The organism is Escherichia sp. MR (assembly GCF_005280595.1).
Taxonomy (GTDB): domain Bacteria; phylum Pseudomonadota; class Gammaproteobacteria; order Enterobacterales; family Enterobacteriaceae; genus Escherichia; species Escherichia ruysiae.
In genome coordinates this window covers 57,672-153,755 of the sequence record NZ_SZVK01000003.1, presented here as the reverse complement: position 1 = coordinate 153,755, position 96,084 = coordinate 57,672, and the positions used below count along the sequence as shown (strand labels likewise).

General features: G+C 52.1%; 85 protein-coding genes and 6 pseudogenes (1 of these 91 cut by a window edge). 37 read left to right on the top strand and 54 right to left on the bottom strand.

Going from position 1 to position 96,084, the window contains the following annotated elements; all coding sequences use genetic code 11:
* From tuf to fkpA, 9 genes are all read right to left on the bottom strand, one after another.
* A partial coding sequence (gene tuf / locus FC814_RS02775; protein ID WP_137325476.1) for an elongation factor Tu occupies positions 1 to 905 on the bottom strand: 905 nt, incomplete at its 3' end.
* A gap of 70 nt (positions 906 to 975) precedes the next feature.
* The gene (gene fusA / locus FC814_RS02770) at positions 976 to 3,090 is read right to left on the bottom strand and encodes an elongation factor G (RefSeq protein WP_000124700.1); all 2,115 of its coding nucleotides are present in this window, start codon (positions 3,088 to 3,090) and stop codon (positions 976 to 978) included.
* A gap of 96 nt (positions 3,091 to 3,186) precedes the next feature.
* Positions 3,187 to 3,657 carry a 30S ribosomal protein S7 gene (gene rpsG / locus FC814_RS02765; RefSeq protein WP_001138043.1) on the bottom strand — a complete coding sequence of 157 codons (471 nt, stop codon included), beginning with the start codon at positions 3,655 to 3,657 and terminating at the stop codon, positions 3,187 to 3,189.
* A 96-nt stretch (positions 3,658 to 3,753) separates the two neighbouring features.
* Positions 3,754 to 4,128 carry a 30S ribosomal protein S12 gene (gene rpsL / locus FC814_RS02760; protein ID WP_000246815.1) on the bottom strand — a complete coding sequence of 125 codons (375 nt, stop codon included), beginning with the start codon at positions 4,126 to 4,128 and terminating at the stop codon, positions 3,754 to 3,756.
* Positions 4,129 to 4,253: 125 nt separating this feature from the next.
* Positions 4,254 to 4,541, bottom strand: a complete 288-nt coding sequence (gene tusB / locus FC814_RS02755; protein ID WP_000903390.1) for a sulfurtransferase complex subunit TusB — start codon at positions 4,539 to 4,541, stop codon at positions 4,254 to 4,256.
* 7 nt (positions 4,542 to 4,548) lie between these two features.
* On the bottom strand, positions 4,549 to 4,908 hold the full coding sequence (gene tusC, locus FC814_RS02750) for a sulfurtransferase complex subunit TusC (RefSeq protein ID WP_032226629.1): 360 nt from the start codon (positions 4,906 to 4,908) through the stop codon (positions 4,549 to 4,551).
* Positions 4,908 to 5,294, bottom strand: a complete 387-nt coding sequence (gene tusD / locus FC814_RS02745; RefSeq protein ID WP_001209695.1) for a sulfurtransferase complex subunit TusD — start codon at positions 5,292 to 5,294, stop codon at positions 4,908 to 4,910. Before tusD ends, tusC begins: the two co-directional genes overlap by 1 nt.
* Positions 5,294 to 6,016: a transcriptional regulator gene (locus tag FC814_RS02740; protein ID WP_010348315.1), complete on the bottom strand. Its 723-nt coding sequence runs from the start codon at positions 6,014 to 6,016 to the stop codon at positions 5,294 to 5,296. Before FC814_RS02740 ends, tusD begins: the two co-directional genes overlap by 1 nt.
* A gap of 167 nt (positions 6,017 to 6,183) precedes the next feature.
* Positions 6,184 to 6,996 (bottom strand): FKBP-type peptidyl-prolyl cis-trans isomerase, encoded by an 813-nt coding sequence (gene fkpA, locus FC814_RS02735; protein WP_137325475.1) that lies wholly within the window; start codon positions 6,994 to 6,996, stop codon positions 6,184 to 6,186.
* 219 nt (positions 6,997 to 7,215) lie between these two features.
* On the opposite strand from fkpA, the gene FC814_RS02730 reads away from it, so the two are divergent.
* The gene (locus FC814_RS02730; RefSeq protein WP_001153620.1) at positions 7,216 to 7,434 is read left to right on the top strand and encodes a protein SlyX; all 219 of its coding nucleotides are present in this window, start codon (positions 7,216 to 7,218) and stop codon (positions 7,432 to 7,434) included.
* Between the two features lie 48 nt (positions 7,435 to 7,482).
* Here FC814_RS02730 and slyD read toward each other — a convergent pair whose 3' ends face one another.
* From slyD to kefG, 4 genes are all read right to left on the bottom strand, one after another.
* Positions 7,483 to 8,061 (bottom strand): peptidylprolyl isomerase, encoded by a 579-nt coding sequence (gene slyD, locus FC814_RS02725; protein WP_032226631.1) that lies wholly within the window; start codon positions 8,059 to 8,061, stop codon positions 7,483 to 7,485.
* A 94-nt stretch (positions 8,062 to 8,155) separates the two neighbouring features.
* Positions 8,156 to 8,356 carry a YheV family putative zinc ribbon protein gene (locus tag FC814_RS02720; protein WP_001007730.1) on the bottom strand — a complete coding sequence of 67 codons (201 nt, stop codon included), beginning with the start codon at positions 8,354 to 8,356 and terminating at the stop codon, positions 8,156 to 8,158.
* Positions 8,357 to 8,365: 9 nt separating this feature from the next.
* Positions 8,366 to 10,171 carry a glutathione-regulated potassium-efflux system protein KefB gene (kefB, locus tag FC814_RS02715; protein ID WP_000399133.1) on the bottom strand — a complete coding sequence of 602 codons (1,806 nt, stop codon included), beginning with the start codon at positions 10,169 to 10,171 and terminating at the stop codon, positions 8,366 to 8,368.
* The gene (gene kefG, locus FC814_RS02710; protein WP_001411441.1) at positions 10,171 to 10,722 is read right to left on the bottom strand and encodes a glutathione-regulated potassium-efflux system ancillary protein KefG; all 552 of its coding nucleotides are present in this window, start codon (positions 10,720 to 10,722) and stop codon (positions 10,171 to 10,173) included. Before kefG ends, kefB begins: the two co-directional genes overlap by 1 nt.
* 130 nt (positions 10,723 to 10,852) lie before the next feature.
* Here kefG and FC814_RS02705 point away from each other — a divergent pair, with 130 nt between their 5' ends.
* Genes FC814_RS02705 through FC814_RS02690 form a run of 4 tightly spaced genes read left to right on the top strand, consistent with a single transcriptional unit; the run spans position 10,853 to position 14,923 of the window.
* On the top strand, positions 10,853 to 12,766 hold the full coding sequence (locus FC814_RS02705; protein ID WP_105290256.1) for an ABC transporter ATP-binding protein: 1,914 nt from the start codon (positions 10,853 to 10,855) through the stop codon (positions 12,764 to 12,766).
* Positions 12,766 to 13,788 carry a hydrolase gene (locus FC814_RS02700; protein ID WP_137325474.1) on the top strand — a complete coding sequence of 341 codons (1,023 nt, stop codon included), beginning with the start codon at positions 12,766 to 12,768 and terminating at the stop codon, positions 13,786 to 13,788. Before FC814_RS02705 ends, FC814_RS02700 begins: the two co-directional genes overlap by 1 nt.
* Positions 13,782 to 14,000, top strand: a complete 219-nt coding sequence (locus tag FC814_RS02695; protein ID WP_000907080.1) for a YheU family protein — start codon at positions 13,782 to 13,784, stop codon at positions 13,998 to 14,000. The genes FC814_RS02700 and FC814_RS02695 overlap by 7 nt, the downstream gene beginning before the upstream one ends.
* Before the next feature lie 53 nt (positions 14,001 to 14,053).
* On the top strand, positions 14,054 to 14,923 hold the full coding sequence (locus FC814_RS02690) for a phosphoribulokinase (RefSeq protein ID WP_137325473.1): 870 nt from the start codon (positions 14,054 to 14,056) through the stop codon (positions 14,921 to 14,923).
* 54 nt (positions 14,924 to 14,977) lie between these two features.
* Here the strand turns inward: FC814_RS02690 and FC814_RS02685 are convergent, their stop codons facing one another.
* On the bottom strand, positions 14,978 to 15,382 hold the full coding sequence (locus FC814_RS02685) for an OsmC family protein (protein ID WP_137325472.1): 405 nt from the start codon (positions 15,380 to 15,382) through the stop codon (positions 14,978 to 14,980).
* A 301-nt stretch (positions 15,383 to 15,683) separates the two neighbouring features.
* On the opposite strand from FC814_RS02685, the gene crp reads away from it, so the two are divergent.
* Both crp and FC814_RS02675 read left to right on the top strand, forming a co-directional pair.
* Positions 15,684 to 16,316 carry a cAMP-activated global transcriptional regulator CRP gene (gene crp / locus FC814_RS02680; protein ID WP_000242755.1) on the top strand — a complete coding sequence of 211 codons (633 nt, stop codon included), beginning with the start codon at positions 15,684 to 15,686 and terminating at the stop codon, positions 16,314 to 16,316.
* Positions 16,317 to 16,366: 50 nt separating this feature from the next.
* On the top strand, positions 16,367 to 18,457 hold the full coding sequence (locus tag FC814_RS02675; protein WP_137325471.1) for a YccS/YhfK family putative transporter: 2,091 nt from the start codon (positions 16,367 to 16,369) through the stop codon (positions 18,455 to 18,457).
* Between the two features lie 91 nt (positions 18,458 to 18,548).
* Here the strand turns inward: FC814_RS02675 and argD are convergent, their stop codons facing one another.
* From argD to ppiA, 5 genes are all read right to left on the bottom strand, one after another.
* The gene (gene argD / locus FC814_RS02670; RefSeq protein ID WP_000190003.1) at positions 18,549 to 19,769 is read right to left on the bottom strand and encodes a bifunctional acetylornithine/succinyldiaminopimelate transaminase; all 1,221 of its coding nucleotides are present in this window, start codon (positions 19,767 to 19,769) and stop codon (positions 18,549 to 18,551) included.
* Positions 19,770 to 19,854: 85 nt separating this feature from the next.
* The gene (gene pabA / locus FC814_RS02665; RefSeq protein WP_000601866.1) at positions 19,855 to 20,418 is read right to left on the bottom strand and encodes an aminodeoxychorismate synthase component 2; all 564 of its coding nucleotides are present in this window, start codon (positions 20,416 to 20,418) and stop codon (positions 19,855 to 19,857) included.
* Between the two features lie 31 nt (positions 20,419 to 20,449).
* On the bottom strand, positions 20,450 to 21,052 hold the full coding sequence (locus tag FC814_RS02660; protein ID WP_001280620.1) for a putative adenosine monophosphate-protein transferase Fic: 603 nt from the start codon (positions 21,050 to 21,052) through the stop codon (positions 20,450 to 20,452).
* Positions 21,042 to 21,209 carry a YhfG family protein gene (locus FC814_RS02655; RefSeq protein ID WP_000736864.1) on the bottom strand — a complete coding sequence of 56 codons (168 nt, stop codon included), beginning with the start codon at positions 21,207 to 21,209 and terminating at the stop codon, positions 21,042 to 21,044. Before FC814_RS02655 ends, FC814_RS02660 begins: the two co-directional genes overlap by 11 nt.
* 104 nt (positions 21,210 to 21,313) lie before the next feature.
* Positions 21,314 to 21,886 carry a peptidylprolyl isomerase A gene (ppiA, locus tag FC814_RS02650; RefSeq protein ID WP_000477233.1) on the bottom strand — a complete coding sequence of 191 codons (573 nt, stop codon included), beginning with the start codon at positions 21,884 to 21,886 and terminating at the stop codon, positions 21,314 to 21,316.
* Positions 21,887 to 22,153: 267 nt separating this feature from the next.
* Here ppiA and tsgA point away from each other — a divergent pair, with 267 nt between their 5' ends.
* From tsgA to frlR, 11 genes and pseudogenes are all read left to right on the top strand, one after another.
* On the top strand, positions 22,154 to 23,335 hold the full coding sequence (tsgA, locus tag FC814_RS02645) for an MFS transporter TsgA (protein WP_137325470.1): 1,182 nt from the start codon (positions 22,154 to 22,156) through the stop codon (positions 23,333 to 23,335).
* 261 nt (positions 23,336 to 23,596) lie between these two features.
* Complete coding sequence (nirB, locus tag FC814_RS02635; protein WP_000049233.1) at positions 23,597 to 26,140, top strand: NADPH-nitrite reductase large subunit; 2,544 nt, start codon at positions 23,597 to 23,599, stop codon at positions 26,138 to 26,140.
* Entirely contained in the window at positions 26,137 to 26,463 is a 327-nt protein-coding gene (gene nirD / locus FC814_RS02630; RefSeq protein WP_000084764.1) for a nitrite reductase small subunit NirD, read from the top strand. Before nirB ends, nirD begins: the two co-directional genes overlap by 4 nt.
* A 125-nt stretch (positions 26,464 to 26,588) precedes the next feature.
* Positions 26,589 to 27,395, top strand: coding sequence for a nitrite transporter NirC (gene nirC, locus FC814_RS02625; RefSeq protein WP_000493563.1), 807 nt, complete (start codon positions 26,589 to 26,591; stop codon positions 27,393 to 27,395).
* A gap of 18 nt (positions 27,396 to 27,413) precedes the next feature.
* Complete coding sequence (gene cysG / locus FC814_RS02620) at positions 27,414 to 28,787, top strand: siroheme synthase CysG (RefSeq protein ID WP_085461323.1); 1,374 nt, start codon at positions 27,414 to 27,416, stop codon at positions 28,785 to 28,787.
* A gap of 279 nt (positions 28,788 to 29,066) precedes the next feature.
* Positions 29,067 to 29,234: a YhfL family protein gene (locus tag FC814_RS02615; RefSeq protein ID WP_001031834.1), complete on the top strand. Its 168-nt coding sequence runs from the start codon at positions 29,067 to 29,069 to the stop codon at positions 29,232 to 29,234.
* Between the two features lie 295 nt (positions 29,235 to 29,529).
* Positions 29,530 to 30,866 (top strand): annotated as a pseudogene (gene frlA, locus FC814_RS02610) (fructoselysine/psicoselysine transporter).
* Positions 30,867 to 30,887: 21 nt separating this feature from the next.
* The gene (gene frlB / locus FC814_RS02605) at positions 30,888 to 31,910 is read left to right on the top strand and encodes a fructoselysine 6-phosphate deglycase (protein ID WP_137325469.1); all 1,023 of its coding nucleotides are present in this window, start codon (positions 30,888 to 30,890) and stop codon (positions 31,908 to 31,910) included.
* Positions 31,911 to 31,960: 50 nt separating this feature from the next.
* Complete coding sequence (frlC, locus tag FC814_RS02600) at positions 31,961 to 32,791, top strand: fructoselysine 3-epimerase (protein ID WP_137325468.1); 831 nt, start codon at positions 31,961 to 31,963, stop codon at positions 32,789 to 32,791.
* Entirely contained in the window at positions 32,788 to 33,573 is a 786-nt protein-coding gene (gene frlD, locus FC814_RS02595; protein ID WP_137325467.1) for a fructoselysine 6-kinase, read from the top strand. Before frlC ends, frlD begins: the two co-directional genes overlap by 4 nt.
* Before the next feature lie 99 nt (positions 33,574 to 33,672).
* Positions 33,673 to 34,404, top strand: a complete 732-nt coding sequence (frlR, locus tag FC814_RS02590; RefSeq protein WP_137325466.1) for a DNA-binding transcriptional regulator FrlR — start codon at positions 33,673 to 33,675, stop codon at positions 34,402 to 34,404.
* A 107-nt stretch (positions 34,405 to 34,511) separates the two neighbouring features.
* On the opposite strand, the pseudogene FC814_RS02585 reads toward frlR, so the two are convergent.
* The 20 genes and pseudogenes from FC814_RS02585 to hofM form a co-directional block, all read right to left on the bottom strand.
* Positions 34,512 to 35,597, bottom strand: a pseudogene (locus FC814_RS02585) (aminotransferase class I/II-fold pyridoxal phosphate-dependent enzyme).
* Positions 35,598 to 35,608: 11 nt separating this feature from the next.
* Entirely contained in the window at positions 35,609 to 36,913 is a 1,305-nt protein-coding gene (locus FC814_RS02580) for a YhfT family protein (RefSeq protein ID WP_137325465.1), read from the bottom strand.
* Positions 36,914 to 36,924: 11 nt separating this feature from the next.
* Positions 36,925 to 37,278, bottom strand: coding sequence for a DUF2620 domain-containing protein (locus FC814_RS02575; protein WP_000719728.1), 354 nt, complete (start codon positions 37,276 to 37,278; stop codon positions 36,925 to 36,927).
* A gap of 10 nt (positions 37,279 to 37,288) precedes the next feature.
* Positions 37,289 to 38,166 (bottom strand): annotated as a pseudogene (locus tag FC814_RS02570) (phosphotriesterase-related protein).
* Positions 38,163 to 39,389: a phosphopentomutase gene (locus tag FC814_RS02565; RefSeq protein ID WP_137325464.1), complete on the bottom strand. Its 1,227-nt coding sequence runs from the start codon at positions 39,387 to 39,389 to the stop codon at positions 38,163 to 38,165. The pseudogene FC814_RS02570 and the gene FC814_RS02565 overlap by 4 nt, the downstream one beginning before the upstream one ends.
* The gene (locus tag FC814_RS02560; protein WP_000497312.1) at positions 39,390 to 40,553 is read right to left on the bottom strand and encodes a YhfX family PLP-dependent enzyme; all 1,164 of its coding nucleotides are present in this window, start codon (positions 40,551 to 40,553) and stop codon (positions 39,390 to 39,392) included.
* Between the two features lie 83 nt (positions 40,554 to 40,636).
* On the bottom strand, positions 40,637 to 40,999 hold the full coding sequence (locus FC814_RS02555; protein ID WP_137325463.1) for a PRD domain-containing protein: 363 nt from the start codon (positions 40,997 to 40,999) through the stop codon (positions 40,637 to 40,639).
* 16 nt (positions 41,000 to 41,015) lie between these two features.
* On the bottom strand, positions 41,016 to 41,921 hold the full coding sequence (yhfZ, locus tag FC814_RS02550; protein ID WP_001254799.1) for a GntR family transcriptional regulator YhfZ: 906 nt from the start codon (positions 41,919 to 41,921) through the stop codon (positions 41,016 to 41,018).
* Positions 41,922 to 42,082: 161 nt separating this feature from the next.
* Positions 42,083 to 43,087 carry a tryptophan--tRNA ligase gene (trpS, locus tag FC814_RS02545; protein WP_000165546.1) on the bottom strand — a complete coding sequence of 335 codons (1,005 nt, stop codon included), beginning with the start codon at positions 43,085 to 43,087 and terminating at the stop codon, positions 42,083 to 42,085.
* Positions 43,080 to 43,838 (bottom strand): phosphoglycolate phosphatase, encoded by a 759-nt coding sequence (gph, locus tag FC814_RS02540; protein WP_000032690.1) that lies wholly within the window; start codon positions 43,836 to 43,838, stop codon positions 43,080 to 43,082. The genes trpS and gph overlap by 8 nt, the downstream gene beginning before the upstream one ends.
* Positions 43,831 to 44,508, bottom strand: coding sequence for a ribulose-phosphate 3-epimerase (gene rpe / locus FC814_RS02535; protein ID WP_000816280.1), 678 nt, complete (start codon positions 44,506 to 44,508; stop codon positions 43,831 to 43,833). Before rpe ends, gph begins: the two co-directional genes overlap by 8 nt.
* A gap of 17 nt (positions 44,509 to 44,525) precedes the next feature.
* Complete coding sequence (gene dam / locus FC814_RS02530) at positions 44,526 to 45,362, bottom strand: adenine-specific DNA-methyltransferase (RefSeq protein WP_000742146.1); 837 nt, start codon at positions 45,360 to 45,362, stop codon at positions 44,526 to 44,528.
* A gap of 106 nt (positions 45,363 to 45,468) precedes the next feature.
* A complete protein-coding gene (damX, locus tag FC814_RS02525; protein ID WP_137325462.1) occupies positions 45,469 to 46,794 on the bottom strand; it encodes a cell division protein DamX in 1,326 nt (441 codons plus the stop codon).
* 90 nt (positions 46,795 to 46,884) lie between these two features.
* Positions 46,885 to 47,973, bottom strand: a complete 1,089-nt coding sequence (gene aroB, locus FC814_RS02520; protein WP_000439868.1) for a 3-dehydroquinate synthase — start codon at positions 47,971 to 47,973, stop codon at positions 46,885 to 46,887.
* Between the two features lie 56 nt (positions 47,974 to 48,029).
* Entirely contained in the window at positions 48,030 to 48,551 is a 522-nt protein-coding gene (gene aroK, locus FC814_RS02515; RefSeq protein ID WP_000818618.1) for a shikimate kinase AroK, read from the bottom strand.
* 400 nt (positions 48,552 to 48,951) lie between these two features.
* Positions 48,952 to 50,190: a DNA uptake porin HofQ gene (gene hofQ, locus FC814_RS02510; protein ID WP_071995205.1), complete on the bottom strand. Its 1,239-nt coding sequence runs from the start codon at positions 50,188 to 50,190 to the stop codon at positions 48,952 to 48,954.
* On the bottom strand, positions 50,102 to 50,506 hold the full coding sequence (locus FC814_RS02505) for a DUF2531 family protein (protein ID WP_001264129.1): 405 nt from the start codon (positions 50,504 to 50,506) through the stop codon (positions 50,102 to 50,104). Before FC814_RS02505 ends, hofQ begins: the two co-directional genes overlap by 89 nt.
* Positions 50,496 to 50,936: a hypothetical protein gene (locus tag FC814_RS02500; protein WP_001093900.1), complete on the bottom strand. Its 441-nt coding sequence runs from the start codon at positions 50,934 to 50,936 to the stop codon at positions 50,496 to 50,498. The genes FC814_RS02505 and FC814_RS02500 overlap by 11 nt, the downstream gene beginning before the upstream one ends.
* Positions 50,920 to 51,459 (bottom strand): PilN domain-containing protein, encoded by a 540-nt coding sequence (locus tag FC814_RS02495; RefSeq protein WP_001069302.1) that lies wholly within the window; start codon positions 51,457 to 51,459, stop codon positions 50,920 to 50,922. The genes FC814_RS02500 and FC814_RS02495 overlap by 17 nt, the downstream gene beginning before the upstream one ends.
* Positions 51,459 to 52,238, bottom strand: a complete 780-nt coding sequence (hofM, locus tag FC814_RS02490) for a DNA utilization protein HofM (protein WP_105281184.1) — start codon at positions 52,236 to 52,238, stop codon at positions 51,459 to 51,461. The genes FC814_RS02495 and hofM overlap by 1 nt, the downstream gene beginning before the upstream one ends.
* Positions 52,239 to 52,357: 119 nt before the next feature.
* On the opposite strand from hofM, the gene mrcA reads away from it, so the two are divergent.
* A complete protein-coding gene (gene mrcA, locus FC814_RS02485; protein ID WP_010348371.1) occupies positions 52,358 to 54,910 on the top strand; it encodes a peptidoglycan glycosyltransferase/peptidoglycan DD-transpeptidase MrcA in 2,553 nt (850 codons plus the stop codon).
* A 166-nt stretch (positions 54,911 to 55,076) separates the two neighbouring features.
* On the opposite strand, the gene nudE is transcribed toward mrcA, so the two are convergent.
* Entirely contained in the window at positions 55,077 to 55,637 is a 561-nt protein-coding gene (nudE, locus tag FC814_RS02480) for an ADP compounds hydrolase NudE (RefSeq protein WP_000045734.1), read from the bottom strand.
* 321 nt (positions 55,638 to 55,958) lie between these two features.
* Here nudE and igaA point away from each other — a divergent pair, with 321 nt between their 5' ends.
* From igaA to hslO, 4 genes are all read left to right on the top strand, one after another.
* The gene (gene igaA, locus FC814_RS02475) at positions 55,959 to 58,094 is read left to right on the top strand and encodes an intracellular growth attenuator protein IgaA (RefSeq protein ID WP_000104495.1); all 2,136 of its coding nucleotides are present in this window, start codon (positions 55,959 to 55,961) and stop codon (positions 58,092 to 58,094) included.
* 64 nt (positions 58,095 to 58,158) lie between these two features.
* Complete coding sequence (gene yrfG / locus FC814_RS02470; protein WP_001295168.1) at positions 58,159 to 58,827, top strand: GMP/IMP nucleotidase; 669 nt, start codon at positions 58,159 to 58,161, stop codon at positions 58,825 to 58,827.
* Between the two features lie 10 nt (positions 58,828 to 58,837).
* Positions 58,838 to 59,239, top strand: coding sequence for a ribosome-associated heat shock protein Hsp15 (hslR, locus tag FC814_RS02465; RefSeq protein ID WP_000660493.1), 402 nt, complete (start codon positions 58,838 to 58,840; stop codon positions 59,237 to 59,239).
* A 24-nt stretch (positions 59,240 to 59,263) separates the two neighbouring features.
* Positions 59,264 to 60,142: an Hsp33 family molecular chaperone HslO gene (hslO, locus tag FC814_RS02460; RefSeq protein WP_024165248.1), complete on the top strand. Its 879-nt coding sequence runs from the start codon at positions 59,264 to 59,266 to the stop codon at positions 60,140 to 60,142.
* A 143-nt stretch (positions 60,143 to 60,285) separates the two neighbouring features.
* On the opposite strand, the gene FC814_RS02455 is transcribed toward hslO, so the two are convergent.
* Complete coding sequence (locus FC814_RS02455) at positions 60,286 to 62,010, bottom strand: DUF4153 domain-containing protein (protein WP_137325461.1); 1,725 nt, start codon at positions 62,008 to 62,010, stop codon at positions 60,286 to 60,288.
* A 376-nt stretch (positions 62,011 to 62,386) separates the two neighbouring features.
* On the opposite strand from FC814_RS02455, the gene pckA reads away from it, so the two are divergent.
* The gene (gene pckA, locus FC814_RS02450; protein WP_001309803.1) at positions 62,387 to 64,009 is read left to right on the top strand and encodes a phosphoenolpyruvate carboxykinase (ATP); all 1,623 of its coding nucleotides are present in this window, start codon (positions 62,387 to 62,389) and stop codon (positions 64,007 to 64,009) included.
* A gap of 76 nt (positions 64,010 to 64,085) precedes the next feature.
* On the opposite strand, the gene envZ is transcribed toward pckA, so the two are convergent.
* Positions 64,086 to 65,438 (bottom strand): two-component system sensor histidine kinase EnvZ, encoded by a 1,353-nt coding sequence (gene envZ, locus FC814_RS02445; RefSeq protein WP_001253701.1) that lies wholly within the window; start codon positions 65,436 to 65,438, stop codon positions 64,086 to 64,088.
* A complete protein-coding gene (gene ompR, locus FC814_RS02440) occupies positions 65,435 to 66,154 on the bottom strand; it encodes a two-component system response regulator OmpR (protein ID WP_001157751.1) in 720 nt (239 codons plus the stop codon). The genes envZ and ompR overlap by 4 nt, the downstream gene beginning before the upstream one ends.
* Positions 66,155 to 66,381: 227 nt before the next feature.
* On the opposite strand from ompR, the gene greB reads away from it, so the two are divergent.
* The 7 genes and pseudogenes from greB to FC814_RS23050 form a co-directional block, all read left to right on the top strand.
* Positions 66,382 to 66,858, top strand: a complete 477-nt coding sequence (gene greB, locus FC814_RS02435) for a transcription elongation factor GreB (RefSeq protein WP_000856744.1) — start codon at positions 66,382 to 66,384, stop codon at positions 66,856 to 66,858.
* A gap of 96 nt (positions 66,859 to 66,954) precedes the next feature.
* Complete coding sequence (locus FC814_RS02430) at positions 66,955 to 69,276, top strand: Tex family protein (RefSeq protein ID WP_137325460.1); 2,322 nt, start codon at positions 66,955 to 66,957, stop codon at positions 69,274 to 69,276.
* Between the two features lie 573 nt (positions 69,277 to 69,849).
* Positions 69,850 to 70,077, top strand: coding sequence for a ferrous iron transporter A (gene feoA, locus FC814_RS02425; RefSeq protein ID WP_001200455.1), 228 nt, complete (start codon positions 69,850 to 69,852; stop codon positions 70,075 to 70,077).
* A 16-nt stretch (positions 70,078 to 70,093) separates the two neighbouring features.
* Positions 70,094 to 72,415: a Fe(2+) transporter permease subunit FeoB gene (gene feoB, locus FC814_RS02420; protein WP_105290271.1), complete on the top strand. Its 2,322-nt coding sequence runs from the start codon at positions 70,094 to 70,096 to the stop codon at positions 72,413 to 72,415.
* A gap of 10 nt (positions 72,416 to 72,425) precedes the next feature.
* Positions 72,426 to 72,662, top strand: coding sequence for a [Fe-S]-dependent transcriptional repressor FeoC (gene feoC / locus FC814_RS02415; RefSeq protein ID WP_000157593.1), 237 nt, complete (start codon positions 72,426 to 72,428; stop codon positions 72,660 to 72,662).
* 203 nt (positions 72,663 to 72,865) lie between these two features.
* The gene (rpnA, locus tag FC814_RS02410; RefSeq protein WP_137325459.1) at positions 72,866 to 73,759 is read left to right on the top strand and encodes a recombination-promoting nuclease RpnA; all 894 of its coding nucleotides are present in this window, start codon (positions 72,866 to 72,868) and stop codon (positions 73,757 to 73,759) included.
* A gap of 32 nt (positions 73,760 to 73,791) precedes the next feature.
* Positions 73,792 to 73,947 (top strand): annotated as a pseudogene (locus FC814_RS23050) (hypothetical protein); the annotation flags it as partial.
* A 31-nt stretch (positions 73,948 to 73,978) separates the two neighbouring features.
* Here FC814_RS23050 and bioH read toward each other — a convergent pair.
* Positions 73,979 to 74,749 (bottom strand): pimeloyl-ACP methyl ester esterase BioH, encoded by a 771-nt coding sequence (gene bioH, locus FC814_RS02405; RefSeq protein ID WP_001060059.1) that lies wholly within the window; start codon positions 74,747 to 74,749, stop codon positions 73,979 to 73,981.
* Between the two features lie 37 nt (positions 74,750 to 74,786).
* Here bioH and gntX point away from each other — a divergent pair, with 37 nt between their 5' ends.
* The 3 genes from gntX to gntT all read left to right on the top strand — a co-directional run bounded on the left by gntX (position 74,787) and on the right by gntT (position 77,763).
* A complete protein-coding gene (gene gntX / locus FC814_RS02400) occupies positions 74,787 to 75,470 on the top strand; it encodes a DNA utilization protein GntX (protein ID WP_010348483.1) in 684 nt (227 codons plus the stop codon).
* Positions 75,471 to 75,528: 58 nt separating this feature from the next.
* Positions 75,529 to 76,104 (top strand): Fe-S biogenesis protein NfuA, encoded by a 576-nt coding sequence (gene nfuA, locus FC814_RS02395; RefSeq protein ID WP_000619389.1) that lies wholly within the window; start codon positions 75,529 to 75,531, stop codon positions 76,102 to 76,104.
* Between the two features lie 342 nt (positions 76,105 to 76,446).
* Entirely contained in the window at positions 76,447 to 77,763 is a 1,317-nt protein-coding gene (gntT, locus tag FC814_RS02390) for a gluconate transporter (RefSeq protein WP_001131744.1), read from the top strand.
* A 101-nt stretch (positions 77,764 to 77,864) separates the two neighbouring features.
* Here the strand turns inward: gntT and malQ are convergent, their stop codons facing one another.
* Complete coding sequence (malQ, locus tag FC814_RS02385; protein WP_137325458.1) at positions 77,865 to 79,949, bottom strand: 4-alpha-glucanotransferase; 2,085 nt, start codon at positions 79,947 to 79,949, stop codon at positions 77,865 to 77,867.
* Between the two features lie 9 nt (positions 79,950 to 79,958).
* Complete coding sequence (gene malP / locus FC814_RS02380; RefSeq protein WP_137325457.1) at positions 79,959 to 82,352, bottom strand: maltodextrin phosphorylase; 2,394 nt, start codon at positions 82,350 to 82,352, stop codon at positions 79,959 to 79,961.
* A gap of 623 nt (positions 82,353 to 82,975) precedes the next feature.
* Here malP and malT point away from each other — a divergent pair.
* Positions 82,976 to 85,681, top strand: coding sequence for an HTH-type transcriptional regulator MalT (gene malT / locus FC814_RS02375; protein WP_032226671.1), 2,706 nt, complete (start codon positions 82,976 to 82,978; stop codon positions 85,679 to 85,681).
* 42 nt (positions 85,682 to 85,723) lie between these two features.
* Here the strand turns inward: malT and rtcA are convergent, their stop codons facing one another.
* Positions 85,724 to 86,740 (bottom strand): RNA 3'-terminal phosphate cyclase, encoded by a 1,017-nt coding sequence (gene rtcA, locus FC814_RS02370; RefSeq protein ID WP_137325456.1) that lies wholly within the window; start codon positions 86,738 to 86,740, stop codon positions 85,724 to 85,726.
* A gap of 3 nt (positions 86,741 to 86,743) precedes the next feature.
* Complete coding sequence (rtcB, locus tag FC814_RS02365) at positions 86,744 to 87,970, bottom strand: RNA-splicing ligase RtcB (protein ID WP_137325455.1); 1,227 nt, start codon at positions 87,968 to 87,970, stop codon at positions 86,744 to 86,746.
* Positions 87,971 to 88,156: 186 nt separating this feature from the next.
* Here rtcB and rtcR point away from each other — a divergent pair, with 186 nt between their 5' ends.
* Positions 88,157 to 89,755 (top strand): DNA-binding transcriptional regulator RtcR, encoded by a 1,599-nt coding sequence (gene rtcR, locus FC814_RS02360; protein WP_137325454.1) that lies wholly within the window; start codon positions 88,157 to 88,159, stop codon positions 89,753 to 89,755.
* Here the strand turns inward: rtcR and FC814_RS02355 are convergent.
* The 3 genes from FC814_RS02355 to glpE are packed head-to-tail and all read right to left on the bottom strand — an operon-like array spanning position 89,737 to position 91,713.
* Positions 89,737 to 90,495: a DeoR/GlpR family transcriptional regulator gene (locus FC814_RS02355; RefSeq protein WP_137325453.1), complete on the bottom strand. Its 759-nt coding sequence runs from the start codon at positions 90,493 to 90,495 to the stop codon at positions 89,737 to 89,739. The two genes, rtcR and FC814_RS02355, sit on opposite strands and share 19 nt — an antisense overlap.
* Before the next feature lie 16 nt (positions 90,496 to 90,511).
* Positions 90,512 to 91,342, bottom strand: coding sequence for a rhomboid family intramembrane serine protease GlpG (gene glpG / locus FC814_RS02350; protein WP_000928717.1), 831 nt, complete (start codon positions 91,340 to 91,342; stop codon positions 90,512 to 90,514).
* 44 nt (positions 91,343 to 91,386) lie between these two features.
* Positions 91,387 to 91,713, bottom strand: coding sequence for a thiosulfate sulfurtransferase GlpE (gene glpE, locus FC814_RS02345; protein ID WP_000371928.1), 327 nt, complete (start codon positions 91,711 to 91,713; stop codon positions 91,387 to 91,389).
* Between the two features lie 189 nt (positions 91,714 to 91,902).
* On the opposite strand from glpE, the gene glpD reads away from it, so the two are divergent.
* On the top strand, positions 91,903 to 93,408 hold the full coding sequence (gene glpD, locus FC814_RS02340) for a glycerol-3-phosphate dehydrogenase (RefSeq protein ID WP_085461343.1): 1,506 nt from the start codon (positions 91,903 to 91,905) through the stop codon (positions 93,406 to 93,408).
* Positions 93,409 to 93,572: 164 nt separating this feature from the next.
* Here glpD and FC814_RS23045 read toward each other — a convergent pair.
* The 3 genes and pseudogenes from FC814_RS23045 to glgP form a co-directional block, all read right to left on the bottom strand.
* Positions 93,573 to 93,845, bottom strand: a pseudogene (locus tag FC814_RS23045) (hypothetical protein); the annotation flags it as partial.
* Positions 93,844 to 94,112 (bottom strand): annotated as a pseudogene (locus FC814_RS23040) (phosphate ABC transporter substrate-binding protein); the annotation flags it as partial. The pseudogenes FC814_RS23045 and FC814_RS23040, both read right to left, overlap by 2 nt.
* A 226-nt stretch (positions 94,113 to 94,338) precedes the next feature.
* A protein-coding gene (gene glgP, locus FC814_RS02330; protein WP_000993435.1) for a glycogen phosphorylase crosses the window boundary here: on the bottom strand, positions 94,339 to 96,084 show its 3' portion. It continues 702 nt past the right edge of the window; the window shows 1,746 of its 2,448 coding nt (coding positions 703-2,448); its start codon lies beyond the right edge, outside the window; it ends in the stop codon at positions 94,339 to 94,341.

Below are 96,084 nucleotides of genomic sequence, written 5' to 3'. Positions count from 1 at the left end.
TGCGGCTTGATGGTGCCCGGCTTAGCCAGTACCTGACCACGTTCGATTTCTTCACGTTTGATACCACGCAGCAGAACACCTACGTTCTCACCAGCACGGCCTTCGTCCAGCAGTTTGCGGAACATTTCAACGCCAGTACAGGTAGACTTCTGAGTCTCTTTGATACCAACGATTTCAACTTCTTCACCAACTTTGATGATACCGCGTTCTACACGACCGGTAACAACAGTACCACGACCGGAGATGGAGAATACGTCTTCGATCGGCAGCAGGAACGGCTTGTCAATCGCACGCTCTGGTTCCGGAATGTAAGAATCCAGGAAGCCAGCCAGTTCCAGGATTTTCGCTTCCCACTCTGCGTCGCCTTCCAGCGCTTTCAGAGCAGAACCACGAACGATCGGAGTGTCGTCGCCCGGGAAGTCGTACTGAGACAGAAGTTCACGAACTTCCATTTCAACCAGTTCCAGCAGCTCTTCGTCATCAACCATGTCACATTTGTTCAGGAACACGATGATGTACGGAACGCCTACCTGACGACCCAGCAGGATGTGCTCACGAGTCTGCGGCATCGGGCCGTCAGTCGCAGCAACAACCAAGATCGCGCCGTCCATCTGCGCAGCACCGGTGATCATGTTTTTAACATAGTCGGCGTGCCCCGGGCAGTCTACGTGTGCGTAGTGACGGGTCGGGGTGTCGTATTCAACGTGAGAAGTGTTGATGGTGATACCACGAGCTTTTTCTTCCGGCGCGTTATCGATCTGGTCGAATGCACGAGCAGCACCGCCGTAGGTTTTAGCCAGTACGGTGGTGATTGCAGCGGTCAGAGTAGTTTTACCGTGGTCAACGTGGCCGATAGTACCAACGTTAACGTGCGGTTTTGTACGTTCAAATTTTTCTTTAGACACGGCTATATTCCTTACTATAGTGCTCTCCCCTTCAGGAGAGAGCACGGGACTTTGGTATTAACCCTGAGGCTTATTTACCACGGGCTTCAATTACGGCCTGAGCAACGTTACTCGGCGCTTCATCATACTTCAGGAATTCCATAGTGTATGATGCGCGACCTTTGGTCAGAGAACGCAGCTGAGTTGCATATCCGAACATTTCAGACAGCGGTACTTCAGCGTGGATCTTAACGCCAGTAACTTCAGATTCCTGACCTTTGAGCATACCACGACGACGGCTCAAGTCACCGATAACGTCACCGGTGTTCTCTTCCGGAGTTTCTACTTCAACCTTCATGATCGGCTCAAGCAGAACTGGTTTCGCTTTCTTAAAGCCTTCTTTAAAGGCGATAGAAGCAGCCAGTTTAAACGCCAGTTCAGAGGAGTCAACGTCATGGTAAGAACCGAAGTGCAGACGAATACCCATGTCTACTACCGGGTAGCCTGCCAGCGGACCTGCTTTCAGCTGTTCCTGGATACCTTTATCAACGGCCGGGATGTATTCGCCAGGGATTACACCACCTTTAATGTCGTTGATGAACTCGTAGCCTTTCGGGTTAGAACCCGGCTCCAGCGGGTACATGTCGATAACAACATGACCATACTGACCACGACCACCAGACTGTTTCGCGTGTTTACCTTCAACATCGGTAACTTTCTGGCGGATAGTTTCACGGTAAGCAACCTGCGGTTTACCTACGTTCGCTTCAACGTTGAATTCACGCTTCATACGGTCAACGATGATGTCGAGGTGCAGCTCGCCCATACCCGCGATAATGGTCTGGTTAGATTCTTCGTCAGTCCATACACGGAAAGACGGGTCTTCTTTAGCCAGACGGCCCAGAGCCAGACCCATTTTTTCCTGGTCAGCTTTGGTTTTCGGTTCAACTGCGATGGAGATTACCGGCTCAGGGAATTCCATACGTTCCAGAATGATCGGCGCATCCGGGTCACACAGGGTGTCACCAGTGGTTACGTCTTTCAGACCGATTGCAGCAGCGATGTCGCCCGCGCGAACTTCTTTGATCTCTTCACGTTTGTTAGCGTGCATCTGAACGATACGACCGAAACGTTCACGTGCAGCTTTCACGGAGTTCAGTACGGTATCACCAGAGTTAACCACACCGGAGTACACACGGAAGAAGGTCAGGTTACCAACAAACGGGTCGGTAGCGATTTTGAACGCCAGTGCAGAGAACGGCTCGTCATCACTTGCGTGACGCTCAGCCGGAGTGTCTTTACCGTCGTCCAGGATACCGTTGATCGCAGGTACGTCAACCGGGGATGGCAGGTAATCAATTACCGCATCCAGCATCGCCTGAACACCTTTGTTCTTGAACGCAGAACCACAGGTTACCAGGATGATTTCGTTGTTCAGAACGCGCTGACGCAGAGCACCTTTGATTTCTGCTTCAGTCAGTTCTTCACCACCCAGGTATTTTTCCATCAGCTCTTCAGAAGCTTCAGCTGCGGATTCGATCAGGTTCTGGTGCCATTCGTTAGCCAGTTCAACCATGTCTGCCGGGATATCTTCGTATTCGAAGGTTACGCCCTGGTCAGCGTCGTTCCAGTTGATAGCTTTCATTTTCACCAGGTCAACAACACCGGTGAAATGTTCTTCAGCACCAATCGCCAGCTGCAGCGGAACCGGGTTCGCGCCCAGACGGGTTTTGATCTGGTTAACAACTTTCAGGAAGTTCGCACCCATGCGGTCCATTTTGTTAACGAACGCAATGCGCGGAACTTTATATTTGTTTGCCTGACGCCATACGGTTTCAGACTGCGGCTGAACACCACCAACTGCGCAGTAAACCATTACCGCACCATCGAGAACACGCATGGAACGTTCTACTTCGATTGTGAAGTCAACGTGCCCCGGGGTGTCGATGATGTTGATGCGATGCGGCTCATACTGCTTAGCCATACCAGACCAGAATGCAGTAGTCGCAGCGGAAGTGATGGTAATACCACGTTCCTGCTCCTGCTCCATCCAGTCCATGGTTGCAGCGCCGTCATGAACTTCACCGATTTTATGGTTTACACCGGTGTAGAACAGAATACGTTCGGTAGTAGTGGTTTTACCGGCGTCGATGTGCGCACTGATACCGATGTTACGGTAGCGTGCGATGGGTGTTGTACGAGCCATTTGTTTCCTCGTTTATCTTTTAGGCGTTCAATTTAAGTAGCCCAAAGCGGGCTGCTTACTGGAAGCGCCCGCCTGGTGACTAAAACTCCGAAGGGATTACCAACGGTAGTGTGCGAACGCCTTGTTGGCTTCGGCCATACGGTGAACGTCTTCACGTTTCTTAACTGCAGTACCTTTGTTTTCTGCAGCATCGGAAAGTTCGTTCGCCAGGCGCAGAGCCATGGATTTATCACCGCGTTTACGAGCAGCTTCAACGATCCAACGCATTGCCAGAGCATTACGACGAACCGGACGGACTTCAACTGGTACCTGATAAGTAGAACCACCAACGCGGCGAGACTTAACTTCGACAGTCGGGCGCACGTTTTCGAGAGCTACTTCGAATGCTTCCAGTTCAGATTTACCAGAACGCTGAGCCAGGGTCTCCAGCGCGCTGTATACGATAGATTCGGCAGTAGATTTTTTACCATCTACCATCAGGATATTTACAAATTTAGCCAGCAGTTCTGATCCGAACTTCGGATCCGGCAGAATTTTACGCTGACCAATGACGCGACGACGTGGCATGGAAATACTCCGTTGTTAATTCAGGATTGTCCAAAACTCTACGAGTTTAGTTTGACATTTAAGTTAAAACGTTTGGCCTTACTTAACGGAGAACCATTAAGCCTTAGGACGCTTCACGCCATACTTGGAACGAGCCTGCTTACGGTCTTTAACGCCGGAGCAGTCAAGCGCACCACGTACGGTGTGGTAACGAACACCCGGGAGGTCTTTAACACGACCGCCACGGATCAGGATCACGGAGTGCTCCTGCAGGTTGTGACCTTCACCACCGATGTAGGAAGTCACTTCGAAACCGTTAGTCAGACGAACACGGCATACTTTACGCAGTGCGGAGTTCGGTTTTTTAGGAGTGGTAGTATATACACGAGTACATACGCCACGTTTTTGCGGGCATGCTTCCAGCGCAGGCACGTTGCTTTTCGCAACTTTGCGAGCACGTGGTTTGCGTACCAGCTGGTTAACTGTTGCCATTAAATAGCTCCTGGTTTTAGCTTTTGCTTCGTAAACACGTAATAAAACGTCCTCACACAATATGAGGACGCCGAATTTTAGGGCGATGCCGAAAAGGTGTCAAGAAATATACAACGATCCCACCGTTACCAGGCGACCTGGCTGGTGTGCTTAACCGTAAGTCTGACGAAATCAGTATAGTCAATGGGAGTGATATCGTTCGAAATTCGACCAACCAAACCACGAGCGATGAGGTCTTCGTTCAGGGCATAGACCTTAATGGGGGCATTACGCAAACTTTCAAGGTAGCGGTTACCATCAGCTGCGGCAGTTACGCCATCCTGCAATAACAGCAGTTCATCCCCCTCGCTGAGCAGACGCAGCAGCGCAGGAAAATCCGTCAGCCAGGGTGAGCGATGTAATGTATGCAGCATGTAAGCCTCAAAATCTCAAAATAACATCGTAGTTGCCGAGTTCCCGACGTAATGCTTCTGCTTCGAGCGGAGTGACGTCGACAACAAAGGGTGTCTGCGGATCTAACCCACGTTCACGTAGTGAAGCCGCACAAACCCAGCACTGTTCAATATCATACAGCCCCAGCAGTTTAAAGGTTGCGATATAATCACGCGCCAGCACCGCATCGGGCTTTTGCCCAGGCAGAAGCTGAAAAACGCCATCGGCAATAAAGAAGACGGCGAGCTCGTCAGTTAATGCGGAAGTCGCCAATAAAGCATCTAATCCTTCACGGCCAGCAGCTGTACCATGAGGTGCAGTAGAAAAAACAAACGCAATTCGTTTCATCAGAACTGTACCACCCTGTCGCAAGTCAGCGAGGCTTCAGCCAGAGCGCCAAGACCACTTAAGGTAAAGCCCGGCTGGAGATTTACAGATGCCAGACCGAGTCTTCCAGCTTCAGTTTCATCGACGATACCGCGACGTAATGCTGCCGCCACGCAAATGTTCAGCGCCACACCATGTTGTGTATTCAGTTGTTGCCAGCCACGCACAAGGTCAAATTCATCGCTTGCCGGTGAGGTCAATTGGTTAGCGTTATAGACCCCTTCACGATAGAAAAAGACGCTGCTTAACTCATGGCCTTCTGCTATCAGCGCCTGCGCAAACTGAAAAGCACTACTCGCCTGTTGCGTACCGTATGCTGGCCCGGTTACCACGATGGCAAAACGCATTACTTCTCTTGCCCCTGGAAATCACCGCTCTTGAACTGACGGATATAGAGATAAACAGTGTGCTTGGAGATGTTCAGACGATCTGCAACCTGGTTGATCGCGTCTTTAATATCGAAGATCCCTTTCTCGTAGAGATTCAGCACGATCTGACGATTTTTGGCGTTATTGGCAACATTGCGATCGGCATTCACTTCTTCGATGGTGAACTCCAGCGTTTGGGTAACCAGATCTTCAACAGAAGAGGCAAAGTTGACGCTTGAACCGACATCTGGGGTTTCTGGCGGCACAAAAGTGCTCATAATCTGCGAGAAGGGAACATCAAGATTCATATTGATGCACAGCAGACCAATTACACGCTGTTCGCGGTTACGAATGGCGATAGTCAGGGACTTCATTAATACACCGCTTTTGGCGCGAGTAAAATAGCATTTAGAAACGCTGCTATCCGCCCCCGTCATATCGTGCAGCATACGCAGCGCCAGATCGGTAATCGGCGAACCAATCTTCCGGCCTGTATGTTCACCGTTGGCAATACGAATGGCTGAACATTTCAAATCCTGCAAAGAGTGCAAAACGATTTCACAGTGGGAGCCAATGAGCATCGCTAACCCGTCCACCACAGCTTCGTAGGATTTCAGAATATCAAAATCGGTCTGGTCGAAAGGACGTTGATCCAGTAAATCCAACTCACTGGTTTCATTGGTTAAAAGCGACCTGGACATGAAAAAAAACACTCCTTTTCAGGAGCCTGTCGTTAACTTTTCAGGGCAGGCTCATTAATGATGCGGGTAACTAAATTAATACAGCGGAGGTTCCGCTTTCCAGCACTAATTATATCCGGCCTGTAATAAAAAAAACCGCCGCCTGGTCAGGCGGCGGTTCTTAATGCTTATTTTTTAGCAGAATCTGCGGCTTTCGCATCGGCTTCTGGCTTCGCATCAGCCTTCGGCGCTGGTTTCACATCCAGCAACTCTACGTCAAATACCAGAGTAGAGTTTGGTGGGATCCCCGGAACACCCGCTTTACCGTAAGCCAACTCTGGTGGAATAACCAATTTGATCTTGCCACCTTTCTTGATGTTCTTCAGGCCTTCGGTCCAGCCTGGGATAACGCCGTCCAGACGGAAAGAGAGCGGTTCACCACGGGTGTAAGAGTTATCGAACTCTTTACCGTCGATCAGCGTACCCTTGTAGTTCACTACAACAGTATCGCTGTCTTTCGGTGCTTCGCCTTTACCGGCTTCTACTACTTGATAAACCAAGCCAGTCGAAGAGGTTTTCACACCTTTCTCTTTAGCAAATTTCTCGCGGTACTCTTTGCCTTTAGCTTCGTTATCAGCCGCGTCTTTTTCCATCTTCGCCTGAGCAAAAGACTTCACGCGAGCTTCGAATGCTTGCAGAGTCTGTTCGATCTCTTGATCGGAAAGTTTGCTCTTATCGGCAAACGCATCCTGGACACCGGCGATCAGCTGATCTTTATCCAGCTTAATGCCCAACTTTTCTTGTTCTTGCAGAGAATTTTCCATGTAACGACCCAGCGAAGCACCCAGTGCGTAAGCTGATTTCTGATCGTCATTTTTGAACGCTGCTTTGCTGTCAGCAGTTGTGGCAGGTTTCGCCGCTTCGGCAGCAAAAGTAATTGGTGTATGCAGGGCAACGGCCATTGTGGTCGCCAGCAGCGTTACTTTAAACAGTGATTTCATCCATATCTCCAGGCTCGGGGCATCTCATCCCAGGGTTAACTATTATCAGAAGGGTACTATAAAGCGTTGTCGGATAAATCTACATACAGACACGCCCTATTATCATCTATTTTCAGACTCTTTTTGTTTAAATTAGTTTCGATGTCGCGAAATGAGTGCTGTCTCTGGCAGCAAAGTTAAGTAGAATCCGCAGCGATCATTCGACCAAAGAGGTGAACCATGCAGGATTTATCGATGGAAGCACGCCTGGCAGAGCTGGAGAGCCGACTGGCTTTTCAGGAAATCACCATTGAAGAACTGAACGTCACGGTGACCGCTCATGAAATGGAGATGGCAAAACTGCGCGATCATCTGCGTCTGCTTACTGAGAAGTTAAAAGCCAGCCAGCCGTCGAACATCGCGTCGCAGGCTGAAGAAACGCCACCGCCACATTACTGAGGCGAAAAAAAAGCGGGTAATTCCCGCTTTTTTGATACCGTTACGGTATTAGTGGCAACCGCAACCGCCGTTACCTTTACCACCACAGCAGCCTTCGCCACCGTGTTCATGACCGTGATCGTGACCGCCGCAGCAACCGTCGTGATCGTGGTGATGATCGTGCGCGCCATGAACGTGACCATGAGCCAGTTCTTCTTCAGTCGCTTCGCGAATCGCCACAACTTCAACGTTGAATTTCAGGTTCTGACCCGCCAGCATGTGGTTACCATCAACCACGACGTGATCGTCTTCAACAGCAGTGATCTCAACCGGCACCGGACCCTGGTCAGTTTCAGCCAGGAAACGCATACCTACCTGCAGTTCATCAACGCCCATAAATACGTCTTTAGGAACGCGCTGCACCAGGTTTTCGTCGTACTGGCCGTAAGCGTCGTTCGCGCCAACAGCTACATCAAATTTGTCGCCAACTTCATGACCTTCCAGCGCCGTTTCCAGGCCAGAGATCAGGGAACCGTGACCATGCAGGTAGTCCAGCGGCGCACTCACCGGAGACTCATCAACCAACACACCGTCTTCTGTACGTACCTGATAGGCCAGGCTGACCACCAGGTCTTTTGCTACTTTCATGATATCTCCTGAGCATGGGAAGAATAGTGGCGCAGATTGTATCGGAATTCTGCTGCCGTGTACTCACTAGCTTAAAAAAACTCGGCGCATATCGCTAGTCCGGATGAAAAATCCCAATCACTTGCTCATCTTTGCGAACGTGATCGCGGGCTTCTTTATCGGCTTCACGCATCTGATGCCCACACTTAACACATTCAACAATATCAATATTATTTTCGCGCCACATCGCCATTGAGTCTTGCGCCTGACAGGCTGGACATTTCGCGCCAGCAATAAAACGTTTTCGGATTGCCATCTTCACCCTCTACTCAAATTCATCCCAGCCATCCATTTGGCGTCGTTCTTGTTGCATTTCACGCTGGAAAATCTCTTCCAGTTCGCGTCGGGCTTCCCTGGCGCGAGAAATTTGTACGGTATCAGCGTGCATCGGGATAAGTTCCCGCAGCATTCGCATATCCAGGCGACGAAAATGCAGTTGCGCCCGCTGCGCCTGGTGTGGATGCATACCTAGCGACACTAACGTCTTGCGCCCCAGCTCTAACGCACTGGAGAATGTTTCACGGGAAAACTGTGTCACCCCTGCTTGTAATAACTCATGTGCTTCGACACGTCCGCGCGCTCGCGCAAGAATATGCAAATGCGGGAAGTGCTGCTGGCATATTTCCACCAGCTTCATGGTGTCTTCCGGCTCGTTACAGGTAATGACGATAGACTCAGCGGCCTCTGCACCCGCAGAACGTAAAAGATCTACCTGCGTAGCGTCGCCGTAATAAACTTTGTAGCCATATTTGCGCATCAGGTTCACGGCGCTGATGTCCCGCTCCAGCACGGTAATGCGCATTTTATTCGCCATCAACAAACGACCAATCACCTGACCAAAACGCCCAAAGCCCACGACAATGACCTGCGGTTTATCATCGTTGACCCACGGTTTTTCATCTTCTTCTTCCGTTCCGTTAAACTGGCGGGATAGCCATTTATCCACCAGCTTCATCAGCAGCGGCGTGGTCATCATGGAAAGCGTGACCGTCACCAGTAACAGCGCCATCTGGTCGCCCTGGAATAAGCGTTGTGAAGAAGCGGTAGAAAAGAGCACAAAGGCAAATTCACCGCCCTGGCTCAGCACGCCAGCAAACTGCATCCGCTCAGAACTGCGCACGCCATACAGGCGCGCTAACAGATACAGCACAAGAATTTTCACCGCCACCAGCACGACCACGCTTATCACTACCCACAACAGATGGGTATAAAGCACCCCGAGGTTTAGCGACATCCCGACGGAGATAAAAAATAGCCCGAGCAGTAAGCCTTTAAACGGATCGATAGCCGTTTCCAGTTCATGGCGATATTCACTTTCCGCCAGCAGCACGCCCGCAATAAACGTACCGAGCGCCATCGACAGCCCCAGCGCATCCATAAACAATGCGGAACCCAGCACCAGCAGCAGCGTCGCGGCGGTGAACACTTCCCGCACGCCAGAAGCTGCAATAAAACGGAATACCGGGCGCAGTAAATAGCGCCCACCAATCAACATACCGACAAATGCCAGCACCTTCATGCCGATCTTCATCCAGTCGAAATGTTCGTCTGCCGAACCCGCCAACAATGGCACTAACGCCAGCGCCGGGATCACCGCCAGATCCTGAAATAGCAGAACCGAAAACCCGAGCTGCCCGGATTCGCTTCGATTCATCCCTTTCTCACGCATCAGTTGCAACGCCATTGCGGTTGAAGACATCGCCAGACCAATGCCACCTACCACCGCCGCCTGCCAGGCGAAATCCGTCAGCATCAATAATCCCGCCAGCAACGCCGCGCTTAACAGTACCTGTGCCGCGCCTACGCCAAAAATCGAGCGTCGCAATTGCCAAAGCTTGGAGGGATTCAACTCCAGCCCAATGATAAACATCAGGAACACCACGCCGAGTTCCGAAAAGTGGAGGATCTCATCGACGTCGCTAATAAACCCAAGCCCCCATGGGCCAATCGCAATCCCTGCCAGCAAATATCCCAACACAGCGCCAATACCCAGCCGCGATGCCAGCGGCACCGCAGCCACCGCCGCGAAGAGAAACAGCACTCCCGCGAGTAAAAAATCGGAACCTTCCATCAGCGGCCTCCTGGGGGCAGTGGATTTGCCAGCCAGTCGCCGTAGGCTCTGGCGTGACTCGCCAGCTCCTGTGCGCTTTGCCGTCTCGCCCAGTAAATAATAATGGGGCTTAACCAATGCATCCGGCACATGCCCGCCGCCAGTTCAAAGGGGCGCAGAACATCGCTCATCGGGTAGCGATTCAACGCGTCATAACGGTAAGCACTTTCCGGCTCGCCAGTGGTGATCACGCTACGCCAGTACTTTCCCGCCAGTTGGTTTCCCCCCGGCCCGCTGGCAAAACCACGGCTTAATACCCGGTCCAGCCACTCTTTCAGTAGCGCCGGGCAGCTATAGGTATAAAGAGGATGCTGAAAGACAATCACCTCGTGCTCGCGCAGTAATGCCTGCTCACGGGGGATATCAATAAAAAAATCGGGATAGTGCGCGTAAAGGTCGTGCACGGTAACATTGCTGAGCTGCGTGGCCGGTTTAAGCAGTACCCGGTTTGCCACCGAGTCCTGAGATTCCGGATGGGCATACAGCAGCAAAACTTTCGCTGGCTGAGACATCATCCCCCTCCCGGTATGGTTTTTGTGTATAGTCGCTGTTTTGGGCTACCATTGCGCCCGGTGCGGCAGCTCGCCCATACATTACATTATCATAATGATAAGTTAACATAGTCTGAACATACGGCGCCTTATGATTGTTTTCTCCTCGTTACAAATTCGTCGCGGCGTGCGCGTCCTGCTGGATAATGCCACCGCCACCATCAACCCTGGGCAGAAAGTCGGCCTGGTGGGTAAAAATGGCTGTGGTAAATCTACCCTGCTGGCATTGCTGAAAAATGAAATCAGCGCCGACGGCGGCAGCTACACCTTTCCTGGTAACTGGCAACTGGCGTGGGTGAATCAGGAAACGCCGGCGCTACCGCAACCTGCGCTGGAATATGTCATTGATGGCGACCGCGAATATCGCCAACTGGAAGCGCAGTTGCACGACGCCAACGAACGTAACGACGGGCACGCCATCGCCACCATTCATGGCAAGCTGGATGCTATCGACGCGTGGAGTATTCGCTCCCGCGCCGCCAGCCTGCTGCACGGCCTCGGTTTCAGCAACGAACAACTGGAGCGCCCGGTGAGTGATTTCTCCGGTGGCTGGCGTATGCGTCTTAACCTCGCCCAGGCGCTGATTTGCCGTTCAGATTTGCTGCTGCTCGACGAACCGACTAACCACCTCGATCTCGATGCCGTTATCTGGCTGGAAAAATGGTTGAAGAGCTATCAGGGCACGCTGATCCTGATCTCTCACGACCGCGACTTCCTCGATCCGATCGTCGATAAAATTATTCATATCGAACAGCAAAGCATGTTCGAGTACACAGGTAACTACAGCTCGTTTGAAGTGCAGCGCGCCACCCGCCTGGCGCAGCAACAGGCGATGTATGAAAGCCAACAAGAACGTGTAGCGCATCTGCAAAGTTATATCGACCGTTTCCGTGCCAAAGCCACTAAAGCGAAGCAGGCACAGAGCCGCATTAAGATGCTTGAGCGCATGGAGCTGATTGCCCCCGCGCACGTCGATAACCCGTTCCGCTTTAGCTTCCGCGCGCCGGAAAGCCTGCCTAATCCGTTGTTGAAGATGGAAAAAGTCAGTGCGGGCTATGGCGATCGCATTATTCTCGACTCGATAAAACTGAATCTGGTGCCGGGTTCGCGCATTGGTCTGTTAGGCCGCAACGGCGCGGGTAAATCGACATTAATCAAACTGTTAGCCGGTGAACTTGCGCCAGTCAGCGGAGAAATTGGCCTGGCGAAAGGGATCAAACTCGGCTACTTCGCCCAGCATCAACTGGAATACCTGCGCGCTGACGAATCGCCTATTCAGCATCTGGCGCGTTTAGCACCGCAGGAACTGGAGCAAAAACTGCGTGACTATCTCGGCGGTTTTGGTTTCCAGGGCGATAAAGTGACGGAAGAAACGCGCCGCTTCTCCGGTGGCGAAAAAGCGCGCCTGGTGCTGGCTTTAATTGTCTGGCAGCGCCCGAATCTGCTGCTGCTCGACGAACCGACCAACCACCTTGACCTCGACATGCGCCAGGCACTCACCGAAGCATTGATCGAGTTTGAAGGCGCGCTGGTTGTCGTCTCGCACGACCGTCATTTGCTGCGTTCCACCACTGACGATCTCTATCTGGTTCACGATCGTAAAGTCGAACCGTTCGACGGCGATCTGGAAGATTATCAACAGTGGTTAAGCGACGTACAAAAGCAGGAAAACCAGGCCGACGAAGCGCCAAAAGAGAACGCTAACAGCGCCCAGGCACGTAAAGATCAGAAGCGTCGGGAAGCAGAGTTGCGTGCGCAAACCCAGCCGCTGCGTAAAGAGATCGCCCGTCTGGAAAAAGAGATGGAGAAGTTGAACGCGCAACTGGCGCAGGCGGAAGAGAAACTTGGCGACAGCGAACTGTATGACCAGAGCCGTAAAGCGGAGTTGACCGCCTGCCTGCAACAGCAAGCCAGCGCCAAATCCGGCCTGGAAGAGTGCGAAATGGCGTGGCTGGAAGCCCAGGAGCAACTGGAACAGATGCTCCTGGAAGGCCAAAGCAACTGATGGCGCAGATAACGACGACCGATGCCAATGTATTCAGCAGCAGTGCTGAATTTACCCCTATGCGCGGTTTCAGCAATTGTCATCTCCAAACCATGCTGCCGCGTCTGTTTCGTCGTCAGGTGAAATTCATCCCGCACTGGCAGCGGCTGGAGTTGCCCGACGGAGACTTTGTCGATCTCGCGTGGAGTGAAGACCCCACACAAGCGAAGCATAAACCGCGTCTGGTGGTCTTCCACGGTCTCGAAGGCAGTCTCAATAGTCCTTATGCACATGGTCTGGTTGAGGCAGCGCAAAAGCGCGGCTGGCTGGGCGTGGTGATGCATTTTCGCGGGTGCAGCGGTGAACCAAACCGGATGCACCGCATTTACCATTCGGGCGAAACCGAAGATGCCAGTTGGTTTTTACGCTGGCTGCAACGCGAATTTGGTCATGCGCCAACGGCTGCCGTCGGCTATTCGCTCGGCGGTAATATGCTGGCCTGTTTGCTGGCCAAAGAAGGCAATGACCTCCCGATTGATGCGGCGGCGATTGTCTCTGCACCGTTTATGCTGGAAGCCTGTAGTTATCACATGGATAAAGGCTTCTCCCGCGTTTATCAGCGTTACTTGCTGAACTTGTTAAAAGCCAATGCTGCGCGCAAACTGGCGGCCTACCCCGGAACGCTGCCGATTAATCTCGCACAGTTGAAATCGGTACGCCGCATCCGCGAATTTGACGATCTAATCACCGCCAAAATTCACGGCTACGTCGACGCTATCGACTATTATCGTCAGTGTAGCGCCATGCCGATGCTCAATCGGATCGCCAAACCCACGCTGATTATTCACGCCAAAGACGATCCGTTTATGGATCATCAGGTGATCCCGAAACCGGAAAATCTCCCCCCGCAGGTGGAGTATCAACTGACGGAACATGGCGGTCATGTTGGCTTTATTGGCGGTACATTACTTCATCCGCAAATGTGGCTGGAGTCACGCATTCCTGACTGGTTAACAACGTATCTGGAGGCGAAATCATGTTGATTCCGTGGCAAGACATCTCCCCCGAAACGCTGGAAAATTTAATTGAAAGCTTTGTGTTACGCGAAGGCACCGATTATGGTGAACATGAGCGTACACTTGAACAGAAAGTCGCCGACGTCAAACGCCAACTACAGTGCGGAGAAGCGGTGCTGGTATGGTCGGAGCTGCACGAAACGGTCAATATCATGCCGCGCAGTCAGTTTCGCGAATAACCTGCAACCGTCGGCGGACGAGATAATAATGATAGCTAAGTCATGGAGTTACTATGTCTGCCAAACATCCGGTCATTGCGGTAACAGGATCCAGCGGCGCGGGAACCACCACTACCAGCCTCGCGTTTCGAAAAATCTTCGCGCAGTTAAATCTGCGCTCAGCCGAGGTAGAAGGCGACAGTTTTCACCGTTACACCCGCCCGGAAATGGACATGGCGATCCGCAAAGCGCGCGACGCCGGGCGGCATATCAGTTACTTCGGCCCCGAAGCTAACGACTTCGGCCTGCTGGAACAAACCTTCATTGAATACGGCCTGAGCGGCAAAGGGAAATCTCGCAAATATCTGCATACCTACGACGAAGCCGTACCGTGGAATCAGGTGCCAGGTACATTTACCCCGTGGCAGGCGCTGCCAGAACCCACCGATGTGCTGTTTTATGAAGGTTTGCACGGCGGCGTGGTCACACCACAACATAACGTCGCGCAGCATGTGGATTTACTGGTTGGTGTAGTGCCTATCGTTAACCTGGAGTGGATTCAAAAACTCATCCGCGACACCAGCGAGCGCGGGCACTCGCGAGAAGCGGTGATGGACTCGGTAGTTCGCTCAATGGAAGACTATATCAACTACATCACACCGCAGTTTTCTCGCACCCACATTAACTTCCAGCGCGTCCCCACCGTTGACACCTCAAACCCCTTCGCCGCAAAAGACATCCCATCGCTGGATGAAAGCTTTGTGGTAATCCATTTTCGAAATCTGGAAGGAATCGATTTCCCCTGGCTGTTGGCGATGCTGCAAGGCTCGTTCATTTCCCACATCAATACATTAGTGGTGCCGGGCGGCAAAATGGGTCTGGCAATGGAGTTAATTATGCTGCCGCTGGTGCAACGACTGATGGAAGGGAAGAAAATCGAGTAACTCTGCTATTAAGCCGGATAAAATACTCTCCGGCTTCACAACGGGATAGTTAAATCACGCGGCAACCACTTCATACGAGTGAGTAATATTTACCGCTTTTTCCAGCATCAACGCGACTGAGCAATACTTCTCGGCTGAGAGATCAACCGCACGCGCAACCGCTGCATCCTTCAGGTCGCGACCGGTGACGATAAAATGCAGATTAATGTGCGTAAACAGGCGTGGTGCCTCTTCGCGGCGTTCAGAGGTCAATTTTACTTCACAATCGACCACATCCTGACGCCCTTTTTGCAGGATAGAAACCACATCAATGGCGCTGCAACCACCCGCCGCCATCAACACCATTTCCATCGGACTTGGCGCTTTATCGCCTGAGTTGCCGTCCATTAAAATCTGGTGACCAGAGGCGGATTCGCCCAGAAAGGTTAACCCTTCGACCAACTTCACACGCGCTTGCATAATCGAAACTCCATTGCGTCAATTTTCCTGACAGAGTACGCGTACTGACCAAATCGCGCAACGGAAGGCGACCTGGGTCATGCTGAAGCGAGACACCAGGAGACACAACGCGAAAGCTATGCTAAAACAGTCAGGATGCTACAGTAATACATTGATGTACTGCATGTATGTAAAGGACGTCACATTACCGTGCAGTTCAGTTGATAGCCCCTTCCCAGGTAGCGGGAAGCACATTTCGGCAATCCAGAGACAGCGGCGTTTTCTGGCTCTGGAGAAAGCTTATAACAGAGGATAACCGCGCATGGTGCTTGGCAAACCGCAAACAGACCCGACTCTCGAATGGTTCTTGTCTCATTGCCACATTCATAAGTACCCATCCAAGAGCACGCTTATTCACCAAGGTGAAAAAGCGGAAACGCTGTACTACATCGTTAAAGGCTCTGTGGCAGTGCTGATCAAAGACGAGGAGGGTAAAGAAATGATCCTCTCTTATCTGAATCAGGGTGATTTCATTGGCGAACTGGGCCTGTTTGAAGAAGGCCAGGAACGTAGCGCATGGGTACGTGCGAAAACCGCCTGTGAAGTGGCTGAAATTTCCTACAAAAAATTCCGCCAATTAATTCAGGTAAACCCGGATATTCTGATGCGTCTCTCCGCACAGATGGCACGTCGCCTGCAAGTCACTTCAGAGAAAGTGGGCAACCTGGCATTCCTCGATGTAACAGGCCGCATTGCACAGACTCTGCTGAACCTGGCAAAACAACCGGATGCCATGACTCACCCGGACGGTATGCAAATCAAAATTACCCGTCAGGAAATCGGTCAGATTGTCGGCTGTTCTCGTGAAACCGTGGGGCGCATTCTGAAGATGCTGGAAGATCAGAACCTGATCTCCGCACACGGTAAAACCATCGTCGTTTACGGCACTCGTTAATCCCGTCGGAGTGGCGCGTTACTGAGTAGCGCGCCATTTTGTTTAACCCGATGTGGCGCAGACTGATTTACCATCCTGATATCAACTATGCACTACGACAAACGCTGGTGCTATGTTTGCCCGTGGCCGTTGGTCTATTGCTTGGCGAATTAAGGCTTGGGCTGCTCTTTTCCCTCGTCCCCGCCTGTTGCAATATTGCGGGGCTTGATACGCCCCATAAACGCTTTTTCAAACGTTTAATTATTGGTGCGTCGCTGTTTGCCACCTGCAGCTTGCTAACACAACTGCTGCTGGAAAAAGATATCCCCCTGCCATTTCTGCTGACAGGGTTAACGTTGATACTTGGCGTTACTGCCGAGTTAGGGCCATTACACGCAAAATTACTTCCCGCATCGCTGCTGGCAGCTATTTTTACCTTAAGTCTGGCGGGATACATGCCCGTCTGGGAACCGTTGCTCATCTATGCGTTGGGTACACTCTGGTATGGGCTGTTTAACTGGTTTTGGTTCTGGCTCTGGCGCGAACAACCGCTACGCGAGTCACTTAGCCTGCTGTACCGTGAACTGGCAGATTATTGCGAAGCCAAATACAGCCTGCTTACCCAGCACACCGATCCTGAAAAAGCGTTGCCACCGCTGCTGGAACGCCAGCAAAAAGCGGTCGATTTAATTACCCAGTGCTATCAGCAAATGCATATGCTTTCCGCGCAAAATAATACCGATTACAAGCGGATGCTGCGCATTTTCCAGGAGGCGCTGGATTTACAGGAACACATCTCGGTCAGTTTGCATCAGCCAGAAGAGGTGCAAAAGCTGGTCGAGCGTAGCCATGCGGAGGAAGTTATCCGCTGGAATGCGCAAACCGTCGCCGCTCGCCTGCGCGTGCTGGCTGATGACATTCTTTACCATCGCCTGCCGACGCGTTTTACGATGGATAAGCAAATTGGCGCACTGGAAAAAATCGCCCGCCAGCATCCGGATAACCCTGTAGGGCAATTCTGCTACTGGCATTTCAGCCGCATCGCCCGCGTGCTGCGAACGCAAAAACCACTCTATGCCCGTGACTTACTGGCCGATAAACAGCGCCGAATGCCGTTACTCCCGGCGCTGAAAAGCTATCTTTCCCTGAAATCGCCAGCACTGCGTAATGCAGGACGACTGAGTGTGATGTTAAGCGTTGCCAGCCTGATGGGCACCGCGCTGCATCTGCCGAAATCCTATTGGATACTAATGACGGTATTGCTGGTGACGCAAAATGGTTATGGCGCGACTCGTCTGCGAATTGTGAATCGTTCTGTCGGAACCGTGGTTGGATTAATTATTGCAGGTGTTGCACTGCACTTTAAAATCCCTGAAGGTTACACCCTGACGCTGATGCTTTTCACCACGCTCGCCAGTTACCTGATATTGCGCAAAAACTACGGCTGGGCGACGGTCGGTTTTACCATTACCGCTGTATATACCCTGCAACTGTTATGGCTGAATGGCGAGCAGTACATCATCCCCCGTCTAATCGATACTATCATCGGTTGTCTGATTGCCTTCGGCGGCACAGTTTGGCTGTGGCCGCAGTGGCAGAGCGGCTTATTGCGCAAGAACGCCCATGATGCCTTAGAAACTTACCAAGAGGCCATTCGTCTGATCCTCAGTAAAGATCCGCAACCTACGCCACTAGCCTGGCAACGAATGCGGGTTAATCAGGCGCATAACACCTTGTATAACTCATTGAACCAGGCGATGCAGGAACCGGCGTTTAACAGCCATTATCTGGCAGATATGAAACTGTGGGTTACGCATAGTCAGTTTATTGTTGAACATATTAATGCCATGACCACGCTGGCGCGGGAGCACCGGGCATTGCCGCCGGAACTGGCGCAGGAGTATTTGCAGTCTTGTGAAATCGCTATTCAACGCTGTCAGCAGCGGCTGGAATATGATGAACCGGGGAGTTCTGGTGACGCCAATATCATAGACTCGCCAGAGATGCTGCCACACGAAGGCGCGTCTGGCACGCTGGAGCAGCATTTACAACGCGTTATTGGCCATCTGAATACAATGCACACCATTTCAGCGATGGCCTGGCGGCAGCGACCGCATCACGGGATTTGGTTGAGTCGGAAGTTACGAGATTCGAAGGCGTAATATCATTATTGCCAGAAGCAAACCGTAGGTCGGATTAGGCGTTCACGCCGCATCCGACATGCTTTGCCTGATGCGACGATGACACGTCTTATTACGCCCCAACCACCTTCGCCACCGCGCGGGCAAAACGTTGCATCCCTTCATCGATATCCGCATCTTCCACCACCAGCGATGGTGCAAAACGCATCACATCTGTCCCGGCGTTCAGCACCATTACGCCAGCCTCGGCGCCCGCATAAAGGAAATCGCGCGCCCGACCTTTGTACTGTGGCTTAAGCTCGGCACCAATCAACAACCCCATACCGCGAATATCGCTAAACACATCAAACTGCTGATCTATCTTCTGCAAATGGTCAACAAAACGCTGGCGTTTCGCCTGAATGCCTTCCAGCACTTCAGGGGTATTGATGATATCAAAGGCCGCGCCAGCTACTGCACAGGCCAGCGGATTACCGCCGTAGGTGGAACCATGCGAACCAGGATGAAACGCAGAAGCAATCTCCGCCGTAGTCAGCATGGCGCTAATCGGAAAGCCACCACCTAACGCTTTCGCGGAAGTCAGAATATCCGGCGTCACGCCATAGTGCATATAAGCAAACAGATCGCCGGTGCGCCCCATCCCACACTGCACTTCATCAAATACCAGCAATGCCTGATGCTGATCGCACAGTTCGCGCAAGCCCTGCAAAAACGCTGGCGTCGCCGCCGTCACGCCCCCCTCGCCCTGAATCGGCTCAACCACCACCGCGCAGGTGTGATCATCCATCACTGCTTTCACTGCGTGGAGATCGTTAAAGGGAACGTGAATGATGTCTGCCGGTTTTGGCCCAAAGCCGTCGGAATATTTCGGCTGCCCGCCTACCGAGACGGTAAACAACGAGCGTCCATGAAAGGCGTTATGGAAGGCAATAATTTTGGTTTTGAACGGGCTATGGCGCACGCAAGCGTAATGCCGAGCCAGTTTAAAGGCCGTTTCGTTGGCTTCCGTCCCGGAGTTCATAAACACCACACGTTCGGCAAAGGTTGCCTCGATCAGCTTACGCCCAAGACGCAGCGCCGGTTCGTTGGTGAAAACGTTACTGATATGCCATAGCGTTTCCCCCTGGGTTTTTAACGCTTCCACCAGCGCCGGATGGCAATGGCCTAATGCCGTAACCGCAATGCCACCCGCGAAATCGACGTACTCTTTGCCTTGCTGATCCCAGACTCGGCTGCCCTGACCTTTTACCGGAATAAACTCTGCCGGTGCATAAATCGGCAGGATCACTTCATCGAAAGTCGCGCGTGTAATTGCTGCTTGTTCAGTTGCCATCTCATGATCACCCTGTTACGCATAAATCAATGTGAAATTATAATCACAAAATATGCATAAAAAATCACTAGATAGCAACCAGAAATCAGCGATGCAGGAAATTCGCCAGCAATTGATGCCCCTGTTCGCTGAGAATGCTTTCCGGGTGGAACTGCACACCTTCAAGATCCCACTGGCGATGGCGAATCCCCATAATCTCGCGGGTTTCGCTCCAGGCAGTCACGTCAAAGCACGCTGGCAATGAGTCAGGTTCTACCACCAGCGAATGGTAGCGCGTCACGGTGAGTGGATTTGCCAGACCGCGAAATACCCCCTGGCCGTTATGCGTAATCGGTGAAGTTTTGCCGTGCATGACCTTTGCGGCGCGCACGACTTTGCCGCCAAAAGCCTGCGCCATCGCCTGATGACCGAGGCAGACGCCAAGAATCGGCAAGCGTCCGGCATAGTGACGAATAGTCTCAAGGGAGATCCCGGCTTCATTGGGCGTACAGGGGCCAGGTGAGATGACAATTTTCTGCGGTTTAAGGGCGTCGATATCCGCCAGCGTCAACGCATCGTTGCGCTTAACCAGCACATCCGCCCCCAGTTCACAAAAGTACTGGTAGAGGTTCCAGGTGAAAGAATCGTAGTTATCAATAAGCAGGATCATGGCGGCTCCGGTACGAAATAACCGCGCTATTTTACTCAGATTCCCCGGCTTCGCTTACCACTTTGCTAAATATCGTCTGCAGCGCAGAGAGATCGCCCATAGCCCCGCTCTGATTTGCCTGATTCCAGGTCTCTTTTTCGATACCCTGCCAGCTCAGTTGGTAGCCCGCATGAATAGCCAGTTGCTCGAAGAAGATCCGCTGTGCCAGGCCACTTCCCGCACGGAATGGATGCAGGACATTGATTTCACAATAGTAGTGCGCCAGTCGCTCGACGAACTTCGCTTTCTCAAGGCCGACCAGATAACCTTCTTCCTCCAGATCCTGCATCAGGGCATTGCCCTCTTTTTCGATATAAGCAAAGTGGCAGAACGGCGTATCCCCCTGATAAATATCGACTTCACGCAGTTGCCCCGCCCAGTCGAAAATATCCTGATACAGCTGGCGATGAATAGCGCGCAAATGCGGTAAACCACGCACCAACGGACCAAGCTCAATGGTCGCGGCACGCAGCGCCGTCATTTCGTAAGCCGCCTGCTCCAGCCGCTGCTGTTGGCGGATATCCAGCCGATTACGCATGATATCGAGGCCAGGATAGAGATACGGGTCGCGCCCTTCGCCGAATTTATCGCTCATAGTGCCTCCTTAGCTCTTCAAGGCGCACCAAAGCCTCAGCGGCAGTAAGAGTGACTAATGGCATCTCGACGCCTTCAAGACGGCGACTGGCCTGAAAATTACGATTACGCTGAAGCTCCCAGAGACGGGACTTTTGCTTATCGGTGAGTTTCTTCACTGGATGCCTCCCTGAACGTGTCCATTTGCCACAAGTATAAGCGGCAAATCCGGATTACGCCGGAAGAGCAGATGCGCGGACAATTTTGCCCGCGCGAGAAACCGTTACGGCAGGACTTTAGCGGAAAGGATAACGACCGGCTTTGACGGCACATTCTGGTATGGACCAACGTCATGAGTCGGCACCTGGGAAATCTTATCGGCAACGTCCATACCTTTCACCACTTTACCAAAGACGGCGTAGCCGAAATCACGCTGACCGTGGTCAAGGAAGGCATTGTCGGCTACGTTGATAAAGAACTGACTGGTTGCGCTGTCTTTGTCCGCAGTTCGCGCCATAGCAATAGTGCCGCGCGTATTGCGCAGGCCGTTATCGGCTTCATTTTTGATTGGCGGGTTTGGTTTTTTCTGCTGCATCTGCTCGGTAAATCCGCCGCCCTGAATCATAAAGCCAGGGATAACGCGGTGAAAGGTGGTGTTGTTATAAAAACCACTGTTCACATAATCGACAAAGTTTTGCACTGATACCGGCGCTTTCTGGCTATCCAGCTCCAGTTCGATATTACCAGCAGAGGTTGTTAACAATACGTGCGGATCCCCTTTCGCTGCCATTGCTACGGGTGAGAGAGCAGAAAGAGCGAAAACAGCAGCCATCGCCGCCAGGGTCGATTTGAACATGAGATTTCCTTAACAAACAGAGCAGAAAAAAAGCAAGTGGAGAGATTCTAAATAGCCTTCAATGACAAGGCCATTCCTTTACCTAATTTTACGTACTTGAAATATATGTAACCTGATGATTACTTTTATTTCGTGATCAGAATCACTTTAATTTTTGCAAATTAGCAACCGTTTGCAATTAAATATTTAATCAGATCACAAAATCACCTAAAATCGCCCGCTCACAGCATATCCACTATGCCATTTATCTTTTAACGCAGGCCAATCATGACTAACAGCAATCGCATCAAGCTCACATGGATTAGCTTTCTTTCCTACGCACTGACCGGTGCGTTGGTTATTGTCACCGGGATGGTGATGGGAAATATCGCCGATTATTTCAATCTGCCCGTTTCCAGTATGAGTAATACCTTCACCTTCCTCAACGCCGGCATTTTAATCTCTATCTTCCTCAACGCCTGGCTGATGGAAATCGTCCCGTTGAAAACGCAGTTACGTTTTGGCTTTCTCCTGATGGTGCTGGCGGTTGCCGGTTTGATGTTCAGCCACAGCCTGGCGCTGTTCTCGGCGGCGATGTTCATCCTTGGGGTGGTCAGCGGTATCACCATGTCGATTGGTACATTCCTGGTAACGCAAATGTATGAAGGGCGCCAGCGCGGTTCCCGTCTGCTGTTTACCGACTCCTTCTTCAGTATGGCCGGGATGATTTTCCCGATGATCGCCGCATTTCTGCTGGCGCGCAGCATTGAGTGGTACTGGGTTTATGCCTGCATCGGGTTGGTGTACGTCGCTATTTTTATTCTGACCTTCGGCTGTGAGTTCCCGGCGCTGGGCAAACATGCGCCAAAAGCTGACGCCCCGGTAGCGAAAGAAAAGTGGGGGATCGGCGTGCTGTTTCTCTCTATTGCTGCGCTGTGCTACATCCTCGGTCAGCTAGGTTTTATCTCCTGGGTGCCAGAGTACGCCAAAGGTCTGGGCATGAGCCTGAACGACGCGGGTACGCTGGTAAGCAACTTCTGGATGTCGTACATGGTCGGCATGTGGGCGTTCAGCTTTATTCTGCGTTTCTTTGACCTGCAACGTATTCTGACCGTGCTGGCAGGCCTGGCTGCGATTCTGATGTACGTCTTTAACACCGGAACACCAGCGCATATGGCATGGTCTATTCTTGCTCTGGGCTTCTTCTCCAGCGCAATCTATACCACCATCATCACGCTGGGTTCCCAGCAGACAAAAGTACCATCGCCAAAACTGGTTAACTTCGTACTCACCTGTGGAACCATCGGCACCATGCTGACCTTTGTGGTTACCGGTCCGATCGTAGAACATAGCGGTCCACAGGCGGCACTGCTCACTGCAAACGGTCTGTACGCTGTGGTATTCGTGATGTGCTTCCTGTTAGGTTTTGTCAGCCGTCACCGTCAGCACAACACCCTGACCTCTAATTAATTGCCAATGCCGGGCGGCACTTTTGTCGTCCGGCTTTTTCCTCTCATCTCCCGCAACGTGCCTTCATCTCTATAAATGCTTTTATTTTGTCTGTTTTTTGCACAAACATGAAATGTCAGACAATTCCGTGACTTAAGAATATTTATACAAATCAGCAATATACCTCTTAAGGAGTATATAAAGGTGAATTTGATTTGCATCAATAAGTGGGGTTGCTGAATCGTTAAGGTAGGCGGTAATAGAAAAGAAATCGAGGCAAAAATGAGCAAAGTCAGACTCGCAATTATCGGTAACGGTATGGTCGGCCATCGCTTTATCGAAGATCTTCTTGATAAATCTGATGCGGCCAACTTTGATATTACCGTTTTCTGTGAAGAACCGCGCATCGCTTATGACCGCGTACACCTCTCGTCTTACTTCTCTCACCACACCGCCGAAGAGCTGTCGCTGGTGCGCGAAGGCTTTTACGAGAAACACGGCATTAAAGTTCTGGTCGGCGAACGCGCTATCACCATCAACCGTCAGGAGAAGGTGATTCACTCCAGCGCCGGGCGTACCGTTTATTATGACAAGCTGATCATGGCGACCGGTTCCTACCCGTGGATCCCGCCGATCAAAGGTTCTGATACCCAGGATTGCTTTGTCTATCGCACCATTGAAGACCTCAACGCGATTGAATCCTGCGCCCGTCGCAGCAAGCGCGGTGCCGTTGTTGGCGGTGGCCTGTTAGGTCTGGAAGCCGCTGGCGCGCTGAAAAACTTAGGCATTGAAACCCACGTTATCGAATTTGCCCCTATGCTGATGGCGGAACAGCTTGATCAGATGGGCGGCGAGCAGCTGCGTCGCAAAATCGAAAGTATGGGCGTGCGCGTTCACACCAGCAAAAACACCCTTGAAATTGTGCAGGAAGGTGTCGAAGCGCGTAAAACCATGCGTTTTGCCGACGGTAGCGAGCTGGAAGTTGACTTTATCGTCTTCTCTACCGGTATCCGTCCGCGCGATAAGCTGGCAACCCAGTGTGGTCTGGACGTTGCTCCGCGCGGGGGTATCGTAATCAATGATTCCTGCCAGACTTCCGATCCGGATATCTACGCCATCGGTGAATGCGCAAGCTGGAACAACCGTGTCTTTGGTCTGGTCGCACCAGGCTACAAAATGGCGCAGGTCGCCGTTGACCACATTCTCGGTAGCGAAAACGCCTTTGAAGGCGCTGACCTTAGCGCCAAGCTGAAACTGCTGGGCGTGGACGTTGGCGGTATTGGCGATGCGCATGGCCGTACACCAGGCGCTCGTAGCTATGTTTACCTCGACGAAAGCAAAGAGATCTACAAACGCCTGGTTGTCAGCGAAGACAACAAAACCCTGCTCGGTGCGGTACTGGTGGGTGATACCAGCGATTACGGCAACCTGCTGCAACTGGTGTTGAACGCTATCGAACTGCCAGAAAACCCAGATTCCCTGATCCTGCCAGCGCACTCCGGTAGCGGTAAGCCATCTATCGGTGTAGATAAACTGCCGGACAGCGCACAAATCTGCTCCTGCTTCGACGTCACCAAAGGCGACCTGATTGCTGCTATCAACAAAGGCTGCCACACCGTTGCGGCGCTGAAAGCCGAAACCAAAGCCGGTACTGGCTGCGGCGGCTGTATCCCGCTGGTCACTCAGGTACTGAATGCGGAACTGGCGAAACAGGGTATCGAAGTTAACAACAACCTGTGCGAACACTTTGCTTATTCGCGTCAGGAACTGTTCCATTTGATCCGCGTTGAAGGCATTAAAACCTTCGAAGAACTGCTGGCGAAACACGGCAAAGGCTACGGTTGTGAAGTTTGTAAACCGACCGTCGGTTCGCTGCTGGCCTCCTGCTGGAACGAATACATTCTGAAACCGGAACATACTCCGCTGCAGGATTCTAACGATAACTTCCTCGCTAACATCCAGAAAGACGGCACCTACTCGGTGATCCCGCGTTCTCCGGGCGGTGAAATCACCCCGGAAGGGCTGATGGCGGTAGGTCGTATCGCGCGTGAATTTAATCTCTACACCAAAATCACTGGCTCCCAGCGTCTGGCAATGTTTGGCGCACAGAAAGACGATCTGCCGGAGATCTGGCGTCAGCTGATTGAAGCCGGCTTCGAAACCGGTCATGCCTATGCGAAAGCACTGCGTATGGCGAAAACCTGCGTGGGTAGCACCTGGTGCCGCTACGGCGTTGGCGACAGCGTGGGTCTCGGCGTGGAACTGGAAAACCGCTACAAAGGCATCCGTACTCCGCACAAAATGAAGTTCGGTGTCTCTGGCTGTACCCGTGAATGTTCAGAAGCTCAGGGTAAAGACGTGGGTATCATCGCCACCGAAAAAGGCTGGAACCTGTACGTTTGCGGTAACGGCGGCATGAAACCGCGTCATGCGGATCTGCTGGCGGCGGATATCGATCGCGAAACGCTGATCAAATATCTTGACCGCTTCATGATGTTCTACATCCGTACCGCCGACAAACTGACGCGTACCGCGCCGTGGTTAGAAAACCTTGAAGGCGGCATCGATTACCTGAAAGCGGTGATCATTGACGACAAACTGGGGCTGAACGCACATCTGGAAGAAGAGATGGCGCGCCTGCGTGAAGCGGTAGTGTGTGAGTGGACTGAAACGGTCAATACACCGTCCGCGCAGACTCGCTTCAAACACTTCATCAACAGCGACAAGCGTGACCCGAACGTGCAGATGGTGCCAGAACGCGAACAGCACCGTCCGGCAACGCCGTATGAACGTATCCCGGTAACTCTGGTGGAGGACAACGCATGAGCCAGTGGAAAGACATCTGCAAAATCGATGACATCCTGCCTGAAACCGGCGTCTGCGCGCTGTTAGGTGACGAGCAGGTGGCAATTTTCCGCCCGTATCACAGCGACCAGGTGTTTGCGATCAGCAACATCGATCCGTTCTTCGAATCCAGCGTGCTGTCACGCGGGCTGATTGCGGAACACCAGGGCGAGCTGTGGGTAGCCAGCCCGCTGAAAAAACAGCGTTTTCGCTTAAGCGACGGCTTGTGCATGGAAGACGAACAGTTTTCCGTCAAGCATTACGAAGCGCGAGTGAAAGACGGCGTGGTACAGCTACGCGGTTAATATTTTAACGGGAGGCGCAATGCCTCCCCTTTTTGCATGGTCCTGTAATAACCTTCGGTATATTGCAGGACATTTTTTAAACTTTTTGTTTTATTTTTTGTTTTTATTTTTTAAAGGATAATCAAATGTTTACAGACACTATTAATAAGTGTGCGGCTAACGCTGCGCGCATTGCACGCCTGTCGGCAAATAACCCGCTCGGCTTTTGGGTCAGCTCCGCCATGGCGGGCGCGTATGTGGGTCTTGGGATCATCCTGATTTTCACGCTCGGTAACCTGCTCGATCCATCTGTTCGTCCTCTGGTGATGGGCGCGACCTTTGGTATCGCCTTAACGCTGGTAATTATCGCCGGTTCTGAACTGTTCACCGGACACACCATGTTCCTCACCTTTGGGGTGAAAGCGGGCACCATTAGCCACGGGCAAATGTGGGCAATCCTGCCGCAAACCTGGCTGGGTAACCTAGTAGGTTCCGTCTTCGTTGCCATGCTTTATAGCTGGGGCGGCGGTAGCCTGCTGCCGGTAGATACCAGCATCGTTCACTCCGTCGCGCTGGCTAAAACCACTGCACCGGCAATGGTACTGTTCTTCAAAGGCGCATTGTGTAACTGGCTGGTTTGCCTGGCTATCTGGATGGCGCTGCGCACTGAAGGGGCGGCGAAATTTATCGCTATCTGGTGGTGTCTGCTGGCATTTATCGCGTCTGGCTATGAGCACTCCATCGCTAACATGACGCTGTTCGCGCTCTCCTGGTTCGGTAACCACAGCGAAGCCTACACGCTGGCAGGTATTGGGCATAACCTGCTGTGGGTGACGCTGGGTAATACTTTATCGGGCGCCGTATTCATGGGATTGGGTTATTGGTATGCTACGCCGAAAGCGAATCGTCCGGTTGCGGACAAATTTAATCAAACTGAAACGGCTGCAGGTTAATCAGTAAGGGGTTTTTACGTGGATCATTTGCCTATATTTTGCCAATTACGCGATCGCGACTGTCTGATTGTCGGCGGTGGTGATGTTGCGGAACGCAAAGCAAGGTTGCTGTTAGACGCGGGCGCTCGCTTAACGGTGAATGCATTAGCGTTTATTCCACAGTTCACCGCATGGGCAGATGCTGGCATGTTAACCCTCGTCGAAGGGCCATTTGATGAAAGCCTTCTCGACACCTGCTGGCTGGCGATTGCCGCGACGGATGATGACGCGCTTAACCAGCGCGTCAGCGAAGCCGCTGAATCTCGTCGCATCTTCTGTAACGTGGTCGATGCGCCGAAAGCCGCCAGCTTCATTATGCCGTCGATTATTGACCGCTCACCGTTGATGGTAGCGGTCTCCTCTGGCGGCACCTCGCCGGTTCTGGCGCGACTGCTGCGCGAAAAACTCGAATCACTGCTGCCGCTACATCTGGGCCAGGTAGCGAAATACGCCGGGCAGTTACGCGGTCGGGTGAAACAACAGTTCGCGACAATGGGCGAGCGTCGCCGTTTCTGGGAAAAACTGTTCGTTAATGACCGCCTGGCGCAGTCGCTGGCGAATAACGATCAGAAAGCCATTACTGAAACGACCGAACAGTTAATCAACGAGCCGCTTGACCATCGCGGTGAAGTGGTGCTGGTTGGCGCCGGCCCTGGCGATGCCGGGCTACTGACGCTGAAAGGTCTGCAACAAATTCAGCAGGCTGATGTGGTGGTCTACGACCGTCTGGTTTCTGACGATATTATGAATCTGGTACGGCGCGATGCTGACCGCGTTTTCGTCGGTAAACGCGCGGGATACCACTGCGTACCACAGGAAGAGATTAACCAGATCCTGCTGCGGGAAGCGCAAAAAGGCAAACGCGTGGTGCGTCTGAAAGGCGGCGATCCGTTTATTTTTGGCCGTGGTGGCGAAGAGCTGGAAACACTGTGCAACGCGGGTATTCCGTTCTCGGTAGTTCCGGGTATTACTGCAGCTTCTGGTTGCTCTGCTTATTCGGGTATTCCACTTACGCATCGCGATTATGCTCAGAGCGTACGCTTAATTACCGGACACTTAAAAACCGGTGGTGAGCTGGACTGGGAAAACCTGGCAGCAGAAAAACAGACGCTGGTATTCTATATGGGACTAAATCAGGCTGCGACCATTCAGCAAAAATTGATTGAACACGGAATGCCAGGCGAAATGCCAGTGGCGATTGTCGAAAACGGGACGGCGGTAACGCAACGCGTGATTGACGGTACGCTCGCGCAGCTGGGCGATCTGGCGCAGCAAATGAACAGTCCATCATTAATTATTATTGGCCGGGTTGTTGGTTTGCGCGATAAATTAAACTGGTTCTCAAACCATTAATTTAAACAAATTTAATTAAGGTCAGATATTTCTGACCTTTTTTTATTTACAATAATCACCATATTAATTTTTATCTTCATTAGACATAAAACAACTTTTTAACTAATTCCTTATTTTAATAACCACCTACAGTTACAGGGGCTTACAAATATAATCGAAATATTAATAGCCCACTCACTGACGTGTAATAGATATTCCTGTATTGTCTCTAACGAGCTGTTTGCTTATATTCATATAATTAATGAATATTACTCGATATATTTTACATAGGGAATGAAAATGAACAAATTTATTAAAGTAGCACTGGTAGGTGCAGTACTGGCTACATTAACTGCATGTACTGGTCATATCGAAAACCGTGATAAAAACTGCTCTTACGACTACCTGCTGCACCCGGCAATTTCTATTTCTAAAATCATTGGCGGCTGCGGTCCTACTGCACAGTAATCTCTTAATAGAAATCGGTTAATGTCGGTTTAATTGCCTGACGCCCTCTGGATCCCCCGAGGGCGTATTTGTTTCTATGCCCTTCTTTCCCCCTGCCTGTAAAAATAAATTCATTTTAATTTCAATGCGATAGTCATTCACTCCCGCCACAACACGATCCTGTGCAAAATTTTGTGATCTTCCTCCACAACACATAACATTATATGTTGTTATATTCATCATGCATTGTCATGTTACCTTTTAAATGACTGCAAACTCTCCCCTACAACGTGTTGGACAAGAAAAAGGTATCGCTATGGGAAGCCAGGAACTCCAACGCAAGCTCGGATTTTGGGCCGTTCTTGCAATCGCCGTCGGGACAACCGTCGGCTCCGGTATTTTCGTCTCCGTGGGTGAAGTCGCTAAAGCGGCGGGAACGCCGTGGTTGACGGTGCTCGCTTTTGTCATCGGCGGGTTAATTGTGATCCCGCAAATGTGCGTCTATGCGGAGCTATCAACCGCTTATCCGGAAAATGGCGCAGATTATGTTTATTTAAAAAATGCCGGTAGCCGACCGCTGGCTTTTCTCTCCGGCTGGGCCAGCTTCTGGGCCAACGATGCGCCTTCACTGTCAATCATGGGCTGGCGATTGTCAGCAATCTTGGCTTTTTAACGCCTATCGATCCTCTGCTCGGTAAATTTATCGCCGCCGGGTTAATTATCGCCTTTATGCTGCTGCATCTGCGATCCGTCGAAGGCGGCGCAGCGTTTCAGACGCTGATTACCATCGCCAAAATTATCCCGTTCACTATCGTCATTGGCCTTGGGATCTTCTGGTTTAAAGCGGAGAATTTTACCGCCCCTTCCACCACCTCGATTGGCGCGACGGGCAGCTTTATGGCGCTACTGGCGGGGATCTCTGCCACCAGTTGGTCGTATACCGGCATGGCCTCCATCTGCTATATGACTGGTGAAATCAAAAACCCCGGCAAAACCATGCCGCGAGCGCTGATTGGCTCCTGCCTGCTGGTTTTAGTGCTTTACACCCTGCTGGCGCTGGTGATTTCCGGGCTGATGCCCTTCGATAAACTCGCCAACTCTGAAACGCCGATTTCCGACGCCCTGACCTGGATCCCCGCACTCGGCAGCACCGCCGGGATCTTCGTTGCCGTCACGGCGATGATCGTCATTCTCGGCTCGCTTTCCAGTTGCGTGATGTACCAGCCGCGCCTGGAATACGCGATGGCGAAAGACAATTTATTCTTCAAATGCTTCGGGCATGTGCATCCGAAATACAACACGCCAGATGTTTCCATCATCCTGCAAGGGGCGCTTGGGATCTTCTTCATCTTCGTTTCCGATCTCACCAGCCTGCTGGGCTACTTCACGCTGGTGATGTGTTTCAAAAACACCCTCACCTTCGGCTCCATCATCTGGTGTCGTAAACGCGACGATTACAAACCGCTGTGGCGTACTCCGGCTTTCGGGCTGATGACTACCCTCGCCATTGCATCAAGCCTCATTCTGGTTGCCTCAACTTTTGTCTGGGCACCTATTCCCGGCCTTATCTGCGCCGTCATCGTTATTGCTACTGGTCTGCCTGCTTACGCCTTCTGGGCGAAGCGGAGCAGCCAGCTAAATGCTTTGTCGTAATGTTATCTGGAGAAAAGTGAAATGTTAGATATTGATAAAAGCACCGTGGACTTTCTGGTCACCGAAAATATGGTTCAGGAAGTAGAAAAAGTACTCACCCATGACGTTCCGCTGGTGCATACCATCGTGGAAGAGATGGTGAAGCGCGACATTGATCGTATTTATTTCGTTGCCTGCGGATCGCCGCTCAACGCGGCGCAAACGGCGAAACATCTGGCGGATCGTTTTTCCGATCTTCAGGTCTACGCTATTTCCGGCTGGGAGTTCTGCGATAACACCCCGCATCGCCTCGACGATCGTTGTGCAGTGATTGGCGTTTCTGGCTACGGTAAAACCGAAGAGGTAATCAAGGCGCTGGAACTGGGCCGGGCCTGCGGTGCACTCACTGCGGCGTTCACCAAACGCGCGGACAGCCCGATTACTTCGGCGGCAGAGTTTACCATTGATTATCAGGCCGACTGCATCTGGGAAATTCACCTGCTGCTCTGCTACAGCGTGGTGCTGGAGATGATCACCCGCCTCGCGCCAAACGCGGAAATCGGCAAGATCAAAAACGATCTTAAGCAATTGCCGGATGCGCTCGGTCATCTGGTGCGTACATGGGAAGAGAAAGGTCGCCAGCTCGGTGAACAGGCCAGCCAGTGGCCGATGATTTACACGGTTTCTGCGGGACCGCTGCGTCCGCTGGGTTACAAAGAAGGCATTGTAACGCTGATGGAATTTACCTGGACCCACGGCTGTGTGATTGAGAGCGGTGAGTTCCGCCACGGCCCGCTGGAGATTGTTGAACCGGGCGTTCCATTCCTGTTCCTGCTCGGCAATGACGAAAGCCGCCATACCACCGAACGCGCCATTAACTTTGTCAAACAGCGTACCGACAACGTGATCGTCATCGATTACGCCGAAATTTCGCAAGGGCTACATCCGTGGCTGGCGCCGTTCCTGATGTTCGTGCCGATGGAGTGGCTCTGCTACTACCTGTCAATTTACAAAGATCACAACCCGGATGAACGCCGCTATTACGGTGGTCTGGTGGCATATTAATCCCCTCTCCCGGCCTGGCAACGGGCCGGATTTACGCAAGGAGTTATCCGATGAAAACAGGTATGTTTACCTGCGGCCACCAGCGGCTGCCTATTGAACACGCATTCCGTGACGCAAGCGAGCTGGGTTACGATGGCATTGAAATTTGGGGCGGGCGTCCGCATGCCTTCGCGCCGGACTTAAAAGCAGGCGGCATCAAACACATTAAGGCACTGGCGCAGACGTATCAGATGCCGATTATCGGTTACACGCCAGAAACCAATGGTTATCCGTATAACATGATGCTGGGCGATGAGCATATGCGTCGCGAAAGCCTCGACATGATCAAGCTGGCGATGGATATGGCGAAAGAGATGAACGCCGGTTATACGCTGATTTCTGCGGCTCACGCGGGTTATCTCACGCCGCCTGATGTTATCTGGGGGCGGCTGGCAGAGAACTTAAGCGAATTGTGCGAGTACGCGGAAAATATCGGTATGGATTTGATCCTCGAACCGTTAACGCCGTATGAATCGAACGTCGTGTGTAACGCCAACGATGTGCTTCATGCGCTGGCGCTGGTGCCTTCGCCGCGTCTGTTCAGCATGGTCGACATCTGCGCGCCGTATGTCCAGGCAGAGCCGGTGATGAGTTATTTCGACAAACTGGGCGATAAACTGCGTCATCTGCATATTGTCGACAGCGACGGTGCCAGCGACACCCATTACATCCCCGGTGAAGGCAAAATGCCGTTGCGGGAGCTGATGCGCGATATCATCGACAGAGGTTATGACGGTTACTGTACGGTGGAACTGGTGACGATGTATATGAACGAACCCAGACTCTACGCTCGCCAGGCGCTGGAACGCTTTCGCGCGCTGCTGCCGGAGGATGCGAGATGAAAAACCTGGCGACAATCGGCGATAACTGCGTCGATATCTACCCGCAACTGAATAAAGCATTTTCTGGCGGTAATGCGGTGAACGTGGCGGTGTATTGCACTCGCTACGGCATACAACCCGGATGCATTACCTGGGTGGGTGACGATGACTACGGCACAAAGCTGAAGCAGGATCTTGCCCGCATGGGCGTCGATATCAGCCATGTCCATACGAAACACGGCGTTACCACACAAACTCAGGTGGAACTGCACGACAACGATCGCGTTTTTGGCGACTACACCGAAGGCGTGATGGCCGACTTTGCCCTGAGCGAAGAGGATTACGCCTGGCTGGCGCAGTATGACATTGTGCACGCGGCAATCTGGGGACATGCGGAAGACGCTTTCCCGCAACTGCACGCAGCGAGCAAACTTACCGCTTTCGACTTCTCTGACAAGTGGGACAGCCCGCTCTGGCAGACGCTGGTGCCGCATCTCGATTTTGCCTTTGCCTCCGCGCCGCAAGAAGACGAGGCGCTGCGTCTGAAGATGAAAGCGATTGTGGCCCGTGGCGCAGGCGTGGTGATTGTCACGCTGGGCGAAAACGGCAGCATTGCCTGGGATGGCGAGCAGTTCTGGCGTCAGTCTCCTGAACCGGTGACGGTTATCGACACCATGGGTGCCGGAGATTCGTTCATTGCCGGATTCCTTTGCGGCTGGTCTGCGGGGATGACATTACCGCAGGCGATGGCGCAGGGAACGGCGTGTGCGGCACAAACTATTCAGTACCACGGTGCCTGGTAGGCATAACGTTGGCGTGAGCATCTTCACGCCAACGTGCTGTTACTTGCCGGAAAACGACCCTATAATCCGTGTAATTCATTCTTTATTTCAGGGTCGATTATGTCAGCTACGGACCGCTACTCTCATCAACTGCTCTATGCCACCGTCCGCCAGCGGCTGCTGGATGATATCACGCAGGGGGTTTACCAGGCCGGGCAACAGATCCCAACTGAAAACGAGCTGTGTACGCAGTACAACGTCAGCCGCATCACCATTCGTAAAGCCATCAGCGACTTAGTGGCGGACGGTGTACTGATCCGCTGGCAGGGTAAAGGCACCTTTGTGCAAAGTCAGAAAGTTGAAAACGCCCTGCTGACCGTTAGCGGCTTTACCGACTTTGGTGTTTCGCAAGGTAAACCGACGAAAGAGAAAGTGATCGAGCAAGAGCAGGTCAGCGCCGCGCCGTTTTGCGAGAAGCTGAATATTCCTGGCAACAGCAAAGTGTTCCGTCTCAGCCGGGTGATGTATCTTGATAAAGAGCCGCTGTTTATTGATAGCTCGTGGATCCCATTGTCACGTTATCCTGATTTTGATGCGATTTATGTCGAAGGCAGCTCCACCTATCAGTTATTTCAAGAGCGTTTTGACACGCGAGTGGTCAGCGACAAAAAGACCATTGATATCTTTGCCGCTACGCGCGCGCAGGCAAAATGGCTGAAGTGTGAACTGGGCGAACCCTTGTTTCGCATCAGCAAAATCGCCTTTGATCAGAATGACAAACCGGTGCACGTCTCCGAACTCTTCTGCCGCGCCAATCGCATCACCTTAACGATTGATAATAAAAGACATTAACCGTAGGCCAGATAAGATGCGCCAGCATCGCATCCGGCGATGCTGGCGCGTTGAGGGGACCGTCCGGCGCTGAATTTAGCTTGATTGCCGAACGGTGCTATCCAGCATTAAATACTGGCAATACTCTCACGCAAAATCCGCAGCACCGTCTCTTCACCACTACGATTCGGATTAATGCGAATCGCGCAATGTTCTAATTGCGGATTCGCCTGGCGAAACGTTCCGGAAAGGCGATAAAAGAGCGGCGGGATCTCATATTTCGACTCCGCGCCCACCGGATACGGTAACGCACCGCGTTTCTGCGCTTCTTCCAGCACCCTGGCGGCAATCGGCTGATGAAACTCCACAATCAACACCTTCGACTGCGCATTGGCAATGACGGCACTTTTAACTTCCGGCACCGCGCCGCCGTTAAGTAAAGCCAGCAGCCGTTCAGAAACGCCCGCCTGTACCGCATGCATCACCGGCGCGAAAACCAGCCCACGCAAGACTTCCTGCGCCTGAGAGCCCTGGATCTGACTACCGCCGGAATAGAGCGTAGCGCGAATACGGTTGATAACGTCGGCATCGCCTACCACCGCACCAACACCCTCTGGCCCAAATAGCTTGAAGCAGGAAAATGTCGAGACATTCGCCCCGCATTCGCAGCCGATTCGCGCCACCTTCATTACCGCATAGTTATCATCGGTTAACGCAGGAACGCCAGCCGAGCGCAACGTTGCCAGCACCTCTGCCAGAATGTAGCGATCCTGCGGCTGCTGGCGCGTATGCTGCACCAGCGCCGCATCAGGTTGTTGCTCGTCTACGACCTGCTTAAGTGCCGACAGGTCATTGAAATCAACAGTAATAAGCGTCAGCCCCATCTGTTCAATGATGACGCGTGTCGTCGGATAAACGGGCGCGTCATGCACCAGAAGACGCTGCCCTGGTTTAAGCAAAGCCGCCAGCCCGGCACGAATCGCTCCTGTGCCAGCGCCTTGCACCAGCACCGCCGCTGGCGCATGAAACGCATCTGCCAGCACCTGCTCCACACGCTGGGTAATGCGAGGCTGATTCAGCCCCGGCGTTAATCCCAAATCACCCCAGGTAAGAAATTAGCTACCAGGAAAATGGCGACAAATGCTATCCACCAGCGCAAACTGCTTCTGCTGCGCTTCAGCAATGGTCAGACTTTTCAGAGGAAACGTCTTCATAAGTGCATTCCTTAAGCCGGAACAAACAGGCCAAGCCAGTAAAGTACATTCAGCAGAATACCGGTAATCATTACTGCCACCACTGGTGCCGCCATTTTTTGTACCGGACGACCGAGAGATTCGTTGAGGAAGTAAATGGCAACCGCGATGGAGAATCCGGTATAGCCTGCCATTTTGATTGCCGCGAAAATCGAGCCGACCAGCAGCGCCACTTCCATCAACATATTCATGGCGTTACGGATGTTATCCGACGCATTACGCACCGACGGATAGTGCCCCAGCCATTTGCCAATCGAACGAAGCAGTAAGACTTCCGCCGAAATAACCACTGCGCCTAATACCGCTGCAACCATCGGATTCGGCGAGAGATAGCCCACCGCATAAACAAAGGTAAAGCCCGCAACTGCATACACGCCAGTGGCTAACGCCGTGGTGGCAATCAACGGTACAAAACCCAGCCCGCGCATAAATTCCGCCAGTGCAGCCTGATTAATCAGCGTTTGCGATTGTTCCGGTGTAACGCCTGCGGAGTACGCTTTCTCAAGGGTGAAAATAGACACTTCGCTACCGGCAAAAATCTTCATGCTGGCAACGGCAGCAATCAATGCTCCCACGATGGCGATATACGGTAAGTTTTTGATAATCCGCGACGTGCGCTCTTCAAACACCGAAAGCACGCTGGCATCGATATCATTTTCATCACGATGACGCAGGTCGTGAGTTATCGCGATCCCCAGCAGCATTACCATGCCAATAAAGATTTCGATGGATTCCGGATTAAGATGCGGGAAAAAACGCACCACCACCACACGGGTCATCAACACGACGGCAGCGGCGATCAGGCTTTGCTTCCAGCCAAACTGGTAGAAAATCGCCACCAGCGGGAACAGCGCAAAAGCAGAAACCACCGGCGAGCTAAGTTCCCCAAGGCTACCTAATACATCTACCGGCAGCGCAGTCAGCAACTGGTTTACCGGCAACAGGCAGGTGAGGATCAGTACCCCCCAGATCGCGCCAAGACCAAACGCCATCAGGCTGTTTATCGCCAGTACGCCGAGAATATCGGTAGGAAGAAAAAGCAGCCATGCATTGAGCAGGCCGGTTTTCAGGGTAAAAGAGATCCCCACCGAGGCCACAAAACCAATGCTCAGACCAAAAGCGATACTCCCCGCCTCGCGACGGTTCATATAGCCTTCAATCAGTTGCGGCAGGATCGGGCGAATACCATCATGGAAAACAGCCGCCGAGCGATGCGCCAGAAATGATGTCATACCGGTCAGGCACGCCACCAGGATAATCTGGATATACAGATCCATAGTCGTGCCTTTTATTTCAGATGGTTAATCAGCATCGGAATCGCATGTTCGACGTGCTCAACGGAAAGCCCAAACGCCACTTTCCCTTCGGCGATCATTTTGGCGATATGTTCGTCTTTCGCTTTAATGCCCGGCTTGGCAATAGTGCAACTTTTGTTATAGCCAATCACCGCGATGGCAATCGACAATGCCGCACCCGCACCGGTATTACACGCGCCGATGTAGTAATCCAGTTGCCCGGATTTCACTTTCATTGCCGCTTCCATGTCGTTATGAATGAAAACTTCAAAACAGCCAGGAGCCGTCGCTTCAATAGTTTTTTTAATCTGCTCACGCTGTAAGCCTGCAACGCCAATCTTTTTCATGAGTCTGTCCTTATTGGAAAAATTGAGAGGGATTTTCACGTAACATCACATCCACATCGGCCTGACTGAATCCTGACTGGCGCAATTGCGGAATAAAGGTGGTAATAAAAAGTCATAGCCATAACCACCGTTGGCTTTTAAATGGGAGCGGCGCGTAATATCCATCGACAGCATGACGCGGTTCAGCAACCCACGGTCGCGTAGCGCATGAAGCATCGCAATACGCTTTTCGTCCGGGTAGTAACTGTTCTTACCAATGGTGTCGAACTGCACATACGCGCCGAGATCGATCATCTTCAAAATGTTGTCGAGGTTGTCTTTCAGATCGCAGTGACCAACGGTGACGCGCGAAAGATCAACTCCGTGGGCTTGCAGTAGCGCCAGTTGTTCCAGCCCCATGGTGCTAAAAGAGGTATGCGTGGAGATCGGACGTCCGGTCTGGTTATGTGCCAGCGCGGCGGCAATAAACACCTTCTCTTCCAGCGGCGTAATCTTCCCTTCGCTGGAACCAATCTCCGCGATGATCCCGGCTTTCAGCTCCGTGCCATCGATACCCTGTTCAATTTCATCGACCATCTCTTGCGCCAGTTCCTGCACGCTGCGGGTCGCCACATGTTGCGGGAAAAACGCGTCCTGGTAATAACCGGTACAGGCCACCACGTTGATCCCGGTTTCGCGCATTACATCGAGCATAAATTGCGCATTGCGCCCCATATAACGGTTGGTCATCTCAATCACATTACGCACGCCCTGGGCCATCAGGTCGTTCATCTCCTGACAAATGAACGCATATTGATCAAGGCGGCAATCTACGTTGTTTTTAAAGCCGGAGAGATCAATATGCAGATGCTCATGGGCAAGGGTGTAGCCGGTCGAGTCGATGGTCATAAAGAGTCACCCTGAAAGCGAAAGGACGATAAAAAGGAAGTGCCGTTTTGTGGCGGCGATGCGCGGAAAAATTCACATACTGTGGCTCCTACGTCAGAGAGCGTGGAACAAACCCCCAGACGAGTTGCAACCAGCCCTTGCTGATAAACCAGTACCGGCACCACTTCGCGGGTATGGTGGCTATGTCCAATGGTCGGGTCGTTACCGTGATCAGCCATCACGATCAGGCAATCATCCGGCTGCATCGCCTCAACAAGGCGAGTAAGGTTACGGTCAACGACCTGCAAACGTTCGGCATAACGTGCGACGTCTTCTGCATGACCGGCAAGATCGGTTTCCTGGATATTGGTGCAAATAAACGCGGTCTGATGAGCGTTAAACTCGTCGAGGGTGATATCCATAATCTGCTGGCTATCCACCAGATTTTGCCAGCTCACGCCATAAGGATTACTGACGATATCCGCTACCTTTCCCACCAGAACCGTAGGTATGCCCGCCTGATACAACTGTTGCGGCACCTGCACTTTTTCATCGACGCCGTAGCCCATATGCACGACCTGGAAGCCGTTGTCATAAGCGCCAGAACGCGGCGCATTGATGCCAATAAAACGTCCTTCTTTGCTTTCTGCGGCATCGAGAATGCGCTGGCTGTCCGCTAACAGCCCCCCAAATGTGATCACTCTGCCAACCTGAACTTGCTCACGCACCACACGACCTATTTTGATGACTTCATCGAACGGTATTACGGAGAGATTGGCGGTAACGTTATAGACCTGGCCTAAATCCGCTTCGAGATTGTCACCAACTGCCACGGCCTGGTTAACCCACAGAAACTGCAACTCATCGCCACGGCGCTCTACTTGCCAGCCCGCAGTAATTAATGCTTGCTCAACACAGTCAATAACATCACGAAAGGGCATCCGCAGCGGCGGCAGTGGTCGCGTACCTAAAATTTCCTGATGTCCCATAAAGGTATCGCCACCTTCATGTTGCAGTTCCGCCACACCCCAGACTGCGGAATCCGATGGCTGCATATCTCCGGGGGCATAGCCCAGAGCATTAATAAGCCCTAACTTCTCCAGCATTGGCAGTTGTAAATGCGGTAACTCACAAAGAATGTGACCGCAAGTATTGGCTCCGGCATCCTGCGGGCGTACCCGCGTGACATCTTTCATTGCCCCCACGCCGAAGCTATCAATCACTAACACCACAAATCGCGCCATTTACGCCTCCAGAAGGTTGCCGAGGCTGTCATAACGGCCTACGATTTCCGGCGCTCTGTGCTGAATACCGGACACCAGCACGACATCACTGCGGGTAACAAAAATTTGTGTACGAAAACAGAGCACCACCGCGCTACTCACCGGAAACTCTCCCGCCAAAGGCAAGGTGTAGTCGATGCTGCTGTCATCCACGGCGTTGAGATATGTTTCAGTAATGCTTTGATTTTCTGGCGTAAACACCAGCGCATGTTGCGCATGACCACGACGGTAATAGCCGCCGCCATAGCAGTAGCTATCGCCACGAAAATGATGGGATATTTCGCTTAACCAGAGCATGGCTACGCGTTCAGGCTGGTCACCCTGTTGGTTTGCCGGAATGGTGCCCGTCAGCGCATGACCAGGTTCGGCATGAGTAACACCGTATTCCGCCAGCATTGGCAGTGAAGTACAGCTGGTTGCTGAAGGCGCGTTTAATTGCTCAACAGCAACACCAGATTCCGCCAGCTGGTTGCGGGCATTGACCAACGTCTGGAGGTTCGGCGTCGGCAAAACCTTCCCGGCACTCTCATTCCATAGCAGGCAAGGGAAATGGGTAAGTCCCGCTAAATGGAGTCCTGGCAGTTTTTGGATTTCAGCGACAATTTCCTGCAACGAATGTTGAGCAAAACCACTTTCCTGTCCCGGATAAAGAAAATCATCGTCGCTATAAACTTTGAGCAGCACAGACTGGATTCGCCCGGCCTTCACCGCCGCCGCAGAAACTTCCCGCGCTTTGTCGAGAGTAAACACGGTGATGACGTCGGTGCCCTGTTCAACGGCATCAGCGACCTGGTGACAAGGGATTTGCACCAGATGCCCCTGATGCGCCACCGGCAAACCTGCGCGGCGCATCACTCGCGCCTCTTTGTAATCCACCGCCACAATACCGCTGTAGCCCAGCGCCAGCAGTTTTTCCGCCAGCCACGGATTGCGACCGAACTGTTTGGTCATCAGATACAGCTCAATACCATAAAGCCGCGCCGTCTCAATCAACCGCTTACCGTTTTCCAGTACCTGATCCACGTCGATAACCCAACTGTCCGGGGCTATCTTGCCCTGCTGCCACAGGTTTAGTGCGGCAGAAATCAGTGCCGGGTTCTGGCGTTTCAATGCTTCTACAAACATCTTGTTGCCTCGTTTCTGTTCCTTGAATCAAATATTCATTTTTTTGAATATTTAAGATATGCGACGTGGATTTGTTGTGGGCTTCAGACCTCTTCGTTAGCGACCATCCATAATCCATAAAGGTTGGCCAGCAAATAGCCTTCTTCACACGGGTTAACTTCCAGCGCGAATCCCTGCAATAACACCTGGTGCAACTGCATGATCGCTGGCCAGTGGCGACATTGCGACAGTTCAGCCAGCAACTCGTCATCCAGTGGCTGGATCTGTTCGCCGCGACGACTGCGCATCAGCGCACTCGCCATATGTATCATTGCCATCGTTCCCTGCTCGCTGCGCACTGGTAGATGGCACTCTGTTTCCAGTACGTTGACGACCTGCATCATGCCTTTGCAGATGTCCTTATCGATGACCCCTGCATCGCAAAGCAGGTTGAGTCTGGTTTCCATTTTAGATGCCTTTCGTTTAATAACTGGGTTCCTGTTCCCCACTGACCACTCGCTGTTGATGGGCAAGCAGGGCGTGTTTATCAACAACCGCACGCAGCAATTGTTGCATCGGGTAATCATCGGCTCGCGTCAAAACCACGGCTTCAGTTGCCTGTAAAAATCGCGGATCGTCTGTGAGCGGCGTGGCTTCTAATCCCAGCATGGTCAGTTCGTTTTCCGCCACCACGTTCCAGATAACCGCATCGACATCACCTTTAACAATGCGCTGTAAACTCTCGTGATAAGAGAGATCGACTCGCTCCACATCGCTACTGCCAAAAAAGACATCGGTCATGATTTTCTGATCTGCCGAACGGTTATCCAGCCCCACGCGCTTCACGTTACCGGACTCCCCTTTACGGCAAATCAACTGGTGCTCGCCAACGTAGGTATGCGGCCCCAACTCCAGCGCAAGACATAATCCTTTTTGCGTGAGATAACTTTCTGCCGCCAGTCGCGAAACTACCGCCATGTCATAGACACCGTTAAGCAAGCACTCCACGCGAATATCCGCACCACGCATATGCGCATAGTAAAAAGGAATGCCATCAAACTGAGCTTTTAATCCGCTCGCTAAACCTTCGTACAAGCGGGTATAGGGCAAGGGCATCGCACATACCACATTGTTGATATCAACATGGGTCAGCAGTGCTTTGTTATCCATCTCTACCAGATAACTGCCATTGCGCCCGCGACGTTCAATCCGTATCGCGCCGCTTGACTCCAGATTTTTTAACGCGGCCTGCGTCAGGCCGACGGACGAACGGCATTCAGTTGCCAGTTCATCTATAGTTTTTAGGCGATTACCACACTTTTCACCTAACAAATAACGAGCCAGCGTCGTGATGACGACGCCTTCTTTTTTGATAAACGTTCGACGCATAATAAATTTTCAATAAAATAAATATTTATATATTCATAAAAATGAAGATAAGGCGCAACAAGCAGATGTGGAAACGGCGAGATGCTTCACATTTTTTTGGGTTATTGCAAATAACGACGTAAAAAAACCGGGTTTCCCCGGTTTTTGGTCTCAATAGTGAATTAAGGCTTCGCCACAAAACCAATCGCTTCGTAAACCGCTTTCAACGTGCGGGAAGCGTGTGCGCTGGCTTTTTCTGCGCCGTCTTTCATTACCTGTTGCAAGAAGGCTTCATCATTGCGGAAACGGTGATAACGCTCCTGCAATTCAGTCAGCATACCGGAAACCGCTTCAGCTACTTCGCCTTTCAGGTGACCATACATCTTGCCTTCGAACTGTTTTTCCAGTTCCGGAATGCTTTGGCCCGTTACCGCAGAAAGGATATCCAGCAGGTTAGAAACGCCCGCTTTGTTCTGCACGTCGTAGCGAACTACCGGCGGCTCGTCGGAGTCAGTGACCGCACGTTTGATTTTCTTCACTACCGATTTCGGATCTTCCAGCAGACCGATAACGTTATTGCGGTTATCGTCAGACTTGGACATCTTCTTGGTCGGCTCCAGCAGTGACATTACGCGCGCGCCAGATTTCGGAATAAACGGCTCCGGTACTTTAAAGATATCGCCATACAGCGCGTTGAAACGCTGGGCAATATCGCGGCTCAGTTCCAGGTGCTGTTTCTGGTCTTCGCCGACCGGCACCAGATTGGTTTGATACAGCAGGATGTCCGCAGCCATCAGCACCGGATAGTCAAACAGACCAGCGTTAATGTTCTCGGCATAACGCGCAGATTTATCTTTAAACTGCGTCATGCGGCTCAGTTCGCCGAAGTAGGTATAGCAGTTCAGTGCCCAGCCTAACTGCGCATGTTCCGGCACGTGGGACTGAACAAAAATAGTGCTTTTCTCAGGATCGATACCGCAAGCCAGGTACAACGCCAGCGTATCCAGCGTCGCTTTACGCAGCTTCTGCGCATCCTGGCGCACGGTGATGGCGTGTTGGTCAACGATGCAGTAAATGCAATGGTAATCATCCTGCATGTTTACCCACTGACGCAGCGCACCCATGTAGTTACCAATGGTCAATTCACCTGAAGGCTGTGCGCCACTAAAAACGATGGGCTTAGTCATTTTTCGATTCCTGATTTTCGCTTTGCGGAAGCCCTAATGCGGGCAGAAGGTCATTTATAGAGTGATAAATTACATCAGGCTGGCTGAGATCGATAGCCTCGCCGTAGTTATATCCGTAGGTTAAGCCAACTGAAGGGCAACCGGCTGCTTTTGCTGCCTGAATATCATTGCGAGAATCGCCGACAAACAGCATCTGTTGCGGGGCAATGCCCATACGTTCAGCCACCAGTAGCAGCGGATCCGGGTGGGGTTTTTTGTTTTGTACGTCATCGCCGCCGATAACCACGCTAAAGTATTTTGCGATATCTAAGGCTTCCAGCAGCGGGGCGACGAACGGCGTTGGTTTGTTGGTAACCAGACCTAGCGGCAGGCCTTTAGCCTGCAATGCGCCCAGCGTATCGGCAACGTGCGGGAACAAAAACGTGCCTTCTTCAGCAACTTCGCCATAGTAACGATCAAACAGCTTACGCAGAATACGTACTTGTTCTTCTGCCGGAATATCGTCATCAACGGGCGGTTTGCCCATCGTTTTACGCAGCGTCGCACGTTCCTGACGCGCCCAGGTCAATGCCCGCTCCATCAGCACATCTGCGCCATTACCAATCCAGGTAATAACACGCTCTTCGCCTGCAACGGGCAACTCCAGCGCATACAGCGCCATATCTACCGCAGCAGCCAGGCCGGGAGCACTGTCAACCAGCGTGCCATCGAGATCGAAGGCAACGCCGCGAATATCTTCAAACTTACTCATGACTTACCTTTGCCAGTTCACTGCGCATTTCATCAATGACTTTTTTATAGTCTGGCTGGTCGAAAATAGCGGAGCCAGCGACAAACATATCCGCGCCCGCCGCAGCGATTTCGCCAATATTGTTCACCTTCACGCCACCGTCCACTTCCAGTCGAATGTCGAAGCCAGACTCGTCGATACGACGACGTACTTCGCGCAGTTTATCTAACGTTTGTGGAATGAAAGACTGACCGCCAAAACCAGGGTTGACGGACATCAGCAGGATCACATCCAGTTTGTCCATCACGTAATCCAGATAGCTCAGCGGTGTCGCCGGGTTAAATACCAGCCCCGCTTTACAGCCATTTTCTTTAATCAGTTGCAGCGTGCGATCAACATGCTCGGAGGCTTCAGGATGAAAGGTAATGATGCTGGCACCAGCGGCAGCGAAATCAGGCACAATGCGATCAACCGGTTTCACCATCAGATGCACATCGATAGGGGCGGTAATGCCGTAATTACGCAAGGATTTCAGCACCATTGGTCCAATCGTCAGGTTGGGAACATAGTGGTTATCCATGACGTCAAAATGCACGACATCAGCGCCAGCTGCCAGGGCTTTTGCGGTATCTTCACCCAGGCGGGCAAAATCAGCCGACAGAATTGAGGGGGCAATCAAATACTGTTTCATCCGCTTCTCCTTGAGAATTATTTTTTCGCGGGTGAAACGACTCCTGGTTTGTACAAAGCCAGCAGTTCGTCCACCTTTTTACGTGTGCCGCCGTTGCTGCTTATACTGCGTCGAACTTTGACGACATGCAATTTTGCGCGCTGATACCACTCGCGCGTTAGCGCCGTATCATGGTTAGAAATCAGTACCGGGATCTGACGGTTAACCAGACCTTCGGCGATCTCCGCCAGATGCGCCTGTTGTTCAAGAGTAAAACTGTTTGTGTGATACGCCGTAAAGTTGGCGGTCGCAGATAGTGGTGCATAAGGCGGATCGCAATAGACGACAGATGCATCATCTGCGCGCGCCATGCTATCGGCATAAGACTCACAATAGAAAAAGGCATTCTGCGCTTTTTCAGCGAAGTGATACAACTCAGCTTCCGGGAAATAGGGTTTTTTGTAGCGGCCAAACGGCACGTTAAACTCACCGCGCAGATTGTAACGACACAGGCCGTTGTAACCGTAGCGGTTCAAATATAAAAACAGTACCGCCCGACGGAACGGATCCTGGCTTTTGTTGAACTCTTCGCGGAACTGATAGTAAACCTCGGCGCAATTTGTCTCAGGAACAAACAGCTCGCGGGCAGCCTGTACGTACTCATCAGTACGCATCTTCACAATGTTGTAGAGACTAATCAGGTCGCTATTGATATCGGCAAGGATATAACGAGAAAAGTCGGTGTTGAGAAACACCGACCCGGCACCCACAAAAGGTTCAACCAGACATTCACCCTTAGGCAAATGCCGTTTAATATCATCAAGCAAGGGATATTTGCCCCCTGCCCACTTCAAAAAAGCGCGATTTTTCTTCATGCTGACTAACTAATTACACCTTCTCCGGCTGTGGAGAAAGCTCCGACAGCATCCAGCGCTTCAGGCAACTCCCGCAACGATAAACCATTGCGGGAGATAACCTTGATTACTTCAGATCGGCCTGTACCTGACGCAGCGGTTTCGCCCACGGGTTTTTGGCCTGGACATCTGCTGGCAATGTAGATACCGCTTTTTTCGCTTCTTCTTTTGAAGCGTACACGCCAGAAACCAGTACATACCACGGCTGACCATTACGCGTCGTTTCATAGACAACGTAGTTTTTCAGATTCTCTTTCTTCGCCCAACCGTTCAGGTTGTCGTAGTTAGAAGAACTGCTCAGCTGCAGAGTGTAATGGCTGGACGGTGCCGATTTCAACGAACCAACATTACCTGCGGTCTTCGCTCCAGCGGCTGGTGTTGCCGTGGTTTGCGCCGGAGATGCCGTCTGTACTGGAGCCGTAGTCGCCGTCTGTACTGGAGCCGTAGTCGCCGTCTCTTTTGGTGCTGCTGGCGTTGTGGCTTGCGTAGAAGTCGCAGCCGGTGCCTTTGTGCTCACCACAGGTGCAGCCGGTTCAGTACGCTTCGGCGTCTGTGCTACCGGCTTCGGTTCCGTTTTCACAGTTGCTTGTGGTTTTTTCGGTTCAATCACCGCCTGCTGACGTGCCGGACGCGTAGTGGTCGGCCGTTCAGCGGTTTGCGCTTTCGCCGTATCACGCGATGCGTTGCCATTACGAACTGGCGCTACAGTCGCGGGTTCGGTTGGCAGCGTGGAGTTGACCGCCACATTGTTCAACTGCTGCTGATTTTGCGGCTGGGTCAGCGCGTTATTCAGGTCACCCTGCACTTCAACACGTTGTTGACCATCCGTTGCCGCCGGGGTTTGCCCCTGGGTCGGCGTAGAAGAAATCGGCGGCAGAGAAACATCCTGCTGGGTATTTTCCGCAGACGTGGTTCCCGGCGCTGGCTGCACGCCATTTGCCTGATCAGTCGCATTGCCAGCAAGATCAATACTCTTCTCACCAGACGCGGTTTGATCGCTGGAAGAGGTCGAGGGGGCTTTTAGCGCAGAACCGATACCGATGATCAACAGCAGCAGAACCAGAATACCGACGCCCATCATCATATACTGACGAGAAGCCGGTTTGCTGGCTGCTTTTTTGCGCTTACGCGGACGACGCTCTACACGCTCTTCATCCACAGCGTCATCTTCGGAATCATCAATTTCTTCTTCGATTTCCGGTTCCTCATTGCGCTCTTTTTGCGCACGAGTCGGACGGCGATCGTCAGTTTCATCAAGTTCAATATCATCAAAATTGATCTGCGGTTCGCCACGTTCAGTACGTTCTGAACGCTCAGAAGATTGACGAGAACGACCAGTACGACGATCGCTGGGATCGGGTTTCAGCTCGTCTTCTGGTTTGAATTCATCCATTTAACACCCCACTAAAAGGTTAATGCTTACCACGTTGCAATTAACCTGAAGCTAATAGACCGCTGATAAGCGGCCGGACCTTTCTTGTTGTTACGCTGATTGACAATCGGTAATAGCGTTAAGAACAAGTTCGTGCGATACGCCGCCGCGAACTTCACTCTTACCAATTGCCAGCGGAAGAATTAAGCGCATCTCTCCCGCAAGGACTTTCTTGTCACGCAGCATATGCGGTAAATACGCCTGCGCGGACATTTCGCGCGGCCCATTAACCGGTAATCCAGCCCGCGTAAGCAGGGTAATAATACGCTGCGTTTCGGCAGAACTAAACTGCCCGAGACGTTCCGACGTCCGCGCCGCCATCACCATACCCGCCGCGACTGCTTCACCGTGCAACCAATTGCCATACCCCATTTCCGCTTCAATAGCATGACCAAAGGTATGTCCCAGATTCAGTAAAGCACGTAAGCCGGATTCGCGCTCGTCGGCAGCGACAACTTCTGCTTTCAGCTCACAGCAACGACGAATACAGTACGCCATTGCCGGACCATCCAGATTGAGCAGCGCATCCAGATTATCTTCCAGCCAGTTGAAAAACTCACCGTCAAGAATAATGCCGTATTTGATGACTTCCGCCAGCCCCGAAGCTAACTCTCTCGGAGGAAGCGTTTTCAGACAGTCGAGATCCACCACCACTGATGCTGGCTGATAAAAAGCGCCAATCATATTTTTACCGAGGGGATGGTTGACTGCGGTTTTTCCGCCAACGGAAGAGTCCACCTGCGACAGCAATGTCGTCGGGACTTGAATGAAGCGAACGCCGCGCTGATAGCTCGCCGCTGCAAAACCGGTAAGATCGCCTACTACGCCGCCGCCAAGCGCCACCAGCGTCGTATCGCGACCGTGCGGTTTTTGCAACAACGCCGTAAAAACGGTGTCGAGTACTGCCAGGCTTTTATACTGCTCGCCGTCAGGGAGGATAACGCTATCGACGTTAACACCCGCCTGTTCAAGTACGCTGCGAACCTTATCGAGATACAGAGGAGCCAGGGTTTCGTTGGTGACCAACATCACCTGCTCACCCGATTTCAGCGGTAAGAATGAAGCTGGTTCGTTAAACAAACCAGATGCGATGGTAATTGGGTAACTACGTTCCCCGAGAGTGACGACTATCCTCTCCATAACGCGACATCCACCTTAATTACTGTACCCGCAGACGAGTGTATATAAAGCCAGAATTAGTTGCTTTCCAGCATGTGAATAATCTGGTTTGCGACCACTTTGGCGCTTTGATCATCAGTACGAATGGTCACGTCGGCAATCTCTTCATACAGCGGATTGCGTTCATTAGCCAATGCTTCCAGAACTTCACGCGGCGGTGTTTCAACGTGCAGCAACGGGCGTTTTTTATCACGCTGCGTGCGCGCAAGTTGCTTTTCGATGGTCGTTTCAAGATAAACGACAACGCCACGTGCGGAAAGACGGTTACGCGTTTCGCGGGATTTCACAGAGCCGCCGCCAGTAGCCAGCACAATACCCTGTTTCTCGGTCAACTCATTGATGACCTTTTCTTCGCGATCGCGGAAGCCTTCTTCGCCTTCTAAATCGAAAACCCAGCCCACATCAGCTCCGGTTCGTTTCTCAATCTCTTGATCGGAATCGTAAAATTCCATATTGAGTTGTTGAGCTAACTGGCGCCCAATAGTGCTTTTTCCGGCACCCATAGGCCCAACCAGAAAGATATTGCGTTTCTCTGCCATTTTTTCGGTACTACTAAGACTATTCGTTAATGATAAACCCGCTTCGCTCAGAGAGCCCCGCAGGACATGAACTGAAACCTCATAAAATATTGCGAGAGTCAGACTGAAAATTATCTCAATACTCCAGCGGGTTTGGCAACTGAATAAATTGCCCATCCCTCTGCATATCTGGTCGCTGCAGGTGCACTACCTTGCTATCACCGCTCTGGCGATAAATCACCGGGTAAGATTAGCGTAAAAAAGACAGCAAAATGCCGCGTGAAAGATAAATCACCATCATAAAACGCAGGTAACAAAGAGCACCGACTCTCAAATCGGTACTCCTTGTATGCTAAATACCTGCGCACGTCAAATAGATGAAACATGTTCAGCATGAAAACATCGCCGTTTTTGCGGCAGTTTACTCACTGGAAACCAACCGTGGCGTGATAAATACCACTAACTCGCGTCGTTCATCTTCTTTTCCGTCATGACGAAATAATTGCCCGAACCAGGGGATGTCGCCCAACAGCGGTACGCTATCCTGACCCGATTTATTTTTACGGGTAAAAATACCACCCAGTGCCAGCGTTTCTCCGCTTTTTACTTCAACCTGCGTTTCGATCTCCTGCTTATCAATCGCCAGCACTTCGCCATCAGCTTGTTGTAGCACCTGTCCCGGAACGTTCTGGCTGATGTGTAATTTCAGTCGGATGCGACCTTTTTGTAACACCGTGGGCGTGACTTCCATTCCCAGTACGGCCTCTTTAAATTCCACCGACGTCGCGCCGCTTTCACCACTGGAAACCTGATACGGGATCTCGCTTCCCTGTTTAATGCTGGCAGGCTGGAGATGTGAGGCCAGCAGACGCGGGCTGGCGATAATATCCAGTTGCTGTTTTTGTTCGAGCGCGGAAAGCTCCAGATCCAGTAAACGCCCGTTAATGCGCCCAATGTTAAAACCGATATGCGTCGTTGCCGTTGCCACAGAGAGATCGCCGCCGAGCGTGGTCACTTGCCCAACGCCGCCGGTTTGTTGCGCATCGGCCAGCGTCCATTTCACGCCTAACTCGCGCAGACTTTTTTCATTAATGGTGACAATGTGCGCCGACAATTCAACCTGCCCGACCGGCAAATCCATTTGCGCTACCCACTGTTCCAGTGCGCTTAACGCCGTTTTGTTATCACGCAGCAAAAGGCGATTAGTACGTTTATCGACAGTCATGCTGCCTTTGGCGCTAAGTAGCTTTTCTCCTGCTTTCGCCAGCTCTCCGGCGTCGGCGTATTGCAGAGTAATATTGCGATTTTCCAGCGGCAGATTTGCCTGCACCCGCGCCTGTTCAGCCTCCTGACGGGCGATATTGTCATTCTGCCAGGCAACGGAATGCACTGAAAGAATGTTGCCTTCCTGGCGCGTTATCAGCCCGGCGCTTTTCACTACGGTTTGTAGTGCCTGTTTCCAGGGAACGTCAGTGAGATGTAACGACACCGTACCATTGACGTCTGGCGAAACCACCAGGTTTAACTTCTCCTGTTCAGCCAGCGCCTGTAACACCTGAGCCACCGGAACGTCATCCACCATCAGCGTCACTTTTTGCGGCTTTGCCGCCTGTACGCTGGGTATCATCATCAACAGTAGTGCGGCTATCCATTGCTTCATTTTTATCTCCTTGCCGTTGCCACAACCACTGTGGCGGTTCGCAGTTTTTTCCAGTTCCCAGCGTTAATGTTTCTGGCGTCAGTTGTAAAATTGTCCAGCCATTCTCCAGCACATCGTTTTGCTCCACCCGTCGCCATTTTTTTTGCCCATCTTTTATTACGCCAATAACGCGCTCGCCTCGCCCTACCATCCCCTGATAACGCCACTGGCTAAGTTCGCTTACCCGGCATAGATCCTCCGGCGGCTTAAAAGGGTCACGCATACCGGTTAAAAGGCACAAGGCAATACCTACCAACAACCCGCGTTTAACCCTCATGCGGCATCTCCAGTTGTAGCGTGAACAAAAGGTCACCACCTTCCACGCTTAACAAAAAACGGCTCACGCTGACGTTGCGCTCTGCCAGCCGTGTAAATGCCGACGGCACAGCTTTCCAGAACGTTTTTAACGCCAACTCGCCTCCCTGAGCGGATGGATGCCAGTAAAGCAGTTGCGCGCCGGGCAACTGAAAATCCAGTGGCGAAAAGGGCAACTTCTTTTCTTCAATGATGGGAGTGGTGTCTACCAGGCGATAAAGTGCCGTCCATTGCTGGTGATTACTTGCCCGCAGTCGAATTAATGCGTCACTCTCTTCTTGGTGTGCCGATGAAAGAAAAATGAGCGTAACTAACATCAGCAACCAGACTGCCCAGCAAAACTGGCGGATACGGAGTGATGTCGCGAACCACCAGTCAAAAAGAGTGTTCATCGTTAACCGTCCTTGTTAACTGATACTCAAATTGCCAGCGACCTTGAGCATCCTGCTGCGTGGCTCCGCGCTGGTTGAGCTGAAAAGAAGTATCCTGGCGGAGTGCTTTTTCCAGTGCGTTTAACGCAGTAATGTTCGTCGCAAATCCCTTTACCTCCAGCGTTTCCTGCTGCCAGCTTATCGTTGTCAGCCAGGCGTGTTCGGGTAAAAGTGCCGCCAGTGACTCCAGCGAAGATTGCCAGTCGCGGGTAAATTGTCGCTGGCGCTGACGTTGCAAACGCTGTTCGCGTAATTGTTGCCGTTCCAGCAAACGTGGTTTACTGGTTTGTAGGGTGCTGGCGCGTTGTTGTTCCGCCTGAAGCAAAACAGCGTCAACGCGTACTTCAGCGTTGGTTGTCAAACGCAGCATGAGCGTTATCCCGACAGCCAGCAGCAGAGGAGCAACGAACATCAGCAACCAGAAGCGAAGAAAGGCCGTCCGGCGTTGCTCTCGCCAGGGCAAAAAATTGATTGGCGGATTCATCAGTACCCCTCCCCAAGCGCCAGCCCCAGCGCGATAGCAAAGTTTCCACCTGGTGGCGGTAGTGGCGGCTGACGCACAGAAACCGCATTCCAGGGGTCAAATCCGCCTTCGCCGCATATCGCGAGACTTTCAGAATTAATGGCTAACGTCGCGGCCAGTTCATTCGCGCTTGTCATCCCCACCGCCAGTTTGCGTCCCCAGCTATAACGCGTCGCCCATAACCACTGTTCGTTATCACGCCAGGCCAGACATTGCTGATGAGAAGGTAAAAAAGGCAGGAATCGCTGCAAAGCGCAGGCGTCTGGGGTAATCGCACTAACGTGAATACGCAATCTTTCTGCCAGGCTAAGCAGCGTTGCCAGCTCTTTGCTTTGCGCGGCGGTCACGTTATAAGCGGGACTTAGCGAATCTTCGCTGTAATCAAAGCGCAGGGAGTCCGGTTCCATATCCAGCTCGCGAGCCATCGTACCTGTCAACCAGGCCATTTGCTCCCGTTCGCCCAGGGACATTGCCGGACGCGGAAATGCCCTTTGTAACGTTCGGCTAGCGGGAAATGCCAACATAATGTGATGACGGTGTGGCAGTTCACGACTCCACGGTAACAACGTTTTAGTCAGCCGTTCCGCGTCAATAATGCGCCCATCTTTGATAATGTCGGTCGCCAGCGGCAAACGCCACCAGCGTTGCAAAAAGCATTCTTTCGCGCCACGCACGATAGCAACCGCCACCGCTTCTTGCTGTTGTAAATGCAAACCAATTTGCCAGGTCTTAAATGCCATTGTGATGATCTCCTTATCCCCCGTCACTCTGACGGGTATATCAATGCGTCTGGCTTGCCTTTATACTACCGCGCGTTTGTTTATAAACTGCCCAAATGAAACTAAATGGGAAATTTCCAGTGAAGTTCGTAAAGTATTTATTGATCCTTGCAGTCTGTTGCATTCTGCTGGGAGCAGGCTCGATTTATGGCCTCTACCGCTACATCGAGCCACAACTGCCGGATGTGGCGACATTAAAAGATGTTCGCCTGCAAATTCCGATGCAGATTTACAGCGCCGATGGCGAGCTGATTGCTCAATACGGTGAAAAACGTCGTATTCCGGTTACATTGGATCAAATCCCGCCGGAGATGGTGAAAGCCTTTATTGCGACGGAAGACAGCCGCTTCTACGAGCATCACGGCGTTGACCCAGTGGGGATCTTCCGTGCGGCAAGCGTGGCGCTGTTCTCCGGTCACGCATCGCAAGGGGCGAGCACCATCACCCAACAACTGGCGAGAAACTTCTTCCTGAGTCCAGAACGCACTCTAATGCGTAAAATTAAGGAAGTCTTCCTCGCAATTCGTATTGAACAGTTGCTGACGAAAGACGAGATCCTCGAGCTTTATCTGAACAAGATTTATCTCGGTTACCGCGCCTATGGTGTCGGTGCTGCGGCACAAGTCTATTTCGGTAAAACCGTCGACCAATTGACACTGAACGAAATGGCGGTGATTGCCGGGCTGCCTAAAGCCCCTTCCACCTTCAACCCGCTCTATTCAATGGATCGAGCCGTCGCGCGGCGTAACGTCGTGCTGTCGCGAATGCTGGACGAAGGGTATATCACCCGACAGCAGCTCGATGAGACACGCACCGAAGCGATTAACGCCAACTATCACGCACCGGAGATCGCCTTCTCAGCGCCATATCTCACCGAAATGGTACGTCAGGAGATGTATAACCGTTACGGCGAAAACGCTTATGAAGACGGCTATCGCATTTACACTACCATTACCCGCAAAGTGCAGCAGGCCGCACAGCAAGCCGTGCGTAATAACGTACTGGACTACGACATGCGTCACGGCTATCGCGGCCCGGCTAATGTGCTGTGGAAAGTAGGTGAATCAGCGTGGGATGACAAAAAGATTACCGATACGCTGAAGGCGCTGCCGACCTATGGTCCGCTGCTACCTGCCGCAGTCACCCGCGCCAACCCGCAGGAAGCAACAGCAATGCTGGCGGACGGAACATCTGTGACGCTGCGTATGGAAGGGATTCGCTGGGCACGGCCTTATCGCTCCGATACACAACAGGGACCGACGCCGCGTAAAGTGACTGATGTTGTGCAAACAGGTCAGCAAATCTGGGTTCGCCAGGTGGGCGATGCCTGGTGGCTGGCACAGGTGCCGGAAGTGAACTCGGCGCTGGTATCGATCAATCCGCAAAACGGCGCAGTTATGGCGCTGGTCGGTGGTTTTGATTTCAATCAGAGCAAGTTTAACCGCGCCACCCAGGCACTGCGTCAGGTGGGTTCGAATATCAAGCCGTTCCTCTACACCGCAGCGATGGATAAAGGTCTGACGCTGGCAAGTATGCTGAACGATGTGCCAATTTCCCGCTGGGACGCAGGCGCGGGTTCTGACTGGCAGCCGAAAAACTCACCGCCGCAGTACGCCGGTCCAATCCGTTTACGTCAGGGGTTGGGCCAGTCGAAAAACGTGGTAATGGTACGCGCAATGCGAGCAATGGGCGTGGACTATGCCGCAGAGTATTTGCAACGCTTCGGCTTCCCGGCACAAAACATTGTCCACACTGAATCGCTGGCACTGGGTTCCGCTTCCTTCACGCCGTTACAGGTGGCGCGCGGGTACGCAGTAATGGCTAATGGTGGATTCCTGGTCGACCCCTGGTTTATCAGCAAAATTGAAAACGACCAGGGCGGCGTGATTTTCGAAGCGAAACCAAAAGTAGCCTGCCCGGAATGTGATATTCCGGTGATTTACGGTGATACGCAAAAATCAAACGTGCTGGAAAACAGCGACGTTGAAGACGTGGCTATCTCTCGCGAACAGCAGAATGTTTCTGTGCCAATGCCACAACTGGAGCAGGCTAATCAGGCATTAGTGGCGAAGACTGGTGCGCCAGAATACGCACCACACGTCATCAGCACACCGCTGGCGTTCCTGATTAAGAGCGCCCTGAACACCAATATCTTTGGTGAACCTGGCTGGCAGGGCACTGGCTGGCGCGCAGGTCGTGATTTGCAACGTCATGATATCGGCGGGAAAACCGGGACGACCAACAGTTCGAAAGATGCGTGGTTTTCGGGTTACGGTCCGGGCGTTGTGACCTCGGTATGGATTGGCTTTGATGATCACCGCCGTAATCTCGGTCACACTACGGCTTCCGGGGCGATAAAAGATCAGATCTCCGGTTATGAAGGTGGTGCAAAGAGCGCCCAGCCAGCCTGGGATGCTTATATGAAAGCCGTGCTGGAAGGTGTACCGGAACAACCGCTGACGCCGCCGCCGGGTATTGTGACGGTGAATATCGATCGCAGCACCGGGCAACTGGCCAACGGTGGTAACAGCCGCGAAGAGTATTTCATCGAAGGTACGCAGCCTACACAGCAAGCGGTACGCGAGGTAGGGACAACCATCATCGATAATGGTGAGGCTCAGGAATTGTTCTGATTAAAAAGGCGCTTCGGCGCCTTTTCAGTTTGCAGACAAAGTGCGCGTTGTTCATGCTGGATGCGGCGTGAACGCCTTATCCAGCCAACAAAATCGTCGAAACTCAATACATTGCAGGAACCACGTAGGCCTGATAAGCGTAGCGCATCAGGCAAGCTCCACGTATTTACAACCGCCCCTGCCCCTTCAACCACTCGCGCACCAGGAACAACGCGCTGACATTACGCGCTTCGTTGAAGTCAGGATCTTCGAGCAAATCCATCATATGTGTCAGTGGCCAGCGCACCTGAGGTAGTGGCTCTGGTTCATCGCCTTCCAGCGATTCAGGGTAGAGATCTTGCGCCACCACGATATTCATTTTGCTGGAAAAGTAAGACGGTGCCATGCTGAGTTTCTTCAAAAAAGTCAGATCCCTTGCGCCAAATCCCACTTCTTCTTTGAGTTCGCGGTTTGCTGCTTCATAAACACTTTCACCGGGATCAATTAATCCTTTCGAAAAACCTAATTCGTAGGATTCAGTTCCCACCGCGTATTCGCGGATCAAAATCAGGTGATCGTCCACAATCGGCACAATCATCACTGCTTCCCGGTTGGTTGGACGCATTCGTTCATAAACACGCCGCACGCCGTTGCTGAACTCCAGATCCACGCTTTCGATGGTAAACAATCGGGAACGGGCTACAGTTTCAACATTCAGAATGGTGGGTTTTTGTAATGATTTGCTCATCGTGGAATCTATGCTGTGAAATCAGCAGTTATTGTGCGATATCGGACACGCATTCGGCAATGTGAATTGCATGTTATTTACATTTACGCAACTTAATAAATAATCATTCTCAAATCAAATTAAAAGTCAATAGGTTGAAATAACTCCAGGAATTTGCTGATATTCCGCCCTCAGAGGGTTTGCTATGATCACCGGTTACTGGGATGCGCTTAATGATGCTCAAGTTCAACTCCACGCTTGCCGATAGCCAACCGCAGGATCCTATATTGTGTCCAGGATGCGACTAATCACACCTGACAAATTAAGTAAGATGGGGAAAGCATGAGCACCATTGTAATTTTTATAGCTGCTTTGCTGGCCTGCTCACTACTTGCGGGATGGCTGATAAAAGTGCGCTCCAGGCGGCGTCAACTGCCCTGGACTAACGCCTTCGCTGATGCGCAAACGCGCAAACTCATGCCTGAAGAACGTAACGCCGTTGAAAATTATCTCGACAGCCTGACGCAGGTTTTGCAGGTTCCTGGTCCGACGGGCGCCAGCACGGCCCCCGTATCACTGACGCTGAACGCGGAAAGCAACAACGTCATGATGCTGACACATGCCATCACGCGTTATGGCATTTCAACCGACGATCCTAACAAATGGCGTTATTATCTCGATTCGGTGGAAGTCCACCTGCCCCCGTTCTGGGAGCAGTACATCAACGATGAAAATAGCGTTGAACTGATCCATACCGATTCGCTGCCGCTGGTTATTTCTCTCAACGGTCATACGCTGCAAGAGTACATTCAGGAAACTCGTGGCTATGCGTTGCAGCCTGTTCCGTCAACGCAGGCGTCGATTCGCGGCGAAGAAAGCGAACAAATCGAACTGCTCAATATTCGCAAAGAAACACACGAAGAGTATGCGCTTAGTCGCCCACGTGGGCTGCGTGAAGCGTTGCTGATTGTCGCCTCCTTCCTGATGTTCTTTTTCTGCCTGATTACTCCGGATGTATTTGTCCCGTGGCTGGCTGGCGGCGCGTTATTGCTGTTGGGCGCAGGTCTGTGGGGACTATTTGCGCCACCGGCAAAATCATCCCTGCGGGAGATCCACTGTCTGCGTGGTACGCCGCGTCGTTGGGGATTGTTTGGCGAAAACGATCAGGAACAGATCAACAATATTTCGCTCGGTATTATCGACCTGGTCTATCCCGCGCACTGGCAGCCTTATATTGCGCAGGATCTGGGGCAGCAAACGGATATCGATATCTATCTTGATCGGCACGTGGTACGTCAGGGACGCTATCTTTCACTGCATGACGAAGTGAAAAACTTCCCGCTGCAACACTGGCTACGCAGTACGATTATCGCGGCGGGTTCTCTGCTGGTGCTGTTTATGCTGCTGTTCTGGGTTCCGCTGGATATGCCGCTGAAATTCACCCTCTCGTGGATGAAAGGCGCGCAGACCATTGAAGCCACCAGCGTTAAACAACTGGCAGATGCCGGAGTACGTGTAGGCGATACCTTACGTCTTAGCGGTACAGGGATGTGTAATATCCGCACTTCTGGCACCTGGAGCGCGAAAACCAATTCACCGTTTTTGCCATTTGACTGCTCGCAGATCATCTGGAATGACGCCCGTTCATTGCCATTACCGGAATCTGAACTGGTCAACAAGGCCACGGCACTGACCGAGGCAGTAAACCGCCAGTTGCACCCGAAACCGGATGATGAATCTCGCGTCAGCGCCACATTGCGTTCAGCAATTCAGAAATCCGGCATGGTACTGCTCGATGACTTTGGCGACATCGTGCTGAAAACCGCCGATCTCTGTGCTGCCAAAGATGATTGTGTTCGGTTGAAAAATGCGCTGGTGAATCTCGGCAACAGTAAGGACTGGGACGCACTGGTAAAACGCGCTAACGCTGGAAAACTCGACGGCGTGAATGTATTACTCCGCCCGGTGAGCGCGGAATCACTCGATAACCTGGTGGAAACCTCCACAGCACCATTCATTACTCATGAAACGGCGCGAGCCGCGCAATCACTGAATAGCCCGGCACCGGGAGGATTCCTGATTGTCAGCGACGAAGGCAGCGATTTTGTTGATCAGCCCTGGCCTTCGGCATCACTTTACGACTACCCGCCGCAAGAACAGTGGAACGCTTTCCAGAAACTGGCGCAAATGCTGATGCATACACCGTTTAACGCCGAAGGCATCGTCACCAATATTTTTACCGATGCCAACGGCACGCAGCATATCGGCTTGCACCCCATCCCGGATCGCTCCGGCCTGTGGCGCTATCTGGGCACGACATTGCTGTTGCTGACGATGCTGGGCAGTGCCATCTATAATGGCGTACAGGCCTGGCGTCGTTATCACCGTCATCGTACTCGCATGATGGAAATTCAGGCCTATTATGAAAGCTGCCTGAATCCACAACTGATCACCCCTTCAGAAAGCCTTATCGAATAACACGTTTGCGCGGCAGGTTATGCTACCCTGTCGCGCAAATGGCTTCACTCTGGAGATTTCCCTCATGCATATCAACATTGCCTGGCAGGACGTAGATACCGTTCTGCTGGATATGGACGGCACGTTGCTCGACCTCGCCTTCGATAACTATTTCTGGCAAAAGCTGGTGCCTGAAACCTGGGGCGCGAAAAACGGGGTCACGCCACAGGAAGCGATGGAATATATGCGCCAGCAATATCACGACGTGCAGCATACGCTAAACTGGTACTGTCTTGATTACTGGAGTGAACAACTGGGTCTGGATATCTGTGCGATGACCACCGAGATGGGACCGCGCGCCGTACTGCGTGAAGATACTATTCCGTTTCTTGAGGCACTTAAAGCCAGCGGTAAGCAGCGAATTTTGCTCACCAACGCACATCCGCACAACCTGGCGGTAAAACTTGAGCATACCGGTCTTGACGCACACCTTGATTTATTACTTTCCACCCACACATTTGGTTATCCGAAAGAGGATCAGCGGTTATGGCATGCGGTGGCCGAAGCTACGGGTCTGAAAGCTGAAAGAACGCTGTTTATTGATGACAGCGAAGCAATTCTCGATGCTGCCGCGCAATTTGGTATTCGTTACTGCCTCGGCGTCACTAATCCCGACTCAGGGATTGCTGAAAAACAGTATCAGCGCCATCCGTCACTGAATGACTACCGCCGCCTGATCCCCTCGCTAATGTGAAGGAGACGCCATGAAAGAAAAACCTGCTGTTGAGGTTCGACTGGATAAATGGCTATGGGCCGCCCGTTTTTACAAAACCCGCGCGCTGGCTCGTGAAATGATCGAAGGCGGTAAGGTGCATTACAACGGGCAGCGCAGCAAGCCGAGTAAAGTCGTCGAACTGAATGCCACGCTCACTCTGCGCCAGGGAAATGACGAACGAACGGTGATTGTAAAGGCGATTACTGAACAGCGTCGCCCCGCCAGCGAGGCAGTCTTGCTGTATGAAGAGACTGCGGAAAGTGTAGAGAAACGCGAAAAAATGGCGCTGGCACGTAAACTTAATGCCTTAACCATGCCGCACCCGGATCGACGCCCGGACAAAAAAGAGCGCCGCGACCTGTTACGATTTAAACACGGCGACAGTGAATAACTGTCACCTGCAAGAGAGATGATTATGCCGCAACATGACCAATTACATCGCTATCTGTTTGAAAACTTTGCCGTGCGCGGCGAACTGGTAACCGTTTCGGAAACCCTGCAACAGATCCTTGAGAATCACGATTATCCGCAGCCCGTTAAAAACGTGCTGGCAGAACTGCTGGTTGCGACCAGCCTGTTAACCGCTACGCTGAAGTTTGATGGTGATATCACCGTACAGCTGCAAGGCGACGGTCCGATGAATCTGGCGGTTATCAACGGTAACAACAACCAGCAGATGCGCGGCGTGGCGCGCGTACAGGGCGAAATTCCGGAAAATGCCGACCTGAAAACGCTGGTCGGTAATGGTTATGTGGTGATCACCATTACCCCGAGCGAAGGCGAACGCTATCAGGGCGTGGTTGGTCTGGAAGGTGATACCCTGGCGGCCTGCCTGGAAGATTACTTTATGCGTTCTGAACAGCTTCCGACGCGCCTGTTTATTCGCACCGGCAACGTAGATGGTAAGCCCGCCGCTGGCGGTATGTTGTTACAGGTAATGCCTGCGCAAAATGCCCAGCAGGACGACTTCGACCACCTGGCGACGCTAACCGAAACCATCAAAACCGAAGAGTTGCTGACTTTGCCGGCAAATGAAGTGTTGTGGCGTTTGTACCACGAAGAAGAGGTGACGGTTTACGATCCGCAGGATGTGGAGTTCAAATGCACCTGCTCACGTGAACGTTGCGCCGATGCGCTGAAAACGCTGCCGGATGAAGAAGTGGATAGCATCCTGGCGGAAGATGGCGAAATTGACATGCATTGTGATTACTGCGGTAACCACTATCTGTTCAATGCGATGGATATTGCCGAGATCCGCAACAACGCGTCTCCGGCAGATCCGCAGGTTCATTAATTAGTTTTTCCGGCAGAGATAACTCTGCCGGATTTCATGACGAAATTGCCTGATGCGCTGCGTTTATCAGGCCTACGGTATAAATCGCAAGTTATTGTGGGTCAGCTAAGGCGCCGCATCTGACAAAAATCAGATGCGCGTTGTCACTCATTCAGATTCACCTCCAGCGTTTCACCATCCACCGTAAGATTGCGCCACGTTTTAGGCTTCGTTCCCAGTTTTCTTTCCTTCGCGGCAGTGAGTAATTTCTCTTTCGTTATTTCGCGCGGAAGTAAACTCATCGTGAGCTCTTGCCATTCTTTCCCGGTGGGGTCAATGCCATAGACGATGACTCTTTCATCATTAAAGGCAAACAGGAGCCGCTCCGTCTGACCATCACTATTTAGATCTCTCTCGACCAGTACGCAGGCATCCTTTTCAATACAGGTCATCACGTTATAGCGTTCTTTGATTAAGGCCGACCAGAATGTCGCATCCGGTTTGCCAGAACCAGGGGCAATTAACACGTTATCGGCTAATGCTTTTTCCGATACCTGCTGCTGAAGATGTTGCTTCCCATCAAACGCCATCAGCAGATCCCGTCTGCGTTTCGGGTCTTTCATATACGCGGCATCGCTTTTCAGCGACTCAAGCGCCGCACGGCCATAGCGACCGCTCTGTTCGAGCATGTAGATACTTACCTGGTCTGGCGTGTTTTTGCCGCTCTGATAACGTGCCATATGACTGTTCACGCTAATGCGCATACTGTCCAGTACCGGCGAATTAAGAAGCACCAGTATCACCAGCACCAATAACGAAACCGCAAGGTTCACTTTGCCCTGAAGAACAAGGGGATTTTGCCCTTTACGCCAGACAATACTGACAAAATATCCCAGAGACCAAACCAGTAACACCGCCACAGCCAACACGCCATGCAAGCGTTCGGCAGTCCAGCCGTACTGCGCGACCCGCAGCCATAACGCCCAGGCGGCGACGAACACATACAATGGGGCGACCAGCAGAGCGGTTTGAATCAGGCAACGCAACGGCCCCGTCCAGGGAAGTGACGCTTTTTGCGGATCGCCGACAATGGACATTAAGAGCAATTGCAAAAAGGTCAGCGTCAAAAGCAACCCGGCAGCGGAGATGTGGCGAGAAATCGCGCTCAGGCTCGTAAACGGCAGGGTGATAATAAACATCAGGGTTAGCAATGATACTAACGGCAGCAACCCCGTGGCGATTAGCGTGAACAACTTTTGAATAGAGTCGATTAAACGCAACTGTGTCCGCGCGAGGATCACCGCCAGCGCGGTAACCAGACCTGACGTAAGATAAATAAACCAGTCGGTTGCAAAAAAGAGCGTTTTAAAAAACGTGATACCAACGAGTTTAAACAACTCACTCCACAGTAAAAGCACCAGCCACGTCAGGCCATTAGCGATAAAAATCACCAATAATATAAGTACGTTATGCCATACCGACTGGTAAAAATAGCTATAGCGGGTACTGTCATTACGCTCACGCAGACTCTGTTGTATCCACGGCAGCAACATCATTCCCATCAGCAGCAGATAACACCCAAAATCCCAAAGCGCCTTTTCCGCTCTCCAGGGACTCATGCCATCAATTTGCCACTTCAGCCAGCCGCTCATCCCAAGAGTGGCAATCAACACTATCGCCAGCCATCCCCAAAGTCGCTTCTGTTTGAAGGACACTACAGAAAATAACAAAACGGATGAAAGCGCCACGGTCGCAGGTACGCCATAAACTATCCAACTGTTATTTTTACCAGCGAGCCAGGAGATCAGCAGGTAGCAAACTAATCCCTGGAGTAATCCGGTAACAACCATTCCCCTGCGTGTTGCGGGTGAAAGCTCAACGTTTTCCATGTTGGTTATCCAGAATCAAAAGGAGAGGTAATTATCGCATCCAGGCTGGACTAATTTGTTTTTCTCAGAAAGTAATCAAAAAAAGTTAGCGTGGTGAATCGATACTTTACTCGTTGAATTTGCATCAATTTCACTCAGGAATGCGATTACACTCGCAACATTCTCGCCATATAAACCAAGTTTTAACCTTTTAAGAACATTTTCCACACCTAAAATGCTATTTCTGCGATAATAGCTACCGTTTCGTGACAGGAATCACGGAGTTTTGTCAAATATGAATTTCTCCAGATACGTAAATCTATGAGCCTTGTCGCGGTTAACACCCCCAAAAAGACTTTACTATTCAGGCAATACATATTGGCTAAGGAGCAGTGAAATGCGCGTTAACAATGGTTTGACCCCGCAAGAACTCGAGGCTTATGGTATCAGTGACGTACATGATATCGTTTACAACCCAAGCTACGATCTGCTGTATCAGGAAGAGCTCGATCCGAGCCTGACCGGTTATGAGCGCGGGGTGTTAACTAATCTGGGCGCCGTTGCCGTCGATACCGGAATCTTCACCGGCCGTTCACCAAAAGATAAGTATATCGTCCGTGACGATACCACTCGCGATACCTTCTGGTGGGCAGACAAAGGCAAAGGTAAGAACGACAACAAACCTCTCTCCCCTGAAACCTGGCAACATCTGAAAGGCCTGGTAACCAAACAGCTTTCCGGCAAACGTCTGTTCGTTGTAGACGCATTCTGTGGCGCTAACCCGGATACTCGTCTTTCCGTCCGGTTCATCACCGAAGTGGCCTGGCAGGCGCATTTCGTCAAGAACATGTTTATTCGCCCGAGCGATGAAGAGCTGGCAGGTTTCAAACCAGACTTTATCGTTATGAACGGCGCGAAGTGCACTAACCCGCAGTGGAAAGAACAGGGTCTGAACTCTGAAAACTTCGTCGCGTTTAACCTGACTGAGCGTATGCAGTTAATTGGCGGCACCTGGTACGGCGGCGAAATGAAGAAAGGGATGTTCTCGATGATGAACTACCTGCTGCCGCTGAAAGGCATTGCCTCCATGCACTGCTCCGCCAACGTTGGCGAGAAAGGCGACGTTGCAGTGTTCTTCGGCCTTTCTGGCACGGGTAAAACCACCCTTTCCACCGACCCGAAACGCCGTCTGATTGGCGATGACGAACACGGCTGGGACGATGACGGCGTGTTTAACTTCGAAGGCGGCTGCTACGCGAAAACCATCAAGCTGTCGAAAGAAGCGGAACCCGAAATCTACAACGCTATCCGTCGCGATGCGCTGCTGGAAAACGTCACCGTGCGTGAAGATGGCACTATCGACTTTGACGATGGTTCAAAAACCGAGAACACCCGCGTTTCTTATCCGATCTATCACATCGAAAACATCGTTAAGCCGGTCTCCAAAGCAGGCCACGCAACTAAAGTTATCTTCCTGACCGCAGATGCTTTCGGCGTATTGCCGCCGGTTTCTCGTCTGACTGCCGATCAAACTCAGTACCACTTCCTCTCTGGCTTCACCGCCAAACTGGCCGGTACTGAACGCGGCATCACCGAACCGACGCCAACCTTCTCCGCCTGCTTCGGCGCGGCGTTCCTGTCGCTGCACCCGACTCAGTACGCAGAAGTGCTGGTGAAACGTATGCAGGCGGCGGGCGCGCAGGCGTATCTGGTTAACACCGGCTGGAACGGCACTGGCAAACGTATCTCCATTAAAGATACCCGCGCCATTATCGACGCTATTCTGAATGGTTCGCTGGATAACGCAGAAACCTTCACTCTGCCGATGTTTAACCTGGCGATCCCGACAGAACTGCCGGGCGTAGACACTAAGATCCTCGATCCGCGTAACACTTACGCCTCTCCGGAACAATGGCAGGAAAAAGCTGAAACGCTGGCGAAACTGTTTATCGACAACTTCGATAAATATACCGACACCCCTGCGGGTGCTGCGCTGGTAGCGGCTGGTCCGAAGCTGTAATGGTTTGAAGCTGGAGAATATCTATCCAGTATCTTATAGAAAGCAAAACGGGAGGCACCTTCGCCTCCCGTTTTATTTACCCTTCTTTTGTCGCACCCTGCGCCCGCGTTACCGGCAATGGCAGCCAGGCGCGAATGGAAAGCCCGCCCCGCTCGCTGGTGCCAAGTTCCAGCATCCCGTTATGGTTATCGATAATCCGCTGCACAATCGCCAGCCCTAAGCCAGTGCCACTGATAGTGCGCGCGCTGTCACCACGGACAAACGGCTGGAACAGGTGCTTACGCTGCTCCGGTTCAATACCTGGGCCGTCATCTTCCACCTGAAACCAGGCGCGATTCGGCTCCGTTCCACTGCTGACTTTAATCCAGCCATTGCCGTAGCGGGCGGCGTTCACTACCATATTCGCCACCGCGCGTTTGATCGACAGAGGGTGCATTTTCACCTCAATGCTGCCCGGCTCAAGCGCGGTATCAATTTCCCGCTCATAGCCACTTTCGGCGGCAATCACCTCACCAAGCACAGCGTTAAGATCCGCCAGTTCCATCGGCATCTCCTGCCCGGTGCGCAGGTAGTCGATAAATTGCTCAATGATGGCGTTGCACTCTTCGATATCTTTATTGATCGATTCTGCCAGGTAGCCATCCTGCTCGCTCATCATCTCAGTCGCCAGGCGAATACGCGTCAGCGGCGTGCGCAGGTCGTGGCTTACCCCTGCCATCAGCAATGTGCGATCATCTGCCAGTTGCTTAACGCCTGCCGCCATATGGTTGAAGGCGCGGGTAACCGAACGCACCTCCGAAGCGCCATATTCACGCAGCGGCGGCGGAATAATCCCCTTACCCACCTGCAAAGCAGCATGTTCGAGATCGACTAAGGGTCGGTTCTGAATACGAATAAATAGCCACGCGCCGCCTATTGCTAACAGCATTATCGCCAGCGTATAGCGGAACAGCGGGGAGAAATCGCCCTGATGAATTTCGGTCAGCGGCACACGTACCCAGATATTGGGCGACAGCCAGGTTTTCAGCCAGACGACAGGCGAACTTTTGTTGACCTCGACGCGGACTTCCGTCGGGCCGCCAAGCTGCTGCGCCATCTGATGGCTTAAGAATTCGTAATGTTGCGCCCAACGCAGCCCGGCCTCTTCAGCGGCTTCATTGGAGTAGAGAGAGATCCCCAGCTCACGGTAGATCTCCCGACGGAAAGCGGGAGGCACAACCAACTGCGTGCCGTCCTCCAGTTGCAGTTTGTCGGTCATCAGCATACGCACTTCGTAAGCGAGGACTTTATTAAACTGCTGGAGGCTCGGCAAAATCGCGAAGTTCAGCACCACCAGATAAGTCGTCACCAGGCTGACAAACAGCAAGGTGACGATGAGCAATAACGTGCGGGCAAATGAACTTCGTGGCGAGAAGCGCAATCGCCTCATGCTTTAGAACCGTCCGGCACGAAGACGTAGCCCAGACCCCAGACGGTCTGAATGTAACGTGGATGTGCCGGATCTTCTTCCACCATGCGGCGCAGACGCGAGATCTGCACGTCGATGGAGCGTTCCATTGCAGAATATTCACGGCCACGGGCAAGGTTCATCAGCTTATCGCGGGAGAGCGGCTCACGCGGATGGCTGACCAGCGCCTTCAGTACCGCAAACTCACCGCTGGTGAGCGGCATCGGCTCATCTTCGCGGAACATTTCACGCGTACCGAGGTTTAGTTTGAACTTACCAAAAGCAATTACTGCTTCTTCCTGTGACGGCGCGCCCGGCAGTTCGTTCGCCTGACGACGCAGCACTGCACGAATACGAGCCAGCAGCTCGCGCGGGTTAAACGGTTTTGGAATATAGTCGTCAGCGCCAATCTCCAGGCCAACGATACGGTCTACTTCTTCCCCTTTCGCCGTCACCATAATGATCGGCATCGGGTTACTCTGGCTACGAAGACGTCGGCAAATCGACAAGCCATCTTCACCAGGTAACATCAAATCCAGTACCATAAGATGGAAAGATTCACGAGTCAGCAGGCGATCCATCTGTTCTGCATTAGCGACGCTTCGAACCTGGAAGCCTTGTTCGGTGAGATAACGCTCCAGCAGCGCGCGCAGGCGCATGTCGTCATCGACCACCAGAATCTTGTAGTTCTCTTGCATTCTTTGTACTCCCAAAGGTTCGCAACAATTTGTAAGCGTGTATTCTTAAAAAAGCTTACGTTCGTCACCAGCAAAATCTGGTATGAATTTCAGCCTAAATTGTTACAAAGCATATTAAACAGCAGCTTAAGTATACAATTTATTCGGCGAAACATTATTGATTCTGTTGATATGATCACGTTATACCCAATGTGCGCATTATCAAACAGACAAAGGGAATCAACGAGATGAAAACGCCCCTGGTTACCCGGGAAGGGTATGAAAAACTCAAACAAGAGCTAAATTACCTCTGGCGTGAAGAACGCCCGGAGGTCACAAAAAAGGTGACCTGGGCTGCAAGTCTGGGCGACCGCAGTGAAAATGCTGACTATCAGTATAATAAAAAGCGCCTGCGTGAAATCGACCGTCGCGTGCGCTATCTCACTAAATGCATGGAAAATCTCAAAATCGTCGATTATTCCCCGCAGCAGGAAGGCAAGGTCTTCTTTGGCGCTTGGGTAGAGATTGAAAACGACGATGGCGTGACTCACCGTTTTAGAATTGTCGGCTACGATGAAATTTTTGGTCGTAAAGATTACATCTCTATCGATTCCCCGATGGCTCGCGCATTGCTGAAAAAAGAAGTGGGCGATCTGGCGGTGGTGAATACGCCTGCCGGGGAAGCGAGCTGGTATGTTAATGCCATCGAGTACGTGAAACCGTAAGGAAGAGTCTTAACCTCCAGCCTTTGGCTGGCATTTTTGCCAGCCAGTCCGTATAACTATCCCCTGATTTTTGATCCGAAAAGATGAACTCAAACCATGATGAATGATTCGTTCTGCCGCATTATTGCGGGTGAAATTCAGGCGCGCCCGGAACAGGTTGAAGCCGCCGTTCGCCTGCTTGACGAAGGGAATACCGTGCCGTTTATCGCACGTTATCGTAAGGAAATCACCGGCGGTCTGGATGACACGCAGTTGCGTAATCTGGAAACGCGTCTGAGCTACCTGCGCGAGCTGGAAGAGAGACGTCAGGCGATCCTCAAGTCCATTTCTGAGCAAGGTAAACTCACCGATGAGCTGGCGAATGCCATCAACGCCACCTTAAGCAAAACCGAACTCGAAGACCTCTATCTGCCCTACAAACCTAAACGTCGCACCCGTGGGCAAATCGCCATTGAAGCAGGTCTTGAGCCGTTGGCTGACCTGCTGTGGAACGATCCGTCACATACGCCGGAAGTCGCCGCCGCACAATATGTTGATGCCGATAAAGGCGTGGCAGATACCAAAGCCGCGCTGGACGGCGCGCGCTACATTCTGATGGAACGTTTTGCCGAAGATGCCGCTCTCCTTGCGAAAGTGCGTGATTATCTGTGGAAGAACGCGCATTTGGTTTCTACGGTGGTGAGCGGTAAAGAAGAGGAAGGGGCAAAATTCCGCGACTATTTCGATCATCACGAACCGCTGTCAACGGTGCCTTCTCACCGCGCACTGGCGATGTTCCGTGGTCGTAACGAAGGCATACTCCAGCTTTCGCTGAATGCCGATCCACAGTTCGATGAGCCGCCGAAAGAGAGCTATTGCGAGCAAATCATCATGGATCATCTCGGCCTGCGCCTGAACAATGCCCCGGCGGATAGCTGGCGTAAAGGCGTGGTGAGCTGGACGTGGCGCATCAAGGTACTGATGCACCTGGAAACCGAACTGATGGGCACCGTGCGCGAACGTGCGGAAGATGAAGCGATTAACGTCTTTGCCCGTAACCTGCACGATCTGCTGATGGCAGCCCCCGCTGGACTGCGTGCGACGATGGGGCTCGATCCGGGTCTGCGCACCGGGGTAAAAGTCGCGGTGGTCGATGCAACTGGCAAGCTGGTGGCGACCGACACCATTTATCCGCACACCGGGCAAGCCGCAAAAGCAGCGATGACCGTTGCTGCGCTGTGTGAAAAACATAACGTTGAACTGGTAGCAATTGGTAACGGTACGGCTTCCCGCGAAACCGAGCGTTTCTATCTCGACGTGCAGAAGCAGTTCCCGAAAGTAACGGCGCAGAAAGTGATCGTCAGCGAAGCAGGCGCATCGGTTTACTCGGCTTCCGAGCTGGCAGCGCAGGAGTTCCCGGAGCTCGATGTTTCGCTGCGTGGCGCAGTGTCTATCGCCCGTCGTTTGCAGGATCCGCTGGCAGAACTGGTGAAAATCGATCCGAAATCTATCGGCGTGGGTCAGTATCAGCATGATGTTAGCCAGACGCAGCTGGCTCGCAAACTGGACGCAGTGGTGGAAGACTGCGTTAACGCCGTTGGCGTTGATCTCAACACCGCTTCCGTTCCGCTGTTAACCCGCGTGGCGGGTCTGACGCGCATGATGGCGCAAAACATAGTTGCCTGGCGTGACGAGAATGGTCAGTTCCAGAACCGTCAGCAACTGTTAAAAGTGAGCCGCTTGGGGCCAAAAGCCTTTGAGCAGTGCGCGGGCTTCCTGCGTATTAACCACGGTGATAACCCGCTTGACGCTTCTACCGTTCACCCGGAAGCCTATCCGGTGGTTGAACGTATTCTGGCGGCAACACAGCAGGCGCTGAAAGATCTGATGGGTAACAGCAGCGAACTGCGTAACCTGAAAGCGTCTGACTTTACCGATGAGAAATTCGGTGTGCCGACGGTAACCGACATCATCAAAGAGCTGGAAAAACCGGGCCGCGACCCGCGTCCGGAATTTAAAACCGCTCAGTTTGCCGATGGCGTCGAGACGATGAACGACCTGCAACCGGGTATGATCCTTGAAGGCGCAGTCACCAACGTCACCAACTTTGGCGCGTTTGTCGATATTGGCGTGCATCAGGACGGCCTGGTTCACATCTCTTCATTGTCGAACAAGTTTGTGGAAGATCCGCACACCGTGGTGAAAGCGGGCGACATTGTGAAGGTGAAAGTGCTGGAAGTGGATCTTCAGCGTAAACGTATCGCCCTGACCATGCGTCTGGATGAGCAGCCAGGTGAAACCAACGCCCGTCGCGGCAGCGGTAACGATCGCCCGCAAAACAACCGCCCGGCAGCCAAACCGCGCGGTCGTGAAGCGCAGACAGCCGGTAACAGTGCGATGATGGATGCGCTGGCAGCAGCAATGGGTAAAAAGCGTTAAACACTATGACTGGCCTACGGTTCAGCTTTGCACGGGTTCGTAGGCCAGATAAGGCGTTCACGCCGCATCTGGCAATAAACGCCTTAACTGACATAAAAGTGCCGGAGAACATCTCCGGCATTTGAGATTGCTGACAAACTCGCTTACGGGTCAAAACAGGCACAACTTTCCCCCCTCTCCCTAGCCCTCTCCCCGATGGGGCGAGGGGACCGTCCGTGCACTTGCCTGGCTCCGGTATTTTTATTCCACAGCCAAAACCACAATATATTCCGCTAATATTTATCACATCATTAACAATTAAAACCTTAATTAAACATCAAGCCGCCCTAATAATTCATCACTCGAATTTTATTTTGACCCAGATATAACCTTGAGCCACATCAACATTGAGTCAGATTATTATCTAAACCAACATTCGCACACATTTTAAGTATTGCTGATAGAAACCATTCTCATTATCATTGTACTGTTGATTATTTCATCTCTCCTTCGTTGGCAAATCATCTGGTCTCATGTCGCTGTCAAACGCCCCATGAGGTAGTTATCCAGTTAATGAGAAACAAGTAGGCACCTATGCAATACACTCCAGATACTGCGTGGAAAATCACTGGCTTTTCCCGTGAAATCAGCCCGGCATATCGTCAAAAGCTGCTTTCTCTTGGCATGTTACCTGGCTCCTCTTTTAATGTGGTGCGCGTCGCTCCACTCGGTGATCCCATTCATATCGAAACTCGCCGTGTGAGCCTGGTATTACGCAAAAAAGATCTGGCCTTATTAGAAGTGGAAGCGGTTTCCTGTTAATACGGTGAGAATAACAATGAAAAAATTAACCATTGGCTTAATTGGTAATCCAAATTCTGGCAAGACAACCTTATTTAACCAGCTCACCGGCGCACGTCAGCGTGTAGGAAACTGGGCTGGCGTTACCGTCGAACGTAAAGAGGGTCAGTTCTCCACCACCGATCATCAGGTCACCCTGGTTGACCTGCCCGGCACCTATTCTCTGACCACCATCTCATCGCAAACTTCGCTTGATGAGCAAATCGCCTGTCACTACATTTTGAGTGGCGACGCCGATCTGCTGATTAACGTGGTGGATGCGTCTAACCTTGAGCGTAACCTGTACCTGACGCTGCAACTGCTGGAACTCGGCATTCCCTGCATCGTGGCGCTGAACATGCTCGACATTGCCGAGAAGCAAAATATTCGCATTGAAATTGATGCGCTGTCGGCACGTCTTGGCTGCCCGGTGATCCCGCTGGTTTCCACGCGTGGTCGCGGTATTGAAGCCCTCAAACTGGCGGTCGATCGCTATAAAGCTAACGAGAACGTGGAACTGGTGCATTACGCCCAGCCGCTCATCAATGAAGCCGACGCGCTGGCAAAAGTAATGCCCTCTGACATCCCGCTGAAACATCGCCGCTGGCTGGGTCTGCAAATGCTGGAAGGCGATATCTACAGCCGCGCCTACGCCGGTGAAGCGTCGCAGCATCTGGATGCAGCCCTCACCCGTCTGCGTAATGAGATGGACGATCCGGCGCTGCACATTGCCGATGCGCGTTACCAGTGTATTGCTGCCATCTGCGATGTGGTGAGCAATACCCTGACGGCAGAACCCAGCCGTTTCACCACGGCAGTAGATAAAATAGTGCTCAACCGATTCCTCGGTCTGCCAATTTTCCTCTTTGTGATGTATCTGATGTTCCTGCTGGCTATCAACATCGGCGGGGCGTTACAGCCGCTGTTTGACGTCGGTTCCGTGGCACTCTTTGTGCATGGTATTCAGTGGATTGGCTACACGCTCCACTTCCCTGACTGGCTGACTATCTTCCTCGCCCAGGGGCTGGGTGGCGGTATTAACACCGTTCTGCCACTGGTGCCGCAGATCGGCATGATGTACCTGTTCCTCTCCTTCCTCGAGGACTCCGGGTATATGGCGAGAGCGGCATTTGTGATGGACCGTCTGATGCAAGCGTTGGGTCTGCCAGGGAAATCCTTTGTGCCGTTGATCGTTGGCTTCGGTTGTAACGTACCGTCGGTGATGGGTGCGCGCACTCTTGATGCTCCGCGTGAACGTCTGATGACTATCATGATGGCGCCATTTATGTCCTGCGGTGCTCGTCTGGCAATCTTCGCAGTATTTGCTGCCGCGTTCTTCGGGCAGAATGGCGCGCTGGCTGTGTTCTCACTGTATGTCATCGGTATTGTGATGGCGGTACTGACGGGTCTGATGCTCAAATACACCATTATGCGCGGTGAAGCGACGCCGTTTGTCATGGAGCTACCGGTCTATCACGTACCACACATTAAGAGTCTGATTATCCAGACCTGGCAGCGTTTGAAAGGCTTCGTTCTGCGCGCCGGTAAAGTGATTATCATCGTCAGCATTTTCCTGAGCGCATTCAACAGCTTCTCGCTGAGTGGGAAAATCGTCGATAACATCAACGACTCGGCGCTGGCCTCTGTCAGCCGCGTGATCACTCCAGTCTTCAAGCCGATTGGCGTGCATGAAGATAACTGGCAGGCAACGGTTGGACTGTTTACTGGCGCAATGGCGAAAGAAGTGGTGGTGGGTACTCTCAACACCCTCTATACCGCAGAAAACATTCAGGACGAAGAGTTCAATCCGGCGGAATTTAACCTCGGTGAAGAGCTGTTCAGCGCGGTAGATGAAACCTGGCAGAGCCTGAAAGACACCTTCAGCCTTAGCGTACTGATGAACCCAATTGAAGCCAGCAAAGGCGACGGCGAAATGGGTACTGGGGCAATGGGCGTGATGGATGAGAAATTCGGTAGCGCGGCGGCTGCTTACAGCTATCTGATATTCGTCCTGCTGTATGTACCTTGCATTTCGGTGATGGGTGCCATTGCCCGTGAATCAAGCCGTGGCTGGATGGGCTTCTCCATCCTGTGGGGGCTAAATATCGCTTACTCGCTGGCAACATTGTTCTATCAGGTCGCCAGCTACAGCCAGCACCCAACTTACAGCCTGGTGTGCATTCTGGCGGTTGTCCTGTTTAACATCGTGGTTATTGGCCTGCTGCGCCGCGCGCGTAGTCGAGTCGATATCGAACTACTGGCAAGCCGAAAAACGGTAAGCAGTTGCTGCGCAGCCAGCACCACTGGCGATTGCCACTAAGGACACGGCAATGGCTTCGCTCATTCAGGTGCGTGATTTGCTGGCGTTACGGGGTCGTATGGAAGCGACCCAGATCAGCCAGACGCTGAACACCCCGCAGCCGATGATTAACGCTATGTTGCAACAGCTGGAAAATATGGGCAAAGCGGTACGGATTCAGGAAGAACCTGATGGCTGCCTCTCTGGCAGTTGTAAAAGCTGCCCGGAAGGAAAAGCCTGTCTGCGTGAGTGGTGGATGCTGCGTTAACCTTGTTTCATCGTTCGTTTTGAAAAGCCCGGTATGCATTAGCTACCGGGCTTTTTTGCGTGCGGCTTTCCATAAAAATGCAACTCTTGCAGCATGGAGTAAGTTCCTCTGAAAGCGTCTCGCAGGGATGAAAACTTGCTGATGCACAGCCGTGGAGTGGCGCGTAAAGTCGCGGCATTCAAAAAAACAGGTGAAGGAACGCCATGAGCAAAAAACAGAGTTCCACCCCACACGATGCGCTGTTCAAACTCTTTTTACGCCAACCGGACACGGCACGCGATTTTCTTGCGTTCCATTTACCGGCACCCATCCACGCGCTCTGTGATATGAAAACCCTCAAGCTGGAGTCGAGCAGCTTTATCGATGACGATCTGCGTGAAAGCTATTCCGACGTGCTGTGGTCGGTGAAAACGGAGCAAGGGCCAGGATATATCTATTGCCTGATTGAACATCAAAGCACCTCAAACAGACTGATCGCATTTCGCATGATGCGTTATGCCATTGCCGCAATGCAAAACCACCTTGATGCAGGATACAAAACGTTGCCGATGGTCGTACCGTTGTTGTTTTACCACGGCATTGAAAGCCCCTATACCTATTCGCTGTGTTGGCTGGATTGTTTCGCCGATCCCAAACTGGCAAGGCAGCTTTATGCCTCGGCATTTCCGCTGATTGATGTCACCGTCATGCCTGATGATGAAATCATGCAGCACCGACGCATGGCGCTGCTGGAGTTAATTCAAAAACATATACGCCAACGCGACCTGATGGGGCTGATAGAGCAAATGGCTTGCTTATTAAGTAGTGGGTACGCTAATGACAGACAAATCAAAGGGCTGTTTAATTACATACTACAAACTGGCGATGCGGTACGTTTTAACGATTTTATCGACGGCGTTGCCGAACGTTCACCGAAACACAAGGAGAGTTTAATGACTATTGCGGAAAGATTGCGGCAGGAAGGGTTTCAGAACGGTATACGTACCAACGCCCTAAATATTGCCAAAACCATGCTGGATGCCGGAGTCTCTCTTGAGGACGTTCTGCGATTTACCAGCCTGACGGTTGAAGACCTTGCTGAAATAGATCATCAATAACGTAAAGGATGGTTTTAATGACAGATGCAGAAAGAGAATATCTTATTAGTTACCTGATTAGTTATTTATTGGGTCGACGCCTGGAAGCCCTGGATATCGCCAAAAGAATGCTGTAATCCGGAGTCCCTCTTGCAGATATCATGCGCTTTACCGGGGTGTCAGAAGAAGAGTTGGCTGCGGCGAGTCAGGAAAGTTCTGTCTCGCCATTTCTAAAGCCACCTACACCCTCTGCTTCAACGCTACCAGCTGCTGACAAAACTCGTCTGGATGCGAAATAAACGGCGCATGAGCCGCTTTGGCGAAGATATATGATTCGCTGTGCGGCCAGAGTTCATCCAGCATCGGCACTACTTTGCGCGGCACCAGACCGTCGAGATAACCATACAATCGCAAAAACGGCATTGGTACATTTTGCAGCGGATAACGAAGATCGACCGTTTTCAGGATTTCCAGCCCACCATTGAGCACGTCAACCTCCGGCATCGGTAATGCCAGAACGGTTTTCTTCAGCGCCCGCGCATCCTGGCGCGCCGTTTCTGTCCCCATGGTTTGCAACGCAAGGAAACGCTCCACCGTACGCTGAAAATCTTCACTTAGCTGCTGCTGGAAACCCGCCAGCACATCCGGTTTTATCCCCGGCCACCCACCACGGGCACTAAAACATGGCGACGATGCTACAGTGACCAGCGCCTGAACACGCTCGGGATAGGTTAATGCAATCTGACTTGCCACCAGCCCGCCCAGGCTCCAGCCTAACCAAATGGCTTTATCCGGTGCCTGTTGCAGCACGACATCAGCCATGTCAGCAAGCGACATCGCACCAAATCCCTGACTGCGCCCGAAGCCAGGCAGATCAACAAGATGTAACGTAAAATGCGAGCTAAGTTCCTCGTCAATGCAACGCCACACTTCGGCATTCAGTCCCCATCCGTGCAGCAGCACAAGATGAACATTCCCCTGACCTTTGGTCTGCCACCAGATGTTATTCATCCGCTATTGTTCTCTTTTCACTTACAAGGATGAACATATGCTAACAGTACCGGGATTATGCTGGCTATGCCGAATGCCGCTGGCGCTAGGTCATTGGGGGATTTGTTCGGTCTGCTCCCGCGCCGCACGTACAGATAAAATGCTATGCCCGCAATGTGGATTACCAGCTACACACTCGTATCTCCCCTGTGGTCGTTGCCTGCAAAAACCACCGCCGTGGCAAAGACTGGTAACCATCGCCAATTATGCGCCGCCGTTAAGCCCGCTCATCCACCAGCTTAAGTTTTCCCGCCGCAGTGAAATCGCCAGTGCGCTAGCACGTTTGTTACTGTTGGAAGTCTTACACGCCCGTCGCACCAGCGAATTACATCTGCCGGATCGCATCGTCAGTGTCCCGCTATGGCGGCATCGCCACTGGCGTCGGGGATTTAATCAGAGCGATTTGCTGTGTCAGCCGTTATCACGCTGGTTGCACTGCCAATGGGATAGCGAAGCCGTCACACGAACAAGAGCCACTGCGCCCCAGCATTTTCTCAACGCCCGCCTGCGCAAGCGCAACCTGAAAAATGCCTTTCGCCTTGAATTGCCCGTGCAAGGTCTCCATATGGTGATTGTGGATGATGTCGTTACCACCGGAAGTACCGTCGCAGAGATTGCGCAGTTGCTTTTACGCAATGGTGCGGCGACTGTCCAGGTCTGGTGCCTTTGTCGAACCTTGTAGAGCCTCGATGATGGGCGTATTATAACCAACTAAAATAGTCAACTATTAGGCCATTACTATGATCCGTATTTCCGATGCTGCACAAGCGCACTTTGCCAAACTGCTGGCAAACCAGGAAGAAGGGACACAAATCCGCGTATTTGTGATTAACCCTGGCACACCTAACGCTGAATGTGGCGTTTCTTATTGTCCGCCTGACGCTGTAGAAGCCACCGACACCGCCCTGAAATTTGACCTGCTGACCGCGTATGTTGATGAGTTAAGCGCACCATACCTGGAAGATGCAGAGATCGACTTTGTTACCGACCAACTGGGTTCCCAGCTAACGCTGAAAGCACCGAACGCCAAAATGCGTAAAGTGGCTGACGATGCCCCGCTAATGGAGCGCGTGGAGTATATGCTGCAATCGCAGATTAACCCGCAGCTTGCCGGTCACGGTGGTCGCGTTTCGCTGATGGAAATCACCGAAGACGGTTACGCCATTCTACAATTTGGCGGCGGCTGTAACGGTTGTTCCATGGTCGACGTAACGCTGAAAGAAGGGATCGAAAAGCAGTTGCTGAACGAATTCCCGGAGCTGAAAGGTGTGCGCGATCTCACCGAACACCAGCGCGGCGAACACTCTTACTACTAAGTTATCCCCTCTTTTGTAGATTGCCCGATGCGACGCTAAAGCGTCTTATCGGGCTTTCGTTGTTCTTATGGCGCAGCTTTACTCCATCCCCTTCGTCTCCCCACGATAATATGATCAACCTCTCATAATTTAAATTTACCCCGCTCTGGTGATTCTCAAGCGCATTATGTTACCCGTATCATTCTCATGGGCACCAAACACACTCATAACATCTGACTACACTAATACGTTTTAGGGGTCATCAGCCGTGGTGCCGTTATATCTCTGTTCCCAGTTGGGACAACCAGGATTTGTCGTCAGAAACCTGACGTTACCCATAACAAATTAAAGGCCAGGTAAATCATGCCATTAGTCATTGTTGCTATCGGTGTAATCTTGTTATTACTCCTGATGATCCGCTTCAAAATGAACGGCTTCATCGCTCTCGTCCTCGTGGCGCTTGCTGTTGGATTAATGCAAGGGATGCCGCTGGATAAAGTTATTGGCTCTATCAAAGCCGGTGTCGGCGGGACGCTCGGTAGCCTTGCCCTGATCATGGGGTTTGGTGCGATGCTGGGCAAAATGCTGGCAGACTGTGGCGGCGCACAACGTATCGCCACCACGCTGATTGCCAAATTTGGTAAAAAACACATCCAGTGGGCAGTGGTATTAACCGGTTTTACCGTCGGTTTTGCCCTGTTCTATGAAGTAGGCTTTGTGCTGATGCTGCCGCTGGTATTCACCATCGCCGCTGCTGCAAATATCCCACTGCTGTATGTTGGTGTACCAATGGCGGCTGCACTGTCTGTTACCCACGGCTTCCTGCCGCCGCATCCGGGTCCGACTGCGATTGCCACCATCTTCCAGGCCGATATGGGTAAAACCCTGCTGTACGGTACTATTCTGGCGATCCCGACCGTGATTCTCGCGGGTCCGGTTTACGCTCGCGTGCTGAAAGGCATTGATAAGCCGATCCCGGAAGGTCTGTACAGCGCGAAAACCTTTAGCGAAGAAGAGATGCCGAGCTTTGGCGTCAGCGTCTGGACTTCTCTGGTGCCAGTTGTACTAATGGCAATGCGTGCCATCGCTGAAATGATCCTGCCGAAAGGTCACGCTTTCCTGCCGGTAGCCGAGTTCCTCGGTGACCCGGTAATGGCAACGCTGATTGCCGTACTGATCGCGATGTTCACCTTTGGTCTGAACCGTGGTCGTTCGATGGATCAGATTAACGACACGCTGGTTTCTTCAATCAAAATCATCGCGATGATGCTGCTAATCATCGGTGGTGGCGGTGCGTTCAAGCAGGTGCTGGTAGACAGCGGCGTGGACAAATACATTGCTTCCATGATGCACGAAACCAACATTTCTCCGCTGCTGATGGCGTGGTCTATTGCCGCAGTGCTGCGTATCGCGCTGGGTTCTGCAACCGTTGCGGCAATCACTGCGGGGGGTATCGCGGCACCGCTGATTGCAACGACAGGTGTTAGCCCGGAGCTGATGGTTATTGCGGTTGGTTCCGGTAGTGTGATTTTCTCTCACGTGAACGATCCGGGCTTCTGGCTGTTCAAAGAGTACTTTAACCTGACTATCGGCGAGACCATCAAATCCTGGTCGATGCTGGAAACCATTATCTCAGTGTGCGGTCTGGTAGGCTGTCTGCTGCTGAATATGGTGATTTGATAATACTGACTGCCGGATATGGCGTGAATGCCTTATCCGGCTGCTCTAATGAGTAGGCCGGATAAGACGCATCAAGCATCGCATCCGGCATCAACCGCACTCTACTTCTTCTTCGCTGCCGCCCTGCGTCGTCTGTCCAAATCCTTCAGCAACTTGTTCACCCCATCATCGGCAAACATTGTCTCAAGCGTTGCGGAAAGCTTGCGTCGCCAGTTTTTGTACTGGTAGCTGGTGCCAGGAATATTTACAGGTTCCGCCATATCCAGCCAATCTTCTGGCTGTAGCCCTAACAGGGCACTGTTACTGTCGGCGATATAACGTTGCAAGCCACGATTAAGCGTCGGTGTCATCGACATTAGTGATGCCTTATGCCCGGCACGTTTTGGCAGACAGCCATATTTATGCAGCGCATCCAGCAGCCCTTGCTTCGCCAGTTCGCGATCCTGATACAAACCGCGCAGCACCACTTCATCCGGGTACAGCCCCAGTGTTTTGCCCAGCGTTAAATCCCCGCTCTCCCAGTAACCACGCAGCGTAGGCAGATCGTGTGTTGCCGCGACCGCCATCGACTGCTCCGGATACGCTTTTGGTGCGCGGAACGTCTTCTCGTGATCGCTTTCGAAATAGAGCACTTTGTAGGAGTAAACACCACTACTGCGCAGCTTACCGACAATCTCTACTGGCACCGTGCCAAGATCTTCGCCAATCACCATGCAGCGATGGCGTTTACTTTCCAGCGCCAGAATAGCGAGCAGATCATCCACCGGATAGTGGACATATGCCCCTTGATCCGCCGTTTCGCCATACGGTATCCACCACAAACGCAGCATCGACATTACATGGTCGATACGCAGCGCACCGCAGTTTTGCATGTTCGCGCGCAGTAGTTCGATAAAAGGTTCATAGGCGCGCGCGGTGATGATATGCGGATCCATCGGCGGCAATCCCCAGTTCTGCCCCAACGGGCCGAGGATATCCGGCGGCGCGCCAACCGACGCTTTCAGGCAATACAGTTCACGGTCGCACCAGGTTTCTGCCCCACCTTCCGCTACGCCAACCGCCAGATCACGGTACAAGCCAATCGACATTTCATAGCCCTGGCTTATCTCCCAGCAGGCGGCAAACTGGCAGTAAGCCAGCCACTGCAACCAGAGATAAAAATCGACGTCATCACGATGTTCTTCACAGAACTGACGCACTTCTGATGAATCCACGTTCTGATACGCCTGCGGCCATGCCGGCCAGCCCCAGCGCATTTCGTCTTCCTTCACTTGCTGGGCATGTAGCGCATCAAAGGCTGCCTGCCAGAACAAGCTATCGCCCTGCTCTGCAACAAACTGGCGAAACGCCGCCATCTGCTCATCATCACGTTGCGCGAAACCGTTCCACGCCATCCGCAATGCTGTCATTTTTAAGGCAGTAACCGTAGAGTAATCGACCCAGTCAGCATCCCGCGCCTGTTGCAGCGTCTGTTGCGTGGTCGGCATCTGCCACCAGGCCTGTGCCTCTTCGCTAAGATGGAAATCTTCGACGGCGTTAACGTCGATATAAACCACATTCAGCCAGCGGCGCGATGACGGACTATACGGGCTGGCACTTTCCGGATTTGCCGGATAGAGCGCATGAATCGGGTTCAGGCCGATGAAAGACCCGCCGCGTTTCGCCACATCCACCAGCATCGCTTTAAGATCGCCAAAATCCCCAATACCCCAGTTTTTTTCCGATCGCAGCGTATAAAGCTGAACGCAGGCACCCCACAGCTTTTGTTTATTCAGCAACGCCTGCGGTTCGTAACAGCGTTTCGGGGCGACAATCACCCGGCAATGCGCGCGCTGGTCGTCCTGGGTAAGCGTCAGCGTGTGATAACCTTCCGGCAGCTTCGTCGGTAGATTGAACGCTTTGCCCCCCGTTACATGGCCTTTGTACTGCGTTCCTTCTTCGGTGGTCAGCAGCCAGCTATATTCGCCGCTGCCTTCTACCGCCATCGACATTTTTTTGCCACTGGTATAAACCATGACATTCGGGACTGGCGTTACCGCCACTTTCGTGGCGGTACTTCGATGCATCGCGTCAAGCAAACGCCGTTTGGTTTCGGCGCCAATCGACTGCGGTTTACCGTGGGCATTGATGTAATTGGGGCTGATCCCCGCCGCCAGCGCGGCATTATCCAGACGTTTGCTTTCCATCGAGCTTCCTTAGCGTTTTGCCTGCCAGATACGAGCCTGATAATCGCGAATAGAGCGATCCGAGCTAAACATACCGCAGCGGGCGGTATTGAGGATCGCCGCGCGAGTCCAGGCCTCCTGGTCGCGGTACAGCACATCCACCTGCTTTTGTGCCTCTACATAGGCTGCGAAATCCGCCATCACCAGATACGGATCGCCGCCTTGTTTGCCGATACTGTGCAGCATCTGGTCGAAGGCATGTTTATCACCGTCGCTGTATTTACCGCTTTCCAGCTCTTTCAACACGGCGTCCAGAACCTTATCTTTCTTCCGCCATTTCACCGGGTCGTAGCCTTTGGCCAGAATTGCCTTCACTTGTTCCACGGTATGACCAAAAATAAAGATGTTCTCTTCACCGACCTTTTCGGCAATTTCAACGTTCGCACCATCCAGCGTACCCACGGTTAACGCGCCGTTGAGCGCCAGTTTCATGTTGCCAGTGCCGGAAGCTTCTTTCCCTGCCGTGGAGATCTGCTCGGAGATATCCGCCGCTGGGATCAGTTTTTCCGCTGCTGAGACACAATAATCCGGCAGGAACACCACCTTCAGTTTGTCGCCAACCTGCGGATCGTTGTTGATCACATCAGCCACTTTATTGATCGCAAAGATAATATTCTTCGCCAGGTAGTAGCCCGGCGCCGCTTTCGCGCCGAACAGGAATACGCGCGGTACGCGGTCGGCCTGCGGGTTCTCGCGAATTTCTTTATACAGCGCCAGAATATGCAGCAGATTCAGGTGCTGGCGTTTGTACTCATGCAGACGTTTGATCTGAATATCAAAAATCGCCTGCGGATTGATCTCAATACCGGTACGAGATTTCACAAACTCCGCCAGACGAACTTTATTCGCCTGTTTGATCTCGCGATATTGCTGACGGAATTTCGCGTCATCGGCGAATTTTTCCAGATGGATCAGTTGATCCAGATCGTTAACCCACTCTTTCTTCAGTGATTTATCCAGCAGCGCCGCCAGTGCCGGGTTGCACTGTTTGATCCAGCGACGTGGGGTAATGCCGTTAGTGACGTTATGGAATTTGTTCGGCCACAGCTGATGGTATTCAGGGAACAAGTCTTTCACTACCAGATCCGAGTGCAACGCTGCCACACCGTTCACCGCAAAGCCGCTTACCACACACATATTGGCCATGCGAACCTGTTTGTCATACACAACTGCCAGCTTTTCCCACACCGCTTTATCGCCCGGCCAGGTTTTTTCCACCAGTTTCTTAAAGCGGTTGTTGATTTCGTTGATTATCTGCATATGGCGCGGCAGCAGGGCTTTTACCAGTTTCTCATCCCAGCATTCCAGAGCTTCTGGCATCAAAGTATGGTTGGTGTAAGCGAAAGTTTTGCTGGTGATTGCCCAGGCGTCATCCCAGCTCATCTGGTGCTCATCGATCAGCACGCGCAGCAGTTCTGGAATAGCGATAGTCGGGTGGGTATCGTTCAGTTGAATAACTTCATACTCTGCCAGTTCGTGCAGTTTACGCCCCGCCAGATGATGGCGACGCAGAATATCCGCCACCGAACAGGCGCACTGGAAGTATTGCTGCATCAGGCGCAGCTTTTTACCCGCAGTGTGGTTGTCGTTTGGATAGAGGACTTTGGTCAGTTTTTCAGCGTTGATGCCTTGTTGTTCGGCACGCAGGAAGTCACCGTCATTAAATTTGGTGAGATTGAACGGATGAGCATGAGTCGCCTGCCACAAACGCAGCGGCTGTGCTACACCGTTGTGGTAGCCCAACACTGGAAGATCCCACGCTTGCCCGGTAATGGTAAATTCCGGTTCCCAGCGCCCCTCTTTCGTCACTTTGCCGCCGATGCCCACCTGCACATCCAGAGCTTCGTTATGACTAAACCACGGGTAGCTACCGCGATGCCAGTCGTCTGGCGCTTCAGACTGTTTACCATCGACAAAGGATTGACGGAATAAACCATACTGATAGTTAAGACCATAACCAATGGCAGACTGCCCGACAGTCGCCATTGAGTCGAGGAAACACGCAGCCAGACGCCCCAGGCCACCGTTACCCAGCGCCGGGTCAATCTCTTCTTCTAACAGGTCAGTCAGGTTGATGTCATAAGGTTTCAGTGAATCCTGAACAGCCTGATACCAGCCGAGGTTTAACAGGTTGTTGCCCGTCAGACGCCCAATCAAAAACTCCATTGAGATGTAGTTAACATGGCGCTGATTCGCCGCCGGTTTAACGAAAGGCTGAGCTCGCAGCATTTCCGCCAGGGCTTCACTCACTGCCAACCACCACTGGCGAGGGGTCATCTCAGCCGCAGAAGTTAAACCATAACGCTGCCACTGGCGTGACAGTGCTTCCTGAAATTGCTTTTCATTAAAAATGGGTTGTGACATAGGAGTTCCAGTTTTCTTAGATATTAAACACAACGTTATCGTTAGTTTGCCAGGCTCCATGTTGACCTTCCTCATCCTACGGGGGATTAGGCGGGGAGGAGTGACGGGGATGAGCAAGAAAATGTGATCACGGCCACTTAAAGGTAGTGCAATCAACTGCAAAAGTATCAGCTCAGTGCCAGAGAGCGCAGAAATCCTGCTATTAACAGTAAGAAATGGTCGTTGCGTATTATCAAAAAGCGGAAAGTAACTCTATAAATTAAGTAAAGCGGCGAAATAGTTTCAGCAATGAAATATCCATTGAGGGTCATCTCACTCTTAATAGATTTATTAAGATCAAGTTTTTAGATAGACCTTTCATCAGGAATTAAGGCGGTATCGTTGCTTTAATAAGGCTTTTGAACTGAAAGAAAACACCCTAAAATCCAGTATCCACGCTGCATTTGCGTTGTTTTAAGACGGAGTATTAATAAAGATTTGGAATTGTGACAGAGTGCAAATTCAGACACATAAAAAATCGTCATCGCTTGCATTGCACAGTTTTCTGACCGAACTTATAACTATTAATTACGAAGCGCAAAAAAAATAATATTTCCTCAATTTCCACAGTGAAGTGATTAACTATGCTGATTCCGTCAAAATTAAGTCGTCCGGTTCGACTCGACCATACTGTGGTTCGTGAGCGCCTGTTGGCTAAACTTTCCGGCGCGAACAACTTCAGGCTGGTGCTAATCACAAGTCCTGCGGGTTACGGAAAGACAACGCTCATATCCCAATGGGCGGCAGGAAAAAACGATTTGGGCTGGTACTCGCTTGATGAAGGCGATAACCAGCAAGAACGTTTCGCCAGCTATCTGATCGCCGCCGTGCAACAGGCAACCAGCGGTCACTGCGCCATCAGTGAAACAATGACGCAAAAACGGCAATATGCCAGTCTGACGTCACTATTTGCCCAGCTTTTCATCGAACTGGCGGAATGGCATAGTCCACTTTACCTGGTAATCGATGATTACCATTTGATCACCAATCCGGTGATCCACGAATCAATGCGCTTCTTCATTCGCCATCAACCAGAAAATCTCACTCTGGTGGTGCTGTCACGCAACCTTCCGCAGTTGGGCATTGCCAATCTGCGCGTGCGTGACCAACTATTGGAAATTGGCAGCCAGCAACTGACATTTACCCATCAGGAAGCGAAACAGTTCTTTGATTGCCGTCTGTCATCGCCGATTGAAGCCGCAGAAAGCAGCCGGATTTGCGATGACGTGTCCGGCTGGGCGACGGCGTTGCAGCTAATTGCGCTTTCAGCAAAGCAAAATACCCACTCAGCTCATAAATCAGCGCGTCGTCTGGCGGGCATCAATGCCAGTCATCTTTCTGATTATCTGGTCGATGAGGTGTTAGATAACGTTGATCTGGCCACTCGTCATTTCCTGCTAAAAAGCGCCATTTTGCGCTCGATGAATGATGCGCTAATCACCCGCGTGACCGGCGAAGAAAACGGGCAAATGCGTCTTGAGGAGATTGAGCGTCAGGGGCTGTTTTTGCAACGGATGGATGATACTGGCGAATGGTTCAGCTATCACCCGCTGTTTGGCAACTTCCTGCGCCAACGCTGCCAGTGGGAACTGGCGGCGGAATTGCCGGAAATCCACCGCGCCGCCGCAGAAAGCTGGATGGCGCAAGGTTTTCCCAGCGAAGCCATTCATCATGCGCTGGCGGCAGGCGACGCTTTGATGCTACGCGATATTCTGCTGAATCACGCCTGGAGTTTGTTCAACCACAGCGAACTGTCGCTGCTGGAAGAGTCGCTTAAAGCCCTGCCGTGGGACAGCCTGTTGGAAAATCCACAACTAGTGTTGTTGCAGGCCTGGTTGATGCAAAGTCAGCATCGCTACGGTGAAGTAAATACCCTGCTGGCACGAGCCGAACACGAGATCCAGGGTATCAGGGAAGGCACCATGCACGCAGAATTTAACGCTCTGCGCGCCCAGGTCGCCATTAACGATGGTAATCCGGAAGAAGCCGAACGACTGGCAAAACTGGCACTGGAAGAACTGCCTCCGGGCTGGTTCTACAGCCGCATTGTCGCGACCTCTGTACTTGGCGAAGTGTTGCACTGTAAAGGTGAACTAACCCGCTCGCTGGCGCTTATGCAGCAAACCGAGCAAATGGCGCGCCAGCATGATGTCTGGCACTACGCCTTGTGGAGTTTAATCCAGCAAAGTGAAATTCTGTTTGCTCAGGGATTCCTGCAAACCGCGTGGGAAACGCAGGAAAAAGCGTTCCAGCTGATCAACGAGCAGCATCTGGAACAGTTGCCGATGCATGAGTTTCTGGTGCGCATCCGAGCACAACTGTTATGGGCATGGGCGCGCCTGGATGAAGCCGAAGCCTCGGCGCGTAGCGGGATCGAAGTTTTATCTTCTTATCAGCCTCAGCAACAGCTTCAGTGCCTGGCAATGTTAATTCAATGCTCGCTGGCTCGTGGCGATCTGGATAACGCCCGCAGCCAACTTAACCGCCTGGAAAACCTGCTGGGGAATGGCAAATATCACAGCGACTGGATCTCTAACGCCAACAAAGTTCGGGTGATTTACTGGCAAATGACTGGCGACAAAGCCGCCGCTGCCAACTGGTTGCGTCACACGGCCAAACCGGAGTTTGCGAACAACCACTTCCTGCAAGGCCAATGGCGCAACATTGCCCGTGCACAAATTTTGTTGGGCGAGTTTGAGCCTGCGGAAATTGTCCTCGAAGAACTCAACGAAAATGCCCGCAGTCTGCGGCTGATGAGCGACCTAAACCGCAACCTGCTGTTACTCAATCAGTTGTACTGGCAGGCCGGACGTAAAAGCGACGCTCAGCGCGTGTTGCTGGACGCATTAAAACTGGCGAATCGCACCGGATTTATCAGCCATTTTGTCATCGAAGGCGAAGCGATGGCGCAGCAGTTACGCCAGCTGATTCAACTCAATACGCTGCCGGAACTGGAACAGCACCGCGCGCAGCGTATCCTGCGGGAAATCAATCAACATCACCGACACAAGTTCGCTCACTTTGACGAGAGTTTTGTCGAACGTCTGCTAAATCACCCGGAAGTGCCGGAACTGATCCGCACCAGCCCATTGACCCAACGCGAATGGCAGGTACTGGGGCTGATTTACTCCGGTTACAGTAACGAACAAATTGCGGGCGAACTGGAAGTGGCAGCAACCACCATCAAAACGCATATCCGCAATCTGTATCAAAAACTCGGCGTTGCTCACCGTCAGGCTGCGGTACAGCACGCGCAGAAACTGCTGAAAATGATGGGATATGGGGTGTGAGTTTGGTCGGATAACGCACCTGATCCGACTTACCTCTCTGCATCATTCAACGCTAACCCGCGTTACGCCATCTGTTTCAGCCAGAGTAAACCGCACTGGCAAGAAACGCTCCACCACCGCGATATTGGTCAGCAGATGGCATGAGGGATGGGCGACCGTAAATTCCCCCGCGCCTGCCAGCGCCATCGGCAGCACCAACTGGTCTGCGAGATATTCCCCTACCGCAGCCGGGCTTGCCAGGTAGCGTTTAACCTCTTTCACCAGTTGGGCGGCGACCACTTCGGCACTGACGCGCTTTTCACCGACGACAAAAAAGCGTTCAGTGATATTTTCACTTTCGACTTCCAGCGAGACGGTATTTCCTGGCCCCTGCTCGCGCGGCAAGGAATGAATAGTCTGCTCATGCAGTGAAAAACTACCCGCCAGCGTAGCGATTTCACGCTCAGCAACATGGCGCGGCACACCAGCCAGTAGCACCTCTCCACGCATATGCACAATGTTTCCGCGCTCACCAAGTTGCAAGGTGTTAAACGATGCCACCGGCGTAACTTCCGTTGCCACCACACCGCCACCAGCAGGGTAAAAACCGTGGCGCAACAGCGTTGTTTGCTGCTGAATCCCCATCCGCGCCAGCAGCGGTTCCAGCACCCGGCAGATAAAATCGGCAGGCGGCGCCGACGGGTTATCGGTGCCACCGCTCACTTCAACACGCGATGGCTCATCGGCAAACCACAGCGCGGGCAGCACCGTTTGCAGCACCAGCATACAACTTCCGGCACTGCCGATAGCAAAGCGGTAATCGCCGCCGCGCACGGTGCCGGGCCGGAAGACCAGGCGCTGCGATCCCAGCTCCACACCTTCAACCGTTGCATCGCTGATTTGCATCGCCGCTTTTACCGCCGTCAGATGCTGGCGCAACAGCCCCGGTTTCGCCCGCCCGGCACGAATGCCGGTGATGGTGAACGGTTTACCGGTTATCATCGACAGGCTCAGCGCCGAGCGCAGGATCTGCCCGCCGCCTTCACCCTGTGCGCCATCCAGCGCAATTATCCTTTTCATTATTTATCCTTTTACGCACACTACCTGACGCAGGGTGTAAACCACTTCCACCAGATCGCTTTGCGCCGCCATCACCGCATCAATATCTTTATACGCCATCGGGATTTCGTCGATCACTTCGGCATCTTTACGGCATTCCACATGCGCGGTGGCACGAATCTGATCTTCCACACTAAACAATTTTTTCGCTTTGGTACGGCTCATTACCCGCCCGGCACCGTGGCTGCATGAGCAAAATGATTCTTCATTTCCCAGCCCACGGACGATAAAGCTTTTCGCGCCCATCGACCCAGGAATAATTCCGTACTGCCCGGCACGCGCAGATACCGCGCCTTTACGCGTCACATAGATCTCTTCGCCAAAGTGCTGTTCTTTTTGCACATAGTTGTGGTGACAGTTGATCTCTTCCATCGCCAGAGTTTGCGGCAGTCTTACCGTTTTCTGCGTGATGCTCTGCAACGCCAACACCACGTTTTCCATCATCACATCGCGGTTAAGGCTGGCAAAAAGCTGCGCCCAGGCCACGGCTTTCAGGTAATCGTCAAAATATTCCGTACCTTCCATAAAGTACGCCAGGTCACGCGACGGCAACGTTTCAAGCTGTTCCTGCATCTCTTTTTGCGCCAGATCGATAAAGTAAGTTCCGATGGCGTTACCGATTCCGCGTGAACCGGAGTGCAGCATAATCCACACCTGATCCGACTCATCAAGGCAGATTTCAATAAAGTGGTTGCCGGTTCCCAGCGTTCCCAGGTGTTTGTAGTTATTAGTGTTCAGGAAACGCGGATATTTTTGCGTTAACCACTGATAACCCGCTTCCAGCTCGGCCCATTTAGCATCGACATTAACAGGCGGATTTTCCCATGCGCCTTTATCACGTTTACAACGCCCGGTAGTACGCCCGTGTGGTACGGCAGTTTCAATCGACTGGCGCAACTCCGCCAGGTTTTCAGGCAGATCCGCCGCCGTTAACGCGGTACGCAGCGCATTCATTCCACAGCCAATATCCACACCTACCGCCGCCGGGATAATCGCCCCTTTCGTTGGGATCACGCTACCAATGGTGGAACCTTTTCCCAGGTGCACATCAGGCATTACCGCAATATGTCTGAAAATAAACGGCATCTTCGCCGTATTAATAAGTTGCTGACGCGCATCGGCTTCTACCGGCACGCCTTTGGTCCACATTTTTACCGGGGCATTTTCAGTGGTCAGTAATTCGTAATTCATTTTGTTTTTCTCTTTTCGTTGGTATGTCCTGATAATTGCAACCGTCGTGCCAAAAAATTAAATCAGCAAATTAAATTTATAATTAATTGTTTTTATTTAATTAAAAGTACAAAGTCCGTAAACGGAGATTTTCTATAAAGTCACTTACCCGATAATGAAATATCGTCTTTTATAAAGATATCTAAGATGCGTAAAACAGTGGCTTTTGGCTTTGTCGGAACCGTACTGGATTATGCCGGGCGTGGCAGCCAACGCTGGTCGAAATGGCGCCCGACGCTCTGTTTATGTCAGCAAGAATCGTTGGTCATCGACCGGCTGGAATTGTTGCACGACGCCCGCTCACGCTCGCTGTTTGAAACGCTTAAACGCGATATCGCCAGCGTTTCGCCAGAAACAGAAGTGGTGGGCTTTGAGATAGAACTGCATAACCCGTGGGATTTCGAAGAGGTTTACGCCTGCCTGCATGATTTCGCCCGTCATTACACGTTTCAACCTGATAAAGAAGACTATTTAATTCACATCACCACCGGCACCCACGTCGCGCAGATTTGTTGGTTTCTGCTGGCAGAAGCACGTTACCTGCCCGCCCGACTGGCGCAAACTTCACCACCACGCAAAAAAGAAAAGCCCGATAGCCCAGGCGCGGTGACGATTATCGATCTCGATTTAAGCCGTTATAACGCGATTGCCAGCCGCTTTGCCAAAGAACGCCAGCAAACACTCGATTTCCTCAAATCAGGCATCGCCACGCGTAACCCCCACTTCAACCGCATGATTGAGCAGATCGAAAAAGTAGCGATTAAATCCCGCGCGCCGATCCTGCTTAACGGCCCGACCGGCGCAGGTAAATCGTTTCTGGCGCGGCGCATTTTTGAATTAAAACAGGCGCGGCATCAGTTTAGCGGCGCGTTTGTAGAAGTGAACTGCGCCATCCTGCGCGGCGATACCGCCATATCGGCGCTGTTTGGTCATGTGAAAGGCGCATTTACCGGGGCGCGGGAATCGCGGGAAGGTTTGTTACGCAGCGCCAACGGCGGGATGTTGTTTCTCGATGAGATTGGCGAACTGGGCGCAGACGAGCAAGCCATGCTGCTAAAAGCCATTGAAGAAAAAACCTTTTACCCGTTTGGCAGCGATCGTCTGGTCAGCAGTGAATTTCAGCTTATCGCCGGAACGGTGCGCGATTTGCGCCAGTTGGTTGCCGAAGGGAAATTTCGCGAAGACCTGTACGCGCGGATCAATCTCTGGACCTTCACCCTACCAGGACTGCGCCAGCGTCAGGAGGATATCGAGCCTAATCTGGATTATGAAGTGGAGCGCCACGCCTCACTCACCGGTGACAGCGTGCGTTTTAACACCGAAGCGCGGCGTGCCTGGCTGACCTTTGCGACATCTCCCCAGGCGACATGGCGCGGTAACTTTCGCGAGCTTTCTGCCAGCGTTACGCGCATGGCAACCTTTGCCACTAGCGGACGCATCACTCTGGAAGTGGTGGAAGATGAGATAAACCGTCTGCGCTACAACTGGCAGGAAAGCCGCCCTTCGGCGCTTACAGCGTTACTGGGCGCGGAGATGGAAAACATCGATCTCTTTGACCGCATACAACTGGAAAACGTTATCGCTGTCTGCCGTCAGGCAAAGTCGCTTTCTGCTGCCGGGCGTCAGCTTTTTGACGTTTCGCGCCAGGGCAAAGCCAGCGTCAATGACGCAGATCGGCTACGCAAATACCTGGCGCGTTTTGGTCTGACGTGGGAAGCCGTGCAGGATCAGCACAGCTCCAGTTGAATATGGTGGTCCGTCAGCACCTGCATCACGCCCGCAGGAGGCGGGGCATCGGTGTAGACGGCATCGACCATGCTGATACTGCCCATATTGACCATTGCGTTACGACCAAATTTCGAGTGATCGACAACCAGCATGACGTGGCGCGAGTTCTCAATAATGGCGCGTTTGGTGCGAACTTCGTGGTAATCGAACTCCAGCAACGAGCCGTCGCTGTCAATGCCGCTGATCCCCAGAATGCCGAAGTCGAGGCGGAACTGGGAGATAAAATCGAGCGTTGCTTCGCCAATGATCCCGCCATCGCGGCTGCGTAATTCGCCACCGGCGAGAATAATGCGGAAATCTTCTTTCACCATCAGCGTGTTAGCGACGTTGAGATTATTGGTGACAATGCGCAAATTGCTGTGATTGAGCAGCGCGTGCGCCACCGCTTCCGGCGTGGTGCCGATATCGATAAACAGCGTTGAACCGTTGGGGATTTGCTCCGCCACTTTGCGGGCGATGCGCTCTTTTTCTTCGGTCTGGGTGGCTTTACGATCGTGCCACGGCGTGTTAACCGAACTGGAAGGCAGCGCCGCACCGCCATGATGGCGCAGGATCAGATTTTGCTCTGCCAGCTCGTTGAGGTCGCGGCGAATAGTCTGCGGGCTGACGGAGAAATGCTCTACCAGCTCCTCGGTGCTGACATAACCCTGCTTTTTAACCAGTTCAATAATACCGTTGTGACGTTGTGTTTGTTTCATTTATAAATCCCTGGAATTATTTTCGTTTTCGCGCATTGAGCGAATCAACAAAAGCCATCGCTAAACCCACGGCTAACCCGGCGATGTGTGCTCCGTTCGCCATCGACATCCCAAACAAATCAAACCATCCGGCGACAATCCAGATCAGCGCAAAGATAATTAACCCACGTTGCAGGTAAATGCCACTTTGCGGATCGCGCTCGCCGCGTAGCCAGACGTAGCCCATCAGCGCATACACCACGCCAGAAAGCCCGCCAAACCACGGCCCGCTAAATTTTTGCTGCACATAGCCGCTTAACAGGGCACTAATGAGAGTAATGACAATCAGCTTACCGCTACCGAGACGTTTTTCCACCGCGCCGCCGAGATACCACCACCAGAGCAGGTTAAAAAGGATATGCATCAGCGAGAAGTGCATTAACGCGTGGGTGAAGTAACGCCAGAACTCAAATTTCAGTGTTGGATCGAATGGCCAGGCCAGCCATAACATCACTTCTTGATCGCCGATAATTTGCATAGCGATAAACACCACCACGCAGGCGATCATCATCCCCCAGGTGACCGGCCCCGCGCGTTCACGCAAGGCAGCAAAGAAAGGATAACGGCGATAATGCAGGCCACTGCCGGTATGGCCCGCTTGCCAGCTCGCCGCCAGATAACGCGGATCTGCCGGGTTTTCGAGAAAACGCGCCAGCTCCGCCCGCACGCGCTCGGCCTGGGACTCATCCGCCAGCCAGACATCGCTTTGGTTATGTTGTTGAATCGTGAGGATAACACCCTGCGTCGCCATGTAATCAACAAACGCCTGCGCCACGCGGGGGTTAGCAAAAGAGGTAATCATCAACATCGTTGCTGTCGCTTATTCCACACAAAAGGGGACAGTATAAAGCGTTACGCGCCGTACGCCACCTCTGCGGGAAACTGACGCTGCCAGGCTTCAAAGCCACCATCAATGCTATAGACCACATCGTAGCCCTGTTGCAGCAGATACTGCGCCGCGCCTTTGCTGCTATTGCCGTGATAACACATCACCATCACCGGAGTGTCAAAGTCGTTATCACGCATAAACGCGCCAAGCGTGTCGTTAGTTAAATGGAAAGCCTGCACCGCATGCCCCATTGCGAAACTCTGTGGATCGCGAATATCGACCAGCACCGCCTCTTTTTCCTGCAACTTCTGGTGCGCGTCGGCAACGTTAATACATTCGAACTGATCCATGCGTCTCTCTTTCTTTACAAACAAGTGGGCAAATTTACCGCACAGTTTACGTCGAAGCGGCAGATAAACGCCATAATGTTATACATATCACTCTAAAATGTTTTTTCAATGTTACCCAAAGCGCGATTCTTTGCTAATATGTTCGATAACGAACATTTATGAGCTTTAACGAAAGTGAACGAGGGCAGCATGGAAACCAAAGATCTGATTGTGATAGGTGGCGGCATCAATGGTGCTGGTATCGCGGCAGACGCCGCTGGACGCGGTTTATCCGTGCTGATGCTGGAGGCGCAGGATCTCGCTTGCGCGACCTCTTCCGCCAGTTCAAAACTCATTCACGGTGGCCTGCGCTACCTTGAGCACTATGAATTCCGCCTGGTCAGCGAGGCGCTGGCTGAACGTGAAGTGCTGCTGAAGATGGCGCCGCATATCGCCTTCCCGATGCGTTTTCGCCTGCCGCATCGCCCGCATCTGCGCCCGGCGTGGATGATTCGTATTGGTCTGTTTATGTACGATCATCTGGGTAAACGCACCAGCCTGCCGGGATCAACCGGTTTGCGTTTTGGCGCAAATTCAGTGTTAAAGCCGGAAATTAAGCGCGGATTCGAATATTCCGACTGTTGGGTAGACGACGCTCGTCTGGTACTCGCCAACGCCCAGATGGTGGTGCGTAAAGGCGGCGAAGTGCTTACTCGTACTCGTGCTACTTCTGCTCGCCGCGAAAACGGCCTGTGGATTGTGGAAGCGGAAGATATCGATACCGGCAAAAAATACACCTGGCAGGCGCGCGGCTTGGTTAATGCTACCGGCCCGTGGGTGAAACAGTTCTTCGATGACGGGATGCATCTGCCTTCGCCTTATGGCATTCGCCTGATCAAAGGCAGCCATATTGTGGTGCCGCGTGTGCATACCCAGAAGCAAGCCTACATTCTGCAAAACGAAGATAAACGTATTGTGTTCGTGATCCCGTGGATGGATGAGTTTTCTATCATCGGCACCACCGATGTGGAGTACAAAGGCGATCCGAAGGCAGTGAAGATTGAAGAGAGTGAAATCAATTACCTGCTGAAAGTGTATAACGCGCACTTTAAAAAACAGTTAAGCCGGGACGATATCGTCTGGACCTACTCGGGCGTGCGCCCGCTGTGTGATGATGAGTCCGACTCACCGCAGGCTATTACTCGTGATTACACGCTTGATATCCATGACGAAAACGGCAAAGCACCGCTGTTGTCGGTATTTGGCGGCAAGCTGACGACCTATCGTAAACTGGCGGAACATGCGCTGGAAAAACTGACGCCGTATTATCAGGGTATTGGCCCGGCGTGGACGAAAGAGAGCGTGCTGCCGGGTGGTGCCATTGAAGGCGACCGCGACGATTATGCCGCCCGCCTGCGCCGCCGTTACCCGTTCCTGACCGAATCGCTGGCGCGTCATTACGCACGCACTTACGGCAGCAACAGCGAGCTGCTGCTCGGCAATGCGGGGACGGTAAGCGATCTCGGGGAAGATTTCGGTCATGAGTTCTACGAAGCGGAGCTGAAATACCTGGTCGACCACGAATGGGTACGCCGCGCCGACGATGCCCTGTGGCGTCGCACGAAACAAGGCATGTGGCTGAATGCGCAGCAACAGTCTCGTGTAAGTCAGTGGCTGGTCGAGTATACGCAGCAGAAATTGTCGCTGGCGTCGTGATTTAACGTAAGGTGGTCAGGTCAGATTTCAATCTGACCTGAGACTGATGATAAACACAAAAACTGCCTGATAAGGCGTTCACGCCGCATCCGACATGAACAAAGCGCACTTTGCCAACAATCTGTGGTCAAATTTCAATCTCAATAACTTTTGGATTCAGGGAATTATCGCAAAGCCCACACCATCATACCCAACGTAACAAAACTCAGGCACATTCCCCACCCGCCCCACTTCCACCTCTGGCTTCTATTTTTGCTACGCCACTGGCAGTAATATCCCAGCGCAAAACCAAGCTGTGCACTTATCGAACCGACTAACTCAGTCCACGGCTGGAGCCAAAATGGCGAAAAATTCAGGGGGCACCAAACAACACTCAGAAAGAAATTACGGATATTTTCCAGCAAAGCTGATTTCTCTGGCGCAATATAAAAAATAATTATCCGTATTGACGATGAAAAAAAATGCTTCGCGGGCAAAGTGGGTGTATATCAAAGTGACGCCCGATTCCTCTGCCCGTTTTTTCTGCCCACCGGAAGGTTGCGCCACGAAAATAATATCGGCATCGCCCTTAACGATTTTGTTATACGCTTCTGGCGCGCGAGAGTTATCCAGATATCTCAGACGTGAAAATCTTCCGATATAACGTTTAACGCATAAAAGGCAGAAGCATAAATGGGTTATGCTGCCGTCGCGCCATCGAGTCGCACCCAGCGTGGCAATAACCGCTGCCAAAAATTGCGCCGGTATGGGAATACCGAAAAAAGTCATTACCAGCGAGATCAAAATCCATTTTTTGTTTTGCATCATTCTGTCCATTCTTTCTGAATGGCGAAATTATACTCCTCCACTATCTTCGCCCCGCTGGACACTTTTCCGAAATAAAGGCGAAAAAAAACGGGACCTTTTGGCCCCGTTCTATTTTTGGCGAAATTACAATCTCACCGGATCAATATGCCAGATAAGATCGGCGTACTCTTTAATAGTCCGGTCAGAAGAGAAATAGCCCATATTTGCGATGTTCAGCATCGCTTTGGCTGTCCACTCTTCCGGACGTTCGTACAGTTCGTCAACTTTATCCTGACAATCGACATAGCTGCGATAATCCGCCAGCACCTGGTAGTGATCGCCAAAGTTGATCAGCGAATCAACCAGATCGCGGTAGCGTCCCGGATCTTCCGGACTGAACACGCCGCTGCCGATTTGCGTCAGCACCTGATGCAGTTCTTCGTCTTTCTCGTAGTATTCACGCGGTTTGTAGCCCTGACGACGCAGTTCTTCCACTTCTTCCGCAGTGTTACCAAAGATAAAGATATTATCCGCACCGACATGATCCAGCATCTCGACGTTCGCACCGTCCAGCGTACCGATAGTCAGTGCGCCGTTAAGTGCAAACTTCATGTTACTGGTGCCGGAGGCTTCCGTACCCGCCAGCGAAATCTGTTCGGAAAGATCGGCTGCCGGAATGATCAGCTGCGCCAGGCTGACGCTGTAGTTCGGGATAAACACCACTTTCAGCTTATCGCCAATCTGTGGATCGTTGTTGATCACTTTCGCTACGTCATTGATCAAATGGATAATGTGCTTCGCCATGTAATAGGCCGAAGCCGCCTTACCGCCAAAGATATTCACTCGTGGAACCCACTTCGCATCTGGATCGGCCTTGATGCGGTTATAGCGGGTGATCACGTGCAACACATTCATCAATTGACGTTTGTATTCGTGAATACGTTTGATTTGCACATCAAACAGCGCCTTCGGATTCACCACCACATTCAATTGTTGGGCGATGTACTCCGCCAGACGCTTTTTGTTCTCCAGTTTCGCCTGATGAACAGCATGATTGACCATCGGAAAATCACAATGCTGTTGCAACTCGTTTAATTGACTCAGATCGGTACGCCAGTTACGACCGAGGTGTTGATCCAGCACGCCTGAAAGCGACGGATTCGCCACCGCCAGCCAGCGACGCGGAGTCACACCATTGGTAACGTTGGTGAAACGTCCAGGGAAGATCTTCGCAAAGTCAGCAAACAGCGATTGCACCATCAGATTAGAGTGCAGCTCCGATACGCCGTTAACTTTGTGACTGACCACAACAGCCAGCCAGGCCATGCGCACACGACGCCCATTCGATTCATCAATGATCGACGCCCGTCCCAGCAGGTCAGTATCGTTCGGATACTGCTCCTGCAAGGTTTTCAGGAAATAGTCGTTGATTTCAAAGATAATCTGCAAATGGCGCGGCAGAATTTTACCCAGCATATCGACCGGCCAGGTTTCCAGCGCCTCGCTCATCAGCGTGTGGTTGGTGTAGGAGAAGACCTCGCAGCACACTTCAAAAGCGTCGTCCCAGCTAAATTTGTGCTCATCGATCAGCAGACGCATCAGCTCAGGAATCGACAGCACCGGATGGGTGTCGTTGAGGTGAATCGCGATTTTATCCGCCAGGTTATCGTAGGTTTTATGCAACTGATAATGGCGACTTAAAATGTCCTGAATGGTCGAAGATACCAGGAAATATTCCTGGCGCAAACGCAGTTCACGTCCGGAATAGGTGGAGTCATCCGGGTACAGTACGCGGGATACGTTCTCAGAGTGGTTTTTATCTTCCACTGCCGCGAAGTAGTCACCCTGGTTAAATTTACCAAGATTAATTTCGCTACTGGCTTGTGCACT

Excerpts from the sequence above, each read along its gene's own strand:
- pckA (WP_001309803.1), top strand. The coding sequence starts at position 62,387 with ATGCGCGTTAACAATGGTTTGACCCCGCAAGAACTCGAGGCTTATGGT.
- FC814_RS02500 (WP_001093900.1), bottom strand. The coding sequence starts at position 50,936 with ATGAACACTCTTTTTGACTGGTGGTTCGCGACATCACTCCGTATCCGC.
- FC814_RS02720 (WP_001007730.1), bottom strand. The coding sequence starts at position 8,356 with ATGGCAATCCGAAAACGTTTTATTGCTGGCGCGAAATGTCCAGCCTGT.
- nirB (WP_000049233.1), top strand. The coding sequence starts at position 23,597 with ATGAGCAAAGTCAGACTCGCAATTATCGGTAACGGTATGGTCGGCCAT.
- hofQ (WP_071995205.1), bottom strand. The coding sequence starts at position 50,190 with ATGAAGCAATGGATAGCCGCACTACTGTTGATGATGATACCCAGCGTA.
- FC814_RS02455 (WP_137325461.1), bottom strand. The coding sequence starts at position 62,010 with ATGGAAAACGTTGAGCTTTCACCCGCAACACGCAGGGGAATGGTTGTT.
- argD (WP_000190003.1), bottom strand. The coding sequence starts at position 19,769 with ATGGCAACTGAACAAGCAGCAATTACACGCGCGACTTTCGATGAAGTG.
- gntX (WP_010348483.1), top strand. The coding sequence starts at position 74,787 with ATGCTAACAGTACCGGGATTATGCTGGCTATGCCGAATGCCGCTGGCG.
- hofM (WP_105281184.1), bottom strand. The coding sequence starts at position 52,238 with ATGGCATTTAAGACCTGGCAAATTGGTTTGCATTTACAACAGCAAGAA.
- FC814_RS02695 (WP_000907080.1), top strand. The coding sequence starts at position 13,782 with ATGTTGATTCCGTGGCAAGACATCTCCCCCGAAACGCTGGAAAATTTA.
- nudE (WP_000045734.1), bottom strand. The coding sequence starts at position 55,637 with ATGAGCAAATCATTACAAAAACCCACCATTCTGAATGTTGAAACTGTA.
- FC814_RS02495 (WP_001069302.1), bottom strand. The coding sequence starts at position 51,459 with ATGAATCCGCCAATCAATTTTTTGCCCTGGCGAGAGCAACGCCGGACG.
- FC814_RS02575 (WP_000719728.1), bottom strand. The coding sequence starts at position 37,278 with ATGAAAAAGATTGGCGTTGCAGGCTTACAGCGTGAGCAGATTAAAAAA.
- kefB (WP_000399133.1), bottom strand. The coding sequence starts at position 10,171 with ATGGAAGGTTCCGATTTTTTACTCGCGGGAGTGCTGTTTCTCTTCGCG.
- pabA (WP_000601866.1), bottom strand. The coding sequence starts at position 20,418 with ATGATCCTGCTTATTGATAACTACGATTCTTTCACCTGGAACCTCTAC.
- rpsL (WP_000246815.1), bottom strand. The coding sequence starts at position 4,128 with ATGGCAACAGTTAACCAGCTGGTACGCAAACCACGTGCTCGCAAAGTT.
- nirD (WP_000084764.1), top strand. The coding sequence starts at position 26,137 with ATGAGCCAGTGGAAAGACATCTGCAAAATCGATGACATCCTGCCTGAA.
- rpe (WP_000816280.1), bottom strand. The coding sequence starts at position 44,508 with ATGAAACAGTATTTGATTGCCCCCTCAATTCTGTCGGCTGATTTTGCC.
- gph (WP_000032690.1), bottom strand. The coding sequence starts at position 43,838 with ATGAGTAAGTTTGAAGATATTCGCGGCGTTGCCTTCGATCTCGATGGC.
- gntT (WP_001131744.1), top strand. The coding sequence starts at position 76,447 with ATGCCATTAGTCATTGTTGCTATCGGTGTAATCTTGTTATTACTCCTG.
- FC814_RS02615 (WP_001031834.1), top strand. The coding sequence starts at position 29,067 with ATGAACAAATTTATTAAAGTAGCACTGGTAGGTGCAGTACTGGCTACA.
- nirC (WP_000493563.1), top strand. The coding sequence starts at position 26,589 with ATGTTTACAGACACTATTAATAAGTGTGCGGCTAACGCTGCGCGCATT.
- FC814_RS02740 (WP_010348315.1), bottom strand. The coding sequence starts at position 6,016 with ATGTCCAGGTCGCTTTTAACCAATGAAACCAGTGAGTTGGATTTACTG.
- tusB (WP_000903390.1), bottom strand. The coding sequence starts at position 4,541 with ATGCTGCATACATTACATCGCTCACCCTGGCTGACGGATTTTCCTGCG.
- FC814_RS02505 (WP_001264129.1), bottom strand. The coding sequence starts at position 50,506 with ATGAGGGTTAAACGCGGGTTGTTGGTAGGTATTGCCTTGTGCCTTTTA.
- FC814_RS02675 (WP_137325471.1), top strand. The coding sequence starts at position 16,367 with ATGTGGCGCAGACTGATTTACCATCCTGATATCAACTATGCACTACGA.
- FC814_RS02705 (WP_105290256.1), top strand. The coding sequence starts at position 10,853 with ATGATTGTTTTCTCCTCGTTACAAATTCGTCGCGGCGTGCGCGTCCTG.
- rtcA (WP_137325456.1), bottom strand. The coding sequence starts at position 86,740 with ATGAAAAGGATAATTGCGCTGGATGGCGCACAGGGTGAAGGCGGCGGG.
- envZ (WP_001253701.1), bottom strand. The coding sequence starts at position 65,438 with ATGAGGCGATTGCGCTTCTCGCCACGAAGTTCATTTGCCCGCACGTTA.
- rtcR (WP_137325454.1), top strand. The coding sequence starts at position 88,157 with ATGCGTAAAACAGTGGCTTTTGGCTTTGTCGGAACCGTACTGGATTAT.
- fusA (WP_000124700.1), bottom strand. The coding sequence starts at position 3,090 with ATGGCTCGTACAACACCCATCGCACGCTACCGTAACATCGGTATCAGT.
- fkpA (WP_137325475.1), bottom strand. The coding sequence starts at position 6,996 with ATGAAATCACTGTTTAAAGTAACGCTGCTGGCGACCACAATGGCCGTT.
- rtcB (WP_137325455.1), bottom strand. The coding sequence starts at position 87,970 with ATGAATTACGAATTACTGACCACTGAAAATGCCCCGGTAAAAATGTGG.
- glpE (WP_000371928.1), bottom strand. The coding sequence starts at position 91,713 with ATGGATCAGTTCGAATGTATTAACGTTGCCGACGCGCACCAGAAGTTG.
- FC814_RS02565 (WP_137325464.1), bottom strand. The coding sequence starts at position 39,389 with ATGGCGCGATTTGTGGTGTTAGTGATTGATAGCTTCGGCGTGGGGGCA.
- malP (WP_137325457.1), bottom strand. The coding sequence starts at position 82,352 with ATGTCACAACCCATTTTTAATGAAAAGCAATTTCAGGAAGCACTGTCA.
- FC814_RS02690 (WP_137325473.1), top strand. The coding sequence starts at position 14,054 with ATGTCTGCCAAACATCCGGTCATTGCGGTAACAGGATCCAGCGGCGCG.
- frlR (WP_137325466.1), top strand. The coding sequence starts at position 33,673 with ATGTCAGCTACGGACCGCTACTCTCATCAACTGCTCTATGCCACCGTC.
- dam (WP_000742146.1), bottom strand. The coding sequence starts at position 45,362 with ATGAAGAAAAATCGCGCTTTTTTGAAGTGGGCAGGGGGCAAATATCCC.
- FC814_RS02730 (WP_001153620.1), top strand. The coding sequence starts at position 7,216 with ATGCAGGATTTATCGATGGAAGCACGCCTGGCAGAGCTGGAGAGCCGA.
- FC814_RS02685 (WP_137325472.1), bottom strand. The coding sequence starts at position 15,382 with ATGCAAGCGCGTGTGAAGTTGGTCGAAGGGTTAACCTTTCTGGGCGAA.
- FC814_RS02700 (WP_137325474.1), top strand. The coding sequence starts at position 12,766 with ATGGCGCAGATAACGACGACCGATGCCAATGTATTCAGCAGCAGTGCT.
- feoC (WP_000157593.1), top strand. The coding sequence starts at position 72,426 with ATGGCTTCGCTCATTCAGGTGCGTGATTTGCTGGCGTTACGGGGTCGT.
- kefG (WP_001411441.1), bottom strand. The coding sequence starts at position 10,722 with ATGTCTCAGCCAGCGAAAGTTTTGCTGCTGTATGCCCATCCGGAATCT.
- slyD (WP_032226631.1), bottom strand. The coding sequence starts at position 8,061 with ATGAAAGTAGCAAAAGACCTGGTGGTCAGCCTGGCCTATCAGGTACGT.
- aroB (WP_000439868.1), bottom strand. The coding sequence starts at position 47,973 with ATGGAGAGGATAGTCGTCACTCTCGGGGAACGTAGTTACCCAATTACC.
- yhfZ (WP_001254799.1), bottom strand. The coding sequence starts at position 41,921 with ATGCGTCGAACGTTTATCAAAAAAGAAGGCGTCGTCATCACGACGCTG.
- frlD (WP_137325467.1), top strand. The coding sequence starts at position 32,788 with ATGAAAAACCTGGCGACAATCGGCGATAACTGCGTCGATATCTACCCG.
- FC814_RS02430 (WP_137325460.1), top strand. The coding sequence starts at position 66,955 with ATGATGAATGATTCGTTCTGCCGCATTATTGCGGGTGAAATTCAGGCG.
- glpG (WP_000928717.1), bottom strand. The coding sequence starts at position 91,342 with ATGTTGATGATTACCTCTTTTGCTAACCCCCGCGTGGCGCAGGCGTTT.
- ppiA (WP_000477233.1), bottom strand. The coding sequence starts at position 21,886 with ATGTTCAAATCGACCCTGGCGGCGATGGCTGCTGTTTTCGCTCTTTCT.
- glpD (WP_085461343.1), top strand. The coding sequence starts at position 91,903 with ATGGAAACCAAAGATCTGATTGTGATAGGTGGCGGCATCAATGGTGCT.
- yrfG (WP_001295168.1), top strand. The coding sequence starts at position 58,159 with ATGCATATCAACATTGCCTGGCAGGACGTAGATACCGTTCTGCTGGAT.
- tsgA (WP_137325470.1), top strand. The coding sequence starts at position 22,154 with ATGACTAACAGCAATCGCATCAAGCTCACATGGATTAGCTTTCTTTCC.
- feoB (WP_105290271.1), top strand. The coding sequence starts at position 70,094 with ATGAAAAAATTAACCATTGGCTTAATTGGTAATCCAAATTCTGGCAAG.
- malT (WP_032226671.1), top strand. The coding sequence starts at position 82,976 with ATGCTGATTCCGTCAAAATTAAGTCGTCCGGTTCGACTCGACCATACT.
- igaA (WP_000104495.1), top strand. The coding sequence starts at position 55,959 with ATGAGCACCATTGTAATTTTTATAGCTGCTTTGCTGGCCTGCTCACTA.
- tusD (WP_001209695.1), bottom strand. The coding sequence starts at position 5,294 with ATGCGTTTTGCCATCGTGGTAACCGGGCCAGCATACGGTACGCAACAG.
- crp (WP_000242755.1), top strand. The coding sequence starts at position 15,684 with ATGGTGCTTGGCAAACCGCAAACAGACCCGACTCTCGAATGGTTCTTG.
- aroK (WP_000818618.1), bottom strand. The coding sequence starts at position 48,551 with ATGGCAGAGAAACGCAATATCTTTCTGGTTGGGCCTATGGGTGCCGGA.
- bioH (WP_001060059.1), bottom strand. The coding sequence starts at position 74,749 with ATGAATAACATCTGGTGGCAGACCAAAGGTCAGGGGAATGTTCATCTT.
- feoA (WP_001200455.1), top strand. The coding sequence starts at position 69,850 with ATGCAATACACTCCAGATACTGCGTGGAAAATCACTGGCTTTTCCCGT.
- rpnA (WP_137325459.1), top strand. The coding sequence starts at position 72,866 with ATGAGCAAAAAACAGAGTTCCACCCCACACGATGCGCTGTTCAAACTC.
- FC814_RS02355 (WP_137325453.1), bottom strand. The coding sequence starts at position 90,495 with ATGAAACAAACACAACGTCACAACGGTATTATTGAACTGGTTAAAAAG.
- frlB (WP_137325469.1), top strand. The coding sequence starts at position 30,888 with ATGTTAGATATTGATAAAAGCACCGTGGACTTTCTGGTCACCGAAAAT.
- damX (WP_137325462.1), bottom strand. The coding sequence starts at position 46,794 with ATGGATGAATTCAAACCAGAAGACGAGCTGAAACCCGATCCCAGCGAT.
- hslR (WP_000660493.1), top strand. The coding sequence starts at position 58,838 with ATGAAAGAAAAACCTGCTGTTGAGGTTCGACTGGATAAATGGCTATGG.
- nfuA (WP_000619389.1), top strand. The coding sequence starts at position 75,529 with ATGATCCGTATTTCCGATGCTGCACAAGCGCACTTTGCCAAACTGCTG.
- malQ (WP_137325458.1), bottom strand. The coding sequence starts at position 79,949 with ATGGAAAGCAAACGTCTGGATAATGCCGCGCTGGCGGCGGGGATCAGC.
- trpS (WP_000165546.1), bottom strand. The coding sequence starts at position 43,087 with ATGACTAAGCCCATCGTTTTTAGTGGCGCACAGCCTTCAGGTGAATTG.
- tusC (WP_032226629.1), bottom strand. The coding sequence starts at position 4,908 with ATGAAACGAATTGCGTTTGTTTTTTCTACTGCACCTCATGGTACAGCT.
- ompR (WP_001157751.1), bottom strand. The coding sequence starts at position 66,154 with ATGCAAGAGAACTACAAGATTCTGGTGGTCGATGACGACATGCGCCTG.
- rpsG (WP_001138043.1), bottom strand. The coding sequence starts at position 3,657 with ATGCCACGTCGTCGCGTCATTGGTCAGCGTAAAATTCTGCCGGATCCG.
- hslO (WP_024165248.1), top strand. The coding sequence starts at position 59,264 with ATGCCGCAACATGACCAATTACATCGCTATCTGTTTGAAAACTTTGCC.
- FC814_RS02580 (WP_137325465.1), bottom strand. The coding sequence starts at position 36,913 with ATGGATCTGTATATCCAGATTATCCTGGTGGCGTGCCTGACCGGTATG.
- FC814_RS02660 (WP_001280620.1), bottom strand. The coding sequence starts at position 21,052 with ATGAGCGATAAATTCGGCGAAGGGCGCGACCCGTATCTCTATCCTGGC.
- frlC (WP_137325468.1), top strand. The coding sequence starts at position 31,961 with ATGAAAACAGGTATGTTTACCTGCGGCCACCAGCGGCTGCCTATTGAA.
- FC814_RS02555 (WP_137325463.1), bottom strand. The coding sequence starts at position 40,999 with ATGGAAACCAGACTCAACCTGCTTTGCGATGCAGGGGTCATCGATAAG.
- FC814_RS02560 (WP_000497312.1), bottom strand. The coding sequence starts at position 40,553 with ATGTTTGTAGAAGCATTGAAACGCCAGAACCCGGCACTGATTTCTGCC.
- greB (WP_000856744.1), top strand. The coding sequence starts at position 66,382 with ATGAAAACGCCCCTGGTTACCCGGGAAGGGTATGAAAAACTCAAACAA.